The sequence below is a fragment of the Pseudomonas sp. 1928-m genome, assembly GCF_029269135.1.
Taxonomy (GTDB): Bacteria; Pseudomonadota; Gammaproteobacteria; order Pseudomonadales; family Pseudomonadaceae; genus Aquipseudomonas.
On sequence record NZ_JARIXO010000001.1, the window covers coordinates 853,646 to 968,988 of the forward strand.

Here is a 115,343-nt window from a genome sequence, read left to right on the forward strand (position 1 = left end):
TGAACGGATTCAGCGAGCAGCCGAACTGAGTCAGCGCGGTTTTGCAGTGCAGCTCGTTGAGGCCCTGGGTGATGGCCTTGGCCTGCTTCAGGTAGGCAATCGCATCCGGCTCGCTGAACTGGAACACCAGTGAATCTGAGGGCAAGCGTGCGGCTTTCAGGGCCACGCTGAGCCACGGCAGCAGAGTCTGATCCTGCACGCTGGCAGTCGACAGGTGCACGAACAGGCGGGTGTTGTGGCCTTTGCTGCGGTGGTCGGCGAGCAGCTTGATCGAGTTGAGGATTACCCAACGGTCGATCTTTTCAGCAAGGCCGGCATCTTTTGCCGCGTTGAACAGTTCGGTCGGCGGAATTTCCTCGCCCTGTGGGCCGATCAGGCGCAGCAGCGCTTCATAGTGCTCAAAGCTGTCGCCGCGCAGGCTGATGATCGGCTGGAACAGCAGGCGGAAGCTGTTCTTCTCCAGCGCCTGTTGGATCATCGCGACAATGTTGCCACGGCTCGCGGCGGCGGCCAGTTCATCGGCTGGGTTAAACACTTTGATCGCGTTGCCATCGCTCAGCTCGTCGGCACAGCGATGGGCGCGGTCGACCACTTCCTGGGCTTTGGCGGTCTTCTCGTTGAGTCCGGCTACACCAATCGACAGGGTGCTTTGCACGGTGCGGCCGCTGACGTCGAACAGATGGCTTTCGACTTTTTTCAGCAAGCTGCTCAGTTGCTCGCGGGTGCTTTCCGGGCTGACGCCGGGTTGCAGTACGGCAAATACGTCATCGCCGAAGCGCGCCAGTTGCGCGTCAGCGCTGAAGTGCGCGCGCAGCAGGTTGGCCAGGTCGGTGAGCAGGATATCGATGCCTGCCAGGCCGATATCGGCGAGCAGGCTGGCGTAGCGGTCGACGCGGATGTAAGCGAGGCTGGACGGTTGCCCGGCATTCACTGCGCGCTCGGCGGCGTTGTCCATCAGTTCGAGGAAGTGGGTACGGTTGAACAGGCCGGTGACCAGATCCTGGCTGCTGATTTCGCGCAGCTTTTCTTCCAGCTCGGCGTTGCCAGTTTCGGCGCGAATCACCACCTGGATGCAGGGCTCGCCATCGTAGGTGGCCGGGGAGAAGCTCATCTGCGCCGGGAAGCTCTGGCCGTTGGCCTTGATGCCGGCACAGTTGAGTTCGGCGCTGCCTTCGGCACTTTGATAATTCTTCAGGAAGTCCTTGAAGCTGGACTGGTCGCTGCTGCCGATCAGATCGATCATCGGCATGCCTTCCAGTTCGTCGGCATCTTCGTAGGCAAACAGCTCCAGATAGGCGCGGTTAGCGTAGATGTGCATGCCGTCGTGTACGTAGGTGATGGCGTCAACGGAGCTGTCGAGCAGCAGCTGGCAACGTTTCTCCGCTTCGCGCAGGGCCACTTCAGAGGCGCGGCGCGCGCGGCGTTCTTCCAGGTTGGCCAGCTCGCGCTTGGCGACCAATACCAGGCGCTCATCTTCACCTTGCGGTAATGCGTCCTGAGCGCCGAGCATCAGGGCTTCGGTGATGCTGTCGGAGTCATTGTCGGCGAGCAGCTGGATGACCGGAATATCCTTGGCCTGGCGACGGATTGCGCCAATCGCCTCACTCGGTGCCAGCTGTTCACTGCTCGGCGCGCAGATCAGCAGATCCCAGCTTTGCTGCAGGGCCTCGTTGAGATCATCGCTGGAGGTCAGGCGGTGCACACGGGTTGCCCGCCCCGCATTACGGAACAGGCTGACCAGGCGCTCGGCCTCGTTCTGCGAGTCTTCGAGTATCAGTAGCCGAATGGTTTTTTTTTCAATGGCCATGGTGTGGTATCAAATCTGCGCCGAACGGGCGCGAAAAGGCGACAAAAGGGAGTGCGTCGGCAATCTACAGCGACTTCCAGAGTGAGTCAAAGTCTTCCTCCCCGCCTGGCGTGCGGCCTTTCGGCGCTGTGACAGGCTTCCCGTGCTCACTGCTGATCTGCTCGACGCCACGGTATTCGAACTGGTTGAAACTGCCGGTGCTGGTTTGCCGGCGGCTGAGCACCGCACGGTGCTCGTTGCCATTCAGATTGATGCTGACCTTGTTGCCTTCCTGGAACGGCAGGCGTGCAGTAATCAAGCTGGCCGGTCGCGAGATGGCGCTGATTTCCGGCAGCAGCAGGGCGCGCAGGTACTGGCTGTTCTGTTCGGCCTTGCGCACCAGCTGCAGGCCGCAGGCTTGCGCGTGCGGAGCGATCAGCTCGATACCCATCTGCGTGCCGCCGCCGCGTACCTGGCGAATCCAGCGCACCACGGCAATGCTCCAGCCCTGTTGCGGCAGGCCTTGTACGCCGAGCAGTTCACCAGCCTGGAGTTGGCTGGGTACGTCCTTCGGCCATGACAGGCAGTAGCCACCGGGGCTGATATTGACGATGGTCACTTCGTAGGTCGGATAGCTTTCTTGGCTGCTAGTCTCGGCCGACTCGTTGGGCTGGTGCGGCTTGTTGTACTGAATTTCCTCGAAAGGCAGGCCGTTTTCCCACTGGTTGCTCTTCTGCGCATCAAAGGCGTTTGACCAGACATCCGGTGCGCCGGTGTCGGCTTTGAATACCGCCGCATTAGTTGTCACCGGGACTTGCAGCACTTCGTTGAACGGGCGTTTGCCGGCCAGGTAGAAATGCAGCGCGCTCATGCCGATGCACAGGGTCAGTGCGCCGTGGCCCTGGCTGCGCTGAAAGGTGCGCTCGGCGATATCGCCCCAGGCGGCTGCCAGGTGTTGCAGCATGTCGTGGCTGAAGCCTTCAGGCACCGTCAGGCGCGACTGGGCAAGGCTCTCGGCTGGCAGCAGCAGGTGTTCCTTGATCGCATCCACCAACTGGCTGGGATCGATCCCTAGTGCTTTGTGCAGCTCGTTTTGCTGGAACAGCGAGATATAACGGGGCGGGCCATCCAGCTGCGGCGCAACGGCGAACAGGCTGGAAGGCTCGTCGCCGGCCTGCAGAGTGGCCAGTGCGCTCCAGGGCTCGAGCACTTCGGCCAGGCGGGCAATGGCGCTCTGGCGCATCTGGTTGCAGCGTGCGCAACCAAGCAGCAGGGCAACCAGATAGCTTTGCTCGGTGCTCAGGCCTTGGGTGTGTAGTGCCTGGGTGTCACGAATCATGGTCTTGTGCAGGCCGCGCGCCAGGGCCATCTGGTACAGCTGGTGCAGCTCCAGCCAGAGGCCTTCGGGTACCGGGCAGTACAGTTGGCTGGCACGAATCAATGGGCCGCACAGGCTGTGGGTGGCGCGTTGCAGGGCGACGGCAAGCAGTTGGTGGCGTTCGCGGCCGGGCTGGGCGGCCAGGCGGGCAACGATCAGCTTGTAGCCGATGGCCAGGTGGTTCTGCAGGGCCTGGCAGAGGTTGGCAACCTTACGCGGCCGTTCATCGAGGACGATGGCCTGGTTAAGGAAGTGTTTTTCCAGTTGCTTGCAGACGAAATAGATTTCCGGCCGGAGGATTTCCAGCAGTTGCAGGCGGTTTTCCGAGGGCGTCAGCAGCTGATTGAGTTCGACCAGCGCCTGGTAAAGCTGGCGCGCGGTTTCACCGATATTGGCCTTGGGCAGGCCATCGACCCATTTTTTCAGATCACGAGGACTGGCTTCGCAGAATGACAGGCTTTGCTTATCCGGCGTGGTGACGCGCAGTAGCAAGTGAGAATTCTGTTTATCCATCTAAATCGGATACTCCAGCACACGGGCAAGGCAGGTGAGTCTAGGAATTATGTTTCGACTCTAGCAGCATCTCGCGCGCCCCGCAGCCATGTCCTTGGCTGGGTTGCCAAGTTGGCGCGACACGCAAATCATCTGGAAGTCATTGTTGTGACTGGTTTTCGTACCCAGAGGTTCACGCTGGGTAGTCGCTGCGGCACTGTCTGCATGGGCTGACAGTGCCGGCTGTGGCGGGTTAGCCGAGTGGTGCGGCGAGGCGCTGGCCCATCTGTACCGGGCTGTTGGCGGCCAGTTCTGCGGCCCATTGCACCTGTTCCGGGCCAAACAGCACGATGGCTGTAGAGCCGAGCTTGAAACGTCCGAGCTCTGCGCCTTTCTCCAGAACGATTGGCGCACGCGATGCCTCGTCGTAACTGAATGTTTTCAACGTGCGTTTTGGCGGCGTGACCAGGCCCGCCCAGACGGTTTCGATCGAGGCCACGATCATCGCGCCGACCAGTACCACGGCCATCGGGCCGCGCTCGGTATCGAACAGGCAGACCACGCGCTCGTTGCGGGCAAACAGCTCAGGGACGTTTTCCGCGGTGGTCTGGTTGACCGAGAACAGCCGGCCCGGCACGTAGACCATTTCTTTCAAGGTGCCGGCCAGCGGCATGTGCACGCGGTGGTAGTCCTTGGGCGAGAGGTAGATGGTGGCAAAGTCGCCGCCCATAAAGGCCGCGGCGCGCTCAGTGTCGCCGCCCAGCAGTTCGATCACACTGAAGCTGTGGCCCTTGGCCTGGAATACCCGGCCTTGCTCGATTTTACCCAGCTGGCTGACCGCGCCATCGGCCGGGCAGAGTACTGCGCCAGGGCTGCTGTCGAGTGGCCGGGCGCCGTCTTTCAAGGCACGGGTAAAGAAGTCATTGAAGTGGGCAAAAGCCGTCAGGTCTTCGACCTGGGCCTCGCTCATGTTGACCTGGTACTGCTTGGCGAACCAGCCGATCAGGCGATTCTTGAACCACCCCGCGCGGCATTCGGCGGCGCAGCCGATCAGGCGCGACAGCAGGTGGTGCGGCAGCAGGTACTGGCTGAGGATAAACAGACGATCTTTCATTGGCGTTCCTTAAAAGTGACTGGCGGTCTGCGGGTGCTTAGCGCTCGACCGGGGTGTCCGGGTGGTTGCCCCACTCGCCCCAGGAGCCGGCGTAGGCTTTTACCCGTGGGTAGCCGAGCAGCTTGGCGACCAGGTAGGTAAAGCCGGAGCGGTGATGGGTCTGACAGTGGGTGATGATTTCCTTGTCGGCCGTGATGCCGAGGCTATTGAGCTGCGCCTGGATATCCTCGCGGATGCGCAGCGCCCGGGCTGGGTCCATGCCCGCAGTCCACTCGAAGTTGATGGCGCCGGGGATGTGCCCGGCCTTCTGCGCCAGGGCTTTTTCGCCGCTGTATTCACTGGGGGCGCGGGCATCCCAGATGGCCAAGTCGGCGGCGCCGAGGCGGCTTTGCAGGTATTCGCGGGTGGCGGTCGGCGCAGCGTGCAGCTGCAGGGCAACAGTCTGCGCGCTGGCTTGCGGCACTGCGGTGCTGAGCTCGCGCTCCTCCGCTAGCCAGGCTTGTAGGCCGCCGTCCAGGTAGTGATAGCGCTGGTGGCCGATCACATCCAGCAGCCAGATAAAGCGTCCGGCCCAGCCGCCGCCTTCATCGTCATACACCACGTAGACGGCGTCGGGGTTATGCCCCAGTTCGCCAAACAGTTGCTCAAGCTGCGCCTGCTCAGGCAGTAAGCCGGGGGCTGGCGGCTGGCCCAGCTGGGTGCGCTTGGGGTCGACAAAGCGCGCGCCAGGGATGTGGCCGGCGGCGTAACGGGCGTTGCTGGTCAGGTCGACCAGAATCAGCTCGGGCGCATTCAGGCGGCTGGCCAGTTGCGCGGGTTCGATCAGCAAGGGCAACTCAGCGAAGGCGGTCATGCCGGGCCTCTTTTGACAGGAAAGGGACGGATTGTAGCGGAAAGCCTAGCGCCCGCGGTTGGCAAAGCTGGCCAGGGCGCGCTCGATGCATTGCACGGTTTTGCCGAAGCCCTGCACGCTGGCATCGCTCAGCGCCCGGCCACCCTGGTCGGCGAAGATCAGCATGACCACGCGGTTGTTGCTGGCAATTGAGCGAATCAGCAGGTGTTCGCTGGGAAACAGGCTTTTCAGCGAGCCGGGCAGCATGGCGGAGAACTGCGCGATGTTGGCCGGGCTCAGTTTGAGTTGTGCCGGCGCGCTGAGCAGGCGGCGCAGCACCTGGCTTTGCTGTGGGTCAAGGCTGAGGCTGGCGGCGGCCTTGTCCAGGCCGCTCTGCTGCTGGGCGATCAAGCGGGTGTGGTTGCGGTCGGCGAGCAGGATCAATACACGTTGCATGCCGCAGGCCTGGAGCGCCTGATTGGCGCAGGCGGTGAGCTGCAGCACATTGGTAAACGCACTGGGTTGAGCGAGCAATTGTGCGCATTGCTGGCGCCACGCGCTGACGACTGCGGGCTTGGGCTGTTCGACTGTGGCTTTGAGGTGCCTTGCCTGCCATGGCCAGAGCAGCGCTTCGGCCGGGTGCCAGAGGTCGCTGCCGGGCATCTGTCGGGCGCTGCTGACGGCATTTTGGTGCAGCAACTGCTGCACGTTATCGAGCGGCAGTTGCAGAAATAAACCGGTCAGGCGCTGCCAGCGCAGGCTGTGCGGACTGTTCCAGGCGTAGTGCGCGGACAGCGCCAGGCCGTTGGCCAGCAGGATGCTGTTGGCCGGCTGAGTCAGCCAGCGGCGCAGGTTGCTGTCGGCGTCGAGGATTTGTTGCTGGTGTAGTGGATGTTCATTGTCGCGGGCGATATGCAGCGCCTTGACCAGCAGGCGGCGGTCGCTGACCAGTAGCCGGTAGCCCTGGATGACCCATTCCGGCAAATGCCACTGCTCGCTCAGGCCCAGGCACAGCTTCAGCAGCGGCACGCCCAGCAGCTCTTGTTCAACCTTGCTTGCGGCTTCGCCCTTGACCAAAACGCGCTGCTCCCACACTTCAAACAGCTCAGGGTGAGCGGCAAGCAGGGTCCAGATCGGTGCGAGAAACAGCAGGCTGCCCCAGTGCACTTCCTGCCACAGTCGCGCCAGGCGGCCGGCGAACAGGCCGTTGGCCTGGTGGCTGGCGTGCTGGCTGATCAGCTGAATCTGCCGCAGCGCTTTGGGTAATTCCTGCTCGGGGAGGGCGGGCAGGGCGTTGAGCAGGTCTTCGGTGCGTTTAATGCCGAGGCGGCTGATGGCGGCTTCGAGGCTTTCGGTTTGCTCGCTCAGTCCGCTGCTTTTACGGTTGGCTTCGCGCAAGACGCTGAGCGCCAGCGCTGGACAGCCCTGCATCAAGTCCGCTAACTCACGCATCGAGCGATTACTGTCTGCCAGGGCGCGGCGCAGCGTCTGCTGGCTGTCGATGGAGGCAGGCAATAGCTGGCTGTCCAGCTGCTTGAGCCAGTCTGTCAGGGTGCGCGGATAGTGGACGGGCTTTGGCATGCGGGTTGAGACAAGCTGGCTTTTGACCTTAACTGGCTATAGTCTCGCGCAAAACTTCCGATAAATAGAAGGGTTGTTTTGCAAAGCCCCTTTCTACCCTCTCTGGCAAGTCTCTTTCTATGGCAAAAATCATCGGCATCATTGTTGTACTCGCCAGTGTGCTGGGCGGGTTTATCCTCTCCGGTGGCCAGTTTATGGCGTTGGTTCACCCCTTTGAGATCTTGATCATCGGTGGTGCGGCGTTGGGGGCTTTTCTGCAGGCCAACCCTGGCAGCGCCTTTATGCATGTGTTCAAGAAGTCGCTGAGCATGTTCAGCTCGCGCTTTACCCATGCCTATTACCTTGATGTGCTCAAGCTGCTTTACGAGATTCTCAACAAGAGCCGCCGCGAAGGCATGATGGCCATCGAGGCCGATGTCGAAGACCCGGCCGCCAGCCCGATTTTCAGCAAGTACCCCGGCATTCTCAAAGATCAGCAGATGACCGCCTTTATCTGCGATTACCTGCGCATCATGTCCTCCGGCAACATGGCCCCGCATGAGCTGGAAGGGCTGTTCGATATGGAGATATCCAGCCTCAAGGAAGAAGTTGAGCACCCCGCGCATGCCGTAGCCAAGGTGGCCGACGGTATGCCGGCCATGGGTATCGTGGCGGCGGTATTGGGCATTGTGATCACCATGTCGATTCTGGCCGAGGCGGATAACGCAGAGATCGGCCAGAAGGTCGGTACTGCGCTGGTCGGTACCTTCTTCGGGATTCTCGCGTCCTACGGCTTTTTCGGTCCCCTGGCCGCAGCTCTCGAGCATGATGCCAAAGAAGAGCTGAACGTCTATGAGGCGATCAAGGCCGGTCTGGTGGCTTCGGCCTCCGGGATGCCGCCATCGCTGGCTGTGGAGTTTTCCCGCAAGGTGCTGTTGCCTGCGCATCGCCCGAGCTTTACCGAGCTTGAGCAGGCCATGCGTGGGGGCTAAGGCGCAGCATGGAAAATAATCAGCCGATTATCGTCAAGCGGGTCAAAAAGGTTGCCGGTGGCCATCATGGTGGCGCCTGGAAAATTGCCTTTGCCGACTTTGCCACGGCGATGATGGCGTTCTTTCTGGTGATGTGGCTGATGACGGTGGCCACACCCGAGCAGAAGAAGCTGATTTCCGGCTACTTCCAGGACCCTGTGGGGTTCTCGGAAAGTGCCAGCCCCTATGTGATTGACTTGGGCGGCACGCCGACGCCGGCCCCTGATCGCACCCTGAACCCGGAGCCGCAGGACGAAAAGAGCCCGGCCGAGGATGCGCAGGCGGATGTGGACAAGCTGCAGGCCGAGTCGATAGCCGAAGAAGTCGAGCGTGAGCGCCTGGAATTGCTGCTGCAGGAATTGCAGAACAAGGTTGAGGAAAACCCTCAGCTGCAGAACTTCAAGGATCAGATTCTTTTCGAGATCACCCAGGACGGCCTGCGTATCCAGATCATGGATGCCGAGAACCGGCCGATGTTCGCTTCCGGCAGCGCGCGTCTGCAGCCCTATTTCGAAGACATTCTGCTGGCCATGACCGACACCATCGCTGCGGTGCCGAACAAGATCAGCGTCAGCGGCCACACCGATGCCGCGCCCTTTGTCGGCCGTGGTGGCTATGGCAACTGGGAGCTGTCCTCTGACCGTGCCAATGCGGCGCGGCGTGTGCTGATTGCTGGCGGCTATGACGACGAGCAGGTGGCGCGGGTAGTGGGTTATGCGTCGTCGGCCTTGTTTGATCGGGAGAAGCCGCTCAATCCAGTCAACCGTCGTATCGACATTGTGGTGCTGACCAAGAAGGCTCAGCGCGCCATCGAGGGTGGGCAAAGTGATGCGGCTGAGCCGCCTGCCGATGCGGGTAGTCCGCCGGCTGCACCGGCCATCGCGCCTCCCGCCACGCCAGCGGAACCGTTGCCCGGCGGGCAGTTACGCGAACGGCTGAATATCTTCGAGGAAGGCGTGTTGCAGTTCGATCAGCCCGCTGAGTGAGCTGCAGCTAAATGCCAAAAGGCCGCGATATGTCGCGGCCTTTTTATCTTGAATGGCTTGCCATCCCTGGCGGCCACCCTGCGGGCCGTCGCGGCGCGACGTTAAAAATCGCTCCCGGCGATTTTTTCAGTACTCGGCTTCTGGCAGGCTGGCCAGAATATGCCGGTAACTGGCCATGCGCTGCGGGTGCAGGCGGCCATCTTCCAACGCCTTGAGCAAGGCACAGCCGGGTTCGCGGTCGTGCTTGCAGTCGCGGAAGCGGCATTGGCCGATCAGGTCGTGAAACTCGATAAAGCCGGCTTCGACATCGTCACGGCTGACATGCACCAGGCCGAATTCGCGAATCCCTGGGGAGTCGATCAGCTCGCCGCCGCCGGGGAAGTGAAACAGCCGCGCTGTGGTGGTGGTGTGGGTGCCTTTGCCGGTCAGCTCGGAGAGCGGGCCAACGCGGGTATCGACTTCCGGCAACAGGCTGTTGACCAGCGACGACTTGCCCACTCCGGACTGGCCGACGAACACGCTGACATGGCCATCGAGTTGCTGCTGCAGCTGCTGCATGCCGTCGCCGCCATGAGCGGACACTTCCAGCAGCGGATAACCCAGCTCGCGGTACACGCCGAGCATGCGGTTGAGAGCCACGGCGTTCTGCTCATCCAGCAGGTCGGTCTTGTTCAGCAACAGCAACGGACGGATGCCGGCGTGCTCGGCGGCGACCAGGTAGCGGTCGATCAGGTTGGCGTGGGGCTCAGGCAGCGGCGCGAAGACGATCACGATCAGGTCGACGTTGGCCGCGACTGGCTTGAGCTGGCCGCGGGTATCCGGGCGACAGAGTTCGGTGCTGCGTGGCAGCTGCGCGACGATTACGCCAATGCCCTGGTTGCCGGCGCGCCATACCACCTGGTCACCGGTGACCATGGTCGGCAGGTTGGCGCGCAGGTGGCAGCGGAATACCTGGCCGGCCAGTTCACCATCCAGGGCTTCAACTTCGATCTGCACGCCGAAGTGGGCGATCACCAGGCCGGTCTGTTCCGGGCCGAGGTCACCGCCTTCAAGAATCTGTACAGCCTGCGACTCGCGCTTGGCGGCGCGGGCGGCACGCTCGCCCTGGATTTTTTCGATACGCCAGTTTTGCCGGCGGTTGAGTTGGCGTTTGGCCATGGGGCTTCCGAGAGTTGAATTGCGCAATAAACGGTCGCGAGTCTAGCACGGGCTGCCTATTGAGCTGCTGGCACGGCTAAACTGCGGCGCATCATCGGTCGGACGGTTGAGGAGTCTGCATGCTGCGCGTTGTCCGCCACTACCCGGCGCTACTGGCCTTGTCTGCCCAGGTGGGCGCGACCGTGCTGATCGGCCTTGCGCTGTATCTGGCGGCTCAACTGTCGCCCTGGCGGCCGACCTGGCTGGCAGCCGGCCTGTTGCAAGGCTTGCTGGCTACCACGCTGGCGCGTTATCTGGGGTTGTCGCGTTGGTGGTGCGGATTGAATTTGCTGTTCGTTCCTGCGCTGTTGCTGGCCAGTGGTGCGCCGCTGCCGTCCTGGGTGTTTCTCGGTGGTTTTGTCCTGCTGTTGCTGTTGAACTGGAACAGCTTTGGCGAGCGGGTGCCGCTGTACCTGACGGCTGCCGGTACGCGTCAGCATTTGCGTGCGGTGCTTGACCAGCAGCCCGCGCAGTTTCGCTTTATTGATCTGGGCTGCGGCCCGGCCGGCACGTTGCTGAGTTTGGCGCGGCACTATCCGCAGGCACAGTTTGTCGGCGTGGAGACCGCTCCGCTGTCCTTTGTCATTGCCTGGTTGCGCGCCTTGTTCCAGAGCAATTGCCAGATTCGCTATGAAAACCTCTGGCGTACGGACCTGGCTACGTTTGATGTGGTGTATTGCTTTCTTTCGCCTGCGCCGATGCCGGAACTGTGGGCCAGGGCCTGTGCACAGATGCCGGCCGGTAGCCTGCTGATCAGCAACACCTTCGAGGTGCCGGGGCATCCGGCGGATCAGCAGATCGAACTGCACGACTGGCGCAAGTCGCGCCTGCTGTTGTGGCGCATGCGAGGCGCGGCTTGAGCGCAATGCTGTCGGCCGAACGCAGTAGTTTTTCGGCGGCCTGTTAAACTGTCGGCCTTAGCCGAGGAGCCCCGCATGCAGAACCCGCAGAATCTGATCTGGATCGACCTGGAAATGACCGGTCTGGAGCCCGAAACGGACGTCATCATCGAGATGGCCACCATCGTCACCGACAGCGATCTGAATATCCTCGCGGAAGGCCCGGTGATTGCCGTGCACCAGAGTGATGAGCTGCTTGCCGGCATGGATGAGTGGAATACCCGTACCCATGGCCAAAGCGGCCTGACCCAGCGCGTACGGGAAAGCACTATCGGCCCGGCGGAAGCGGAGGCCATGACCATCGCCTTCCTCGAGCAGTGGGTGCCGAAGGGCAAGTCGCCGATCTGCGGCAACAGCATCGGTCAGGATCGGCGCTTTCTTTATAAGTACATGCAGAACCTGGAAGCCTACTTCCACTACCGCTATCTGGATGTCTCCACCCTGAAAATTCTCGCCGGCCTGTGGGCGCCGCAGGTCAAGGAGTCGTTCCAGAAGCAGGGCACGCACCAGGCGCTGGATGATATCCGTGAGTCCATCGCCGAGCTGAAGCATTACCGCCAGCACTTTCTTAAAGTCTGACGCAGGCAAAAGCCCGCTACAGCGGGCTTTTTTCTGTGCGTTCAGTAAAAGAAAGATGCGTAGGATGGGTGATAACCCATCAGCCAATTGATGGGTTATCACCCATCCTACGACATACGAACCCCCTGTATTCGTTACAGGCCATGACGCGCCAGGGCCCATTCGACATGCTCGCGTACTAATTCTGATGGGTGCTCGCGGCGCGCCTTGAGCGCTTCCAGCACCGGGATGCTGGAGGGCGCATTGCCCAGGCCCACCGCCAGGTTGCGCAGCCAGCGCTCGTAGCCGGCGCGGCGCAGCGGCGAGCCCTCGGTGCGGCTAAGAAATTCGTCTTCGCTCCAATAGAACAGCTCTGCCAGCTCGGCGTTGTCCAGGCTGTGGCGCGGCTGGAAGTCGCTCTGCTCGGTGGGTTTGGCAAAGCGGTTCCACGGGCAAACCATCTGGCAGTCGTCGCAGCCGAACACCCGGTTGCCGATCGGTGCGCGCAGCTCCTCAGGGATGGAACCCTTGAGTTCGATGGTCAGGTAGGAAATGCAGCGCCGCGCATCCAGCACATAGGGGCCGACAAAGGCGGCGGTGGGGCAGACATCCATGCAGGCCGTGCAACGCCCGCAATGTTCGCTGGCGTGAGGCGGATCCACCGGTAGCGCCAGGTCGACAAACAGTTCGCCGAGAAAGAAGTAGCTACCGGCCTTGCGGTTGAGCACCAGGGTGTTTTTGCCGATCCAGCCAAGCCCGGCCTGTTCGGCGATGGCCTTCTCCAGCACGGGTGCGCTATCGACAAAGGCGCGGTAGCCGAATGGACCGATCTGCTGCTGGATGCGTTCGGCCAGCTGCTGCAGGCGTTTGCGGATCAGCTTGTGATAATCGCGACCCAGGGCGTAACGCGACACGTAGGCCTTTTCTGGCTGGGCGAGGCGTTGGACCATCTGTGTGTCGCCGGGCAGGTAGTCCATACGCAGCGACACCACGCGCAGAGTGCCGGGCACCAGTTCGTCCGGATGGGAACGTTTGCTGCCGTGGGCGGCCATATAGTCCATCTCGCCCTGGTAACCAGCGTCCAGCCAGCGCTGCAGGTGCGCCTCGTGTTCGCCCAGTTGCACATCGGCTATCCCGACCTGTTGAAAGCCCAGCTCGCGGCCCCAGTCTTTGATCGACTGGGCGAGGGCGATAAGGTCGAGGGTGTCAGTGTTCATATGAGGGCGGGTAACCGGGGCACAGGTGGGTATAATTCTGCCAGACATCGGAGCCGACGCATGCTGCATTCGCCTGACAATCTTCCTCTGCCGCTGTACAGCGCCGCACAAGTGCGCGAGCTGGACGCGCGATTGATCGCTGCCGGCACGCCGGGTTTCGAGCTGATGAGTCGCGCCGCGCATGCTATCTGGCGTGCCCTGCGCCGTCGTTGGCCGGATGCAGGCGTGCTGACGGTGCTTGCTGGGCGCGGCAACAATGCGGGTGATGGTTATCTGGTGGCTGCTTTGGCGCTGCGTGCGGGCTGGCAGGTGCAGGTGTTGGCGGTCGGTGATGCGGCGCAGCTGCAGGGCGATGCAGCATTGGCCCGTGATCAGGCGCTGGCCGCCGGGGTGGCGGTGCAGCCCTGTAGCGAGTGCGCCGAGCTGCAAGGCGTGGTGCTTGATGCTTTGCTCGGCACTGGTTTGCAGGGTGCGGTGCGCGAGCCGTATGCCCAGGCCATCCGCCTGTTGAATGTCAGCGGCCTGCCGGTGCTGGCGGTGGATATTCCGTCCGGGCTCTGCGCCGATACCGGCCAAGTGCTGGGCGTCGCCGTACGTGCGCAGCTGACGGTCACCTTGGTCGGCCTAAAGCTGGGCCTGTTTAGTGGGCAGTCGGCGGATTATCGGGGCGAGTTGCAGTTTGATGATCTGCAGGCCGATGCGGCCCTGGTTGCCGCCCAGTCCTTTAGCGCACAGCGACTGGCGCAGGCCAGCTTGCCGCAGTTGCCGGCACGCTCGCCCGGCGTGCACAAGGGCCAGTTGGGCCATGTGCTGGTGGTCGGCGGGGACCATGGTTTTGCCGGCGCCGGCCTGCTGGCGGCGCAAAGCGCGCTGCGCGCCGGTGCCGGGTTGGTCAGTCTGGCGACCCGCAGTGAACATCTGCCGGCAGCGCAGGCGCGCTTGCCCGAGGTTATGGCCGCCGGCGTGGCCTCGGCCAATCAGTTGCTGGCACTGGGCGCGAATGCCAGCGTCTGGGTGGTTGGCCCGGGATTGGGGCAGGGCGCCTGGGGGCGCAGTCTGTTATCGGCGGCTGCGGTCAGTGGCGCTGTGCAGGTGTGGGATGCCGATGCGCTGAACCTGTTGGCGCAAGCGCAGGTCCAGTTACCAGCGGATGCTGTGCTTACGCCGCACCCCGGCGAGGCGGCGCGCTTGCTGGGGATCAGCACGGCCGAGGTGCAGGCCGATCGCCCGGTGGCGGCCCGCGCCTTGGCGCAGCGCTACCAGGCGGTGTGCGTGCTGAAAGGCGCGGGCAGCCTGATTGCCGCGCCGGATGGTTGCTTGTGGTTGTGTGATCGCGGCCACCCGGTTATGGCCGGCGCCGGCTTGGGCGATGTGTTGGCCGGGTTGATCGGTGCGCTGCTGGCCCAGGGGTTGTCTGGGTTGGCGGCGGCTCAGCTGGCGGTTTATCTGCATGCCTGTGCTGGCGAGCAGTTGGCGCAGCAGGGCCGTGGCCTGGCGGCCAGTGATTTGTGTGCGGTTATTCGTCAATTGTTGCAGGAGCAGTCTGCGTGTCTGAATTAGAACTGTTTGCCGCCGACGAAGAGGCGATGCTGGCGCTGGGCGCGCGGATCGCCGAGGTGACCGGCGGTGTTGGCGTGATCTATCTGCATGGCGATCTTGGCGCCGGCAAAACCACCTTGTCGCGCGGCATTATTCGCGGCCTGGGGCATGTTGGCGCGGTAAAAAGCCCGACCTTTACCCTGGTGGAACCCTACGAGATTGGCGCGTTGCGCGCCTTTCACTTCGACCTCTACCGCCTGGTGGATGCCGAGGAGCTGGAGTACCTGGGCATTCGTGATTACTTCCAGGGCGATGCCTTGTGCCTGGTCGAGTGGCCACAGCGCGGCGCAGGCGTTTTGCCAAAGGCTGACCTGGACATTACCATTAGCCCGCATGGGGCCGGCCGGGCGCTGCGTTTGCAGGCGCAATGCGAACGCGGCACCACCTGGTGCGCTGCTTTGGCCGTCGGGGCATGAATTTATTATGGGGTTGGCTATGCGCATAGGCGCGCGTTTCATCGCAATTGGAGTGGCATTGGTAGCCCTGGCCGCCGATGTAATGGCCGCTTCGGATGTGCGCAGTGTGCGGTTGTGGCGTGCGCCGGATAACACCCGCCTGGTGTTTGACCTGTCCGGCCCGGTGCAGCACAGCGTATTTCTGCTGTCGTCGCCCAATCGCATCGTCATTGATGTCAGCGGCGCCAAGCTGGCCACCAACTTCGATCAACTGACCCTGAGCAACACGCCAATCACTGGCGTGCGTTCAGCGCAGCGCACCCCGAATGACCTGCGCGTGGTGATTGACCTGTCTGCGGCGGTCACGCCTAAGAGCTTTACCCTGGCCCCCAATCAGCAGTACGGCCATCGCCTGGTTGTCGATCTGTTTGACCAGGAAAGCGGCGCCGCACCCAGCCTGCCTACCACTACGGTGGCCACCGCGCCGCAAGTGCCGGTAACAACAACCCAGGCGCCGCCGAAGCTGACACCGATACCCAACGGCAAGCGCGATATCGTGATTGCCATCGACGCCGGGCACGGCGGTGAAGACCCAGGCGCGCTGTCGCCGGTCAAAGGCCAGTATGAAAAGCATGTGACCCTGGCGATTTCCAAGGAATTGCAGCGGCAGATCAATGCCGAGAAGGGTTTCCGCGCCGAGCTGGTGCGCACCGGTGACTACTTTATTCCGCTGCGTAAACGCACCGAGATCGCTCGCAAGAAGGGCGCCGACCTGTTTGTCTCCATTCATGCCGATGCCGCGCCGCGGGCGGCCGCCTTCGGCGCCTCGGTGTATGCCCTGTCGGATCGTGGCGCCACGTCGGAAACCGCGCGCTGGTTGGCGGATGCGGAAAACCAGTCGGACCTGATCGGCGGCGCCGGCAATGTCAGCCTGGACGACAAGGACAAGATGCTCGCCGGGGTGCTGCTCGATCTGTCGATGACCGCCTCGCTGTCATCCAGCCTGAACGTCGGTAACAAGGTGCTGGGCAATATGGGCCGGGTGACGCCGCTGCATAAGCGGCGGGTAGAGCAGGCCGGTTTTATGGTGCTGAAATCGCCGGATATTCCGTCGATCCTGGTGGAAACCGGGTTTATCTCCAACCCCAATGAGGCCAAGAAACTCGCTTCGGCCAGCCACCAGCAGGCGTTGGCCCGCTCGATTGTTACGGGCGTACGGCAGTTCTTCCATGAAAATCCACCGCCCGGCACCCATGTGGCCTGGTTGCGGGATAACGGCAAGATTACCCTCGGCCCGCGCGAGCATGTGGTCAGTTCCGGCGAGAGCCTGGCGCTGATCGCCCAGCGTTATCAGGTCAGCCTGGCGGCGTTGCGCAGCGCCAATTCGTTGGTTAGTGATGTGATCAAGGTCGGTCAACGTTTGCAGATCCCGGCGACTGCTCTGGCTGCGCAGCCATGAGCAGCCATGAGCCGTCAGTAAGAGAGACCGCACGCATTCAGCTGCTTAGCCCGCGGCTGGCGAACCAGATTGCTGCCGGTGAGGTGGTTGAGCGTCCAGCCTCGGTAATCAAGGAGCTGTTGGAAAACAGCCTGGACTCCGGCGCCAAGCGTATCGAAGTGGATGTCGAGCAGGGCGGCGTCAAGCTGCTCAAAGTACGCGATAACGGCAGCGGCATCTCCCCGGATGATCTGCCCCTGGCGTTGGCCCGCCACGCCACCAGCAAGATCCGCGAGCTGGAAGACCTTGAACAGGTTATGAGCCTGGGCTTTCGCGGCGAGGCGCTGGCGTCGATCAGCTCTGTAGCGCGCCTGACCCTGACCTCGCGTACTGAAGGCGCCGAGCAGGCCTGGCAGGTGGAAACCGAAGGTCGCGATATGCAGCCGCGAGTACAACCTGCGGCGCATCCGGTTGGCACCTCGGTGGAAGTGCGCGACCTGTTTTTCAACACTCCGGCGCGGCGCAAGTTTCTCAAGACCGAAAAGACCGAATTCGATCACCTGCAGGAAGTGATCAAGCGCCTGGCCCTGGCGCGTTTCGACGTGGCCTTCCATCTGCGCCACAACGGCAAGACCGTGCTCGGCCTGCACGAGGCGCCGGATGAACAGAGCCGCGCGCGCCGGGTCGCCTCGGTTTGCGGCCCGGCGTTTCTCGAGCAGGCGCTGCCCATTGATATCGAGCGCAACGGCCTGCACCTGTGGGGCTGGGTGGGCTTGCCGACCTTCTCCCGTAGCCAGGCGGATCTGCAGTATTTCTATGTAAACGGGCGCATGGTACGCGACAAGCTGGTTGCCCACGCGGTGCGGCAGGCCTACCGCGATGTGCTGTTCAATGGCCGCCATCCGACCTTTGTGCTGTTTCTGGAAATCGATCCCTCGGTGGTCGATGTCAACGTGCACCCGACCAAGCACGAAGTGCGCTTCCGTGATGGGCGCATGGTGCATGACTTCCTCTACGGTACGCTGCACCGTGCGCTTGGCGAGGTGCGCCCGGAGGATCAGCTGGCGGCTCCGGCAACGGTCAACGAGATGCTACGGCCGACCGGTCAGGCTGCTGGTGAGTTTGGCCCGCAGGGTGAAATCGGCTTGGCCGCCAGTCTGTTGCAGCCAGCGCCCAGCGCCTCAGTATGGCGCTCGCCGGGTGCCGGCTATCAAGGCTCCCGTCCGGAAGCAGCCTTGCCGGCCGCCGAAGCTCAGGGCGCCTATCGCGAATTCTTCTCGCCGATGGCCACTGCGCCGGCTCCAGCAGGCCTGCCAGATGCGCAAGGCGATATTCCGCCCCTGGGTTATGCCATAGCCCAGCTCAAGGGCATCTATATCCTTGCCGAGAACGTCCAGGGGCTGGTGGTGGTGGATATGCACGCCGCCCATGAGCGCATTACCTATGAGCGGCTTAAAGTGGCCATGGCCAGTGAAGGCCTGCGCGGCCAGCCACTGCTGGTGCCGGAGTCGATTGCCGTCAGTCAGCGTGAAGCGGACTGCGCCGAAGAGCATGCCGAGTGGTTCCAGCGGCTGGGTTTCGAACTGCAGCGTTTGGGCCCGGAAACCTTGGCAATCCGCCAGATTCCTGCGTTGCTCAAGCAGGCCGAGGCCACTCGCCTGGTGCAAGATGTGCTCGGTGATCTGCTCGAATACGGCACCACCGACCGCATTCAGGCGCACCTCAATGAGCTGCTTGGCACCATGGCCTGCCACGGTGCGGTGCGCGCCAATCGGCGTCTGACCCTGCCGGAAATGAACGCCTTGCTGCGCGATATGGAACACACCGAGCGCAGCGGCCAGTGCAACCATGGCCGTCCGACCTGGACGCAGATGGGTATGGATGACCTGGACAAGCTGTTCCTGCGCGGCCGCTAGCCGGCCGTTGAAAACTACCTGCGTTGCCGATACGGCGTTAAAAACAGGCTCAAAATGCTCATTTACAGCAGTAAACTCCGCTTTTTCGCTTGTTTTTGCCTTGCCTCGGCCGCCTCGCCTACATTTTCAACGGCCTGCTAAGCCGCCGCGCCATTTAGAGAGTTATAAGCATGTCCGAGCGCCTGCCTCCGGCGATTTTTCTCATGGGGCCGACTGCGGCCGGCAAGACCGATCTGGCCATCGAGCTGGCGCGAGTGCTGCCGTGCGAGTTGATCAGCGTCGATTCCGCGCTGATCTACCGTGACATGGACATCGGCACGGCCAAGCCGGATAAGGCCACGCTGGCCGAGTTCCCGCATCGGCTAGTCGATATTCGCGACCCGGCCGAGAGCTATTCGGCGGCCGAGTTCCGTGCCGATGCCCTTGCGGCTATGGCTGAGATCACCGCGCGCGGACGTATTCCGCTGCTGGTGGGCGGCACCATGTTGTATTTCAAAGCATTGCTCGAAGGCTTGGCGGAAATGCCTAGCGCCGATGCAGCGTTGCGCGCCGAGCTGGAGGCGCGCGCCCAGGCCGAAGGTTGGGAGGTGCTGCATGCCGAGCTGCGTGCGGTCGATCCGGAGTCGGCGGCGCGTATCCACCCCAATGACCCGCAGCGCTTGATTCGCGCCCTTGAGGTCTATCACTTGAGCGGGCACAGCATGACCGTTCATCGCCAGCGCCAGGCGACAGAAAATACTGCCGTTGGCGCATCGGCAGCGCGGCAATTCCCCTATACTGTGGCGCAATTGGCCATTGCCCCGGCACAAAGGCAGCTGTTGCATGAGCGAATTGCCCTGCGATTTCGCTTGATGTTGGAACAGGGGCTGGTTACCGAGGTCGAACGCCTGCGTCAGCGAAGTGACTTGCACGTTGGGCTACCGTCTATACGGGCGGTGGGTTATCGCCAAGTCTGGGATTATCTGGACGGCAACCTCGACGCTGAACAGATGCAGGAGCGCGGCATTATCGCCACGCGCCAGCTGGCCAAGCGACAGTTCACCTGGTTACGTGGTTGGCAGCAGGATGTGCACTGGCTCGATAGCGCCGACTGCGACAATCTGCCGCGTGCCTTGAAATACCTGGCAGCGGTCTCCATATTGACCTGAGACCTTGCCGTTGGCCGTCTATCCTTGGGGGTATGACGGCTTTAAGCCGTTCGTTGGTTTACTAAAATTATTGAAAATTGATCCTTAAAGGAGTGCGGCACATGTCAAAAGGGCATTCGCTACAAGACCCTTACCTGAATACCTTGCGTAAGGAACGCGTCCCGGTTTCTATTTATTTGGTTAACGGCATCAAGCTGCAAGGCCAGATCGAATCTTTCGACCAGTTCGTGATTTTGCTGAAAAACACTGTCAGCCAGATGGTCTATAAACACGCCATTTCCACTGTAGTGCCTAGCCGTCCGGTGCGTCTGCCGAGCGCCAGCGAAACCGAGCAAGCTGAAGCTGAGCCTGGTAACGCCTGATTTAGGAGGCTGCATTGTTCTTCGAGCGCCATGAAGGTGGAGAGCGGGCCATTCTGGTACATCTGGACGGCCAAAATTCCGAGGCGCGCGAGGACCCGCAAGAGTTTCAGGAATTGGCCATCTCGGCTGGTGCTGAAACTGTCGCGTTCCTCAGTGTTCCGAGCAATCGGCTGACGGCCAAGTACCTGATCGGCAGTGGCAAAGTTGAAGAGCTGCGTGATCAGGTCAAGGCCGCCGAGGCTGACCTGGTTATCTTCAATCACGTCCTCACACCCAGTCAGGAACGTAACCTTGAGCGTGCTTTCGAGTGTCGGGTATTGGACCGTACCGGTCTGATCCTCGACATTTTTGCCCAGCGCGCGCGTACCCATGAAGGCAAGCTGCAGGTTGAGCTGGCCCAGCTCGACCACATGAGTACGCGGCTGGTGCGCGGTTGGACCCACCTTGAGCGGCAGAAGGGTGGTATCGGTCTGCGCGGCCCGGGTGAAACCCAGTTGGAAACCGACCGCCGCCTGTTGCGCGTGCGGATTCGTCAGATCAAGCAGAAGCTGGAAAAGGTGCGCAGCCAGCGTGAGCAGGCTAGGCGCGGCCGTCAGCGTGCGGACATTCCTTCGGTATCGCTGGTGGGCTACACCAACGCCGGCAAGTCGACCCTGTTCAATACCCTGACCACCTCGGACGTATACGCAGCCGATCAGCTGTTTGCGACCCTCGATCCCACTCTGCGTCGTCTGGAACTGGATGATCTGGGGCCGATTGTGCTGGCTGATACCGTGGGCTTTATTCGGCATTTGCCGCACAAGCTGGTTGAGGCGTTCCGCGCCACGCTTGAGGAATCAAGCAACTCCGATCTGCTGTTGCACGTGATCGACTCCCACGAGCCCGAGCGCGATCAGCAGATTGAGCAGGTGTTGGCGGTGCTGGGTGAGATCGGTGCCCATGAGCTGCCGATGCTTGAGGTGTATAACAAGCTCGACCTGCTTGAGGGCGTAGAGCCGCAGATTCAGCGCGATGCCGATGGCAAGCCGCAGCGGGTCTGGCTCTCTGCGCGGGACGGGCGTGGCTTGCCGTTGCTGCGTCAGGCCATAGCCGAGTTATTGGGCGATGATCTGTTTGTCGCGACATTGCAGTTGCCGCAGCGCCTAGGGCGTTTGCGTGCGCAGTTCTTCGCCTTGGGCGCAGTACAGAGCGAATCACATGCCGAGGACGGTAGCAGTCTGCTGGCCGTGCGTTTGCCGCGCATCGAGCTGAATCGGCTGGTCAGTCGTGAAGGGCTGAAGCCGCAGGAGTTTATCGAGCAACACACTTTGCAATAAAGCCTGCATCAGCGACTTTGCCGCTGGTTGCATGCATTCTGTAGCATTGGCGGGCGCGCCGTGGGCGCGTCTTTGCTTTATCAGATGGAGAGCGCTATGGCTTGGAATGAGCCGGGTGGCAACTCGAATAATCAGGACCCATGGGGTGGCCGTAAGAACGGTGATCGCAAGGGGCCGCCGGATATCGATGAGGCCTTCCGCAAGCTGCAGGAGAGCCTGAATGGGCTGTTCGGTGGCGGCAAGAAACGAGGCAGCGAGACGGGCTCGGGCAATGGCGGCGGCTTCGGCCTGCTGTTCGTGGGCCTGGGGTTGTTGGCTGCAGTCTGGCTGTACAGCGCGATCTATGTCGTTGATGAGCAGGAGCAGGCCGTGGTGCTGCGCTTCGGCAAATACTACGAGACGGTCGGCCCGGGTCTGAATATCTATTTCCCGCCGATTGATCGCAAGTTCCAGGAAAACGTCACCCGCGAGCGTGCTTATAGCAAGCAGGGGCAGATGTTGACCGAGGATGAGAACATCATCGAAGTGCCGCTGACCGTGCAGTACAAAATCAGCAACTTGCAGGATTTCGTGCTCAACGTCGATCAGCCGGAAGTCAGCTTGCAGCATGCAACTGACAGCGCCGTGCGTCACGTGGTGGGTTCCACCGAGATGGATCAGGTGCTGACCGAAGGTCGTGAGCTGATGGCCAGTGAGGTCAAGGACCGCTTGCAGCGCTTCCTCGATAACTACCGCACCGGTATCGCCGTGACCCAGGTCAACCTGCAGAGCGCAGCTGCACCGCGCGAAGTGCAGGAAGCCTTCGATGACGTGATCCGTGCCCGTGAAGACGAGCAGCGTGAGAAGAATCAGGCGGAAACCTACGCCAATGGCGTGGTGCCGGAAGCCCGTGGTCAGGCGCAGCGCCTGATTGAGGATGCCAACGGTTACCGTGATGAAGTGGTTTCCCGCGCACAGGGTGAGGCGGATCGCTTTACTGCATTGGTGACCGAATACCGCAAGGCGCCTGAGGTGACTCGCGAACGTCTGTATCTGGACACCATGCAAGAGCTGATGACCAATACCAGCAAGGTGCTGGTGACAGGCGACAAGGGGCAGAACAACCTGCTTTACCTGCCTCTGGACAAGATGATCGATGGTCGCAGTTCGTCTGCGCCTAGCTCGATATCCGGTGCTGCGAGTAGCGCGGATACTGGTTCGCGGCTAACTATTGATCCGCGTCAGGTTGAGCTGCGTACAAGGGAGAGCCGTTGATGAGCAATAAATCGCTGATCGCCCTTATTGTTGGCGTGGTGCTGGCGCTGGTCGCCTGGAACAGCTTCTACATCGTGGCGCAGACTGAGCGTGCGGTGCTGTTGCAGTTCGGTCGTATCGTCCAGCCGGACGTGCAGCCGGGCCTGCATGTGAAGATTCCGTACGTCAACCAGGTGCGCAAGTTTGATGCTCGCCTGCTGACGCTGGACTCAACCAGCTCGCGTTTCCTCACTCTGGAAAAGAAAGCGTTGATGGTTGACGCCTTCGCCAAATGGCGGGTGCTGGATGCCGAGCGTTACTACACCGCAACTTCAGGTATGAAGCAGATTGCCGACGAGCGTCTGGCGCGTCGTCTCGAAGCGTCGCTGCGTGACCAGTTCGGTAAGCGCACCCTGCATGAGTCGGTGTCCGGTGAGCGTGATGCGCTGATGGCTGATGTAACCGCATCGCTTAACCGCGCCGCACAGCGTGAGCTGGGTATCGAAGTGGTAGACGTGCGCGTCAAGGCCATCGACCTGCCGAAGGAAGTTAACCGCAGCGTGTTTGATCGCATGAGCTCCGAGCGTGAGCGTGAGGCTCGTGAGCACCGCGCCAAGGGTAAGGAGCTGGCCGAAGGTATTCGTGCCGACGCCGACCGTCAGCGTCGTGTGTTGCTGGCCGATGCCTACCGTCAGGCCGAAGAGCTGCGCGGTGAGGGTGATGCCCAGGCTGCGGCGATCTATTCCAAGGCCTATGGCATGGACCAGGAGTTCTATTCGTTCTATCGCAGCCTGAGGGCTTATCGCGAGAGCTTCGCCGATAAGCGTGACGTGCTGGTGCTGGATCCGAAGAGCGACTTCTTCCGCTATCTGGAGAAGTCCAAGCCTTAAGTCATCACCCCGGCGGGCAGCCGCCGGGGTGATCCTTGTGGAAAACGTGGTATCATGCGGCAGCCGGGAAAATCCCGGCTTTTTTGCGTCTGTGGGAAGCATGTGGCAGGAATTAGGCATCGCGTTGTGTCTTGTGCTGGTGCTGGAAGGCATCCTGCCCTTCCTATGTCCGCGCCATTGGCGTGACACGCTTTTACAACTGACGCAGTTGTCTGACAGGCAGCTGCGTCTGCTGGGGTTGGCCAGCATGTTGCTGGGAACAACCGTCCTTTATTGGCTTCACTGAAGGCTTGTGCCGCCCGGTTCAAGAGGGGAATGGCGAAATGGCAACGGTAGACCGCTGGCTGCTGCCAGATGGCATCGAAGAAGTACTGCCACCGTACGCAGGGCGTATTGAAGTGGCGCGCCGCCAGGTGCTGGATCTGTTCCAGCGCTGGGGCTATGAATTTGTGGTCACTCCGCATATCGAGTACCTGGAATCGCTGCTGACTGGCGCGGGCCAGGACCTGGATCTGCGCACCTTCAAAGTGACCGACCCGCTGTCCGGCCGGCAGATGGGCTTTCGTGCCGACATCACGCCGCAGGTGGCGCGCATCGATGCGCATACCCTGCGCCGCGAGGGGCCGAGCCGTCTGTGCTACGCCGGCAGCGTGGTGCATGCCCAGCCGCGTGCGCTGACCACCTCGCGCAGCCCGATTCAGTTGGGCGCCGAGCTGTATGGCGACGCCAGCCCGGCCAGCGATGTGGAAGTGATCAGTCTGCTGGTCAACACCCTTGAGCTGGCGGCGGTGCCAGATGTGCACATGGACCTTGGTCATGTCGGTATCTATCGCGGCCTGGCGCGCGCCGCCGAGCTGTCTGGCGAGGTCGAGCAGCAGCTGTTTGATGCGCTGCAGCGCAAGGCGCTGGATGAGGTCGTTGAGCTGACCGAAAGCCTGCCGGATGACCTGCGCAAGATGCTACGCGCGCTCAGCGAGCTGTGCGGCGGTCGTGAAGTGCTGGACCTGGCTCAGGCTTGTCTGGTCGATGCGCCGGACGATGTGCATGCCGCGCTGGATGACTTGATGGCGATTGCCGATGCGCTGAGCTTGCGCTACCCGGAATTACCGCTGTACTTCGATCTGGGCGAGCTGCGCGGCTATCACTACCACACGGGTGTGGTGTTCGCGGCCTTTGTCCCGGGCGTGGGTTATGCCATCGCCCAGGGCGGCCGTTATGACGACATCGGCGCTGACTTCGGTCGCGCGCGTCCGGCCACAGGTTTCTCCACCGACCTGAAAACCCTGGTCAGTCTGGGGCAGATGCAGTTGGGTGAAGAGCCTGCCGGTATCTGGGCTCCGGATAACCATGATGTGTTTTTGTGGCAGGCGATTGTGCGCTTGCGCCAGGACGGTCAGCGCGTGGTTCAGGCATTGCCTGGGCAGGTCGCGGCTGACGCCGAGGCTGCAGGCTGTGATCGTCAGCTGCTGTTGCGTGATGGCCGCTGGCAGTTGGCTGCACTGACAGCCTAAGCGGTCGTGCGAAAAGTTTCCGTCGGCTATGGCCGGCATCAAGTTTGCGAAGAGGGTTAGTGTTATGGGTAAGAATGTCGTAGTCCTGGGCACCCAGTGGGGCGATGAAGGCAAGGGCAAGATCGTCGACCTGCTGACCGAACAGGCTGCAGCTGTTGTGCGTTACCAGGGTGGTCACAATGCTGGCCACACCCTGGTAATCGACGGCGAAAAAACCGTTCTGCACCTGATCCCCTCCGGCATCCTGCGCGAAAACGTGCAGTGCCTGATCGGCAACGGCGTGGTGGTTGCGCCTGATGCGCTGATGCGTGAAATCATCAAGCTGGAAGAGAAGGGTGTGCCGGTGCGCGAGCGTCTGCGTATCAGCCCGTCCTGCCCGCTGATCCTGCCGTATCACGTAGCCCTCGATCAGGCCCGTGAGAAAGCCCGTGGTGATGCCAAGATCGGCACCACTGGCCGTGGTATTGGCCCTGCTTACGAAGACAAGGTGGCGCGTCGCGGTCTGCGCATTGGTGACCTGTTCCACCGTGAGCGTTTCGCCGCCAAGCTCGGCGAGCTGCTGGATTACCACAACTTCGTGCTGGTCAATTACTACAAAGAGCCGGCCATCGACTTCCAGAAGACGCTCGACGAGTGCATGGAATACGCCGAGCTGCTTAAGCCGATGATGACCGACGTGACCGCCGTGCTGCACGACATGCGTCGTGAGGGCAAGGACATCATGTTCGAAGGTGCCCAGGGTTCGCTGCTGGATATCGACCACGGCACCTACCCCTACGTCACCAGTTCCAACACCACGGCTGGCGGTATCGCTACGGGTTCCGGTTTTGGTCCGATGTACCTGGATTACATCCTCGGTATCACCAAGGCCTACACCACTCGCGTTGGCTCGGGTCCGTTCCCGACTGAGCTGTTCGACGAAACCGGTGCGTTCCTCGCCAAGCGTGGCCACGAATTCGGTTCCACCACCGGCCGCGCGCGTCGTTGCGGTTGGTTTGATGCGGTGATCCTGCGTCGCGCCATCGAGATCAACAGCATCTCTGGTCTGTGCCTGACCAAGCTCGACGTGCTCGACGGTCTAGAAACCATCCGTATCTGCGTCGGCTACAAAGACCAGAATGGCGAGGTGCTGGTTGATGCGCCGACTGATGCTGACAGCTATCTGGGTCTGCAGCCGGTGTACGAGGAGCTGCCAGGCTGGAGCGAGTCGACCCTGGGCGCGAAAACCCTGGAAGAACTGCCAGCGGCTGCGCGTGCTTACATCAAGCGTGTGGAAGAGTTGGTTGGTGCGCCGATTGATATCGTTTCCACCGGCCCGGACCGCAACGAGACTATTGTGTTGCGCCATCCGTTTGCCTGATAGTCACAGGCAGTGCACGGGGGGTCGCCAATTTGGCGGCCCTTTGTCGTTTCTGGTCCGCGTAAAAATATCCGAGCTAGCCTTTATAAATCAGCTTCCCCGCCGTTATAGGCATTACCGCTGTTAGGAGTGTCTGCCGTGTTTGCCATTATTTCTGTGCTGCGCAGTCGTTTGTTGTTGCCGGTGTTTCTGGCGCTGGGTGTGGCCTTGCTGGTGCAGGTTGTCGTGGCGGTGGCGTTGACCCGTACCACGGTGGCAACGCTTGAGGCGGATTTGGCCAAGGGCATGCAGGCCGATACGGCGCGCCTGGTGGGTGAGCTGACCAAGGCTGGTGATGAAGTGCGTGGCGGTCTGGACAGCCTTTCCGCCAGCACTCAGGCGCAGTTGGCCAAAGGCCTTTCCGCCCGGCTGGCCGAGGAGCAGGCGCAGATACGCGGTGTGTTGGACAGCAACCTCAAGCGTTCGGCGGACGAGTTGGCGCAGCTGTTATCGGCTGTTGCGCCTAAGGCGATCTGGGATGCTGATGTGCCGGCGCTGACCGAGTTGGTGCGCGGCGCCCATCGCAATCCGGCTGTGCTGTTTGCGGTGTACCTCGATGCGCAGGGCGAGCGCCTGACGCGTCACCTCAATCGGCAGGACTCTCGCGTGCGCGCGTTGATGGCCAAGGGGGAAGGCGATGGCGCGCTGGATAAGGTGTTGCAGGCTGCTGCCAATGATCCGGGTGTGTATATCGCCGAGGCGACGATCAGTCCGATGGGTTCTGATATCGGCAAGGTCCTGCTGGGGGTTTCCACGGCGTCGGTGGATGAGGAGCTGGCGAAGCTGGATCAGCGTTTCGTCAGCCTGATCGACAGCAGTGGGCAGTTGGTTTCCGACAGTTTGAGTGGCGCGGCCACCAGCAGTGCGGACGCTCTGGCGGCGCGGTTGAGCGTGGCGCGTGAGGCGGCCGGCGGTATGGAACAGAGCAGTCGCAAGGTGGTGCAGCAGGCTGCTGCCGGTTTGCGTTGGAATATCAGTATGGGCCTGGCGGTGGTGGCGCTGGTGATTCTGTTGGTGTTGGCGCTGGTGCTGGGGCGCCGAGTGGTCAGCAAGCTGCATACCTTGATTGCGGTGCTGAATGACTGGGCGGCGGGTGAGGGTGATTTGACTCGCCGGGTAGAGCTCAATAGTCGCGATGAAATTGGCGATATGGCGGCGGCGGTCAATCGCTTCGTCGCCAAGCTGCAGCCGATTGTGCGTGAGGCGGGTGAGGTGGCTTCTCTGACCGGGCAAGAAATCGGCAATCTGGCCTCGCGCAGTGCCGCTGCCGAGTCGGCTGCTGAGCGTCAGCGCGATGAGGTGGCGGGCAGCCTACAGGCGCTGGCGGAAATGGCCGGTGAGGCGCAGGCGGAAAGCCATGCCATGCGCGAGGCGTTGCAGCGCGTAGGTGCGATTCGCCAGGCGGCGGATGACAATGCCGCGATTGCACTGCGCGTGGGCGGCTCAATCGAGGAGTTGGTGCGGCGCGTGGAAACCGGTGCGGCAGTCATCGAGCGGCTGGCCAAGCAAAGCGAGCAGATTGAAGTGGTGCTGACGGTGATTCGCTCAATCGCCGAACAGACCAACCTCTTGGCCCTGAATGCGGCGATTGAAGCGGCGCGTGCGGGTGAAAGCGGTCGTGGTTTTGCCGTGGTGGCGGATGAGGTGCGTGCGCTGGCCAGCAAGACGCAGCAGTCCACCGGTGATATCCAAACTCATATCGGCGCGTTGCAGCAGGGCGCGCGCGAGGCGGTTGAGGCGATTGGTCAGGCGGGCAAGCAGGCGGACCAAGGCTTGGCGGCGTTGCGCGAAAGTGCGCGGGTGCAGCAGTCGGTGCGTGAGGCGGTGGAGGAGGTGCATGGTGCAATCAACACTGCGACCGAGGCAGCTGCGCACCAGGCGGAGGGGGCGGATGCGGTGCGTGGCCGTGTCGAGGTGATTCATCGCGAGGCCCAGCGGGCGGCGGAGGCTGTTGCGGCGACGGCGAATAGCGGTCGTGTGCTGGATGGCTTGGCGAAGAAACTCAAGGCCAGCCTGGGGCAGTTTCGCGTTTAAGCTGGATCAGGGCGGGCATGCATGAGTGCCCGCCGAATTGATTACGCTGTGATGGGTTAAATCGCAGGCAATAAAAAACCGAGCCAGTGGCTCGGTTTTTTTGAATTGGTGCCCAGGAGAAGACTCGAACTTCCACGACCGTAAGGTCACCAGCACCTGAAGCTGGCGTGTCTACCAATTTCACCACCTGGGCATTGATTGCAAAAAATGCCTATTTGCTATCAACTACAACTCGGTTAACTTCGTTTCCCGTCGTTGTGGCGCGCATAATACGGACCGAGTTTTTACTTGTAAACCCCTGTTGTTAAAAAATTTTATTCTGTGTGCCGGGCTGACCTGGACAGTGGTTTCGCGCTTCAATAGGCACATGGCAAACCGAATTTGTGTAGATAAGGTGAATTACCTCTAATGGCCGATTGGCAATCCCTCGATCCCGAGGCCGCTCGTGAAGCGGAAAAATACGAAAACCCCATTCCAAGTCGCGAGCTGATCCTGCAGCACTTGTCTGACCGTGGCTCCCCGGCGAGCCGTGAAGAGCTGGCCGATGAATTTGGCATGGCCACTGAAGAGCAGCTCGAAGCTCTGCGTCGCCGTCTGCGCGCCATGGAGCGCGATGGTCAACTGATCTATACCCGTCGTGGCACCTATGCCCCGGTAGACAAGCTCGACCTCATTCTTGGTCGCGTCAGCGGGCACCGCGATGGCTTTGGTTTTCTGGTGCCGGATGACGGCAGCGATGACCTGTTTTTGAGCCCTGCGCAAATGCGCCTGGTGTTCGATGGTGACCGTGCACTGGCGCGGGTTTCCGGCCTCGACCGTCGTGGTCGTCGTGAAGGTGCCGTGGTTGAAGTGATCTCCCGCGCCCACGAAAGCATCGTTGGTCGTTATTACGAAGAAAGCGGCGTCGGCTTTGTAGTCGCCGATAACCCGAAGATTCAGCAGGAAGTGCTGGTAACGCCAGGGCGTAACGCCGGCGCCAAGCAGGGCCAGTTCGTTGAGGTGAAAATCACCCACTGGCCGACGACGCGCTTCCAGCCCCAGGGCGATGTGGTTGAAGTGGTTGGCAACTATATGGCGCCGGGCATGGAAATCGACGTTGCCCTGCGCAGCTACGACATTCCCCACGTCTGGCCCGAAGCTGTAGTGAAAGAAGCGCGCAAGCTCAAGCCGGAAGTCGAAGAGAAGGACAAAGAAAAGCGCATCGATCTGCGCCATCTGCCGTTCGTCACCATCGACGGTGAGGACGCCCGCGACTTCGATGACGCCGTGTATTGCGAGAAAAACGGCAGTAACTGGCGGCTGTTTTCCGGCGGCTGGAAGCTCTATGTCGCCATCGCCGACGTTTCCCATTATGTGAAGATCGATTCGGCGCTAGATGCCGAGGCCCAGGTGCGCGGTAACTCGGTGTACTTCCCGGAGCGGGTTATCCCGATGCTGCCGGAAGAGCTGTCCAACGGCCTGTGCTCGCTAAATCCGCATGTCGATCGTCTGGCCATGGTGTGCGAGATCAGTATCTCGAAGACCGGCAAGATGACTGATTACCAGTTCTACGAAGCGGTGATCCATTCCCACGCGCGCCTGACCTACAACAAGGTCAGCGCCATGCTTGAGCAGCCCAAGGGTAGCGAAGGCAAGGCCCTGCGTGGCGAATACAAAGAAGTACTGCCGCACCTCAAGCAGCTGTATTCGCTGTATCAGGTGCTGTTGGCTGCGCGCCATGAGCGCGGCGCCATCGATTTTGAAACCCAGGAAACTCGGATCATCTTCGGTGCCGGTCGCAAGATTGCCGAGATTCGCCCAACCCAGCGCAACGATGCGCACAAGTTGATCGAAGAGTGCATGCTGGCCGCCAACGTGGCCACGGCAGCGTTTATGCAGAAGCATGAAATCCCGGCGTTGTATCGCGTGCACGACTGTCCGCCGCCGGAGCGCGTAGAGAAACTCAAAGCGTTCCTCACCGAGCTGGGGCTGTCGCTGCACCGTGGCAAGTCGAAGGATGGTCCGTCGCCTAAGGATTACCAGCTGCTGCTGGAAAGCATCCGCGAGCGCCCGGATTACCACTTGATCCAGACGGTGATGCTGCGCTCGCTCAGTCAGGCAGTTTATAGCGCCGACAATCAGGGCCACTTCGGCCTGAATTACGAAGCGTATGCGCACTTCACCTCGCCGATCCGTCGCTATCCGGATCTGTTGATCCATCGGGCGATTCGCAGCGTGGTCCGCTCCAAGCTCGACACCCCGCACGTTAAGCGTGCCGGCGCGACGATCATGCCGCGTGCGCGGATCTACCCATACGACGATGCGATTCTCGAGCAGCTCGGCGAGCAGTGCTCGATGTCCGAGCGCCGCGCCGATGAGGCGACCCGCGATGTAGTGAACTGGCTCAAGTGCGAGTTTATGAAGGATCGCGTCGGTGAAACCTTCCCGGGTGTGATCACGGCTGTGACGGGCTTTGGCCTGTTCGTCGAGCTGAAGGATATCTACGTCGAAGGTCTGGTGCACGTCACCGCCTTGCCGGGCGATTACTACCACTTCGACCCCGTGCATCACCGTCTGGCGGGCGAGCGCAGTGGTCGCAGTTTCCGCCTGGGCGATAGCGTTGAGGTCAAGGTCATGCGCGTTGATCTGGACGAGCGCAAGATCGACTTCGAGCTGGCTGAGGGTAAAGCGGCCGTGCCGGCCGGTCAGCGTCGTGGTGGTTTTGAGTCGGCGGCGGGTAAAACCGGGCGTCGCGGTGAGCGTGCTGCGCCGGGTAATACCGATGTGGAAAAGAGTCGTGCGCTGAAAAAATCGCTGCTCAGTGATTCGAAGAGCAAAGCCGGTAAAGGCGCGGCCAAGGGTGAGTCGGCCAAGCCAGCTAGCAAGTCAGGTAAGCCAGGCGCGCACCGCAAGGGCGCTCCGGCTGGTGGGGCGCCGGCGTCCGGCGGTGCACGCAAGCGTAAGGCGAAGTCATGAGCCAGCTGGAGAAAATCTATGGCGTGCACGCCGTAGAGGCGCTTTTGCGTCACCATCCGAAGCGGGTTAAGCAAATCTGGCTGGCCGAAGGGCGTAATGATCCGCGGGTGCAGGTGTTGCTGGCGTTGGCTGCGGATGCGCGGGTTGCTGTCGGTCAGTGCGAGCGCCGCGAGATGGATGCCTGGGTCGAGGGTGGTGTGCATCAGGGCGTAGTCGCCGATGTCAGCCCTAGCCAGGTCTGGGGCGAGGCGATGCTCGACGAGCTGCTTGATCGCACCGAGGGCGCCCCCTTGTTGCTGGTACTCGACGGTGTGACTGATCCACACAACCTCGGCGCTTGTCTGCGTACTGCCGATGCGGCCGGTGCGCTGGCCGTAATTGTGCCGAAGGACAAATCCGCCACGCTCAACGCTACCGTGCGTAAAGTCGCCTGCGGTGCGGCTGAAGTGATTCCGCTGGTGGCGGTGACCAACCTGGCGCGCAGCTTGGAGAAACTCCAGCAGCGCGGCCTGTGGGTTGTTGGTACTGCTGGCGAGGCTGAGATGGAGTTGTACGAGCATGATCTGACCGGGCCAACCGTGCTGATCATGGGCGCCGAAGGCAAAGGTATGCGCCGCCTGACCCGTGAGCACTGTGATTACCTGGTCAAGCTGCCGATGGCGGGTAGCGTCAGCAGCCTCAACGTATCGGTGGCCACTGGGGTGTGCCTGTTTGAGGCGTTGCGTCAGCGCAAGGCTGGCAGCAAGAAGTAACCCGTTGCGGGCGCCCACAGGGTGCCCGCTGCGATTGAGTCGTAAGTAGCGTCTTCCTGCTCGTGCAATCGCATCGAGTTGTTCAAATAATCACCAGTTCACCTTGCGTGTGGCGGGGGGCTTCACTAGAATGTCGCCCCTTGCCGCGACGGCAGGCTCTTTGGCGCCTTTCTGTTTCAGCAAGACAAACAAGTGAAATTCACTCCTTGCCTGACCGCATTTGGCGGCAGGCTACAACCCGTAAGGAGCATTTATGCGTCATTACGAAATCATCTTTCTGGTTCACCCGGACCAGAGCGAGCAAGTCGGCGGCATGGTTGAGCGTTACACCAAGCTGATCGAAGAAGACGGCGGCAAGATTCACCGCCTGGAAGATTGGGGCCGTCGTCAGCTGGCTTACGCCATCAACAACGTCCACAAAGCTCACTACGTGATGCTTAACGTTGAGTGCACCGGTAAAGCCCTGGCTGAGCTGGAAGACAACTTCCGTTACAACGATGCCGTGATCCGTAACCTGGTCATCCGTCGCGACGAGGCCGTTACTGACCAGTCCGAGATGCTCAAGGCCGAAGAAAACCGCAGTGAGCGCCGTGAGCGTCGTGACCGTCCTGACAACGCCGATTCTGTTGATGGCGATGACAGCGACAACAACGACAGCGACAACGCTGACGAGTAATCCACGGATCTATTGAGGAGCCACTCTCATGGCACGTTTCTTCCGTCGTCGTAAATTCTGCCGTTTTACTGCAGAAGAAGTGAAAGAGATCGATTTCAAAGATCTCAACACGCTGAAAGCTTACATCTCGGAAACCGGCAAGATCGTTCCTAGCCGTATCACCGGTACTAAGGCTCGTTATCAGCGTCAGCTGGCTACCGCTATCAAGCGCGCCCGCTTCCTGGCCCTGCTGCCTTACACCGACAGCCACGGCCGCTGAGACCGGATGTTCGACAAGAAGTAAGGGATAGATCGCATGCGCGCCATAGCTGAATTCATTATGCGCGGCCGTATGCAGGCCACTCTCGTAGTGGTGGTTTCTGCGGCGTTGCCGCTGTTGTTCTGGTTAAGTGCTGCCGCTGGAAGCCTGGTGCTTCTGCGGCGCGGTTGGAGTGATGCCTTTGGCATCCTCGCCTGGGCCCTGCTACCGGCTATTGGCTGGTGGTATTTCGGTGAGCCGCGCACCCTGTTGGTGTTGCTCGGTGCGCTGGGATTGGCGTTGTTGTTACGCGCCAACCTGTCCTGGAATCGTGTGCTGCTGTGCAGCGTGGCGTTGGGCCTGGTGTATGGGCTGGTTTTGGGCGCGGTGTTCCGCGAACCCATCGAGGCAATGGCGCTTGAGCTGCAAAAGCTTATGCCGCAAATGCTCGATGGGGTTCACCAACAGATGTCGGTGGATGAGCGAGCGCGTCTGGATAGCCTGATTGCACCGGTACTGACCGGATTGATCGCGGCGTTGTTGCAGATAGTCGGCTTGTTGAGCCTGATGCTTGGGCGCTTCTGGCAGGCGCAGTTGTATAACCCGGGTGGTTTTGGTCGCGAGTTTCGCGCGCTACGCCTCCCGACCCCGCTGGCGATGTTGCTGCTGGTTGGCATGCTGTTGGGGCCCAATCTGGGTCCGCAAATGGCCATGTTGACGCCGTTGTGCAGTGTGCCGTTGGCGTTTGCGGGCATCGCCCTGTTGCATGGGATGGTGGCGCAAGGTCGGCTAGGTAAGTTCTGGCTGGTCGGGTTGTACATCACGCTGTTGCTGTTTATGCAGCTGACTTATCCGTTACTGGTGGTTTTGGCCATTGTCGACAGTCTGCTTGATTTTCGTGGTCGCTTTGAGCGCAAACAAGGCTCGGGCCCCGCGAACGGTGAAGGTTAAAAGTTAAGAGGTTATTACCAAATGGAACTGATCCTGCTGGAAAAAATCGCCAACCTGGGCAACCTGGGCGATAAAGTGAATGTTAAGGCCGGTTACGGTCGTAACTTCCTGCTGCCGCAAGGCAAAGCTACCGCTGCTACCGCCGCAAACGTTGCTGCGTTCGAAGCGCGTCGCGCCGAGCTGGAAAAACTGGCTGCCGAGAAGAAAGCTTACGCTGAATCCCGTGCTGCTCAGTTGGCTGAACTGGAAGTCACCATCACCGCTACCGCGGGCGATGAAGGCAAACTGTTCGGCTCCATCGGTACTCACGACATCGCTGAAGCCCTGACCGCCTCCGGCGTTGAAGTGGCTAAAGCTGAAGTGCGTCTGCCGAACGGCACCATTCGTCAACTCGGCGAATACGACGTAGCCGTGCACCTGCACAGCGACGTTGAAGCAACCGTTAAGGTTGTCGTAGTAGCAGCCTAATAGGCTCGCGACTAAGTGGACTTGCACTCAGGTGCCTGGCCGCTAACAATCAGGCACGACATTGCGCAAGCGGTGTCGTGCCTTTTGTTTTGTGAACACCGAATTTTGCCCAGAGCCTTATGAACGACATCAGCCTGCCCGAACAGTACGACCTGCAAACCTCCGCCCTGAAGGTGCCGCCGCACTCGATCGAGGCCGAGCAAGCCGTACTCGGCGGCCTGATGCTCGACAACAATGCCTGGGAGCGGGTGCTTGATGCGGTGTCCGATGGCGACTTCTATCGGCACGACCACCGCCTGATCTTCCGCGCGATCTTCAAGCTGGCCGAGCGTAACCACCCCTTCGACGTGGTGACCGTGTCCGAGCAGCTGGACCAAGAAGGGCAGCTGTCGCAAGTCGGCGGCCTGGCCTACCTCGGCGAACTGGCGAAGAACACGCCGTCGGTGGCCAACATCAAGGCCTATGCGCAGATCATTCGTGAGCGCGCCACGCTGCGCCAGTTGATCGGCATCAGCGGCGAGATCGCCGACAGCGCCTATATGCCGCAAGGCCGTACCGGCGCCGAGATTCTTGATGAGGCCGAGCGCCTGATCTTCCAAATTGCCGAGGCGCGGCCTAAGACCGGCGGCCCGGTGGGGATCAACGATATCCTGGTCAAGGCCATCGACCGCATCGATACCCTGTTCAATGCCGGCGACGCGATCACCGGTCTGTCCACCGGCTTTACCGATCTGGACAACCTGACCAGCGGCCTGCAGCCGGCCGACCTGATCATCGTCGCCGGCCGACCATCCATGGGTAAGACCACCTTCGCCATGAACCTGGTGGAAAACGCGCTGATGCGCAGTGACAAGGTGGTGATGGTGTATTCGCTGGAGATGCCTTCCGACTCCATCGTGATGCGTATGCTCGCCTCGCTTGGGCGCATCGACCAGACCAAGGTGCGTGCCGGTCGCCTCGACGACGACGATTGGCCGCGTCTGACCTCGGCGGTCAACCTGCTGAATGACCGCAAGCTGTTTATCGACGATACCGCCGGTATCTCTCCCTCGGAAATGCGTGCGCGTACCCGCCGCCTGGCCCGTGAGCACGGCGAGATCGGCCTGATCATGGTCGACTACCTGCAGTTGATGCAGATTCCTGGTTCCAGCGGTGACAGCCGAGTCAACGAGATTTCCGAAATCTCCCGCTCGCTCAAAGCTCTGGCCAAGGAGTTCAACTGCCCGGTGATTGCCCTCTCGCAGCTTAACCGTGGCCTGGAGCAGCGCCCGAACAAACGCCCGATCAACTCCGACTTGCGTGAGTCCGGTGCGATCGAGCAGGACGCCGACATCATCATGTTCGTTTACCGCGACGAGGTGTATCACCCCGAGACCGAGTACAAGGGCGTGGCCGAAATCATCATCGGCAAGCAGCGTAATGGCCCGTTGGGTACGGCGCGGCTGGCGTTTCTCGGCAAGTTCTCGCGTTTCGAAAACCTCGCGCCGGGTAGCTATCAGTTCGACGACGAGTAATCCGGCTTGCTCTAAGCCGCGCTCATCAGGCGTTAGCTTTTGTACAGCGGTGCGGTGGCGTGCTCGCCTAGATAGGGCTTGAGGTAGTCCTCCAGGCGTTGGCCCTCCACCGCTGCAAAGGTCTCCGCACGGTCCTGCAGCTGCTCGACGCGGTCGATGCGGAAGTTGCGAAAGTCGTTGCGCAGCTCACACCAGCTGCACAGGGTCCAGGTTTGCCCCCAGAAGAACAGCCCCAGCGGCCAGACGCAGCGTTGGCTGGTCTCTCCGCGTTCATCGCGGTAGCTGATCAGCAGTTTGTGGCGCTGGCGAATGGCTTGGCGCAGCTGGCCGAGCCAGTGCACGGGGTACGGATTGGTTTCAGGGGCAAACAGCTGGTTGCGATTGAGCTCATCGCGCAGCTCGTTGGGCAGCACGCTGTGGATCTTCGCCAGTGCCGATTCCGCCGCCCGTTGCAGTTGTGGGTCCGCCCAGGCTTTGACCATGCGCGCGCCCACCAGCAAGGCTTCTATCTCCTCGCGCTCGAACATCAAGGGCGGCAAATCCATCGGTTGGCGCAGCACGTAGCCGACGCCGGCTTCACCTTCCAGCGGCACTCCGGAAAGTGAGAGGTCCTGGATGTCGCGATAAATAGTGCGCACCGATACTTGCAGGCGCTCGGCCAGCCACTGGGCGGTGGTCAGGCGACGGCTGCGCAGGAACTGCACGATTTGAAACAGACGGTCGGCGCGTCTCATGTTGTCTCAGCTGTTCTCGCTCTGGATTACCGGGCGCGCTGACGCACGCCCGGAATGCTGGGTTTAGGACATGCTGTGCAGGCCCACTTCATTACCTTCGCTGTCTTTTATCACAGCGATAAAGCCATGCGGCGCGATGGACATCTTGCTGTGGATAATCACACCGCCTGCCGAGGGCACCCGGTTTACCACGGCATCCAGTTGGCCCTCGACATTGAGGTAGACGCGGGTGCCGCCAATGCCACTCTGTTGCTCGGCAGACTCGCTCAGGCAGCCACCGACACCGCTTTCCAGCGCGTGGGGGAACAGTGCCATGCGTCCGCCCATGCCCTCCATGACCTCCAGCGGTGTGGCCAGGGCGCGTTCATAGAAGCCACGGGCACGCTCGAAGTTGCTGACAAATAGTTCGAACCAGTTAATCGCATTCATGTTCTCTCTCCTTGAAGGTTGGGGTGCGACAGGCAACGGCAGTATCTGACGGCGCGTTTTAGCCTGTGGAACCCACTCTAGGGGAGGGCTACTGACAGCTTATTGTCAGTAGCTTTTGCCTCGCTGCAATTAAATCTGAGTTGCTAGCCGCGGCATTGCAGGCGTGTGGCGTGTGCTGGGCTACCTGGCGTTTGCAGCCCAAGAGCTGAGGGTTAAGATGCTCGGCTTTAGCCTGCCGTGGAGCCCTGTCATGCGCCCTCTTGTTGCCACCATCGATCTGTCTGCCATTGCCCACAACTATGCGGTGGCCAAGCGCTGTGCACCGGGGCGGCAGGCGTTTGCGGTGGTCAAGGCGAATGCCTATGGGCATGGCGTGCGTGAGGTGGTGACGGCGCTGCACGATGTGGCCGACGGCTTTGCCGTGGCCAGCCTAGAGGAGGCCGCCGAGGTGCGCGCGCTGCATGGTGAGGCGCGGATTCTATTGCTCGAGGGCTGCTTCGAGGCGGACGAGTACCAGTTCGCCGCGCAGCTGGGTCTGGATGTGGTGCTGCACAGCGAGCAACAGGCACAGCAGTTGCTCGCCGCCAGTCTGGCGCGGCCGGTGAATGTCTGGCTGAAGCTGGACAGCGGCATGCATCGCCTAGGGTTTAGCGCCGCTGCCGTGCGTGAATGGTATGACCGTTTGCAGGGCGCTGCGCAGGTGGCCGAGCTAAATCTGCTGAGCCATTTTGCCTGTGCCGATGAGCGCGGCAGTGAAACCACCGAACTGCAGCTGGAACAGTTTCTCGATCTGCTGGATCTGGATTTTGCCCAGCGCTCGTTGGCTAACTCGGCGGCGATTCTGACCATTCCGGCGGCGCATATGGATTGGCTGCGTCCTGGCATCATGCTCTACGGCGCCACGCCTATTGCTGATCTGGGCGTCGCTGAGCTGGGCCTGCGCCCAGCCATGAGCCTGACCGCGCAGCTGATTGCCTGTCGCGAGGTGGCGGTGGGGGAAACGGTTGGCTATGGCGGCACCTGGCGCGCCGAGCGGCCGTCGCGTATCGGCACGGTGAGTTGTGGTTATGCCGATGGTTACCCGCGCCATGCGCCGGCAGGCACGCCGGTTATCGTCCGTGGTCAGCGAGTGGTGCTGGTTGAGCGGGTGTCCATGGATATGTTGACTGTCGACCTGACGGATCTGCCCGATGCCGCCGTGGGTGAGGCAGTCGAACTGTGGGGCGCACAATTACCGGTGGATGAAGTGGCTCAGGCCGCCGGCACCATTGGTTACGAGCTGCTCAGCAAGGTCACTGCGCGGGTGCCGCGGCGCTACCGCAACAGCTGAGTCAGAGCAGGCCGCTGGGCACGCTGAGCACATCCAGGTGCAGGCGCGCGCTGTTGCTCAGCTCGCCGTCTTCGCCGCATACCGCCGAGCCTGAGCGGCCGCGAGTCTTGACCCGATAGAGCATCTCGTCGGCTGCCTTGTACAGCGCGGTAAAGGTGCCGGCGTGTTGCGGGTACAGCGCCACGCCAATGCTGATGGTCACGGTCAGCCGTTCGGCGCCGTACATCACCGGTTTGGCCAGCTCGGCGAGCAGGCGATTAGCGATTTCCCGGGCGTGCTCTTCGGCATCGGCGCCACACACCAGTACGGCAAACTCATCGCCGCCCAGGCGCGCCACGGTATCTCCGGCGCGTACATGTTCACGCAGGCGTAGAGCGATCTGCTGCAGCATAAGGTCGCCGGCATCGTGGCCGTGTTTGTCGTTGATTGGTTTGAAGTGGTCGAGGTCGATCAGCAGCAGGGCAATCGCTTCGCTATGCCGACGGGCGTTGGCTAGCGCGGTTTCGCAGCGCTCGACCAGGTAGCGGCGGTTTGGCAGCTCGGTCAGCGGGTCGTGAAACGCCGCGTGCTGCAGCGCCTGCTCACGCTGGCGCAGGCGTTCATTGGTGGCGGCCAGTTCTGCGGTGCGCAGCTCAACCGAGTGCTGCAGGTCGGCGGCATTGGCCTGGGCCTGGGCCAGGCGTGCGGTTTTTTCTCGGTCGGCCTGGAGGATCGCGTCGGCTTTCTCCTGCTTGAGAATCTGGATGCGATAGGCCAAGGCGAAGGAGAACAGGATGGCTTCGGCCGCTACCGCCAGCGGGAACAGGTAAGCGGTGGACTCGCCCGGCTGCACCACGCCGGCGGCGCGCAGCACCAGAATCACGAAACTCAGCAGCACGCTGCCGTAGCCCAGCAGGTAGAACAACGCCGGGGTAAAGCCCTGCCGCCAGCGGATGACGGCACTGAGCAGCAGGGTGGGCACGGTGACAATCGGGATCAGCCCGATCAGCAGGCCGGTTTCACTGCGATAACCGGCCAGATTGACCGCCAGGGCCAGTAGGTAAACCGCGATACAGCTATTGAGGATGGTGTGGGCAATGCGCAGGGTGGTGCGGGTGGACAGCAGCGCCTGGGCAAAGCGCAGGATGCCCAGGCTGACCAGAATCGGCAGGGTAATGCGGTCCAGCCAGGCTGGCACCGGATCATCGGGCCAGAGGTATTGGAAGCCATGGCCGCTCATGCTGGCGATAAACACCAGGGACGCGGCCATGGTCAGCACATACCAGAGGTACGCCGGGTCGCGCAGGGCCAGCAGAATAAACAGGTTGTACAGCAGCAGGGCGAGGATCACCCCGTAGATCAGACCGAGCACCAGGTGCTCGCGCTTGGCCAGTTGCTCCAGGTCGTGCAGCTGCCAGATACGCAGCGGGAAGGAGTTGCCGGCCGGATCAAAGGTGCGCAGGTAAAGGGTTTGCGTCTGCTCGCCGAGTGGCGGCAGGCGGAATACCGCGCGGCGGTAATCATGGTCGCGCCCTGCGGCAAAGCCGACGCGCTCACCGGCTTGGCGCAGTTGCCATTGGCCCTGGGCGCTGGGCAGAAAGACTTGCAGGTCGAGCAGGGTGACTGCGCCGACTTCCAGCCACCACTGGCTGGGCGCGTCACTGGCGCGTTGCAGGCTGAGTTTGATCCACCAGGGGTTGCTGCTTTGGCCGACGCTGGTACGCCCGGCAGCCGGCTGAAAGCGGCTTTGCACGGCAGGGTCGGCCATGTCGGCGATGCTCAGCTGGCCGCCGACATCTTCCAATAGTTCGATTTGTCCGTTGAGCACGCTGCCGCTGCTTGGCGCGCTCAGCACTACCGGGCTGGCAACACTCAGGCCGCTAAACAGGCTCAGCAAGAGGAGGGTGGCTAAGGTTAGGCGCTGCACTGCAGACTTCCCGATGTCGAGTGGCGTTTGCGCGAGTATAGGCACAGCTGCCTGATCGTTCACAGAAGTTGCCAGCACGACGTTGGTTTGGTGATAACTGGGCGGTGAGCTGTGCTCGCGGCTTGCGCCTAATCAGCTCAAACCACTGGGTACATTCAGCACATCCAGCTGCAGGCGGGCGCTGCTGCTCAACTCACCATCTTCCCCGCAAACGGCCGAGCCCGAGCGGCCGCGGCTCTTGACCTTGTAGAGCATTTCATCGGCAGCCTTGTATAGCGTGGTGAAGTTACTGGCGTGACGCGGGTACAGTGCCACGCCGATGCTGATGGTTACGGTAAGGCGGTCAGCGCCGTAGGCCACCGGCTTGGCCAGCTCGTCCAGCAGGCGGCGAGCGATGTCGCGGGCATGCTGCTCGGCATCTTCGCCGCAGATCAGCACGGCAAACTCATCACCGCCCAGGCGCGCCACCGCATCCCCCGAGCGCACATGCTCGCGCAGGCGCTGGGCGATGCTTTGCAGCATCAGGTCGCCAGCGTCGTGGCCGTATTTGTCGTTGATTGGTTTGAAATGATCGAGGTCGATCAGCAACAGGGCGGTGGCTTCACTGTGCCGGCGGGCATTGGCCAGCGCCGCTTCACAGCGTTCGACCAGAAAACGCCGGTTAGGCAGCTCGGTCAGTGGGTCGTGGAAGGCGGCGTGTTGTAGCTCGCGCTCGCGTTCGCTGAGCTGCTGGTTGGCCAGGGCCAGCTCTGCAGTGCGCAGTTTGACGGCACTTTGCAGTTCATCGGCGCTGCCCTGCATCTGCGCCAAGCGTGCGGTTTTTTCGCGGTCGGCCTGTTCCAGGGCTTTGGCTTTTTCCTGTTTGAGCGTCTGGATGCGATACGCCAGAGCGAAAGAAAACAGAATCGACTCGGCCGCCACCGCCAGTGGAAATACATAGGCATTCCAGGTGGCTGGTTGTACCAGGCCGGTGGCGCGCATTAGCGCCAGGCTGATGCTGCCGAGGATCAGGCCGTAGCCACAGAGATAGAGAAAGGCCGGGAAGTAGCCCTGGCGCCAGCGGATCAGCGCCGAGCCCAATGCCGCCGGGATGCTGGTCAGCGATAGCAGGGCGATGATCCAGGCAGCGCTATGACGTTGTCCCAGGCCTTCCAGAGCAACCGCAATCACATAGCAGGCGCAGGCCAGGCTCAGCAGATGGTGGGCCCAGCGCACATGACTACGGGTTTGCAGCAGCACTTGGGTGAAGCGGCAGGCGCAGAAGCCCCACAGCGACGGCAGGGTGATGCGGTCCAGCCAGAAGGGCACGGGGTTGTTTGGCCACAGGTACTGGAAGCCATGACCGCTCATGCTGAGGATCATCAGCAGGGCGCCAGCGGTGGTCAGCACGTACCAGAAGTAGGCCGAGTCGCGCAGGCTGAAGAAGATAAACAGGTTGTACAGCAGCAGGGCGGCGATGATGCCGTAGACCACGCCGAGGGCGAGATTCTCTTCTGCGGCCCCTTGGATCAGGTCGTCCAGCTGCCAGGCACGCATTGGGAATGAGTTGCCGGCAGGGTCGTAAGTGCGCATATAGAGGGTCAGGGGGCGCTGATCGAGTTCCGGCAGTTTGAACAGCATATGGCGGAATTCGTGGTCACGGCCCTCGCGGTGGCTGACCAACTCGCCGGATTGGCGTGCCTGCCAGTTGCCGTTCTGCTCTGGTAGATACAGGCGTAGGTCGAGCTGGGTGACGGAACGGACTTCCAGCCACCACTGGCTGGGGGCGTCTGCGCTGCGCTGTAGGGTGAGCTTGATCCACCAGGGATTACGGCTCTGGCCAACGCTGGCGCGGCCATTGGCTGGCTTGAAGCTGCCCTGAATAGCCGGATCGGCCATATCGGCAATGCTCAGTTGCCCGCCGATATCTTCGAGAAGTTCGATCTGCTCATTCAGCGAGGTGCCGCTGCTGGCTGCTGTCAGCTCGATAGTTGCGTGCGCCAGGCCGCTAGCAAGTGCCAGGCTCAGCGTGAAGAAGATCGAGAAGGCTAAGCGTTGCACCACGGTTACCCCTTGCCCCGGCTGTCAGCGACCGATGTTGTGGGCTGGAGTATAGCCGTAAGCCACTACCGCAACGCTACAACTGCAAAGGGCTATTTCGGCGGTTAAACCTAGCGTCTAAGTCGGGTTTGGTTAAAATTTGTGCTATATTCCGCGCCCGCGATTTTCCATCCCTGTTCGCCTACGCCGGTCACTTTCCATGTCCATGCAAGCCGCCAAGCCGTTATTCGATTATCCAAAATACTGGGCCGAGTGTTTCGGGCCGGCGCCTTTTCTGCCGATGAGCCGGGAAGAGATGGATCAGCTTGGCTGGGACAGCTGCGACATCATCATCGTCACCGGTGACGCGTATGTGGATCACCCCTCGTTTGGCATGGCGATTATCGGCCGGCTGCTGGAGTCGCAGGGCTTTCGCGTCGGCATCATTGCCCAGCCGAACTGGCAGTCGAAAGACGACTTTATGAAACTCGGCGAGCCGAACCTGTTCTTCGGCGTCGCGGCCGGCAACATGGATTCGATGATCAACCGCTACACCGCCGACAAGAAAATCCGCTCCGACGACGCCTACACCCCAGGCGGCATGGCCGGCAAACGCCCGGACCGCGCCAGCCTGGTGTACAGCCAGCGCTGCAAAGAAGCCTATAAAAACGTGCCGATCGTCCTCGGCGGTATCGAAGCCTCGCTGCGCCGCATCGCCCACTACGACTACTGGCAGGACCGCGTGCGCAACTCGATCCTGATCGACGCCAGCGCCGACATTCTGTTGTACGGCAACGCCGAGCGCGCCATCGTTGAAGTGGCGCAGCGTCTGTCCTACGGCCACAAGATCGAAGACATCACCGACGTGCGCGGCACCGCGTTTATTCGCCGCGACACGCCGCAGGGCTGGTACGAGGTGGATTCCACGCGTATCGACCGGCCGGGCAAGATCGACAAGATCATCAACCCGTATGTGAACACCCAGGACACCGCCGCCTGCGCCATCGAGCAAGAAAAAGGCCCGCAGGAAGACCCGAACGAGCCGAAGGTTGTGCAGATTCTCGCCAGCCCGCGCATGACCCGCGACAAGACGGTGATCCGCTTGCCGTCCATGGAAAAAGTGCGCAACGACCCGGTGCTGTACGCCCACGCCAACCGCGTGCTGCACCTGGAAACCAACCCGGGCAACGCCCGCGCGCTGGTGCAGAAGCACGGTGAGGTGGACGTGTGGTTCAATCCGCCACCCATCCCGATGACTACCGAGGAAATGGATTACGTGTTCGGCATGCCCTACGCGCGTGTCCCTCACCCGGCGTACGGCAAAGAGAAAATCCCTGCCTACGACATGATCCGTTTCTCGGTGAACATCATGCGTGGCTGCTTTGGTGGTTGCACCTTCTGCTCGATCACCGAGCATGAAGGACGGATCATCCAGAACCGTTCGGAAGAGTCGATCATCCGTGAGATCGAAGAAATCCGCGACAAGGTGCCGGGCTTTACCGGGGTGATTTCCGACCTCGGCGGGCCGACCGCCAACATGTACCGCATCGCCTGCAAGAGCCCGGAAATCGAATCCGCGTGCCGCAAGCCGTCCTGCGTGTTCCCCGGTATCTGCCCGAACCTGAATACCGATCACTCGGCCTTGATTCAGCTGTACCGCAGCGCCCGCGCTTTGCCCGGTGTGAAGAAGATTCTGATTGCCTCGGGCCTGCGTTACGACCTGGCGGTCGAGTCGCCGGAGTACGTCAAGGAGCTGGTCACCCACCACGTCGGTGGCTACCTGAAGATCGCCCCGGAGCACACTGAGGAAGGCCCGCTGAATCAGATGATGAAGCCGGGCATTGGCAGCTACGACAAGTTCAAGCGCATGTTCGAGAAGTACTCGAAAGAGGCGGGTAAAGAGCAGTACCTGATCCCGTACTTTATCGCCGCGCACCCAGGCACCACCGACGAAGACATGATGAACCTCGCGCTGTGGCTCAAGGGCAATGGCTTCCGCGCCGACCAGGTGCAGGCCTTCTACCCGTCGCCGATGGCCACCGCCACGGCCATGTACCACTCGGGCAAGAACCCGCTGCGCAAGGTCAGCTACAAGAGCGACGGCGTGACCATCGTCAAGAGCGAGGAACAGCGCCGCCTGCACAAAGCCTTCCTGCGTTATCACGACCCGAAAGGCTGGCCGATGCTGCGCGAAGCGCTGACCCGCATGGGCCGCGCCGATCTGATCGGGCCAGGCAAGAACCAGCTGATCCCGCTGCATCAGCCGGCTACCGACAGCTACCAGAGTGCACGCCGCAAGAACTCGACGCCGGCCGGCAGCCACAAGGTCGCCAAGGACACCAGCAAGAGCAAGCCGATGTTGACTCAGCACACCGGCTTGCCGCCGCGTGATACCGGTGCTGCTGGTGGCAACCCCTGGGACAAACGTGAGCAGGCCAAGGCCGCCGCGCAGGCGCGTAACCAGCAGGCCGCCAAGGAGCGTGCCGATGCCGCCAAAGGCAAAGGCAAGAAGCCGGTGAAGAAGCCGGCCGTGCCGCGCTGATTCTGCAGCAATAAAAACGCCAGCTTCGAGCTGGCGTTTTTTATTCTGGCGTTTGCGGTTTTGTCGCGGCTGAAGCCCCTCCCACAATCACTGCAAACTAGGTGGGAGGGGCTTTAGCCGCGAGCTGTTGCAGTGTTTAGCCGTAGCGTTTGTAAGCCTCGATGGCCAGGCCGCTGCCGATGCTGCCGAAGGTATTGCCTTCCACATGCTGGGCGTTGGGCAGCATCGCCGCGACGCTCTGGCGCAACGCCGGAATGCCGCTGGAACCGCCGGTAAAGAACACTGTATCGACCTGCTCAACAGTAACGCTGGCATCGCTGAGCAGCTGGGTGACGCTGGCGCGCACGCGCTCCAGCAGCGGCTCGATGGCATCCTCGAACAGTGTGCGGGTCAGCTCGGCGACCAGGCCGTCTTCCAGGCGGCTGAGGTCGATGGGCCGTGCATCCTGTTCGGTCAGGGCGATTTTGCTTTCCTCCACCTGCATGGCCAGCCAGTGGCCGTCACGGCGCTCGATCAGCTGGAACAGGCGGTCAATGCCGGTCGGGTCGACGATGTCGTAGCGCATGCTCTGCAGCTGGCGCTGCGACTGTGCCGAGTACACCGCGTTGATGGTGTGCCAGGTGGCCAGGTTCAGGTGCGTGCTGGTGGGCATCGGCGCATCGCTCTTCATCCGGCTGCCGTAGCCAAACAGTGGCATGACGCCGGCCAGGGAGAGTTGCTTGTCGAAGTCGGTACCGCCGATGTGCACGCCGCCAGTGGCGAGGATGTCGCTATGCCGGTCGGCCACTGCGCGGCGTTCGGGCGCCAGGCGCACCAGGGAAAAGTCCGAGGTACCGCCGCCGATGTCGACGATCAACACCAGCTCTTCGCGGCTGATGCCCGACTCGTAGTCAAAGGCCGCGGCGATGGGCTCGTACTGGAACGACACGTCCTTGAAGCCGAGCTTGTGCGCCACGGCCACCAGGGTGTTCTGTGCTTCCAGGTCGGCCACCGGGTCATCGTCGACGAAGAACACTGGGCGGCCCAGCACCACTTCTTCAAAGGGACGGCCGGCAGTGGCCTCGGCGCGGTTTTTCAGCTCACCGATAAAAAAACCGAGCAGGTCTTTAAACGGCAGGGCGCTACCCAGCACGGTGGTTTCGCTTTTCAGCAGCTTGCTGCCCAAGAGGCTCTTCAGCGAGCGCATCAGGCGGCCTTCGTAGCCTTCCAGGTATTCCTGCAGGGCCAGGCGACCATAGACCGGGCGACGCTCTTCGAGGTTGAAGAACACCACCGAGGGCAGGGTGATCTTGCCGTCTTCCAGGGGAATCAGGGTCTCGGCGTCGGGGCGCAGCCAGCCGACGGTGGAGTTGGAGGTGCCGAAGTCGATGCCGCAGGCGCGGGCGGGTGTAGAGAAAGTCATGCGGCGCGCTGTTCCTGAATAAGTACCGGGAGGTTTCTGGGCATCCTGTCACGACAGCCGGCGAGTGGCTGTCTGACGGTGGGCCGCAAAAACGGCCGCGCATTCTATGCGAGTGTGCGGCGCAATGCTGCCCCCGGTTATCCGGTGTTGGTTCGGCTCAGGGGAGTGGTGGATTGTCTGGGGTGGTGCGGCGGCTCTGCCACTGTGTCCATTCGAACCCCAGTACCACCAGCAGCGACAGGGCAAACGGCAACAGCAGGTAGAAGCAGCGGAACACGATCAGCGCGGCGAGAACGTCCGCCGCTGGCAGCTCGGGCATCGCCGCGAGGAAGGTCACTTCCAGCACACCCAGGCCGCCAGGGGCGTGAGACAGCAATGCCAGGGAGAACGAGGCGAGGAACACGCCGAACACCACCAGATAGCCTGGGTTGTGCTCCGCCGGCAGGGCGAAGTAGATGATCGCTGCCGCGCAAGCCAGCTCCAGCGGGCCGGCCAGCAGCTGGCGGCCGACAATCCCCAGGCGCGGGTATTCGATATGCAGCTTGCCCCAGTGCCAGGGCTTGAAGTGTCGCCAGGAGCCGAGCACATAGAGCGCAACCAATAGCAGCAGGAGTCCGCCGATAATCTCGGAGACCAGCGGCGTGACCTTGGCCACGCGGTGGATCAGGTCCGGCTCCAGCAGCAGTACACAGCCGCTGGCCAGGAGGGTGCCGAGGATGAAGGTGAAGGAGCAGAAGACGATCAGGATGCCGATTTCCTGCGGCGTCATACCTTTGCTGCGGTAAGCGCGATAACGCACCAGGGCGCCTGAGAACACTGAGGCGCCGATGTTGTGGGCCAGCGCATAGGTGGTGAAGGAACACAGGCTGATAAAGCGCCAGGAAATCTTTTTGCCCAGGTGCGCCAGGGCGATGCGGTCGTACCAGGCCAGGGCGCTATAGGCGCCAAGGGTGGCCGCTGCGGCCAGCAGCCAATCCAGGCGCGGAATGGCGCGCAGGCTGTCGGCGATTTCATTCAGGGAAATAGTGCGAACTTGGTGATAGAGCAAGTAACACGACAACAGCACGGCGCCGAGCCCCACGAGGGTCCAGACCAGATCGCTCCTTTTCATCACGGATGCAGCTCCATTGAGATCACTCCTTCGTACTGCGACTGTCCCCGCGCACGCCTGTGCGAAGGCTGCGCAGTATCACGGAGGCATGGCCGCTACTCAACCTCGGACTTGTTGTTGGCGTTACGGCGTTTGTCGCGTGCGACTCAACCCCAGCCAAGGGTCAGGGCTGCCAATACAGCATAGCGGGCGGTTTTCGCCAGGCTGACGATCAGCAGGAACACCCATAGGCGTTCGCGCATTACTCCGGCCACCAGGGTCAGCGGGTCGCCGATGATGGGCACCCAACTCAGTAGCAGCGACCAGCGGCCGTAACGGGCATAACCGCGTTGCGCCTGCTGCAGGCGCGCGTCGCTGACCGGGAACCAGGATTTGTGGCGAAAGTGTTCGAGGTAGCGGCCGAGCAGCCAGTTGATCAGCGCGCCGAGGATATTGCCGACACTGGCCACCGCCAGCAGGGCCCAGGGCGAGTAGGCGCCACTGAGCAGCAGCGCCACCAGTACGCTTTCCGATTGCAGCGGCAGCAGGGTGGCGGCGCCCAGGGCCGAAATAAACAGGCCCAGGTAGGCGGAGAGCGTCAGCATTCGTGGCGCGCCGGGCCGAGTGGCTTAGGGCTGCTTGTCCTGCTCGGCATTGGCCATCACGTCTTCCAGCTTGAGGCCGGTAAGACCGTGGATGGTGCGCCACAGGTAATAGAAGATGGCCATCAGCATGATCATCGAGGGAATCGCGATCATTGGGTAGCTGAGCAGGTTCATCCGCCCCAGCTCGGCGTTGAAGGCTTCGCTGCCGGCCGGGCTGATCACGATCCACTTGGCCAGCACGTAGTTCATCGCCGAGGAGAAGAAGAAGGTGCCGCTCAGCCAGTAAGTAGCGCGGAGCAGGCGCGTTTCGAACAGCTCGGTGTTGCCGGCCTGCTCCAGGCGCTCATGGATCTTGTCGACGTTGAGCACGGTCTTGTTGAACAGCATGGTGCGGATCAACGGGAAGCGGGTGCGGGTCGATACCAGCACGGCGATGCCGATGATGCCGGGGATCGCCGCTTCCTTGATCGCCAGCCACTGGTTATCCAGTTTGAGCAGGCCGATGCCGCCGGTAAGCAGCACGCTGACCAGACCGAGCAGGGCGATAAAGTTGAATTTGCGGTACTTGAGCAGCTCGAAGCTGCCCCAGCCCAGCGGGAAGGCCAGCGCCAGCATCAGCGCACCGTCGGCACCCAGGCGGCTCTCGCCACTGAGTTTCATCAGAATCAGGGAGGGAATCAGGATACTGACCAGCAAATCGATCAGTGGGCGGGGTTTGTGCGTGGCCTGAGTGCTTTGCGTGGTATCGGTCATGTCATTCAAGGTGCAGGAAAGAGACGCGATCATCGCCTGCCTTAGCGGCGGCTACCAGCCCAGCCGTCGCTTGGAGTGTGAAAAAGTGTGAGGCGTAAGTGTATGGCACGGTTTTCTGGCGGATGATCGGTAACCCAGCGCCCGGCGAGGCTAATCGCCTGATGCTAAAGTGATAGCAGTAACTCTACGGTGACACCTGAGCGCTGTTAGGTGTTGTGCATGCTGCTGTGCATGGCGTCGCCAGGTTTTGGGAGTGATGCAGATGTACAGCCGATGCCAGTCGAGATATGTGCTGCTATTCGTTGTGTTGACCAGTTGGGCCACTCAGGCGTTGGCAAAGGACTGTATCGGTGTGGTGGCGGCGGGGGCTACGCCCTTCTGGGGGCAAGTAGAGGCCGGCGCGCGGCAGGCGGCCAGAGAGTACGGCCTGGATATGCATTTTCGCGGACCCAGCCACGAAGGGCGCGTGGAAACCCAGCTGCAGATGATCAACTGGGTGCTGGAGCATGGTTGCAAGGCGCTGGTTATCGCCCCCAGCGGCCCGGAGATCGCCTCGCGTGTGCAGCAATTGGCGGGCAGCGGCATCAATACTGTGTATTTCGACCGTGACCTGCCCGGTAGTGCAGTGCGCGGTGTGGTCGTCACCGATAACTTCCGCGCTGGCGTGCAGGCCGGCCAGGCCTTGGCTGCGGCGCTTGGTGGCCAGGGCCAGGTGGCGCTGTTGCGCTTGAAGGCCGGTGTGCCCTCGACCAGCGAGCGCGAGCGTGGTTTTCGTCAGGGCGCAGAGCAGGGCGGCCTGAGTATCCTGCTGGATACCTATATCGGCGATGACAGCCAGGCGGCGGTGAATGCCTTGCGTGAGCGCTTGCCGCAGCTGGCGGGCGTGTTTACCCCCAACAGCACCAGCTCACGCGCCGCACTGGCAGCGCTGCGGCGGCTCGGCAAGGTCGGAGAGTTACTGCATGTCGGCTTCGATGCCGACCCTCTGCTGATTGATGCACTGAGCAAGGGCGAGGTACACAGCCTGATGATCCAGCAAGCCCATGCCATTGGTTATCAGGCCGTGCAATTGGCCGCGCGAAGTATGCGTGGCGAACTATCGCCTCAACCAGTGAATATCGCGTTGCAGGTGCAGCAGGTAAGTCGCGAGAACCTGGCGCAGTGGCAGCGGGCGCGGGAGATGGAGTTGACGGCCAATCCATAGCCCCTCGCGCTGATTTGCCGCAGAACTCTGCTGGTTGCTGAGCCAATGGCTGTTTATCATTCCGCGTTTCGGCCCATTGTTCGTATGTTTTTGCAGGTATTGCCCAATGCGGTTGAAGTCCTGGCTGGTTGTGTTGTTGCTTGGCTGCTGTGCATCGGCGCTGGCGGCCGAGCTGCGCCTGTATACCGAGGAATACCGGCCGCTGAGCTATATCGAAGATGGCAAGCTGACCGGCATGGCCGTGGAAGTGGTCGAGCTGCTGATTCAGCGTACCGGGCAGGACACCCGCATCGAGCTGGTGCCTTGGACCCGCGGTTACCATCAGGTGCAGCACGAGGCCAACAGCGGCTTGTTCTCCACGGTGCGTACCGCCCGGCGCGAGGCGCTGTTCCAGTGGGTCGGGCCGATTGCCCTGGGGCATACCAGCTTCTATGCGCGGCGCGGTGCCGGGCTGAATGTGCGTACGCTGCAGGATGTTGAACGCTTCAACACCCTGGCCGTGCCCAAACAGTGGTACTCCTATGAATACCTCAGCGACCGTGGCCTGAAAAATCTCTACGGCGTGCCAACGCCCCAGCACATGATGAAGATGTTCAAGCACGGCCGTATCGAGTTGCTGGTGGCCAACAACCTGGCGCTGGATGACATGCTCGCGCAGCAAGGCATGCGCCGTGATGAGGTGGAGTTACAGTTCACCTTTATGGGTAACAACTCTTATATCGCCTTTTCGAACAACACTGATCCTGCGCTGGTCCGGCAATGGCAGCTGGCCCTTGATGAGTTACTGCGCGACGGCAGTCTGGAGCGGATTCATAAGCGCTGGTTTACCCAACCGTTCAGCATGCCCGCCGCACCTTCCTTGCCATAACGCGACTTGCCCGGCTCTGAGCTAGTCTGAAGCCAGTGCCGGGAGAACCCACTTTGCTCAAACCACGCTGCGCGCTGATGATCTGGCTGCTGCTTTGTCTGGCCGGGCCTGCGTGTGCTGAATTGCAGTTGCTCACTGAGGAAGCGCCACCGACCAGCTTTAGCCGTGACGGTGAGCTGCACGGTCTGGCCGTAGAGGTGGTGCGTGCGCTGATTGAGCGCACCGGCGACCCCGGCAAGATCGAGCTGCTGCCCTGGACGCGCGGCTATCACCTGGCTCAGCACGAGCCGAATACGGCGATCTTCTCCACCGTGCGCACGCCGGAGCGTGAGGCCAAGTTTCAGTGGGTTGGGCCGCTGCTGATCGGCACCACCAGCTTCTACTCGCTGAAATCACGCAACCTGCGTTTCGACAATCTGCAGCAGGCCGCCGAGAGTGGGCCACTGGCTGTGCCGAAGCAGTGGTACACCTTTGAAACCCTGACTGCGCGCGGCTTCAAGAACCTCTACGGGGTCCCCAGCGCGAAGAATATGGTGACCATGCTCAAACATGGGCGGGTGCAGTTGATTGCCACTGAAGACCTGACCCTCAAGGACGAACTGGCCAGCGGCGGTTTGCGCCCGGAGCAGGTGCAAGCGCACCTGCCCTTTATGCGTTCGGCCTACTACATTGCCTTCTCCCCGCAAACCGATACGGCGTTGGTCGAACGCTGGCGGCGCGCCCTCGATGCCATGCATGAGGATGGCAGCTTCGCGCAGATATTCCGCCGCTGGCTGCCGCATGCCGAGTTGCCGACGGCCACCGAATAGCCCGCAGCTGGGCGCAGCGCGGCCTGCTAACCTGGCGCCTATTGTGTCATTCCCACCTCGCTGAGCCTGCCTATGCCCACGCCACGTTCTGTCCTGCTTGATCTTGCTGCGCGCGCCCAGTTGTTCGGCCATCTGGCGGCCATGGAGAAAGCCGGCGTGCCGGTCGAGCGGGCGCTGCTCAGCCTGCAAGTGCCTGCACGCGCCAGGGCCGCGCTGGCCAGTCTGCAAACGCAGATCGCCGGCGGAAGCGATATGGCCAGTGCCGGGCTGCGCAGTGGCCTGTTTACCCAGCTGGACAGTACCCTGCTGCGCGCCGCTCAGGCCAGTGGCTGTCTGGCGGCGGTTTACCAGCGGCTGGCCGAGCGTTACAACCACCGGGCGCAACAGGCCGCTGCAGTCAAATCACGCTTGCTGATGCCGGCGGCAGTGTTGGTGCTGGCGCTGTTTATTCAGCCGCTGCCGGCGTTGGTCGGCGGCCAGCTGAGCATCGTCGGTTATCTATGGGGCGTACTCTGGCCGTTGTTGCTGCTGGGCGCTCTGTATGGCCTGGGCCGTGGGCTTTATCTGCGTCGTGAGCACGCGCCTGCTGGTGCGGCTTCGCCGCTCGATGGCCTGTTGGCGAGTGTGCCGATTCTCGGTCCCGCGTTGCTGCGGCGTAATCTGCGCGACTTTTTCGATAGCCTGGGGCTGATGCTGGAGGCTGGCATGCCCATGCTGGATGCTTTACCCAAGTCCTGCGCGGTGATCCGCCATGCGCCGCTGCGCAAACGTTTCAGCGCTGTGCAACTGGCTGTGCAGCGTGGCCAAAGCCTGGCGCAGGCGCTGGCGTCTGTCGACTTTCCCGGCCAGGGGCTGGCCCTTGGCCTGATTCGTACAGGGGAGGCCAGCGGCACCTTGCCGGCCAGCCTGCTCAACTACGCCGGGGTGGAAACCCAGAAGCTGGATAGCCTGACCGAACAGCTGGCCACCTGGCTGCCACGCTTGCTGTATGCCGGGGTGATGCTGTGGATGGCCTATGGGCTGCTCACCGGCGCCGGCTTTGGCCCACGTTTACCGGCGGACTTGGGTTAGTGCGCTGGATGGCTGGGTAGACTGAAAGGCGGGTGCAAGGTTGTTGGTCGACTATGTAGTTTTACTACATGACGGGTTTTGTAGTTTTGCTACATAATCCCTCGCTCATAATCGACTATGAACGATGGTGCACCCTATGCAAAGAGCCTCGCATCACGACCTTCGCGCACAATTTCGTGCGCTTCTTGCTTCGAATAGCTGCTATCACACGGCTTCCGTGTTCGATCCCATGGCCGCGCGGATTGCTGCCGACCTGGGTTTTGAAGTCGGCATTCTGGGTGGTTCTGTAGCTTCACTACAAGTTCTGGCCGCGCCGGATTTCGCCCTGATCACCCTTAGCGAGTTTGTTGAGCAGGCCACCCGTATTGGCCGGGTCAGCCGTCTGCCGGTAATCGCCGATGCCGACCACGGCTATGGCAATGCGCTCAACGTAATGCGTACCGTAGTGGAGCTGGAGCGCGCCGGGATTGCTGCGCTGACCATCGAAGACACCCTGCTGCCGGCGCAGTTCGGCCGCAAGTCCACCGACCTGATCAGCATCGACGAAGGCGTCGGCAAGATTCGCGCGGCTCTGGAGGCGCGGGTTGATCCGGACCTGGCGATCATCGCCCGCACCCATGCCGGCGTGCTGGATGTCAGCGAAGTGATTCGTCGTACCCAGGCTTATCAGGCGGCCGGTGCCGATGCCATCTGCCTGGTCGGCGTCGAAGATTTTGCTCACCTGGAGCAGATCGCTGCCGCCCTGAACATCCCGCTGATGCTGGTCACCTACGGCAACCCCAAGCTGCGCGACAACGCGCGCCTGGCCAGTCTCGGTGTGCGCATCGTGGTCAACGGTCATGCCGCCTATTTCGCGGCGATCAAGGCCACCTACGACTGCCTGCGCGAACAGCGCGGCGTCGATGCCTGCGACCTTAGCGCCACCGAACTGACCCACACCTACACCCAGCCCGAGGACTATATCGTTTGGGCGCGTGAGTTTATGGAGGTCAAGGAGTAGGGCGACCGCGTGCTCTTGAGATTCGCCCGCAGACGGCGCATATCTAGAGGCATACACAGCGGAGGGCAATTGCGATGGCCGGTGGCTGGGCAAATGACGGCGCGGTACAGGAGCAGATCGACAGCAGCATCGAGGATGCCATCCAGCGCGCCCGCAGCCAGCTGCCGCGCGGCGAAAGCCTGAGCCACTGCGAGGAATGCGCCGTCGCCATTCCCGAGGCGCGGCGCAAAGCCATTCCCGGCGTGCACCTGTGCGTGGCCTGCCAGACCGAGCACGACAAGGAGCAGGCCAAATTCAGCGGCTATAACCGCCGGGGCAGCAAGGACAGTCAGCTGCGCTGAGGCGCATGCCGCAACTCGCCATCACCAGCGTCAGGCGCGAATATCCACACCGCCGGTCTGGCTGTGCATGATCGACATGGCCGACTGCAGCATCTTCAAGGTTGCCGCGTCATTACGCGCTGCGGCGCCTTCCATGCCGGCGCGGGCCTTCTGGGTAAAGTCGTAGCGCGTGCTGTCGTTTGCAGCGGGAAGCTCGCCCGACAGGCCGCCCGCGACCGGTATTTTCATGCTCATGGCCATAAACGCCCGGCTGTCATCGAGTGACATTTGCCCGCTGCGAATTTGCCCGTTGCTCCAGTCGCGCAGGTCCTGGCGGGTCATGCTGCTGAAGTCTGCTGGCGCAGCGGCTTTCGGCGCACTGGATGGGGTGCTGGCCAGCACCGCCGAGAAGGACGCGTCAGTGCTTCGGTTCTGGTTGGCCGTCGACGCGCGTTGGTTGGCGGCTGGGTAGGTTGCTCCTGCATCAATTCTCATGGCGGCTCCTTTCGACAGGCTAAATGAGCCTTGTGCCGAGCAAAACCTGCGCCAAATCGTTGCAGCACCCGGGCTAGGCGGTTTCTGCGGCGTACGAAGCTCGCCCGCTCAGCACGTTAGGCGGGCTGTTCGGCAAAAGCTTGCCGGTAATCGGGCAACCTGTTGCCGGCAGCGCGCGTCTGTCTGTGTCAGAACAGGAAATAACGCTGCGCCATCGGCAGTACATCCGCCGGCTCGCACCAGAGCAACTGGCCATCGGCCTTGACCTGATAGTTCTGCGCGTCCACCTCGATATTTGGCAGGTAATCGTTGTGGATCAGGTCGGTCTTTTGCACCTCGCGGCAGCCTTTGACCACGCCGATCTTTTTCTTCAACCCCAGCTGCTCGGGTACACCGGCATCAAACGCCGCCTGGCTGATAAAGGTGATGCTGGTGGCGTGGCGGCTGCCGCCGTAGCTGGCGAACATCGGTCGGTAGTGCACTGGCTGTGGCGTCGGGATCGAGGCGTTGGCGTCGCCCATCAGGCTGGCGGCAATCGCCCCGCCTTTGAGGATCAACGTTGGTTTGACGCCGAAGAAGGCCGGGCGCCAGAGCACCAGGTCGGCCCACTTGCCCACTTCGATCGAGCCCACTTCATGGCTGATGCCGTGGGTGATCGCCGGGTTGATGGTGTATTTGGCGATATAACGTTTGACCCGGAAGTTGCTGTTGCCGGGGCCGTCGCCCTCCAGCGGGCCGCGCTGTTTGTGCATCTTGTCGGCGGTCTGCCAGGTGCGGGTGATCACTTCGCCAACGCGGCCCATGGCCTGGCTGTCGGAGCTGATCATGCTGAATGCGCCGAGGTCATGCAGGATATCTTCGGCGGCAATCGTCTCTCTGCGAATGCGGCTTTCGGCAAACGCCACGTCCTCGGCGATGCTTGGGTCGAGGTGGTGACAGACCATGAGCATGTCCAGGTGTTCGTCGATGGTGTTGCGGGTAAACGGCCGGGTTGGGTTGGTCGAGCTGGGCAGCACATTGGCGAAGCCGCAGGCCTTGATAATGTCCGGCGCATGGCCGCCGCCAGCACCTTCGGTGTGGTAGGTGTGGATGGTGCGGCCCTTGAAGGCGGCCAGGGTGGTTTCGACAAAGCCAGACTCGTTGAGCGTGTCGGTATGGATCGCCACCTGTACGTCGTATTCATCGGCCACGGAGAGGCAGTTGTCGATGGCCGCCGGGGTGGTGCCCCAGTCTTCATGCAGCTTAAGGCCGATGGCCCCAGCTTTGACCTGCTCAATCAGCGGCTCCGGCAAGGATGCATTGCCCTTGCCGGTAAAACCCAGGTTCATCGGGAAGGCATCGGCGGCCTGGAGCATGCGCGCCATATGCCACGGCCCAGAGGTGCAGGTGGTGGCGTTGGTGCCGGTGGCCGGCCCGGTGCCGCCGCCGATCATGGTAGTGACGCCGCTCATCAGCGCCTCTTCGATCTGCTGCGGGCAGATAAAGTGGATATGCGTGTCGATGCCGCCGGCAGTGAGGATCATGCCCTCGCCGGCGATCACCTCGGTGCCAGCGCCGATGGCTATGGTCACGTCCGGCTGGATATCTGGGTTGCCGGCCTTGCCGATGGCGGCGATACGCCCGTCCTTGAGACCGACGTCCGCCTTGACGATGCCCCAGTGGTCGATGATTAGCGCGTTGGTAATCAGGGTGTCGACCACGTCCGCCGCACACAGCTGACCCTGGCCCATGCCGTCGCGGATCACCTTGCCGCCGCCGAATTTCACTTCTTCGCCGTAGGTGGTGAAGTCCTTCTCGACCTCGATCCACAGCTCGGTATCGGCCAGGCGCACCTTGTCGCCGACGGTGGGGCCGAACATATCGGCATAGGCTTGTCGGGAGATTTTCATGGGTTCGCCTTCAGATTCAATTGGGTTTGCAACCGTTCGCTGCGCTCACTATCGCGGGCAAGCCCGCTCCTACAGGGGAATGCGATCACATGTAGGAGCGGGCTTGCCCGCGATAAGGCCATAGCAGACGCCTAGACATTTACAGCTCGCCCATCACCCGTCCGGCAAAGCCGAACACGCGGCGATGGCCGGCCAGGTCGACCAGCTCGACTTCGCGGCTCTGCCCCGGCTCGAAGCGCACGGCGGTGCCGGCCGGGATATTCAGACGCATACCGCGTGCGGCTGCTCGGTCGAAGCTCAAGGCATCGTTGGTTTCAAAAAAATGGTAGTGCGAGCCAACCTGAATCGGCCGGTCGCCGCTATTGGCCACGGTTACGCGCAGGGTACGGCGGCCGGCGTTGAGTTCGATCTCGCCGTCCTGAATCTGGTATTCGCCGGGAATCATGGCTGTGGCCTCGACAAGGTTTTGTAGTAGATGGCGTTTGCTCGGTACTGCCCGTCAGGGCCGCAGGCGTAGTCAGGCAGGCCACCGATGCAGGTGTAGCCCTGGGCCTGGTAAAAGGCTTCGGCGTCGCTGCCGGCTTCGGTGTCCAGGTACAGCAAGCCGCGTTGCAGCTCGGCCGCTGCGCCTTCCAGGCGCTGCATCAGGCTGTTGGCGATGCCACGGCGGCGGGCGTTGCTGTGTACCAGGAGCTTCTGCACTTCGGCGCGGTTGAGGCCGTTAGGTTTCTGGCACAGCACTAGTTGCACGCTGCCCAGCACCTGGCTCTGCTCACAGGCCAGCCAGAGCAGGTGAGTGCCCTCGCGTATGCCTGCCAGGACTTGGTCGAAATAGAGGTTGGCCGCGTCAGCATCGAGATCGGCGAGAAAGCCCACCGAGGCGCCATGCGCCACGGAGTCGAGCAGCAGGACCTGCAGGCCTTGGCGATAAGACTCAAAGTCAGCCGCGTCGAGGCGTTCGACGCTCAGCATCAGGGCGCACTCCTTTCGGGGCTCAGCATCAGCTGCATAAAGGTGAGGTCCAGCCAGCGGCCGAACTTGCGGCCGACCTGGGGCATCTGGCCGGTGGTGACGAAACCAAGGCGCTCGTGCAGGCGGATCGAGGCGCTGTTGCCGCTCTCGATGGCGGCGACCATTACGTGCAGTTCGGCCGCTCGCGCGCGCTCGATCAGTGCCTGCATCAGTTGTGGGCCGAGGCCCTGGCCGCGTTGGTCGCTGCGCACATACACCGAATGCTCAACGGTGTGGCGAAAGCCTTCGATGGCGCGCCAAGTGCCGTAGCTGCTGTAGCCGACGACCTCTCCAGCAGCATCGTGGGCTACCAGTACGGGGAAACCGGCGGTGTTGCGTTCGCTCAGCCAGGCCTGGCGGTTAGCCAGGTCGACCTGGGTTTCATTCCAGATCGCCGTGGTGTTGAGCACGGCGTCGTTGTAGATGGCCAGGATGGCAGGCAGGTCGGCGGCGGTGGCGTCTTGAATAATCATATTCAGGCGATCGGCTGATGGACGGTGACCAACTTGGTGCCGTCGGGGAAGGTGGCCTCGACCTGGATTTCGGGGATCATTTCCGCGATGCCTTCCATCACCTGATCACGGCTCAGCAGGGTGGTGCCAAAGTGCATCAGCTCGGCCACGGTCTGGCCGTCACGCGCGCCTTCGAGCAGTGCTGCGGAGATATAGGCCATGGCTTCCGGGTAGTTGAGTTTTACCCCTCGGGCCAGGCGTCGCTCGGCGACCAGGCCGGCGGTGAAGATCAGCAGTTTGTCTTTTTCTCTCGGGGTCAGGTCCATCAGGTACTCCAGATACGTGGGGGTACGGCGGTGCGGCCGAGCAGGGCCGGGCGCAACAGCTGCCAGAGGGCAATCAGCCAGGCGCGCGCGTGCAAGGCTTCGTCGGCCAGGCAGCGGGCCACCAGCAGGCCGGGTAATTGGGTCAGATCGCCGCGCACCGGTGTGCTCAGGTTGCGGCAGTGCTCCAGCAGGTCGCTGTCGATTTCACCGCTGATCAGCAGGGTGGCGAACACCGGTTTGCCCGCCAGACCGATGGGTGAGTCGAGCAGGCCATCGCCACCTACGACGCGCTGACGTTCGTGCCAGAGCAGTTGGCCGTCGCGGCGGATATTCAGCTGGGCCTGGAAGTGGCCGGCATCGAAGCGTTCACCACTGGCCGGGCGGCCGAGGGCGACGATGTCCCAGTAGAGCAGCTTGGCATCGCCCAGCAGCTCGATGTCGGTGGTCAGTTCGGCCTGGGCGGCGGCGTAGACGATGGTTTCCTGCGGCAGCCATTCCAGGGTGGCGCCGGCTTCCACGCGCAGTTTCAGGCTCTGGTAGGCCGGGCCGGCGGCGCGGTACCACTTGGCCGCGCCGGGACTGGTCAATTGCGCCCAGGCACCGCTGCCGACCGTGGCCGAAATGTCCAGACGATCACCGCCAGCGATGCCGCCGGGCGGGTGGACGATGATGTGTTGGCAGACCTCGGCTCCTTCGGCATACAGGTGCTTCTGCACCCGCAGCGGGCCTTTATGGCGGCGCAGTGTCGGCCGCGTGCAATCGCCGTCGCGGCCATAGCCCAGCTCCAGCTCGGCGTGCCAGCTGGGGGTAAAGACGGCGGTGGGGGCGTTCATGCAGCCACTCGGTTGCGACGGTGTCGCCAGGCCTGAACGGAGGAATAACCTGCCAGCAACACCAGCCCCAGGCTGACCGCCAGCCACCATTGCAGGTGCATGCCGTAGTAGGGCGGGGCATGCAGTGCACCTTGCAGCCAGAACAGCGCCAGGCCGATGGCCAGCAGGCTGGCGCACAGTGCGCGGCCCCAGGAACGGCAATAGGAACGCGGACGCAGTATCGCCAGCAGCAGGCCGCATTCGGCCAGGGCGATGGCGCAGAAAATCAGCACCGGCTTGAGCGGATAGACTGCTTCGCTGCCAACCGGCATGGCGCGCAGCATCCAGTAATCCGGCAGGCTGCCGGCCCAGATCAGCAGTGCCATACCGACCAGTGCGGTAAGCGGGAGAAGAAGCGTGCGCAGGGGTGGCATCGGGGCCTCGAGTCCATGAGCGAAAGCCTGATTATGCGCAAAGTGCAGTGCCAGCGTCGCCATTCAGATTGCGACCAGTCCGCGCACGCCATCCGCTTCCATGGTCTCGCCACGGCCCTGCTGGACGATTTCGCCACGGCTCATTACCAGGTACTGATCGGCCAGTTCGGCGGCAAAGTCATAAAACTGCTCGACCAGCAGGATGGCCATATCGCCACGTTCGGCGAGCTTCTTGATCACCACGCCGATCTCCTTGATCACCGAGGGTTGAATGCCTTCGGTGGGCTCGTCGAGGATCAGCAGGCGCGGCTTGCTGGCCAGTGCGCGGCCGATGGCCAGCTGTTGTTGCTGGCCGCCGGAGAGGTCGCCGCCGCGGCGTTGCTTCATCTCGCGCAGCACCGGGAACAGCTCGTAGATAAATTCCGGCACCACCTTGGCTTCGCTACCGGGGAAGCGTGACAGGCCCATCAGTAGGTTCTCTTCCACGGTCAGGCGGCCGAAGATTTCCCGGCCCTGGGGCACGTAGGCGATGCCGGCGTGCACGCGCTGGTGCGGTTTGAAGGCGGTGATCGGCTGGCCTTCCCACTGCACTGCGCCTTGTTTGGCCGGGATCAGGCCCATCAAGCATTTCAGCAGGGTGGTCTTGCCCACGCCGTTACGCCCGAGCAGGCAGGTGACTTCGCCGACCTTCACGTCGAACGACAGGCCACGGAGGATATGGCTGCCGCCGTAGTACTGGTGGAGTTGTTGGACTTGCAGCATTGGTTCTGCCTCTCAATTCTGTGGCGTCTGACAAACCGTTATCGCGAGCAAGCTCGCTCCTACAGGTTCAGCGCTGCCCGTGTAGGAGCGAGCTTGCTCGCGATCCTTGGTAATTACCGGCCCAGATAAACCTCGATCACTCGCTCATCGTTCTGCACCTGCTCCAGCGAGCCTTCGGCCAGCACGCTGCCCTGGTGCAGCACGGTGACGTGGTCGGCGATGCTGCCGACAAAGCCCATGTCGTGCTCCACCACCATCAGCGAGTGCTTGCGCGCCAGGGACTTGAACAGCTCGGCGGTGAACTCGGTTTCGGCGTCGGTCATGCCCGCCACCGGTTCATCGAGCAGCAACAGTTGCGGGTCTTGCACCAGCAGCATGCCGATCTCGAGGAACTGCTTCTGCCCGTGCGACAACAGCCCGGCTGGGCGCTGGCGCGAGGCGTCGAGCTTGATCGTCTGCAGCACTTCATCGATGCGGTCTTTCTGCTCGCCGCTGAGTTTGGCGCGCAGGCTGGCCCATACCGACTTATTGGTTTTCTGCGCCAACTCAAGGTTTTCGAACACGCTGAGCGCCTCGAACACCGTGGGCTTCTGGAACTTGCGACCGATGCCGGACTGGGCGATTTCCACTTCGCTCATCTGGGTCAGGTCGAGGGTTTCGCCGAAGTAGGCGACGCCGTTGTCCGGGCGGGTCTTGCCGGTGATCACGTCCATCATGGTGGTCTTGCCGGCGCCGTTGGGGCCGATGATGCAGCGCAGTTCACCGACGCCGATATACAGAGTCAGGTTGGTCAGCGCCTTGAAGCCATCGAAGCTGACGTTGATATCTTCCAGGGTCAGGATGGTGCCGTGACGAACGTTCAGGCCCTTGCTGGCCAGGGTGCTTGCACCTATCGCATCGCGGCCGCTGCCGGCCGGGTCAAAGGCGGGTTCGAGCATCAGTTCGGGTACCGGAGTGGCGCGCATCATTGCTCTCCCTTTTTACGAAGAAGGCCGATCACGCCCTTGGGTAAGAACAGGGTTACGACAATGAAAAGGAAGCCCAGGGCGAACAGCCAGTATTCGGGGAAGGCCACGGTAAACCAGCTCTTCATACCGTTGACCAGACCGGCGCCGAGCAGTGGGCCGATCAGCGTGCCACGCCCACCGAGTGCGACCCACACGGCCGCTTCGATGGAGTTGGTCGGCGACATTTCGCTGGGGTTGATGATGCCCACCTGCGGCACATACAGCGCGCCGGCCAGGCCGCAGAGCACGGCGCTGAGTACCCAGATAAACAGCTTGTAGCCGCGTGGGTCGTAGCCGCAGAACATCAGGCGGTTTTCCGCATCGCGCAGCGCCGTCAGCACGCGGCCGAACTTGCTGCGCGCCAGCGTCCAGCCCAGGTACAGGCTGGCAACCAGCAGCGCCACGGTAGCGAGGAACAGCACCGCGCGGGTGTGCGCCGAGGTGATGTCGAAGCCCAGAATCGTTTTGAAGTTGGTAAAGCCGTTGTTGCCGCCAAAGCCGGTCTCGTTGCGGAAGAACAGCAGCATGCCGGCGAAGGTCAGCGCCTGGGTCATGATCGAGAAGTACACGCCTTTGATCCGCGAGCGGAAGGCGAAGAAACCGAACACCAGGGCCAGCAAGCCGGGCGCCAGCACTACCAGGCACAGCGCCCAGAGGAAGTTGCTGGTGCCGTACCAGTACCAGGGCAGCTCGGTCCAGGCGAGGAAGCTCATAAAGGCCGGCAAGCCGTCGCCGGCCGCTTCGCGCATCAGGTACATGCCCATGGCATAACCACCGAGGGCGAAGAACAGGCCGTGGCCGAGTGACAGCAGGCCGGCGTAACCCCAGACCAGATCGAGCGCCAGGGCGACGATGCAGTAGCAGAGGATCTTGCCGACCAGGGTCAGGCTGTACGCCGACACATGCAGGGCGTTGTCTGCCGGCAGCAGGTGCAGCAGCGGCATGGCCAGCAGCACGGCGAGTACCAGCAGGCCAATCCCGATCGACACTTGCGGGCCGAGTTTGGCGCTGGCGCGCGCCAGCAGCGTTTGATTCAGGGGCATAGTCATCAGTCGATCACCCGTCCTTTCAAAGCAAACAGACCTTGCGGGCGTTTCTGAATAAACAGAATGATCAGCGCGAGGATAAGGATCTTGCCGAGCACCGCACCGATCTGCGGTTCGAGAATCTTGTTGGCGATGCCCAGGCCGAAGGCTGCCATCACGCTACCGGCGAGCTGGCCGACGCCGCCGAGTACCACCACCAGGAACGAGTCGATGATGTAGCTCTGCCCCAGGTCCGGGCCGACGTTGCCGATCTGGCTCAGGGCCACGCCGCCGAGTCCGGCGATACCGGAGCCCAAACCGAACGCCAGCATGTCCACCCGACCGGTCGGCACGCCGCAGCAGGCGGCCATATTGCGGTTTTGCGTCACGGCACGGACGTTGAGACCGAGGCGAGTCTTGTTCAGCAGCAGCCAGGTCAGCACCACCACGAACAGGGCGAAGCCGATGATCACGATGCGGTTGTACGGCAGCACCAGATTCGGCAGTACCTGAATGCCACCGGACAGCCAGTAGGGGTTGGCCACTTCAACGTTCTGCGCGCCGAAGATCACCCGCACCAGCTGGATCAGGATCAGGCTGATGCCCCAGGTAGCGAGCAGGGTTTCCAGCGGGCGACCGTAGAGGTGACGAATCACTGTGCGTTCCAGCGCCATGCCGATAGCAGCGGTGACGAAGAACGCCACCGGCAACGCCACCAGCGGGTAGAGCGCCAGGGCTTCCGGGGCGAAACGCTGGAACAGCACCTGCACCATATAGGTGGAGTAGGCGCCGAGCATCAGCATCTCGCCGTGGGCCATATTGATCACGCCGAGCAAGCCGAAGGTGATGGCCAGACCGAGCGCCGCCAACAGCAGAATCGAGCCGAGCGACAGGCCGCTAAAGGCCTGGCCGAGCAGTTCGCCGATCAGCAGTTTGCGTTTGACCTGGGCCAGGCTGGTTTCGGCGGCGGTGCGTACCGTCGGGTCACTTTCCACGGCCGGGTCGAGGAGGGTTTCCAGGCGGGTGCGGGCCAGCGGGTCGCCGGTTTCACCGAGCAGGCGCACGGCAGCCAGGCGCACGGCCAGGTCGCTGTCGACCAGTTGCAGGTTGGCCAGCGCCAGGGTCAGGGCATCACGCACGCCGTCATCGGTTTCGCTGGCGACCTGGGCGTTAAGCAGTTGCAGCTGCGCCGGCTTGGCGCTTTTTTGCAGTTGCTTGGCGGCGGCCAGACGCAGCGCCGGATCGTCGGCCAGCAGTTGGTGGCTGGCCAGCGCAGTGGCGGTCAGGCCGCGCAGGCGGTTATTCAGGCGCAGCTTCTTCGGTGTTTCGAGCGGTTGTGTGGCGCCTTCGGCGGGCTGATACGCGCCGCTTACTTCGATAAAGGCGTTCTTCGCGCTGTCGGCCGCGACGCGGCCTTGTTGCAGGGCTTCGATCAGCGGCAGGCGCGCGGCATCCGGCGCGGCGGACCAGCTTTCCAGCAGGCTGGCCTGCTTGGCTGGGTTGGCGGCGACAAAGTCCTGGGCATCACCGGCGTGCGCGGCCAGGGGCAGCAGCAACAGCAGGCTCAGCAGCATTTGGCTAAAGGCAGTGGGCATGGGGTTTCCTTGGCGTAGCCCGGATGCAATCCGGGAGCGGTCTTCCCGGATTGCATCCGGGCTACAGCACCCCTCTCCCTGCGCGGGCCGCCCCAGCCCCTTTCCCGTAAGCGGGAGAGGGGCGGAAAACACGCGCAGTCAGGGGGAGGGGCTTTTGCCTTAGTTCGACTTCACCGCGTAATCCGGCTTCTTGTCGTTGCCTTCGATATACGGGCTCCACGGCTGGGCGCGGACCGGGCTGCTGGTTTCCCAGACCACGGAGAACTGACCGTCTTCCTGGATTTCACCGATCATCACCGGCTTGTGCAGGTGGTGGTTGGTCTTGTCCATGGTCAGGGTGTAGCCGCTTGGCGCGGCGAAGGTCTGGCCATAGAGCGCGGTGCGCACTTTATCGACGTCGGTGGTGCCGGCTTTTTCCACGGCCTGAGCCCACATATGGATGCCGACGTAGGTGGCTTCCATCGGGTCGTTGGTCACGGCCTTGTCGGCGCCTGGCAGGTTCTTGGCTTTGGCGTAGGCCTTCCACTTGGCGACGAACTCGCTGTTAACCGGGTTCTCTACCGACTGGAAGTAGTTCCACGCGGCCAGGTGACCGACCAGCGGCTTGGTGTCGATGCCGCGCAGTTCTTCCTCACCCACGGAGAAGGCCACGACGGGAACGTCGGTAGCTTCCAGGCCCTGGTTGGCCAGCTCCTTGTAGAACGGCACGTTGGAGTCGCCGTTTACAGTGGAGATCACCGCAGTCTTGCCGCCTGCGGAGAACTTCTTGATGTTGGCGACGATGGTTTGATAGTCGCTGTGACCGAAGGGGGTGTAGACCTCTTCGATGTCTTTCTCGGCCACGCCCTTGCTGATCAGGAAGGCGCGCAGGATCTTGTTGGTGGTGCGCGGGTAGACGTAGTCGGTGCCGAGCAGGAAGTAGCGCTTGGCGGCGCCGCCGTCTTCGCTCATCAGGTACTCGACCGCCGGGATGGCCTGCTGGTTTGGCGCGGCGCCGGTGTAGAAGACGTTCGGCGACATCTCTTCGCCTTCGTACTGCACGGGGTAGAACAGCAGGCCGTTGAGTTCTTCATAGACCGGCAGCACGGATTTGCGCGACACCGAGGTCCAGCAGCCGAAGGTGACGTCGACCTTGTCCTGGGTCAGCAGTTGACGACCGCGCTCGGCGAACAGCGGCCAGTTCGAGGCCGGGTCGACTACTACCGGCTCCAGCTGCTTGCCGAGTACGCCGCCCTTGGCGTTGATTTCGTCGATGGTCATCAACGCCATGTCTTTCAGCGAGGTTTCCGAGATGGCCATGGTGCCGGACAGCGAGTGGAGGATGCCGACCTTGATGGTCTCGGCGGCCTGCACGGTCCAGGTCATGCCCATGGCGGCGATGGAAGCGGATAGGGTAAAGGCCTTGATCAGATTGCGACGTTGCATGGTGCGATCTCCATTCACGAACTTAAGTGTTTGAGCTGCTGATTTTTAGTTGTTTGTCTGGCAGTTGAAACAGGGCGGGGCCCTGGGTCTTCACTTCAGGTCTTCACCTCTGGTGCCGGCATGGTGCGCTGACGCGCGCTATGCAGCATGTGCAGGGTGATCTTGCGCACTTCCGCCTTGCTGACCTCTATATGGGTCTTGAGCAATAGCTGTGCCTCTTCGCACCGGCGCGACAGAATCGCCCCGAGTATTTGTCCGTGTTCCTCATAAGTGGCCGCCACGCGCGGGCTCTGGGTGAAGTCCAAGCGCCTGATAATGCGGATTTTCTCGCTCACCTCGGCATGCAGGCGGGCCATCTCACGGTTGCCTGCGGCCTCCACCAACTGGCAGTGAAAACGCTCATCCAGGCGCGACACTTCGCGGCCGTCCTGCAAACGCTGCTCGGGTTGCACCAACCAGGTGCGCTTGAGTTGCTCCAGGGCAGTGCAGTGCTCGTCTTGGGCGCGTGCGCACAAGCGCCGCACGGCTTCCAGTTCGAGGACGATGCGCACTTCGTACAGCTCCTCGAAATGCGCGAAGTCGAACGGCTTGACCTGCCAGCCGCTGCGGAAATACACCTGCAGATAGTCCTCGCGTTGCAGGCGATACAGCGCCTGGCGCACCGGCGTACGGCTGACCGCCATGCGCTCGGCGATCTCACCTTCGGAGAAGCGATCACCGGGCAGCAGGCGAAACTCAAAGATGTCGTCTTTGAGCTGCAGGTAGATGCGCTCGGCAAGATTCTCCGGGCGCTCCTTACCCGGTGCGGACGCGCTGATCAGTTGCATCTCAGGCCGCCTCGGTGGGGGCAAGCAACAGCAGTGCATCACCCGGTGTCACCGCCTTGCCGGGGGCGCAGCGTACTGACTTGACCCGGCCGGCGAACGGCGCGGTAACCGCCAGTTCCATCTTCATCGCCTCAACCACCAACAGCGGCGTACCGGCTTCCACTTGCTGGCCGGGCTCGACCAGCACCTTCCACACGCTGCCACTCATCTCGGCGTTGACCATGTGGCCGTCGTTGTCGCCCTCCTCATCCGCGCTGCTGATCCGTGCGGCGGCCTCGCTGGGGTCGTCGTCACGCCACAGTTGCACTTCAGCCTCGAAGGCGGTCTTCTGCTGGTTCTGGAAGGCTTGAATGCTGCCCGCGTTGGCGTCGAGAAAGCGCTGGTACTCGGCAAAGTCGAACTGGCTGTGCTCGATGCGCACCTGCGCGCGGCCTTCGCGGAACGCCTCGCGGAATTCATCCAGCTCGGCCTCGCTAACCGGGTAGAACTTCACCTGATCGAAGAACTGCAGCAGCCAGGGCTGGCCATTTTCGAACTGCGGGTTTTTTACGTATTTGTTCCAGATCGGCAGGGTGCGGCCGACCAGTTGATAGCCGCCGGGCGAGTCCATGCCGTAGATGCACATGTACATGCCGCCGATGCCCACAGTGCCTTCGGCGGTGTAGGTGCGGGCCGGGTTGTACTTGGAACTGAGCAGGCGGTGGCGCGGGTCCAGCGGTACGGCGCAGGGCGCGTCGAGGTAGACATCACCGAGGCCGAGGATCAGGTAGCTGGCATCAAACAGGATGTCTCTGACCTCATCGCGGCTGGCCAGGCCATTGGCGCGCTGGATAAAGTCGACGTTGTTCGGCAGCCAGGGCGCTTCGCTGCGCACGGTTTCCCGGTAGCGCTGCACGGCGGCGAGGGTGGCGCTGTCTTCGAAGGCCATGGGCAGGTGGACGATGCGCGTCGGCACCTTGAGTGTGGCCACGTCGCCAAGGTTTTCTTCCAGGCGCAGCAGGTGTTCAAGCAGCGCGCGCTGGTGCAGCACGCGGCTGTCATAACGCAGTTGCAGCGAGCGTACGCCGGGGGCGAGCTCTTCCAGGCCGGCCAGCGGCTCGGCCTTGAGCGCTTCCATCAGCAGGTGCACGCGCAGGCGCAGGGCCAGATCGAGCACATTGTCGCCGTACTCCAGCAGGATGTAGGCATCCCCCGCCTGTCGGTAGACCACATGCGGACGCTTGGCCGTGGCTGGCAGCTCGGCCAATACCGTGGCGGAAACAGTGGTCGAGGGCAGCAAGGAGGGCGCAGGCAGGCTGACCGCGCTGACCGCCGCCAGTGCGGCGATGCTGCCCAGTTGCGCTTGCTCCAGGCTCTGCGCCTGCTGAAAGCTGATGGGGTGGAAACGCAGTGTATCGCCGGGTTTGACCTGGCCGATCTTCCACAGCTCGGCCTTGGCAATGGTCACCGGGCAGACGAAACCGCCGAGGCTGGGGCCGTCCTTGGTCAGGATTACCGGGAAGTCGCCGGTGAAGTTGATCGCGCCAATGGCGTATTCGCAGTCGTGCACGTTGGACGGGTGCAGGCCGGCTTCGCCCCCGTCGGCCCGCGCCCAGCTTGGCTTCGGGCCACTGAGGCGCACGCCGAGGCGGTTGGAGTTGTAGTGCACCTGCCATTCGGCGGCGAAGAACGCTTCGATGGACTCCGCGGTGAAGAAATCCGGCGCGCCGTGCGGGCCATAGAGCACGCCGATGTTCCAGGTGCTGCCGTAGTTGGGAATCAGGCTGGCATCCAGCGCCTGCGGCGCGCTGATCGGCGCCGGGGTGGTGCAGGCGGCCAGCGCGGGTTGCGAAATGGCCAGCATATCCGCCGGGCGCAGGGTGCGTCCGGCATGTCCGCCGAACTGACCAAGGGCAAAGGTGGAACGGCTGCCCAGGTACAGCGGCACGTCCAGGCCATTGCGTACGGCCAGGTAAGTGCGGCAACCGTTGCTGGCGCGGCCGAGCTTGAGCGTTTGTCCGGCGCTGACGTGGATCGGTGCCCAATAGGTAACCGCTTCGCCGTCCAGTTCGGCCGGGCAATCCGCGCCAGTCAGGGCGATCAACGCGTCACTGTGGAAACGCAGGGTCGGGCCTTGCAGGGTGAATTCCAGGGCGGCGGCATCGTTATGGTTGCCGACGATGCGGTTGGCCAGGCGGAAGGCGAAATCATCCATCGGCCCCGATGGCGGCACGCCGATATCCCAGTAACCGAGGCGGCCGGGGTAGTCCTGTACGCTGGAGTAGGTGCCGGGCTCCAGCACCTCAATCACGTTGGCTTTGAATTGGAAGCTGTCGAGCAGGCGCGTCCACACCGCGCCGGCATGAAAACGCGGCTCGGCCACCACTTGGCGCAGGTAGTCGAGGTTGCTGGCGATGCCATGCAGGCGGGTTTCGCCCAAGGCCTTCTGCAGCTTGGCGATGGCCTCAACGCGGGTGTCGGCATGGACGATCAGCTTGGCGATCATGGGGTCGTAAAAGGCCGAGACCTCGCTGCCGGTGCTGACCCAGCCATCCAGACGCACATCGGCGGGGAAGTGCACATCGGTGAGCACGCCAGGGCTGGGCTGGAAGTTCTTCAGCGGGTCTTCGGCGTAGATCCGTACCTCGATGGCAGCGCCTTGTGGGGCGCGATTCAGCGCGGCCCAGTCCAGGCGATCAGCGGCAGCCACGCGCAGCATGCATTCGATCAGATCAAGACCTGTGACCAGCTCGGTAACCGGGTGCTCGACTTGCAGGCGGGTGTTGACCTCAAGAAAGTAGAACGCATCGCGGGCGCTGTCGTAGATAAATTCCACGGTACCGGCGCTGCGGTAGTTGACCGATTCGCCCAACTGCACGGCGGCCGCATGCAGTTTCTCGCGGGTGGCCTGCGGCAGGTTGGGTGCCGGGGTTTCCTCGACCACCTTCTGGTTGCGCCGCTGCAGCGAGCAATCGCGCTCACCGAGGGCGGCGACGCGGCCTGCGCCGTCGCCGAAAATCTGCACTTCAATATCCCGGGCCTGATCGACAAAGCATTCGAGGAAGACGCCGGCATCGCTGAAGAACTGCTCGCCCATGCGCTTGACACTCTCATAGGCGGCGCTTAGGGCGGCAGCATCGTCGCAGCGGGTCAGGCCGATGCCGCCACCGCCGGCGGTGGTCTTGAGCATGACCGGGTAGCCGATGCGCTCGGCCGATGCCAGCGCTTGTTCCAGGCTGTCGAGCAGGCCGGTGCCGGGGGCCATGGGCACGCCGGCAAGCCCGGCCAGTTCGCGGGCGCGGTGCTTGAGGCCGAACTCGCGAATCTGCTCGCCGGTCGGGCCGACAAAGGCGATGCCGGCAGCCTCGCAGGCATCGGCGAACTCGGCGCTTTCCGAGAGAAAGCCGTAACCGGGGTAGATCGCCTGGGCGCCGGTTTTCTTGGCGGCGGTGAGAATCTTGTCGATCCGCAGGTAGCTGTCGGCCGGCTTGTCGCCGCCCAGGGCGATGGCGATATCGGCGTCGCGCACATGCTGGGCATTGCGGTCGGCGTCGGAGTAGACGGCGACGCTCTTCACCCCAAGGCGCTTGAGGGTGCGCATGGCGCGGACGGCGATCTCGCCTCTGTTTGCAATCAATACGGTAGTAAACATGCTCTCTCCTTAAGCCTTAGCTGCGTTGGCGTTCTGTGCGGCGATAAACGCGCGCCAGCCGCCAAAGCCGGTGATGTCGCGGGCGCCATCCAGGGCGTAGGGCTCGCAGATAAAGCCTTTGACCCAGCGACCATCGGCCAGCTGCAGATTGCCGATGCCCAGTGGCGTGGGGATTTCCGCGACAAACTCACCAAAGCGCGCCTGGGGGATATCCCACAGCTCGACGATGATTGCCGCGCCGTCCTCGCTCACCCGCGCCAGCCCCGGTTTTGGCGGCACGGTGCCGGGCAGGGCATACAGGCGATAGGTGGCGGCGCTGGTGGTTTGCTCCACCAGCACGGCGTCGCGGCTGGTGAGCTGGAAGTTCAGCGGCATGCCCGTCAGGTGTGCGCCGACTACGGCGACGCGCACGCTGCCGGGGGCTGGACTGCTGCAGGCAACTTGCGCGGGCAGTGCGCGGCCGGTGGCGCCCAGCGGCAGGTTGAGGGCCTGCTGCCAGCGTTGGCCGAAGGCGGCGAGTGCCTGGTCGTGCCAGGCTGGGGCGATCAGGGTGATCCCGGCCGGCAGGCCGTCGGCACGCATACCGGCGGGTACAGCCAGGGCCGACAGGTCGGCTAGGTTGGTGAAGTTGGTGTAGGTGCCGAACTGGCTGTTAAACAGCACGGGCTCGGCTTCCATCTCAGCGAGGCTGCGAATGGTCGGCGAGGTTGGTACCACCAAGGCATCGAAGCCGGCCAGGATGTCGTTGATCTTCCGGCTCAGTTCGGCGCGGATATATTCGGCCTTGTAGGCATCGCAGGCGCTGTATTTATGGCCGCCCGCGACGATGCCGCGCACCACTGGGTTGATATGGTCGGGATTAACGCCTGCCACCGCCACCGTGCGCTCGGCGACCCAGCTGCCGTAATAGAGCTGCTCAGCCAGTTGCTGGAAGGGCGCAAAGTCGATTTCCACCAACTGCACATTCAGCTCGCGCAACTTGCCCAGGGCCTGCTCAAACACCGCCTGGTTCTGCGTGTCGCCAAAGAACTCGGGGTTGCTCGGCACTGCCAAACGCGGTTTGGCTGGCATGCCGACCATGGCGCTGTTGGGGTTCTTGCGGCTGTAGGGATCGGCTGCGTCATAGCCGCCGGCAATCTGCGCCACGGCCAGGGCATCGCTGACGGTCAGGGCAAATACCGAGATGCAATCCAGCGTTTTGCAGGCCGGCACCAGGCCGCTGTTGGACAGCCAGCCTTTGCTCGGCTTGAGCCCGACAATATTGTTGAAGCCAGCCGGCACGCGGCCGGAGCCGGCGGTGTCGGTGCCCAGCGCGAAGGGCACCAGGCCGCGCGCGACCACACTGGCCGAGCCGGAGCTGGAACCGCCGCTGACGTAATCCGGGTTAAAGCTGTTGCACACCGCACCGTGGGGTGAGCGGGTGCCGACCAGGCCGGTGGCGAACTGGTCGAGGTTGGTCTTGCCGATCAGGATGGCGCCCGCCGCCCGCAGCTTGGCCACCACCGTGGCGTCTGCTGCCGCGCTGTAGGCGAACTCGGGGCAGGCGGCGGTGGTGAGCCAGCCGGCGGCGTCGATATTGTCCTTGATGGCAAAGGGCACGCCGTACAGCGGCAGCTTGCTTAGCTCGCCGTTGGCCGCGTCGAGCAGCGCTGACAAAGCATCGAGTTGGCTGTTGAGCTGGGCTTCGCTGGCCAGAGCAATCCAGGCGTTATCTGCGCTGCTCAGTGCCAGGCGCAGGCTATGCAGCAGCTCGGCGGGCGATTGGCCGTCGCGGTAGGTCTGTTGCCAGTCGGCGAGGGTGAAGGCGATAGGGGCGTTGGACATACTCTGAAATTCCATCTTGTATCCAAGTGATGGAGTGCCTACAGCAATGTCGGTGCCAGTTCTATTAAGTGCTTTATTTTCAAATGGTTAGATGAGTTTTGTGGGCGCTTTGAGGATTTTTGCACGCCATCGTGCACCGCAGCAGGGCTGCGCTGCATGCGGATGGTGCAAGGTTGTGGGTATTACACGGGAGGGGCGTAGCCCGGATGGAATCCGGGAGCAGTCGTGCAAGCCGGAGCGGCCCCCGGATTTCATCCGGGCTACGCAGTTGCATCTAGCGAACTACGGGTCAGAGCGCGAGGTAGTTCTTCACCCCGGTAAAGATGATCTGCGCGGCCAAGGCGCAGACAAACAGGCCCATCAGACGGCTGACGATCTGCAGACCCTGATCGCCGAGCAGGCGCTCGAACTGGTTGGACATATACAGCACCACGCCCACCGTCAGGCTGGCCAGGGCGATGCCCAGCACGGCCACGGCCTTGTCGCCCCAGTCCGGCTGGCTGGCGCCCATCAGCAGCAGCGCACCGATGGTGCCGGGGCCGACGGTGAGCGGAATGGTCAGCGGCACGATGGTCACGTCCTGCTGCACGTTGTCGCTCTGCACCGCCGACTTACCCTGGGCCATGCCGAGGGCCGAGATAAACAGCACGCTGCCGGCGCCGATGCGGAAGGCGTCGATGGTGATGCCGAACAGGGTGAAGATGTGTTTGCCGAACAGGTACAGCAGCACGCTGGCGATCAGCACGCCGAGGGCGACTTTCCAGGCCAGGCGCTTGCGCTCCTTGACGGTGTAGCCACGGCTCAGGCCGATAAAGCACGACAGCACGAAGAACGGGCTATAGAGCACCAGCAGTTTCAAATACAGGCTGAACAGCGCGGACGCCATGGAAAGGACTCGTCTCGATAAAGAAGGGTGGCAGGGTAAGCGTGTAGCGGGTGCCGGGCAATCAACCCTGCTCAGGAAGGCAGGGCGTCGCGTTGGCGGCGGATTTCCCGTTCGGCAACCCAGTGTTCGATCAGCTCGCGCAGTTGCGACATCTCCACCGGTTTGGACATATGCCCGTCCATGCCGACCTGGCGTGCGCGCTCCTTGTGCTCATTGAGGATATGCGCGGTAAGCGCCACCACCGGGGTGCGTGCGCGCTGTTCGGCGGCTTCCCAGGCGCGCAGCTGCTCGGTAGCGGAGAAACCGTCGAGCACCGGCATTTCGCAGTCCATTAGCACCAGATCGTACTGCTGCGCCTTCATCGCGCTAAGGGCCTCTTCGCCGTTGCTGGCGGTGTCGGGCTGCAGGTTGAGCTTGCCGAGCATGCCGCGGATCACCTTGGTGGAGATGGTGTTGTCCTCGGCCACCAGGATGCGGAAGTCATTGGGCACGTTCAGCGGTGCGCTGACCGGCGTCGGGCTGAACATCGGCGAATCGCCCTTGCCGCGCTGCGCCAGCTCATCGGCCAGGGTGGTTTTCAGGGTGTAGCCGGCCACCGGCTTGGCCAGGATGCGTTTGATCCCGGCGTTGCGCGCGATGATCTTGCTCGGCGCATTGCTGATGCCGGTGAGCATGATCACCAGAATGTCGTGGTTGAGGTTGGCGTCTTCCTTGATCCGCGCGGCCAGCTGCATGCCGGTCATGCCGGGCATATCCTGATCGAGCAGCACGGCATCGAAGTATTCACGCAGATGCGCCTTGGTGCGCAGCAGGGCCATGGCCTCTTTACCCGACGGCACCGCGCTAACCTGCATGCCCCAGGCGCTGCACTGCTGCACCAGGACCTTGCGACAGGTGTCGTTATCGTCCACCACCAGCAGGCGCGCGCCCTGCAGCGAGGCGTCGAGGTCGGCGGTGGGCTGCTCCAGGCGGGTGGCGTCCAGCGGCAGGGTCAGCCACAGGGTCGAGCCCTGGCTGCCGCCGCTCTGGATGCCGAACTCGCCTTCCATCAGACGCACCAGCTGGCGGGCGATGATCAGGCCGAGGCGGCCGCCGAGTTTGGTCGCGGCGAGGAAGTCCTTGCTGTGCAGTTCGGCATTCAGCAGCGCGTCGCGCTCGCTGGCGTCCAGCGGTTTGCCGCTGTCCTGTACGGCAATGCGCAGGCGCGGTTGTTCGGTATTGGTGTCGAGGGCCACGACCAGAAGGATTTCGCCTTCGTCGGTCTGTTTGAAGGCGTTGTCCAGCAGGCTCAGCAGGGTTTGGCGCAGGCGTGTAGGGTCGCCGCTGATTACCCGTGGCACTTGCGGCTGCATAAAGCTGATCAGCTCGACCTTCTGCTGCTCGGCCTTGGCGCGGAAGATGTCCAGGCAGTCTTCGATCAGCGCATTGAGGTCAAACTGCACGTCATCCAGCTCGATCTGCCCGGACTCCAGCTTGGAGATATCGAGGATTTCGTTAATCAGGGTAAGCAGCTCGTTGCCCGAGCTGTGGATGGTTTGCACGTAGTCGCGCTGCTTGGCCGACAGCGGGGTGCCGAGCAGCAGTTCGGTCATGCCCAGCACGCCGTTCATCGGGGTGCGGATTTCGTGGCTGATCTTGGCGAGAAATTCCGCCTTAGCTTTTAGTTCGGCGGAGCTGGCGGCGAGGGCGCGGCTGGTGCTGAAGTGGTCCTGCATGATGCGTCGCTGTCGCTCGCTCAGCGCCATGCTGAGGATAAAACCGCTGACCGCAGTGACGGCGAGCAGGCCGTAGGCCATCCATTCACTCTGCACCGCCCAGTAGCCGAAGAGGATCGGCAGGGCACAGATAAAGGCTGCGCAGAACAGCAGCACGGCCAGGCTGAACAGCCGCGCCGGCTGATAGCCATGCCGCCAATGGCTCAGCGCCACCAGCAGAATGCTCAGGCCGGCGACGGCGTTAAGCAGATAGACCAGTTGATTGAACTGCAGATTGGTCGCCACCAGCAGGGCCACGCAGACCAGGCTGATCACCACCACTTCACCGGTGAGCAGATGGTTCAGTGGTGTGCTCGGGCAGACCTTGTGGAAGAAGCTGGCGGTAAAGCACAGGGCGCAGAGCGCGGCCAGCAGCATCGCCAGGTTGGCGATCTGCGGCTGCAGGCTTTGCCATTCGCTAAGCCAGGGCGTGCTGATCCCCAGCAGGCTGACCACCGCGATCAGCTGGCAGACCTGGGTGGCCGCCAGCCACAGGCCGCTGACGGCGCGGGTGTAGGCAAAGCGCACGAGGTTATAGGCCACCAGCATGCCCAGGCAGCCGAGCAGCAGGCCGAACAGCAGCGGGCGGTCGTCATCGGCGACCATGGCCTGCGCGCTTTGCAGGCTGATGCTGGGGCGCAGCGAGTGTTCCGAGGCTAGACGCAGGTAGATATCCAGCGGCTGTTCGGCTTTTGGCAGTGGCAGGAGGAAATCGCGGCTGGCCAGGGGCCGGCTGGAAAACGGCAGGTTGCTGCCGGTGTGAGCCTGCTCGATCAGCGTATCGCCTTGCAGCACGTACAGGTCGAGGTAGGCCAGGTAGGGCGCGAATACCCGCAGCATCTGCGCATCGGTGTTGGCCGGCATGCGGTGATGCAGCCACAGCGCGCTGTTGCCGCCGGGGGTGTAGAGCTGGGTGAGATCGGTGGGGCGGAACTGTGCCTGGCGCTCGGGGCTGCTTACATCATTGAATTGCAGCTCGGCGGTCGGGTCGGTGAGGCTTGACCAGGATGCCTGACCCCCTGCCTGAGCTGACGCTACGGTGAGCGCCATCAGCAGCGTGCTGAGTAGCAGGTAGGTGGCAATCCTCAGCCGGCGCACAGTGAAGTCCCTTCAGAAATAAGTGGTCGGATTATAGCCAAGCTGTTCGCGAGGGAAATATGACAAAGGTGGCCAATTGGCCACCTTTGTCGTTAATTACCTTCACTTTTCCCCGCGTTCGCGGGCAATGGCGCGGTAACCGATATCGTTGCGGTAGAAACTGCCGTTCCAGCGGATCTTCTCGGCCAGGCGATAAGCCTGCTGCTGGGCTTCCTCAACGGTGCGACCGATAGCGGTGGCGCAGAGTACGCGGCCGCCGGCGGTGACGATCTGACCGTCCTTCAGCGCAGTGCCGGCATGGAATACTTTACCTTCCAGCTGTGCGGCAGCATCCAGACCCTCGATCACATCGCCCTTGGCGTAGTCGGCCGGGTAGCCGCCGGCAGCGATTACCACGCCGACGGTCGGGCGCGGGTCCCAGGTGGCTTCGACCTTGTCCAGCGCCTTGGCCAGTGCAGCTTCGACCAGCAGCACCAGGGAAGATTCCAGGCGGCACATGATCGGCTGGGTTTCCGGGTCGCCGAAGCGGCAGTTGAATTCGATAACCTTCGGCTTGCCGGCCTTGTCGATCATCAGCCCAGCGTAGAGGAAACCGGTGTAGACGTTGCCTTCGCTGGCCATGCCGCGCACGGTCGGATAGATCACTTCGTCCATCACCCGCTGGTGCACCTCGGCAGTGACCACCGGAGCCGGCGAGTAAGCGCCCATGCCGCCGGTGTTGGGGCCGGTATCGGCGTCGCCGACGCGCTTGTGATCCTGGCTGGTGGCCATCGGCAGCACGTTCTCACCGTCGACCATGACGATGAACGAAGCCTCTTCGCCATCCAGAAACTCTTCAATGACCACACGCGAACCGGCGTCACCGAACGCGTTGCCAGCGAGCATATCGCGCACGGCGTCTTCGGCTTCCTGCAGGGTCATGGCGACGATCACACCTTTACCGGCGGCCAGGCCATCGGCTTTGATCACGATCGGTGCACCGACTTTTTGCAGGTAGGCCAGGGCCGGCTCGACTTCGGTGAAGTTCTGGTAATCGGCGGTAGGAATCGCGTGGCGGGCGAGGAAATCCTTGGTAAAAGCCTTGGAGCCTTCCAGCTGCGCAGCGGCGGCGGTGGGGCCGAAGATGTCCAGCTTGCGCGAACGGAACAGATCAACCACGCCTTTAACCAGCGGCGCTTCCGGGCCGACGATGGTCAGCTGCACGTTCTGCTCGGCAAAATCAGCCAGCTGCTCGATGGCCAGCACGTCGATGGCGACGTTCTCGCACTTGGGCTCGACGGCGGTGCCGGCGTTACCGGGGGCGACGAAGACTTTGTTGACGCGCTTATCTTGCGCCACTTTCCAGGCCAGGGCGTGTTCACGACCGCCGCTGCCGATGATCAATACGTTCATGGGGTTCTCCTGAGCGTAGCCCGGATGCAATCCGGGGCTTTTAAATGGGGCGCTCCCGGATTTCATCCGGGCTACGTTGCTGAAATCGTGTTGCGATGGGTATCGCCTACGGCTCCACCCATCCTACGAATCTGCGCTGCCCGTAGGATGGGTGGAGCGCTGCGATACCCATCAAATCAATGACGGAAATGACGCATACCGGTAAATACCATGGCGATGCTCGCTTCGTCGGCGGCGGCAATCACTTCCGCATCGCGCATCGAGCCACCCGGCTGAATCACGGCGGTAATGCCATTGGCGGCAGCGTTGTCCAGGCCGTCGCGGAACGGGAAGAAGGCGTCGGAGGCCATCACCGAGCCGGCAACCTGCAGGCCGGCGTGCTCAGCCTTGATCGCGGCGATGCGCGCGGAGTTGACGCGGCTCATCTGGCCGGCGCCGACACCGATGGTCTGGCGGCCCTTGGCATAGACGATGGCGTTGGATTTAACGAACTTGGCCACTTTCCAGGCGAAGATCAGGTCGTGGATTTCCTGCTCGCTCGGGGCGCGCTGGGTGACGATTTTCAGGTCTTCTGCCTTGATCATGCCGATGTCGCGGCTTTGCACCAGCAGGCCGCCATTGACGCGCTTGAAGTCCCAGCCGGCGCTGCGCTCGGCTGGCCACTCGCCGCATTCCAGCAGGCGCACGTTGGCTTTGGCGGCGACGATGGCGCGGGCTTCGGCGCTGATTTTCGGCGCAATGATCACTTCGACGAACTGGCGCTCGACGATGGCCTGGGCGGTGGCGCCGTCCAGTTCACGGTTGAAGGCGATGATGCCGCCGAAGGCCGATTCGGTGTCGGTGGCGTAGGCCAGCTCATAGGCCTGGCGGATGCCGCCTTCGCTGTCCAGGGCCACGGCCACGCCGCACGGGTTGGCGTGCTTGACGATCACGCAGGCCGGCTTGACGAAGCTCTTCACGCACTCCAGCGCCGCGTCGGTATCGGCCACGTTGTTGAACGACAGCTCTTTGCCCTGCAGCTGGATGGCAGTGGCGACGCTGGCTTCACCCTTTTGCGCTTCTACGTAGAACGCCGCGCTCTGGTGCGGGTTCTCGCCGTAGCGCATTTCCTGGGCCTTGATGAACTGGCTGTTGAAGGTGCGCGGGAAGGCGCCGCGCTCTTCGGTGCTGAGGGTGTCGCGGCTCTGCTCGATGGTGCCCAGGTAGTTGGCGATCATGCCGTCGTAGGCAGCGGTGTGCTCGAACGCTTTCAGCGCCAGGTCGAAGCGCTGGGCGTAGCTCAGGCCACCGGCTTTCAGCGACTCAAGGATGCCGGCGTAGTCGCCAGCGTTGACCACGATGGCCACGTCTTTGTGGTTCTTCGCCGCAGAACGGACCATGGTCGGGCCGCCGATGTCGATGTTTTCGATGGCGTCGGCCAGGTCACAACCTGGCTTGGCCACGGTGGCGGCGAAGGGGTAGAGATTGACCGCGACCAGGTCGATTGGCTTGATGCCGTGCTCGTCCATTACCGCGCCGTCGATGGCGCGACGGCCGAGGATGCCGCCGTGGATCTTCGGGTGCAAGGTCTTGACGCGACCGTCCATCATTTCCGGGAAGCCGGTGTAGTCGGCCACTTCCACAGCAGCGATGCCGTTGTCCTTGAGCAGCTTGTAAGTGCCGCCGGTGGAGAGGATTTCCACATTCAGGGCGACGAGCTCGCGGGCAAACTCGAGGATGCCGGTCTTGTCGGAAACACTGATCAAGGCACGGCGAACGGGGAGGCGGGTGGTCTGGTCGGTCATTTCAGAATCCATCAGAGCAGAAGTATTGGCAAAGGCGTTATCAGCAAAAAAGGCGGCTCATGTGGGCCGCCCTTTTCGGGAGTTCGGGGTTACAGCAGGTCGTATTGCTTGAGCTTCTTGCGCAGGGTGCCGCGATTCAGGCCGAGCAGCTCGGAGGCCTTGGTCTGGTTGCCCTTGACGTAGTTCATCACGGTTTCCAGCAGTGGCGCTTCCACTTCGGTGAGCACCAGGTTGTACACGTCACTGACGTCGGCGCCCTCAAGATGGGCGAAATAATTGTGCAGGGCTTTCTCAACGCTGCCGCGCAGGGTTTGCCCCTCTTCGCTTGGCGTATTGAGATGCTGCTTCAAACTGCTGTTGTCACTCACGGGAGCCATTCCACTCTCTAAGGTCTCAGTCAACATCGTCATGCGGCCACCCCTTCTCCATTGTTATGACGTTCGCTGAAAAACTCGCGAACGTTGGTGCACTGCGCGTCCGTACTGTCCAGACGATTGAATTGGGCGCGGAACTCCCTGGCGCCCGGCAAGGTTGCGAGATACCAACTGACATGCTTGCGGGCAATCCGTACGCCCATTACATCGCCGTAGAAGGCGTGCAGTGCAGCCAGATGTTCAAGCAGAATGCGTTCCACTTCGAGCAGGCTGGGTGCCGGGAGTTGTTCACCGGTACGCAGGTAATGCTCGATCTCACGGAATATCCACGGCCGGCCCTGAGCCGCGCGGCCGATCAGCAGGCCATCGGCGCCGGTGGCGGCCAATACGGCCTTGGCCTTCTGCGGCGAATCGATATCGCCATTGGCCAGCACCGGAATCGACACCGCCTGCTTGATCGCGGCAATGGTGTCGTACTCGGCTTCGCCCATATACAGGTCGGCGCGGGTGCGGCCGTGCACGGCCAGCGCGACAATGCCGCTGTCTTCAGCGATCTTCGCCACGGCAATGCCGTTCTTGTTGGCGCGATCCCAGCCGGTGCGGATCTTCAGGGTCACCGGCACATCCACGGCGGCGACCACGGCCTGAAGAATCTCGCGAACTAATATTTCGTCTTTCAACAGGGCAGAGCCGGCGGCCTTGTTGCAGACCTTCTTGGCCGGGCAGCCCATGTTGATGTCGATGATCTGCGCGCCCATTTCCACGTTGCGCCGCGCCGCTTCGGCGAGCATCTCGGGATCACCACCGGCGATCTGTACCGAGCGTGGCTCGGGATCACCGCTGTGGATCATGCGCAGGCTCGACTTGCGGGTGTTCCACAGGCGCACATCGCTGGTGACCATTTCCGACACCACCAGACCCGCACCCATACGCTTGCACAGCTGGCGAAACGGCTGGTCAGTGACGCCCGCCATCGGGGCGAGGATCAGCGAATTTGGCAATGTATAGGGGCCGATGCGTAGCGCCGACATAGGGCTTCCCTGCTCAAGAGACCTGCTGTTGAACAAATAGGAGAGTGCGAAAAAGGGTGGGCATGATACCCGCTCTGGATGACCGGAGAAAGGCTGTTTTGAACAAATTCTGAACAGCTCTGGGCTTATCGCGAAGGGTTTGGTTGCGGCGGATTCTCAAGCAATCCGCTGCGTGCAGCCTATTCCGGCGAGTGGAAGCTCAGGCTGTAGTTCACCGCCTGGGTGCCTGGGTCGAGGATGTCCAGGGAGATGTGAATAGGCGTCTGCGGCGGCATTTCCGCGTTGCCGGCCAGCTCGCCAGCGAGGTATTCGCTGGGCTTGAAACGGCGGCTGGCGAGCAGTTGGCCGTTGATGTCGGCAAAGCGCATTTCCAGCAGCGGGAAGGGTTGCGAGAACGCCGCGCGGTTGTAGAGGATGGCGTCAACCACCAGCGCGCCGCTGAATTCCGGGTGGCTGCGCACCACCAGGTTGCTGCTCTTGACCTGGGTAATATCGACCTTGGATGGCAGCTGGCAGCCGACCGCCGGGCACAGTTGCTCGAACCAGGGGCGGTACTGATCCTGGCGGGCCAATTCATTGAAGTGATACATCACGTACTGCCCGGCAAGCGCGGCAGCACCGAGAAAATTCAGCAGGCCCCAGCCAATCCAGCGGCCCCAGGGTTTCTTCGGCTGTTGCCAGTCCAGTTGCAACGGCTCGTCATCCAACTCGAACAGGTGCTCGTCACGCAGTTCGGGCTCGCTGCGCGCGGCCTTCTTCGGCGCCGCTACGGCGGGTTCGTCATCAACCGGACTGTCTGCCAGTGCGCCAAAGGGCTCGCGCTCGGCATGCAGCTCAATGTGCTCGATTTCCGGCTCAGGGTGGCGGCGGTCAAGGGCGTTGAGGCCGAGCGGCGGCTCGTCATCGGGCTCGCTGATCGGTGCTGGCACTGCGGGTGCCGGCGGCGGAGTCGGCCGAGCAGGTGGTGGCAGCGGCTGAGGTTTGGCGCTCAGGCTGGCGGCTGGCTTGTTCAGCTCATCCTGCAGCAGGGCTTCGGCCCAGCGCTCGTCGTGCGGGTCGTGCTCTATCGGTTCAGGGGTCAGAAAGCTTTCGCTGTATTTCGGTGCGCTATCAATCGCCAGAAACTGCTTGGACAGCTGCTGCTCCTGGGCTTCGAGCTTGGCCAGCTCTTCATCCAGATCAAGGCTGTCGAGGTCCAGGTCGTCATGAATCCACAGCGTGTCGCTAGCTTTGCTGCTGGCGGGCGCCGCCGGTGTTGCGGGGGCGGCGCTGGGCATAACCGGGCGTGGCGCGGGCGGCACGGGTGGTTTGCTCGGCTGTGGAGTCGCTGTTGGCGTTGGCGCAGCTACTGGCGTCGCTGGGCCGGGCAGTTGCTGGCCCTGTTCACGCAGCTGTTGCGCGGCATTGAACACATGCAGGCAGGCTCCGCAGCGCACGGCACCATGGGCGGCACCCAGCTGCGTAAGGTTCACGCGAAAGCTGGTGCGGCAATGGGGGCACTGGGTGACGAAGCTCTGGGTCATGCGGCGATCCGGCTAAACGAGGCGGCTAGTCTAACGCAAGTGCTTGGCAATGCAGCAGCTGCGCGCGCTGGGGCAGTTAGCGGCGTACGCCGCTAATACGCACCCAGCCGTCTTTATCGGCGGTCGGGTCGAGGATAAAGGCGTCGTTATAAGCGGCGCGCACCTCTTCGGCCTGCTCGGCAAGGATGCCCGACAGCGCCAGGCGCCCGCCGGGCTTGACCAGGCTGGTGATCTGCGGCGCCAGCGCCACCAGGGGGCCGGCGAGGATATTGGCGACCACCACGTCGGCTGGCTGTTGCGGCATGTCGTCTGGCAGGTAGAGCGGGAAGCGCGCCGGGTCGATGTTGTTGCGTCCGGCGTTATCGCGCGAGGCCTCGATGGCCTGGATGTCGATGTCGGTGCCGACTGCTTGCGGTGCGCCGAGCAGCAGGGCGGCAATTGCCAGGATGCCCGAGCCGCAACCGAAGTCGATCACGCTGCAATCCTGCAGGTGCTGACCGTCTAGCCATTCCAGGCACAGTGCGGTGGTCGGGTGGGTGCCGGTGCCGAAGGCCAGGCCCGGGTCTAGCAGCAGATTGACCGCATCTGGCTCCGGTGCGGCGTGCCAGCTCGGCACGATCCACAGGCGCTGGCCGAAACGCATCGGCTGGAAACCGTCCATCCAGCTGCGCTCCCAGTCCTGATCGGCGATCACTTCGGCCTGATGCTCGGGCAGCTCAGTGCCAGTCAGCAGCTGCAGGTGCGCGAACACTGCATTGGCGTCGGTATCGGCTTCGAACAGGGCGAGCAGGTGGGTGTGCGACCACAGCGGTGTGGTGCCCAGGTCCGGCTCGAAAATTGGCTGGTCTTCGGCATCCATAAAGGTCACCGATACGGCGCCGACTTCCAGTAACGCATCTTCGTAGGTTTCCGCCTGCTCTGGGGTGATGGCGAGACGGACTTGTAACCAGGGCATGGCAAACCTCGTGAGCGTTGTGGCGGGATGGCGCAAATTGGCGCGCAGCTTACTTGATGCCTGGGGTTGCCTGCCACCGCCGGCAGGCCGGAAACGACAAGGGCCGCCGAATGGCAGCCCTTGTCGAAAATTTGAAGAATGACCTCGCGAGCTAGAGCGAGACAAGGAAAAAACAGCCGAGGAAGCGGAGTTTACGTCTGTAAATGAGCATTCCGAGGCTGTTTTTGACGCAGTATCGCCGACGCGCAGCAGGTCATTGCGGTTTAGTGCTTATCCATACCCAGTTTCTTTTCCAGATAATGGATATTCACGCCGCCTTTGCAGAAGCCTTTGTCACGGACCAGATCGCGGTGCAGGGGCACGTTGGTCTTGATGCCGTCGACCACGATCTCGTCCAGGGCGTTGCGCATGCGGGCCATGGCCTCGTCGCGGGTGGCGCCGTAGGTGATGATCTTGCCGATCAGCGAGTCGTAGTGCGGTGGTACGGTGTAGCCGCTGTACAGGTGCGAGTCCATCCGTACGCCGTTACCGCCTGGCGCGTGGAAGTGCTTGACCTTGCCGGGGCAGGGCATGAAGTTGTCCGGGTCTTCGGCGTTGATCCGGCATTCCAGCGAGTGGCCGCGAATCACCACGTCACTCTGCTTGAACGACAGCTTGTTGCCGGCGGCGATGCTGAGCATCTCCTTGACGATGTCGATGCCGGTGACCATTTCCGAAACCGGATGCTCAACCTGTACGCGGGTGTTCATCTCGATAAAGTAGAAATGCCCATCTTCGTAGAGGAACTCGAAGGTGCCGGCGCCGCGATAACCGATCTCGATGCAGGCATCGACGCAGCGTTGCAGCACTTCGGCGCGGGCTTTTTCATCGATGCCCGGAGCCGGCGCTTCTTCCAGTACCTTCTGGTGGCGGCGCTGCAGCGAGCAGTCACGGTCACCCAGGTGGATGGCGTTGCCCTGGCCGTCGGAGAGTACCTGGACTTCCACATGGCGTGGGTTGCCGAGGAATTTCTCCAAATAGACCATCGGGTTGCCGAACACCGAGCCGGCTTCGCTGCGGGTCAGCTTGGCCGATTTGATCAGGTCTTCTTCCTTGTACACCACGCGCATGCCGCGACCACCACCGCCGCCAGCGGCCTTGATGATCACCGGGTAACCGACTTCGCGAGCAATCTGCAGGGCAGTTTCCTCGTCTTCCGGCAGTGGGCCGTCAGAGCCAGGAACCACCGGTACGCCGGCGCGCTTCATGGCGTCCTTGGCCGACACCTTGTCGCCCATCAGGCGAATGGTCTCGGCTTTCGGGCCGATAAAGGCGAAGCCGGAGTTTTCCACCTGTTCGGCGAAATCAGCGTTTTCCGCCAGGAAGCCGTAGCCAGGGTGGATAGCCGTGGCGCCGGTGACTTCAGCTGCGCTGATGATCGCCGGAATATTCAAATAGGACAGCGCGCCAGAGGCTGGGCCGATGCACACCGACTCGTCGGCCAGGCCCAGGTGCATCAGTTCGCGGTCAGCGGTGGAGTGCACCGCGACGGTTTTGATGCCGAGCTCTTTACAGGCGCGCAAGACGCGCAGGGCGATCTCGCCGCGGTTGGCGATCAGAACTTTTTCCAACATCGCTGGCTCTCCGTGGATCAAACGATGGTGAACAGAGGCTGGTCGTATTCCACCGGCTGACCGTTCTCGCCCAGGATGGATTCGATCACGCCGCTGGTTTCGGCCTCGATGTGGTTCATCATCTTCATCGCTTCAACGATGCAGAGAATGTCGCCTTTCTTCACGCTCTGGCCGACTTCTACGAAGTTGGCTGACGTTGGGCCGGATGCGCGGTAGAAGGTGCCGACCATCGGCGAGCGCACCACGGTGCCATTCAGCTTGGCGGCAGCCGGGGCTGCTGCTTCAGTGGCGACCGGTGCTGCAGCAACCGGAGCAGCTGCAGGCGCAGGCGCCTGAGCGTACATCGGCTGTTGCATAAAGGCCGGCTGCTTGCTGTGACGGCTGATCCGCACGGACTCTTCGCCTTCGCGAATCTCCAGCTCGTCGATACCGGATTCTTCCAGCAGCTCGATCAGTTTTTTGACTTTACGAATATCCATAGTGGTTCAACTCCCGGTGAGGTCAGGGGCGCTTAAGTTCAAGTTGTTCGAGTGCAGCCTCCAGGGCCAGTCGATAACCGCTGGCGCCAAGGCCGCAGATCACTCCCACCGCGACATCTGAAAAGTAGGAGTGATGGCGGAAAGCTTCGCGTTTGTGCACGTTGGACAAATGCACTTCGATGAATGGGATGCTCACCGCCAGCAATGCGTCACGTAATGCGACGCTGGTGTGAGTAAAAGCGGCAGGATTGATCAGGATAAAGTCGACACCTTCGCCTTTTGCGGCGTGAATACGGTCAATCATCTCGTACTCGGCATTGCTCTGCAGGTACAGCAGATGGTGGCCTGCCTCACGCGCGCGGCGCTCCAGGTCGAGGTTGATCTGCTCCAGGGTGACGGCGCCGTAAACCCCTGGCTCGCGGGTGCCGAGCAAGTTGAGGTTGGGGCCGTGCAGTACCAATAAGGTCGCCATGATCCTTAATCCTTGTTTTTCTACTGGGCAGGACTATGCCGCGACAGCGCAGGGCTGTCCAGTTCTCAGCAATAGTCGACACGATGACCGCAGATTGCGGCAAATATATGACTCGGGGTGTTAAAAACGTTCCCGCGCCGTGCTCAGGCGCGCAGCAAAGGTCGCCGCATCCACCTCACCTACGACACGCAGATCCAGCCATTCGTCACCCTTGGCGTCGAATAGCAGAATGGCCGGCGGGCCGAACAGCTGGTAGCGGTCGAGCAGGGCGCGCTGGGCGGGGTTGCTTTCGGTGATGTCGAAGCGCACCAGTTGGTAGTCGCCGAGCTGGCGGCCGACTTCTGGGGCGTTGAGCACTTCACGCTCGATCACCTTGCAGCTGATGCACCAGTCGGCGTACCAGTCGAGCAGCAGCGGCTTGCCGTTGTTCTGTGCGGCAAGCAAGGCGGCATCCAGTTCGGCGGGGGTGCTGATAGTTTGCCATTGGCCAGCTTGTACCTGAGTGGCTTCGGCGCTGCTGACCATGCGGCCAAGCGGTCGTAGCGGGTCATCCTGGCCTTGCAGTGCGCCGACCCAGGCCACCAAGGCGTAGACAAGCAGGGGCAGGCCGAGCAGTTGCGCGAGTTTCTGGTGATGGGTTTTCGGCGTGAGTTCCAGCGCCCCGAGCCACAATGCGATGCCGGCGGCCAGCAGGCCCCAGAGCGCCAGGCTGACTGGGCCGGGTACGACGCGCTCAAGCAGCCAGATCGCCACGGCCATCAGCAATGCGCCGAACAGATTGCGCACCGTGAGCATCCAGGGGCCGGATTTCGGCAGCAGAGCACCGCCACCGACGGCAAACAGCACCAGCGGCGCGCCCATGCCGAGGCCCAGGGCCAGCAACTTAAGGCCGCCGCCGAGGGCGTCGCCGCTGGCGCTGATATACAGCAGCGCGCCGGCCAATGGTGCGGATACACAGGGTGAAACCAGTACGCTGGACAGTACGCCAAGCGCCGCTGCACTAAAAATCGTGCCGCCGTGCAGACGTTGGCTCAGGCGCTGTAATCGGCCGTCGATTGCTGCCGGCAGGCGCAGCTCGAGAAAGCCCAGGCTGGCTGCGCCGAACAGGGCGAAGAAGATCGCGAACGGCACCAGCACCCAGGGCGATTGCAGGCGTGCCTGCAGGTTGAGTTCTGCACCGAAAAGGCCCATCAGCGCGCCGAGGATGGCAAAGCTGAGGGCCATCGGCAGCACGTAGGCCAGCGACAGCACTAGGCTGCGCATGCCGCCGGGTTGGCCGCGCAACACCACGCCGGTGAGGATCGGCAGCATCGGCAGCACGCACGGGGTGAAGGTCAGTGCCAGGCCGCCAAGGAAGAACAGCGCCAGGTCGGTCCAGTTCCACCTCGTCGGTTTATCGCCAATTGCCAGAATTTCGGTTTCCGGCGGATAGCACAGACCTTTGTCTGCACAGCCCTGATAGCTGACGTGCAGGCTAAAAGGGTGGTTAAACGGGTTGTTGACCGGCACCTCGACATCCAGCACCTCGTAATACACCTCGACATCGCCGAAGTACTCGTCGTGCTTGGCCTTTCCTGGAGGAAGTAGCGGCTGTCCTAGGCTGACACCCTCGCTGCTGCTGGTGAAACCAAAGCGGTGCTTATAGAGGTAATAACCCTCAGCAACGACAAAACGCAGCTTCACAGACTCGCTGGAGCTGCTGATCAGGCTCAGCTTGAACGCCTCGCGTACCGGCAGGAAGTCCGCGCTGTTGTTCAGCGGCGCGCCGAATTGCGCAGGGGCGGGCGGCTTATCGAGCAGGCCGGCGCTGGCCGGCAGTACGACCAGAAGCAGAAGCAGGCTGAGTAGACGGTGCATGGCAGGCTCATGATGCGGGAATCGCCGCATCATAGCGGAGGCCGGCGGCTCAGGGCACGGCTCAGGCTGTAAGCGGTCTTGTCTACGGGCTGGATGGTGCGCGACAGATTGCCGCGCCCACCGCCGGTTAAACCCTGAACGCCTGCACGGCGGTATGCAGTTGACCGCCGAGTTGCAGCAGCTGTTCGCCCTGGTTGCGGCCCTCGCCGATGCGCTGCAGGTTGTCGCCGCCAAGTTGATGGATGCGCTCGCTATGCCCGCGAATCTCGCTGACCGCGCCGCTCTGCTGCGCGGTGGCATCGGCGATGCGCTCGGCCATGCTGGCGATGGTGCGGATTGCCGCGACGATTTCATCCAGCGCGCCATCGGCGGCCTCGGCCTGGCTGGCGGTGGTTTCGGCGTGCTCGACCTGAGTGCGCATGGCCTGTACCGATTGCAGTGCGGCCTGTTGCAGGCGGCCGATCAGTTCCTGAATCTGTGCGGTGGCGCCGCTGGTGCGTTGCGACAGCGAGCGCACTTCATCGGCGACCACGGCAAAGCCACGGCCCATCTCGCCGGCCCGCGCTGCTTCGATGGCGGCATTCAGGGCGAGCAGGTTGGTTTGCTCGGCGATGCCGCGAATCACCGTCAGCACATTGCCAATGGTCGCGGTTTCTTCAGCCAGGCGCTCGATGGCCTGGGCGTTGCCCTGCACTTCATCAACCAGCGAGTGCAGGCCGGTCAGGCTGTGGCCGATCACTTGCTGGCCCTGTTCCAGGGCGCGGTTGGCATCGCGGCTGGCGTCTGCGGCCTGGCTGGCGTCGCCGGCCACTTGCTGAATAGTCGATTGCAACTCGCCGAGGGCATCGCGAATCTGCGCAGTGTCGCCGGCCTGGCGTTCGGCGCCGCTGTGCAGGCCGCCGCTAAGGTCGGCCAGGGTGCGGCTGGAGCCAACCACCTGTTCGGCATGCCGGCGAATGGTGCCGACCAGATCGACCAGATAGGCGCGCAGGCGGTTTAGCGACTCTTCGATATCGCGCAGTTCGCGGGTGCGTGAGTTGAGGTGGATGTCACTGGCGAAGTCGCCGGCGGCCCATGCCGACAGGGCTGGTACCAGGCGCTCAAGCACACGGGTGAGGCGGCGCTGGATAGTGTCGATGATCAACGCGATCAACAGAATCAGGCCGATCATCAGACCGAGGATCAGCTGCACTTCGCCCTGGATACGCCCGTGTTCGGCGCGCACCAAGGGTTCCAGCGCGGCCAGCGCCTGCTGCACCTGATTGATCTGCGTGCGCGTGCTGTTGGCCAGGGTGCTGCGTTGTTCGATCAGGCTGCGGGTGCGTTGCAGCTCGGCCGGGTAGCGGCTGATCAGGTTGGCCAGGTCGCGTTTGAGGGCAATGCCACGGTCTTCGGCCTGGCTGCTCTCGCTGCTGGCATCCAGCCCCAGCAGGTCGGCAAACGAGTCGCTGGACGACTGGCTGGCGTCGGCTACGCCGAGCAGCGGCAAATCGCCAAGCGCCTGCGCCTGTTTGCTCAGGGCTGCCAGTTCGCGCTCAACCTCGCTGGCCAGCTCACTACGGCCGCTGCGCACCAGCTTGTCGCGGGCATGGGCCAGGCGGGTGAGGTGGCGCGCCGCGATAAGCAGTGGGCGGCGATAGTTGTCGGCGGCGCCGCTGTCGGCGTACTGCGCGAGTTGCTCAAGGGTGCCATCTATTTCCCGTTCGGCCTGCAAAAGCAGACCCTGCGGGTCACCCGATAGTTTGCCAGCGGCCAGTAGCTCGTTGGCGCTAAAGGCTTTGAGTTCGGCGAGGCTGGGGCGCAGGTTGGCCGCCAATTGCGTGGGCAGTTCAGCCATGGCCTGTTCGAGGCTGTCCAGCGATTGCAGGGCGGCGCTGTGGCGCAGGGCGTCGCCGCTTTCCAAATAGGCGCTGATGTTCTGCGCGGCTTCGCCCTGGAATTGCTGGGACAGGCTCAGATAGCGCGCCATCAGCAGATAAGGGCGTTCCAGGGCGCGTTGCGACCACCAGAGGGTAACGGCCAGGGCCACGCAAACGGTGACCAGCAGCAGGGTATTGAGGTTGGTAAGGGATTTAAGGCGCATAAGGCTCGACCGACTACGAACGGTTCCGGCCGCCGACGGATGCGTCAGGGCGGCAGCTAAGCCTCAGAATTTATTGCTTTTTCGTGACCGTAATATGACTGCGCCGACTGCGTCACAGTTTTCTGCCGAATGGTTGGCAGTGGCGATGGCTCAAGTGCACCAGGGCGAGCCTCACTCGCCCTGGTAGATCGCCACCTGGTTGCGCCCGCCGTGCTTGGCCACATACAGGGCCTGGTCGGCCTGTTGCGAGAGCAGTTTGCCGTCCAGTTGCGGCGCCAGTTGGGCGATGCCGCAGCTGAAGGTGCAGGACAGGTCATGGGGCTGCGCCGAATATTGGATTTCGGCGAAACGCTGGCGGATTTCGTCGAGCACTCGGCGCGCCGACTCGGCGTCGGTGTCGGGCATCACCACGGCAAACTCTTCACCGCCGTAACGGCCGATATGGTCGCTCTTGCGCAGGCGCTGCTTGAGAAACAGCGCCAGGCTCTTGATCACCCGGTCGCCCATGGGGTGGCCGTAGGTGTCGTTGACCTTCTTGAAGAAGTCGATGTCGATCATCGCAAAGCTCAGCGGCTGGCCGTCGCGCTCGGCGCGAAAGCGTGCGTCTTCGAGCAATTGCAGGGTGTGGGTGTGGTTGTACAGCCCGGTCAGGCTGTCACGCACCATGCGCGCCTTGAGGCTGCGCGCGCGGGCAGCGCGGTTGCGCACGGTGGCGATCAGATGACGTGGCTTGATCGGTTTGGTGAGGAAGTCGTCACCGCCTTCGCTCATGGCGTCGAGCTGCTTGTCCAGGTCGTCTTCGGCGGACAGGTAGATAATCGGCACGCTGACATAGCGGTCATTGTGGCGGATCACCTGGGCCAGTTCCGGGCCGTTGCACTCTGGCATGTACATGTCGAGGATGATCAGGTCCGGCTGAAAATCGGCCAGATGGCTCATGGCCTGGATCGGCTCGATCAGGGTGCGGGTGACGATGCCGGCGCTGTTGAGCACGCGCTCGGTGTGCGTGGCCTGGGCCCGCGAATCGTCAATGATCAGCACCTTGTAAGGCTCGTACTGCGAGACGTTGGTCAGCACTTCGATGCGCTCGAACAGGTTCGAGGCATCCAGGCTACCGGTGAAGAACTCCTGGCCACCGGCGCGCACGGCTGACAGGCGGGTCATGGTGTCGGTGTCTTCAGGGCTGAAGAACAGCAGCGGAATCTGGTGCTCCAGGCCTTCCTGCACACTTTTCGCCAGGAGCAGGCCGCAACCTGGGCCGGAGAAGTCGACTTCCATCAGAATCGCCGCCGGGTGGCGCTCGCGCATGGCGTTGCGAAACGCATTGGCGCTGTCCAGAGCAATGGCGTTCATGCCGAAGAATTCCAGGCGCTGCACCAGCTGTTCGGCGCGCTCCAGATGCTGCAGCGCCAGGTACACCGGTTTGCGCAGCGGCGGCAGCACGGTTTGCTCAAAACGGTCGCCGTGGCGCAGGCCGGTGCGTGACAGGCGCTGCAGCAGTTGGTTGAGCTGGCTGATCAGTTCGCTATTGAGGCGGCCACGGTTGTCGGCCACCAGTTGCAGGCAGCTGTCGATTTCCTGGGCCAGCTGGCTGTGCTCGGCCTGATCGAAGCGCTCGGCATAGCGCTGTAGCAATTCCGTTGCCTCGCGCAGTTCACCCATGCCGGCTTCGTTCCACTCACTGCGCTGCAGGCGCTGCCAGACTTCCAATACCTGGCGCGCCTGATTGATCACGCGCTGGGCGAAGTGCTGCTTGAGGCGGTCGCGGCTGGGGTCTTCTTGCTCGATCATGGCCCGGTTTCGATTGGCGCAGCGCAGGGCTGCGGATGATGGCTTAGTGCTAGCAATGCTAACACTCGTTTGAAATATTGCGAGTGCCGTCGATCTATTGGCGTCGGCCTTCTGTCTATGGCATCACAGATACGTAATCGGCTTAACCGGCGCTAAGTTTGCCGTTCGCCGCTGCGCAGTCGGTCGCGCTTCCCTTATAGTGCAAGGCAGTTGCGCAACCCTGCTTGAGGGTTGTGGTCGAACCAACAGTCACCGGGTTGTGCAGTCCGGTCGCGAGCTTGCTACTTGGGTAACAAAAGGACATTGCCATGCTGGATTGGAAGAATCGAACTGCCGAAACGCGTGATAGCGCGGCAGGTGCCGCCACCGCCTCACAGAGTAAATCGACGGGAAGCCTGGCCGTCCGTACGGCTGCTGGTCTGCTCGGGCTTTACTTGGTTGTGGCGCTGGTGGTCGGTTGGTACTGGAGTCAGGAACCGGCGCAATTCTCCGTGCAGCAGCGCGCCGAGGCGGCTTCCCAGGCGCGCGGACACAAGCTGGTGAATGGTTACACCACTGCGGAAACCCTCAAGCAAGTGGCCAACACCTTGCTCGACAAACCGGGCGGTTACCTGTCCAACGACCTCGCGCCGCCGGGCCTGTGGCTCGACAATATGCCGAGCTGGGAGTTTGGCGTGCTGGTGCAGGTGCGTGACATGTCCCGCGCGCTGCGCAAGGACTTCACCCGCTCGCAGTCGCAATCCACTGAAGACCCTGACTTGGCTAAAGCTGAGCCGCGCTTTCACTTCGACAACAAAAGCTGGGCGCTGCCGGCCTCCGAGGCCGAATACGCCGAAGGCATCAAGTCCTTGGATCGCTACCTGGCTCGTCTTGCCGATCCGAGTCAGTCCAATGCGCAGTTCTATACCCGCGCCGATAACCTGAACAACTGGCTGGGCGATGCCGCCACGCGCCTGGGTTCACTGTCGCAGCGCCTGTCGGCGAGTGTTGGCCAGGTGCGCTTGAATACTGCAGTGGTCGACCCCGCGCTGGCCGAGAGCGTGGCCCAGGTCGACTTTATCGAAGGCGTGAACTACGAGACGCCATGGCTGCAGATCGACAACGTGTTCTATGAAGCCCGTGGCCAGGCCTGGGCGCTGGCCCATTTGCTGCGCGCCATCGAGGTGGATTTCGCCGATGTGCTGGCGAAGAAGAACGCCACTGTCAGCGTGCGCCAGATCATTCGTGAGCTGGAGGCCGCGCAGGAGCCGCTGTGGAGCCCGATGATCCTCAACGGCAGCGGTTATGGCCTGCTGGCCAACCACTCGCTGGTGATGGCCAACTACATCTCGCGCGCCAATGCCGGGCTGATCGACCTGCGCCAACTGCTGTCGCAGGGTTAAGCGGTGGCCTGGTCCGAAGCCGAGGTGGCGCACCGCGCCGCCTCCGATGCTGAGCGCATCGCCTGGGTCGACGAGGAAGATCGTCTGCTCGGCGGTGTGTTGCGCAGCGAGCTGCGCGCGCGGCATCTGCTTGGGCGCGGCACCTATATTCTGCTGTTCAACAGCGCCGGTCTGCTCTGTGTGCACCGCCGCACCCTGAGCAAGGCGCTGTATCCCGGTTACTGGGATGTGGCGGCCGGCGGCATGGTGCTGGAAGGCGAGAGCTATGCCGAGTCCGCGGCGCGCGAGCTGGCTGAAGAATTGGGCATAGAGGATGCGCAGTTGGTTGAGCATGCGCATTTCCTCTACGACGCACCAGAAAGCCGCCTGTGGTGCATGGCCTATTCGGCGGTGTCCGATGCGCCGCTGCGCTTGCAGCCGGAGGAGGTGTTGGAAGCGCGCTTTATCTCCATCGACGAAGCACTGGCCGAGACTCAGCACCTGCCCTATTGCCCCGACTCGTTGGCCGCCTTGCAGCGCTATCTGGCAGCCACTCGCTAGGCCCTCAATAACGGCCAAACCCCGCGTCAGCCCTGGCTTTGTGCAGGATATGCAGGCGTTTTGTGCGGCATCCTGAACAACGTCGCTAATCCGCCGATTAATGGCGCATTTTTACACTTAGCAGCTGCGTTTTTTGCCGTTACACTGCGCCGCCTTCAAGCCCTGGCCGTGTATCGCCAGGGTGCGCTGCCCCTGCCAGAGTGGGGCTTTGCGGTCGACACGCCAAACAGGTGTCGACCAGTCGCTATCCTGACCCCTTCGAGGACAAACCGGTGGTCAAGAAAGCTTCCTCATTTGCCGCGCTCAGCGGCCTGGTGTATTCCACCGACAGCGGCCGGCATTGCCCGGACTGCAGCCAGCCGGTGGACGCCTGCATCTGCAAACAGACCCTGATCCCCGAAGGTGATGGCATCGCCCGCGTGCGCCGTGAGACCAAAGGTCGCGGCGGCAAGACGGTGACCACCATCAGCGGTGTGCCATTGGCCGAAGAGCCGCTCAAGGATCTGGTCAGCGCCTTGAAGAAACGCTGCGGCTGCGGTGGTTCGCTCAAGGATGGGGTGATCGAGATTCAGGGCGACCACGTCGAGCTGCTGATTGCCGAGCTGATCAAGCATGGTTTTAAAGCCAAGAAGTCCGGCGGCTGATCCCGTCTTTTCTAAACTTACTCAGCGGGCCACCGGTCACAGCTGAGTAATCGTCATTTCCAGACTTTAATCTGTACGGGTCTTGGCTGTGCCAAGGCCACTATCGCCAGCAAGGGAGACATCGATGTCTGCACGACGCACACGTAAAGATGACGGCAGCCAGTGGACCGTAGCGGACAGCCGCAGCGTCTATGGCATTCGCCATTGGGGCGCGGGTTATTTCGCGATCAATGACAAGGGCCGTGTCGAGGTGCGCCCGAATGGTCCGCAAAGCACGCCGATTGACCTCTACGAGCAGATTGATGAGCTGCGTTCCAGCGGCCTGTCGCTGCCGCTGCTGGTGCGCTTTCCGGACATCCTGCAAGACCGCGTACGCCAGCTGACCGGCGCCTTTGACGCGAATATCGCGCGCCTGGAATACCAGAGCCCGTACACCGCGCTGTATCCGATCAAGGTCAACCAGCAGGAAGCGGTGGTGGAAAACATCATCGCCACGCAGAACGTCTCCATCGGCCTGGAAGCTGGCTCCAAGCCGGAGCTGATGGCGGTGTTGGCGTTGGCGCCGAAGGGCGGCACCATCGTCTGCAACGGCTACAAAGACCGCGAATTTATCAAGCTGGCCCTGATGGGGCAGAAGCTCGGTCACAACGTGTTTATCGTGATCGAGAAAGAGTCCGAAGTGCAGCTGGTGATCGACGAAGCGGCCGAGCTCAAGGTCGCGCCGCAGATCGGCCTACGCGTGCGTCTGTCGTCTCTGGCATCAAGCAAGTGGGCTGACACCGGCGGTGAGAAGTCCAAGTTCGGCTTGTCGGCGGCGCAGCTGCTATCTGTGGTCGAGCGCTTCCGCGCGGCCAAGCTGGACCAGGGCATCCGCCTGCTGCACTTCCATATGGGCTCGCAGATCGCCAACCTGTCCGACTACCAGCACGGCTTCAAGGAAGCCATCCGCTATTACGGCGAGCTGCGTGGGTTGGGCCTGCCGGTCGACCATATCGACGTCGGCGGCGGCCTGGGTGTGGATTACGACGGCACCCACTCGCGCAATGCCAGCTCGATCAACTACGACATGGACGACTACGCCGGTGTCGTGGTCGGTATGCTCAAAGAGTTCTGCGATGCCCAGGAACTGCCGCATCCGCATATCTTCTCGGAAAGCGGCCGCTCGCTGACCGCGCACCATGCCATGCTGGTGGTGCAGGTTACCGATGTGGAAAAACACAACGACGAGATCCCCAAGATCGAAGACGTCACCAGCCTGCCGGAAACCGTGCGTTACCTGGTCGAGCTGCTCGGTCCGACCGATATCGAAATGGTCACCGAGACCTACTGGCGCGCCACCCACTATATGAGCGATGTGGCCACTCAGTATGCTGATGGCAAACTCAGCCTGACCGAAAAAGCCCTGGCCGAGCAGTGCTACTTCGCCGTGTGCCGCCGCCTGCACAATTCGCTGAAAGCCCGTCAGCGTTCGCACCGTCAGGTGCTGGATGAGCTCAACGACAAGCTGGCCGACAAGTACATCTGCAACTTCTCGGTGTTCCAGAGCCTGCCGGACACCTGGGCCATCGGCCAGGTGCTGCCGATTCTGCCGCTCAACCGTCTCGACGAAGAGCCGCTGCGCCGCGCCGTGCTGCAGGACCTGACCTGCGACTCCGACGGCAAGATCCGCCAATACGTCGACGAGCAGAGCATCGAGACCAGCCTGCCGGTGCACGAAGTGCGCGAGGGTGAGGACTACTTGCTGGGTATCTTCCTGGTCGGTGCCTATCAAGAAATCTTGGGCGATATGCACAACCTGTTCGGCGACACCGACTCGGTGAATATCTACCAGAACGCCGACGGCAGCGTGTACCACGCCGGTATCGAGACCCACGACACCATTGAGGACATGCTGCGCTACGTGCACCTGTCGCCGGAGGAGTTGATGAACCACTACCGCGACAAGGTCGCCAGCGCCAAGATCAGCCCGCGCGAACGCACCCAGTTCCTCGATGCGCTGCGTTTGGGGTTGACCCGTTCGTCTTATTTGTCGTCTTGATCGGTCAGGCGTTGTGCCCGTAGCCCGGATGTAATCCGGGAAAGGTTTTGACGGCAATACAGCGTCCCGGATTGCATCCGGGCTACCTTGGAATAGCAAAAGGCCCCGCACTGCGGGGCCTTTTGCTATCTGCTGACGCTGATTAAGCCCCGAGCAGGCTCTGCCCGCAGACGCGCAGCACCTGCGCGGTAGCCGCGCCTGAGCCGGGCTGAGCAAACCAGGCTACGGCTTCGGCGACGTCCTGCGGCAGGCCGCCCTGGCCCATGGAGTTCATGCGGCGGCCGGCTTCGCGGATGGTCAACGGGATCGCAGCGGTCATCTGGGTTTCGATAAAGCCGGGCGCCACCGCGTTGATGCTGATGCCGCGCTTGGCCAGCGTCGGCGCCCAGGCCTGGGCCAGGCCGATTACCCCGGCCTTGCTCACCGCGTAGTTGGTCTGGCCCATATTGCCGGCGATACCGCTGATCGAGGCGATCAGCACTACGCGGCCGTTGTCGTGCAGCTTGCCTGCGTCCAGCAGGGCCTGGGTCAGCACCTGCGGGGCATTCAGGTTGACGTTGATCACCGAGTTCCAGAACTCGTCACTCATCTTCGCCAGGGTCTTGTCGCGGGTGATGCCGGCGTTGTGCACGACGATATCAATGCCGTCCGGCAGCGCCTCAATAAGCTGTGCGGCGGCATCGCTGGCGCAGATATCCAGGGCCAGGCCGCGCCCGCCCAAGCGCGCAGCCAGGGCATCCAATGCTTCCTTGGCCGGTGGCACGTCCAGCAGCACCACCTCGGCGCCATCGCGGGCCAGGGTCTCGGCAATGGCCGCGCCGATGCCGCGCGAGGCCCCAGTAACCAGAGCCTTCTTGCCGGCCAGTGGGCGGGTCCAGTCCTTGACCTGTTCGCCACAGGAATTCAGGCGCAGCACCTGGCCTGACACGTAAGCGCTTTTCGGCGAGAGGAAGAAGCGCAGTACGCCTTCCAGCTGCGCCTCGCCGCCTTTGCCGACGTAGATCAGCTGTACGTTACCGCCACGGCGGATTTCCTTGCCCAGGGAACGGCTAAAGCCTTCCAGCGAGCGCTGCACGCTGGCGGCAATCGGGTCTTTCAATGATTCCGGGGCGCGGCCGAGGATTACCACGCGCGGGCATTTATCCAGGCCCTTGAAGGCCGGCTGGAAGAAGTCGCGCAGCTCGATCAGCTGCTCGAAGCGGGTCAGCCCGCTGGCGTCAAACACCAGCGCCTTGAGCTTGGGGCCGTGCTCGGCGGTCCAGCGCGGCAGCTCGAACTGGCCTTCGCGGGCGGCGAACAGGGCATCAGTCAGCTTGTTGGCAAAGGGCAGTACGGCGCTGGCCAGGCTGCCTTCGCCGCCAATCAGCAGGGCGCCGTCCACCGGCCGGCTGCGTCCGGCCATCCAGCGCTCCAGCAGCAACGGCGCCGGCAAACCAAGCGCGCTTACCAGACGGCGACCGGACGTGGAGTTGGCAAAGGCGAGATAACGGTCGGACATGGGGCAGCTCCTGCACACAGATCAAAAGTGCGCCCACTCTACGCAGGCAGCAGAAATGCGCAATTGACCGCATCGCCTGCTGCACTGGCAAGGCGGCCAATGCCACGCTGCTGCGACAGGTTAGCCTGTGCGCCATTCATTAAAAGTCTGCTGCGCGTCGGCCCTGCGGCGTTAAAAACAGGCTCGGAATGCTCATGTACAAAAGTACACTCCGCTTCCTCGCCTGTTTTTGCCTTGCAGGACTCTAGCTCGCGAGACTTTGAACAGATTCTCAGATCAATTCCTTGTTCAGGAGTCATCCATGACCCAGCCGCGCCGCGTCGCCATCGTTGGTGGTAACCGCATTCCGTTCGCCCGCTCCAATACCGTTTATGCCACTGCGAGCAACCAGGAGATGCTGATCAGTGCGCTGGATGGCCTGGTCGAGCGTTTCAACCTGCACGGCGAACGCCTTGGCGAAGTGGTGGCTGGCGCAGTGCTCAAGCATTCGCGTGACTTCAACCTGACCCGTGAGTGCGTGCTGGGCTCGCGTCTTGCTCCGGAAACCCCGGCCTATGATCTGCAGCAGGCCTGCGGCACCGGCCTGGAAGCAGCGCTGTTGGTGGCCAACAAGATCGCCCTCGGGCAGATCGAGTGCGGCATCGCCGGCGGCGTCGACACCACCTCGGACGCGCCAATCGGGGTCAACGAAGGGCTGCGCAAGATTCTTCTGCAAGCCAACCGTGGCAAGAGCACTGGCGAGAAGATCAAGAGCCTGCTGCAGATTCGCCCGCGCCATCTGGCCCCGGCCATTCCGCGCAACGGCGAGCCGCGTACCGGGCTGTCGATGGGCGAACACTGCGAGCTGATGGCGCAAACCTGGGCCATTCCGCGTGACGAGCAGGACCAACTGGCCGTGGCCAGCCACCAGAAACTCGCCGCCGCCTACGCCGAAGGCTGGCACGACGATCTGCTGACGCCGTTCCGTGGTCTGACCCGCGACCAGAACCTGCGCGCCGACATCAGCCTGGAAAAACTCGCCACCCTCAAACCCTGCTTCGAGCGCAGCCCGCGCGGCACCATGACCGCCGCCAACTCGACGCCGCTGACCGATGGCGCCTCCCTGGTGCTGCTGGCCAGCGAGGACTGGGCCAAGGCCCGTGGTCTGCCGATTTTGGCTTACTGGAAGGATGGCGAAGCGGCAGCGGTGGACTTTGTCGGCGGCAAGGAAGGCTTGCTGATGGCCCCGGCCTACGCGGTGCCGCGCCTGCTGGCGCGCAACAAGCTGAGCCTGCAGGACTTCGACTACTACGAAATTCACGAGGCCTTCGCCGCGCAGGTGCTCTGCACCCTCAAGGCTTGGGAAGACGCCGACTACTGCAAAACCCGCCTGGGCCTGGATGCGCCGCTGGGTTCCATCGACCGCAGCAAAATGAACGTCAAGGGCAGCTCCCTGGCTGCCGGCCACCCCTTTGCGGCCACTGGCGGGCGCATCGTCGCCAACCTGGCCAAGTTGCTATCGGTGGCGCAGGAAGGCCGCGGGCTGATCTCGATTTGCGCGGCCGGCGGTCAAGGTGTGACTGCAATCCTGGAAAAGTAATCAAACAGCCGTATCCGCACGCTGTGCGGGTACTGATGTATGCAACTCCGTGATTTGGAGCGGCCCACGCAGGTGGAGCCGCTCTTTTTTTATCTCAGCATTCGAGCAAGTAGGTTGGTGTTGAGCGCAGCGAAGCCCAACAGGCGTTGGTTGGTTTGTTGGGCTTCGTCGCGTTGCTCCTCAACCCAACCTACGCGGCTATTACGCCTGGGTATCGGCTTCGCCCTTCAGCAGCGCCGCCTTGCGCGCCAGGCCCCAGCGGTAACCGCTGAGGCTGCCGTTGCTGGCGATTACCCGGTGGCAGGGCACCAGCAGGCCCAGCGGGTTGCTGGCGCAGGCGCGGGCGATGGCGCGTGGATGGCTGCCCAGTTGCGCGGCCAGTTCGGCGTAGTTACGCGTCTGCCCAGGCGGGATCTGCTGCAGGGCGCGCCACACCTGTTGCTGAAACGCCGTGCCGCGAATATCCAGCGGCAGCTGGGCGGCGCGCTGCGGTTCGCTGATCTGCGCCAGCACCTGGCGCAAGCTATCGCCCAAGCCCGGGTTATCCACCTGCAGTTCGGCGGCAGCAAAGCGCTGCTGCAGTTCACTTAACAGCGCAGCCGGGTCGTCACCAAACAGCAGGGCGCAGATACCCTTGGCACTGCTGGCCAGCAACAAGTGGCCGAGCGTGCAGGGCGCGATGCTGTAGCGCAGCCGTTCGCCGGCGGCCTGTTTGCGCCGTTGCGCCGGGCTCAGGGACGCCGGCTGCTGATACAGCGCGCGGGTGCCGGAGTAGCCGGCGCTCAGTGCGGCATCCAGCACGCTGCCTGCCGCCGGTAACTGTTGTTCCAGCCGTGCGCGGCGGTGCGCCTCGCTCCAGGCTTTCGGCGTCAGCCCGGTGCGCGCCTTGAAGGCCCGTGCCAGGTGCGAGGCGGACAGGCCAATGCGCGCGGCCAGCTGAGCGAGGGTCAGCGGTTGTTCACTGTTATCGAGCAGCTCACAGGCCGCCACCACCAGCGTATCCAGTTGTTCGGCCGGGCTCTGCCCGTGCGGTGAGCAGCGTTTGCATGGGCGAAAGCCAGCGGCGGTAGCAGCGTCAGCATCGACATGGAAACTGACGTTCTCGCGCCGGGGGCGTCGCGCCGGGCAGCTGGGCCGGCAATAGATACCGGTGCTGCGCACGGCAAATACAAAGCGGCCATCCTGCGCGGCATCACGTTCGCATACGGCTTGCCAGCAGCGCTCGGCATCAAGCATGGCGCGATCCTCAATAGACATGGGCTGATTGTCGGCTGCGGTTGGCGGTCTGCCAATCCACATATGACTTTCAAAGCGGCCGCAAGCTGGCGCACGGCGACTTAGCCAAGCTGGCCTAGACTCCTTGCATCCGCCACGGCGCACACGCAAGGAGAGGGCAATGATCAGACTGCGCCATTGGGGGCTGCTGCTGGTGCTGGCCAGCGTCTGCGCCGCCGCGCAACCGTCGGTGCCGGTGCGCCTCGACACCAGTTTTGAAGAGCCCTACCAAGTGGTGGTCGATGGCCAGCTCGGCGGGCTGTCGGTCACGGTGCTCGAATGCATCTTTAACCGCATGCAGCAGCCCTATCAGATTCAGCTGACTTCACTGCAGCGCGCCCGGCTCAACGTCAGCCGACAGATCGCCGATGGCTTCTTCAGCTCGGCACCCAATAGCCTGGTAGACGGCTATGCGGTGCTCTCGGCGCCACTGCTGATCGAGAAATGGTACTGGTATGCGCTGGACCCCAGCCTGCTCAACCTGCCCATCTGGGACAGGCAATTGAAGATCGGCAATGTCCTGGGCAGCAACAGCATGATCTGGCTGGAGTCCCGCGGCATCCCGGTGGAACAGAAGGTGCCGCGCCTGGAGCAGCTGGTGGAAATGCTCCGCCATGGCCGCATCAATATGCTGCTGGCCGACAGCAACGCCATGCACAGCACCCTGCAGCAGATTCAGGACAAGCAGAAGCTGCATCAGCGCTTTGTCCGCTATTCACCGCTGGGGGTGTATTTTTCCAAGACCTTTGTTGATGAGCATCCGGATTTTCTCAAGGCCTTCAACCGCCAGGTGGAAAACTGCGCACCGGCCAGCACCGCGCTGAGCCAGGCCGAGCAGGCCTATCTACACCAACTGGCCGCACAGCATGTGGCGCGCTGGGGGCTGCATGCGGACCTGCTCGCCGCATTGCGTGAGGCGCATAAGCGCGAGATCAGCCATGAGCGTATCCAGGAGCTGGACCGGCAATGGCGGCGCGAGCGCATCCTTGAGGAAAAGCCGCTGATCCGCCGCACGCTCAACCTGCGGCCGTCGCAGTTGTTGGCCGGTATCGCCAAACAATACTCGCCGCTGTTCAACGAGATTTTTATCAGCGATGCCAGCGGCCAACTGGTCGCCATTAGCGAAGTCACCAGCGATTACTGGCAGGCCGATGAAGTGGACTTTCAGCGTGCCGCGCTGCTGCCCAGCGGTGAGGTCCATGTGGGCGCGATTGAATATGACGGCTCGACGCAGAGCTTTCAGAGCAAAGTCTCGGCGCCGCTGTACGACCCCGATACGGGCACGCTGCTGGGGGTAATCAGCCTGGGCATCAATATCGAAACGGCCTTCGGTGACAACCTGCCCTAAGCGCGGCTCGCGAGTCCCCGCGTAGGTTCTAAGCTGAAGAACACCTGATTGCCCGCAAGGATGCCGCCATGTCGCGCCTCTGCTGCCTGTTGCTGTTTTGCCTGCTGCCCACCTCGGTAGTGGCGGCGCTGTCGCTGAACCAACAGCAGCGCGCCTGGATCGCCGAGCACGGGGTGATCCGGGTGGGCCTCGAGCGCAGCGGCTGGCCACCCTTTGATGTGCTGGACAAACACGGTCAGCATCGTGGCATCAGTGGCGACTACCTGGCGCTGCTCGGCCAACGCCTGGGCCTGCGTTTTGAGCCGGTGCTGATGGACGACTGGGAGGGCGCGCTGCAAGCCCTGCGCAGTGGCCAGGTCGACCTGCTGCCCTCGGTGGCCAAGACCGCCGAGCGCGAAGCCTTTATGGCCTTCAGCGAACCTTATCTGACCAGCAGCAGCCTGATCTTTACCCGCAGCGAGCTGACGGTGCAGCGCCTGCGTGACCTGGCCGGCAAACGTGTGGCCATCGAGCGCGGTTATGCGTTGCAGCAGGCGCTGCGTGAGCAGGTCGAGGGCGTGCAATTGCTTGAAGTCGGCGACACCGAGGCGGCGCTGCGCGCGGTGTCGTCCGGGCGCGCCGATGCCTATGTCGGCGACATGATCGTGGCCAGCTACCTGATCCGCGAGTTGAACCTGACCAACCTGGAACTGCGCGGCGAAACCGGCTTGTCCGCCAGCGAGTTTCGTTTTGCCGTGCGCCAGGACTGGCCACAGCTGGTCGGCCTGCTCAACCTGGCCATGAGTGACCTGAGCGATACCGAGCAGGAAGCGATCAAGGAGCGCTGGCTGCCGCCGCTGACCGTGTTCAACTGGCGGCGCCTGCTGGCCGTGGGCTGGCCTTATCTGCTTGGCCTGCTGGTACTGGTGATTTTCGTGCTGGTATGGAACCGCCGCCTGGCTGTGCAGATCGCCGAGCGTCAACGCGCCGAGGCTGAAGCCAGCCGCCAGCGCAGCACCTTGCTGGCGTTGATCAACGCGATTCCCGATCCGATCTGGTTCAAGGATGTCGACGGCCGTTATGTCGGCATCAATCAGGCCTGCGCCACGCTGTTCGGCCGGCCCAGCGAGGCGGTGCAGGGCCGGCGTGACGAAGCGCTGCTCGATCCGGCCTGGGCTGCCTCGCGCGCCGAGCATGACCGCATCGCCAGAAGCCAGGCGCAGCCGTTTGAAAGCGAGGGCTACTCGCTCTACCCGGATGGCCGGCGAGTGATCTTCGATACGTTGCGCACCACCTTCTATGACGAGCAGGGCCAGTTGCTCGGCCTGGTGGGCATCAGCCGTGACATCACTGCGCGCAAGCAGGCGGAGCAGGCCATGGCCGAAGCCAAGGAACTGGCCGAAGAGGCGGCGCGGCTGAAATCGGACTTTCTCGCCAATATGAGCCACGAAATCCGCACACCGATGAATGCGATCATCGGCATGTCGCACTTGGCGCTGAAAACCGAGCTGAGCCCGCGCCAGCGTGATTACCTGGGCAAGATTCAGCAATCCGGCCAACACCTGCTGGGGATCATCAACGACATCCTCGACTTCTCGAAGATCGAGGCCGGTAAGTTGACCATCGAGCGCATCGATTTCGGCCTGCAGCAGGTGCTGGAAAACCTCGCCAACCTGATCGGCGACAAGGTTGCGGCCAAGGGCCTGGAGCTGGTGTTTAACCTCGACCCGCAGCTGCCGCAGCAACTGGTCGGCGACCCGCTGCGCCTCGGGCAGATCCTGATCAACTACGCCAACAATGCGGTGAAGTTCACCGAGCAGGGCGAGGTCGAGGTGATCCTGCGTGTCGAGCAGCGCGACGCCGAGCAGGTGCTGCTGTACCTCGGTGTGCGCGACACCGGCATCGGCCTGACGCCGGAGCAGATGGGCCGGTTGTTCGAGTCCTTCCAGCAGGCCGATACCTCGACCACACGCAAATACGGCGGTACGGGCCTTGGGCTGGCCATCTGCAAGAGTCTGGCCGAGGCCATGGGCGGCAGTGTCGGGGTCGAAAGTCAGCCGGGGCAGGGCAGTCTGTTCTGGTGCCGGGTGCCGCTGGGCATTGCCCGCGAGCAAACCCAACGGCTGCTGCCGCAGGCAGATCTGCGTGGGCGCAAGGTGCTGGTGGTGGATGACAACGACAGCGCGCGCCAGGTGCTGCACGACATACTGGAAAGCATGAGCTTTCGCGTCGACGCCGTGGCCTCGGGCCTGGCCGCTTTGCAGCAGGTGCAACAGGCCAGTCTGCAGCGTGAGCCGTTCGAGGTGCTGCTGGTCGACTGGCAGATGCCCGGCATGGATGGCATCGAAACCCTGCGTCGGGTGCGTGAACTCAACCTGCAACCACCGCCGCACCTGTTGATGGTCACCGCCCATTGCCGTGAGGAGGTGCTGTTGGGGGCGGAGAAGGTCGGTGTTGAGGACGTGTTGCTCAAGCCGCTCAACCCTTCGCTGCTGTTCGATGCGCTGATCCGCTGCCTGGCTGGCGCGGGGCCGGAGCAGGGGTTTGCGCGCTTGCCGGCGGGTGAGCAGATTCCCAATTTCAGCTCATTGCGCGTGCTGCTGGTGGAAGACAATGAGCTGAACCGCGAAGTGGCCTGCGGCCTGCTGCAGGAAAGCGGTTTGCAGATCGATCAGGCCGAGCACGGCGGTATCGCTCTGGAGCTGCTGCGCAGTCATGCCGACGGCTATTACGCCCTGGTGCTGATGGATATGCAGATGCCGGTGCTGGACGGCATCGCGACTACCGAAGCAATCCGCCGCGAGCCGCGCTTTGCTGAGCTGCCAATCGTCGCCATGACCGCCAATGCCATGCCCGCCGACCGCGAGCGCTGCCTGGCGGCGGGGATGAATGATCACCTGGGCAAACCGATTGAGCCGAACGAGCTGTGGCACACCCTGTCGCGCTGGATGCCGATCCAGGCCGAGTCGCTGGCTGAGTCGCCTCGCGTAGCCGAGGCGGCCGTGGACTGGCAGCTGCCGGGGGTGGATATCGACAGCGGCCTGCGCCGGGTGCTGGGTAAGCGCGAGCTGTACCAGCGCCTGCTCGGTAAGTTTGTCGCCAGTCAGGGGGATTTCCCCGCGCAGCTGCGCGCCGCGCTGGCGGCCAATCAGCAGGAAAGCGCCGAGCGTCTGGCCCATAGCCTCAAGGGCTTGGCCGGTAACCTCGGGGCGACAGATTTGGCGGCCCAGGCGGCGACTCTGGAGAGTGCGATCAAGGATGCTCGCCACGATGAGCTGGATGGCCTGCTGGCCGAGTTGCAGCAGAGCCTGGAAGCCCTGGTGACGGCGATCAACGCACAATTTCCTGCCGCGCCGCCGCACGAATTGCAGGCGGTGGATACCGAGCAGTTGCTGCAACTGTGCCGGCAGCTGCAGCGGCTGTTCGCCGAGGACGACCCGCGTGCCGGAAAACTCTTCGATGAGCAGGCCGAACTGCTGCGCAGCGCCTTTACTAGTGAATACGCGGCGCTGGCTGCAGCGGTGCGTGGGTTTGACTTCGAGCAGGCGCTGGCGCTGCTGCAGGCCGCAGCCGGGCAACGGCAACTGACACTATGAGTGGGGAGTGGTGATGGACAACATACTCGACCGGCCGGATCAGGCCTTGGTGCTGGTGGTGGACGATACCCCGGAAAACCTTGAACTGATGAGCGGGCTGCTGCTCGGCAGCTACCGGGTCAAGGTCGCCAGCAGTGGCGTCAAGGCGTTGCGCATCGCGGCCGGCAGCCAGCAGCCGGACCTGATCCTGCTCGACATCATGATGCCGGAGATGGACGGTTACGAAGTCTGCCGCCTGCTCAAGCTAAACCCGGCCACGGCGGATATTCCGGTGGTGTTTCTCACCGCCAAGACCGAGGTGGCTGACGAGCAGCACGGCTTTGACCTCGGCGCGGTGGACTACATCACCAAACCGATCAGCCCGCCCTTGGTGCTCGCCCGCGTACACGCGCATTTGCAGCTCAAGGCCAGCGCGGATTTTTTGCGCGACAAGAGTGAGTACCTGGAGCTGGAAGTACGCCGCCGCACCCGCGATATGCAGCGCCTGCAAGAGGTCACCATCGAGGCCATGGCCAGCCTTGCAGCCATGCGCGACAACCCTTGCGGCAAGCACCTGGCGCGTATCGAACCCTATATGACCACCCTGGCCACGGCGCTGGCCCATCAGCAGCCGGCGCTGGTCGATGAGTTGAACCGCGAACGCATCACTCAGCTGGGCAAGTCGGCACTGCTGCATGGCATCGGCAAACTGGTGCTGCCGGATCGCATACTGCTCAATCCGAACCAGCAGCTGCAGGGCGAGGACCTGCAACTGCTGCACCGCCACACCGAAGCCGGGCGTGATGCCTTGCTGGCCGCTGAAGCCAAGCTAGGCAACGTCACCGATTTTCTCCGCGACGCCCGCGATATCGTCTACAGCCAGCATGAGTGCTGGGACGGCAGTGGGTATCCGCAGGGTTTGCGGGGCGAGCAGATTCCGCTGACGGCCAGGCTGATGGCGCTGGTCGGCACCTATGAAGAGCTGACCAGTCACCACCTGTACCGGCCGTCCTGTAGCCACGCCGAAGCGTTCAAACAGATCAACGCAGCCAGCGGCACACGCTTCGACCCCTCGGTGGTGCTGGCCTTTATAGAAGCCGCCGATGACTTCGCCAACATCGCCCAGCGCCTGGCCGACGATTCAGCGGCGATTCACGCCGAGCTGCAGCGCCTGGATGAATCGCTGGGGGAAAGCATCGAGCTGACCCTGCCAGCGGATTGATCACTGCCAGTCGAGGCTTAGCTCGGCCTGCCAGGCAACGCGTTCGAAGTGGCTGGTGACTACCTTCTTCAGGCTTTCCAGGCCTTCATTGCTGGCGCTTTGCACGCTCAGGCGCAAACCCTCTGCCTCGGCCTGCAGCAGGGCCAGGCCGCTATCGAACTCGATACGCCCCTGCTGCTCATCGAAGCTCACTGGGATCTTGTGGGCGAAGTGTTTGCACAGCCGGCTGATATAGCGGGCCGGTGTGTCTGTAGCGACATAGGCGCTGGCGTTCAGTTGCATGGGGTTCTCCTCATTAATGTGCGGTTTAGTAGCCGACGGTAAAGCGCTGGCGCAGGTGTTGCGGGCGCTCCAGCTCATCGATGATGGCCACGGCCAGGTCAGCCACCGAGATTTGCGCCGGGGCATCGCTATTCATCAGCAGCTGCTCGCCGCCAATGCGGAACTGACCGCTGCGCGCGCCCGGCTGCAACAGCGCGGGTGGCGAGATAAAGCTCCAGGCCAACGCGCTTTCAGTCTTCAGCAGGTTGAGGGCCTGCCGCGCGCCTTCGGCGCCTTCCTTGTATTCGGCGGGGAAGTCTGGGGTGTCGATCAGCTGCAGGCCCGGGGCGACATACAGGCTGCCCGCGCCGCCGACCACCAGCAGGCGCGGCACGCCGGCCTGTTTAGTGGCGGCGATGATCGCCTGGCTGCCCTGGATAAAACGCTCGCGAATATCCGCAGTGCCCCAACCCGGGTTGAAGGCGTGGATCACTGCGTCATGGCCCTTGAGTTGCGCGGCCAATGCCTCGGTGTTGTAGGCATCGCCAGCCACGGCGTTAAGCGCCGGGTGCTGCGGCAGTTTCGCCGGATCACGGACAATGCCGCTGACCTGATGGCCACGGCCCAGGGCTTCTTGCAGAACAGCTGCGCCAACAAAGCCGCTGGCGCCGATCAGAGCGAGTTTCATGGGTGTCTCCAGGTGGGATTAAGTGCGAGAGATAATCGCAGCTGGGTAAAGCTCAGAAAAATAGGCTAAAAAGGCTTTAACTATTAAGCAGGGCTTACGAATGGAGCAGTTAAAGCGCATGGCGGTGTTCGCCACCGTGGTCGACCGTGGTTCCATGGTGGCGGCGGCCGAGGTGCTCGGCATGACCGCCTCGGCGGTCAGCCAGCAGATTCGCAAACTGGAAGACAGTACCCAGGTCAGCCTGCTGCATCGCACCACGCGCAAGCTGACCCTGACCGAGGCGGGCGCGACCTTCTACCAGAGCTGCGCCCAGGTGCTGGCGCTGGCGCAGCAGGCCGAGCAGCGCCTGGCCGAGTTGCGCGATGCGCCGGTGGGCGAGCTGCGCATTGCCGCGCCCGTGGGGTTTTCTGGGCGACGGCTCAGCGCGGCGCTGGCGCCGCTGTTACAGGCGCACAGTGGCCTGAGCCTCAAGCTGTTTTTCCATGATGAGCAGGTCGATCTGGTCGAGCAGCGCATCGATCTGGCCATTCGCGTCGGCCATCTGGAGGATTCCAGCCTGGTGGCTCGGCATATCGGTGATACGCGCATGCTGCTGTGCGCTGCGCCGGCCTACCTGCTGCGCAAGCCGCCAATCAATCAGCCGCAGGATTTGATCGGCCTGGACTGGCTGATTCTGCATGTCGAGAGCGCGTTCAATGTGCTGGAGCTGCACGGGCCGCATGCCCAGGTGGAGAAGCTGCGAGTGGAAAGCCGGGTGGGTTGCAACAACATCCTCGCCGTGCGCCATTTCACCTTGGCGGGCATGGGCGTGTCGCTGCAGCCGGAGCAGGAAGTGCGCGAGGAGTTGGCCAATGGCAGCCTGCGCGAGTTGTTGCCGCACTGGCGTATGCCGCCATTTGGTATCTACCTGGTGACGCCGCGCCGCGATGCGCAACCGGCCAAGGTGCGCTATGCCATCGAGGCGCTGCGCCAGCATCTGCTGGCACCCTGACTGCTATTGCCAGTCGAGGCTCAGCTCCGCCTGCCAGGCAAAACGCTCGAAATGTGCGGCGATCAGGTGCTTGAGCTTGTCCAGGTCTTGCGGGTTATGACTCAAGGCGGTGATATGCAGGCCGGTTCGGTCGGCATGCAGATGCGAAAGGCCGAAGGCGAATTCGATGCGGCCGTGGTGCTCATCGAAACTGACCGGCAGCTTGTGGGCGAACTGAGTACACAGGCGGCTGATATAACGCGCCGGCGTGGTGGTGGCGACATAGCTGGAAGCAATGCACGGCGCGCTGATGCCGTTGCAGCGCTCAGGGTGGGCATGGCGCTGGGCGGCTAGGCTGTCCAGTGCGTCGCGCGGGTAGAGGGCAGGGTTCTGGGTCATGCTGCTGGTGCCAGATTGGGCGCGTTTCATGGTTATCTCCCCCAATCACTGCTGGCTCAGGCAAAGCGCCTTCGCGGGGTAAAGTCAGGTCCAGTGCGTTAATGCATGTGCGACTGGCAATTATGTAGCCTATGGGACAGTGCTTAATCCCTTTTGGTTGCATCGGGCGCTTGCTTGTAACGCCTGGTTTGCTTGGTTTATCTGTCCATAAAGTACCGCCAGTCGGCGTGCTTGAGCGGTTTTTGCCACGCTAGGCAGGCGCGCGTAATACCCCACAATAGGGGCCGTGCTGACAGGAGGGTGGGCGCTGCGTAAAGATTGCCGTATAACGGGCGGCAGATACGACTTGGGCAACACAGGACCCCTGATTAAAGCTGATGAAGACGCCAAAACGTATTGAGCCCCTGGTCGAAGCCGGGCTGGTCGATGAAGTGATACGCCCGCTGATGAGCGGTAAAGAAGCCGCGGTCTATGTGGTGCGCTGCGGCGAAGAACTGCGCGTCGCCAAGGTTTATAAAGAAGCCAACAAACGCAGCTTCCGTCAGGCCGCCGAGTACCAGGAAGGCCGCAAGGTGCGCAACAGCCGCGATGCCCGGGCCATGGCCAAAGGCTCGAAGTACGGTCGCAAGGGCCAGGAAGATGCCTGGCAGAATGCCGAAGTTGCCGCCTTGTTCCGCCTGGCCAACGCCGGGGTGCGGGTGCCTAAGCCGTATGACTTCCTTGAAGGCGTGCTGCTGATGGAGCTGGTCGATGATGGCGAGGGCGATGCTGCGCCGCGTCTCAATGATGTCGACCTGCACCCGGATGATGCCCGTGAATTTCACGCCTTTATGATTCATGAAGTGGTGAAGATGCTCTGCGCCGGCCTGGTGCATGGCGACCTGTCGGAATTCAACGTACTGCTTGATCCAGATGGCCCGGTGATCATCGACCTGCCGCAGGCGGTGGACGCTGCCGGCAACAACCATGCGTTCAAGATGCTGGAACGTGATGTCGGCAATATGTCTGCGTACTTTGGCCAGTTCGCCCCGGAGTTGAAGTTCACCAAGTACGCCAAGGAAATGTGGGCGCTGTACGAGGCCGGTGAGCTGACCCCGGAAAGCCCGCTGACCGGTGAATTCGATGACCCGGAAGAAGAAGCCGATATCGACGCGGTGATGCGTGAAATCAAGGCCGCCCTGGCCGACGAGGCGCGCCGTCAGGCGCTGCTGAATGCCGAAGACGAGCCCAAGGGCGAAGAGCCGCCGCCACCTTGGGCGCAATAGGCCAGAGCGCTGCTAAGAAAAATGCCGCTTACCTGATCAGGTAAGCGGCATTTTTTATGTCCGTTATCCAGGTCTGCCAGCGTTCAGCTGTAGGGTGGATTGGGGCGCGTAGCCGACGCTTTTTTCATCCACCATCAGGAGGCGCCCTGGTGGATGGGTGAGGCGACATCCACCCTACGGGTCGTGCTTAGGGTTACAGCCGTGTGGCCTTAAAGGTATCGCAACGGCCGACATCGCCGCCGTCGAAACCGGTCTTGAACCAGCGCACGCGTTGCTCCGAGGTGCCGTGGGTGAAGGAGTCCGGCACTACCTGGCCGCGGGCCTGCTTCTGCAAACGGTCATCGCCAATGGCGTTGGCGGCGTTCAGCGCTTCCTCGATATCCCCTGGCTCCAGCCAGTCATGCCGGCGTTGGCCGTGGAAGGCCCATACGCCTGCCAGGCAGTCGGCTTGCAGCTCCTGGCGCACCAGTAGACCAGTGGCGCCTTCCACCCGCTCGCCGCGCTGGCGGGCGGCATTGACCTTGGCCGAGACGCCGAGCAGGGTCTGCACGTGGTGGCCGACTTCATGGGCAATCACATAGGCCTGGGCAAAGTCGCCGGCCGCGCCAAAGCGTTGCTCCAGCTCACGGAAGAACGCCAGGTCGATATACACCCGCTGATCGCCTGGGCAATAGAACGGCCCAACCGCCGAGTTGGCGAAGCCGCAGGCTGAGTTCACCCCGCCGCGAAACAGCACCAGGGTCGGGTCTTTGTACTGCCGGTTGGCGCCCTGGAATATTTCCCGCCAGGTGTCCTCGGTATCGCCGAGCACGGCGCGAACGAATTCTGATTGCTCGTCATTGCTTGCCGGCGTGGAGCTTTGCGGCGCGCTGACCGAGCCGCCCTGCATGGCTTGCCCAGCCAGCTGGCCGAGGATCTGCATCGGGTCCTGGCCGCTGAGCAGGCCGACGATCACCACGATGGCCACGCCACCGAGGGTCAGGCCCTTGCCGCCGCCCATGCGTGAGCCGCTGCCGCGCGCATCCACCACGTTGTCACTGCGTCTTCCGCGTTTCCAGCGCATCGCTATCGTCCTGTGTGTATGCCGAGCTTGAGTGTCGTCCGCTGGCGTGAGCTGCGCCAGTGCAGTCGTCACTTATTCAATAGTGGGGTATTCGCTGATCACCCGCTCTGCGCCTTGCTTATCCAGGCCGATGACTTGATAGGCGTCGCGCACATTGCCGTATTCCATGCCCGGTGAGCCAGCTGGCATACCGGGCACGGCCGCGCCGAGCAGGTCGGGTTGTTTGCGCATTTTGAGGATGTCGGCCGCCGGTACATGGCCTTCGACAAACTGGCCGTTGATCACTCCGGTATGGCATGACGACAGGCGCGGCGGTACGCCCAGGCGCTGTTTGACCGCGCTCATATCGGCCTCGACATGGTCGACCACGTTAAAGCCGTTGTCCTGCAGGTGGCTGATCCAGGCCTTGCAGCAGCCGCAGTTGGCATCGCGGTGTACGTCGATGGTCAAGGGTTCGGCGGCAAAACTCAGGCTGCTGACAAACAGCCCGGCGAGAACAAGCAGCTGGCGCATCGGGTAACTCCTGGCAGGTGAAAGGCTGAGCATAGCGCCCGGCGGCCGTGGCTAACCACCGTCGATTTCCGAAAGGCGCGGCGGGGGCTTATGCTGCGTGCTCGATTTCTGGGCTCTCGAATTCCAAGAAAAGGATGCTGTCCATGTTGTTTGCACGCGTAGTACTGGTGATTCAACTGTTGGCATTGGCGGGGCTGGGGCTGGCCTATTTTGTTCGCCCCCATGAGATGGCCAATCTCAGCGGCATGCTGCTGATGTCGCCGGCGGCGGCCACTGATATGCGGGCCTTCTACGGCGGTCTGCAACTGGGCCTGGCGGCGTTTATCGGCCTGTCGCTGAGTCGGCTGGATCTGACTCGCGCCGCGCTGACCCTGCTGGTGCTGCTCTACAGCGCTCTAGCGTTGGCGCGGATTGGTGGACTGTGGCTGGATGGCGGCGCGCAGCAGACCTTCAATCTCTACGCGCTGCTGCTGGAAGTGGTCTCGGTGGGGCTGTGCTTCTGGGCGCTGCGTGGGGTGCAGCGCCTCTAACCTCAGCGGCGTTCCAGCAGCACACCCGACTCCATATGGTGGGTGTAGGGGAACTGGTCGAACAGCGCGCAGCGCGTCACTTTATGGGTGTCGCTGAGCTGGGCGATGTTGGCGGCCAGGGTTTCCGGGTTGCAGGAGATATACAGGATGCGCTCGAAGCGCCGGGTCAACTCGCAGGTGTCCGGGTCCATGCCGGCGCGCGGCGGGTCGACGAATACGCAGCCGAAGTCGTAGCTTTTCAGGTCGATGCCAGCCAGGCGGCGGAACGGCCGCACTTCATTCAGCGCTTCGGTCAGCTCTTCGGCAGATAGGCGCACCAGGCTGACGTTGTCCACGCCGTTGTCGGTCAGGTTGGCCAGGGCGGCGTTGACCGAGGACTTGCTGATCTCGGTGGCCAGCACCTTGCGCACGCGGGTGGCCAGCGGCAGGGTGAAGTTGCCGTTGCCGCAGTACAACTCGAGCAGATCATCCTGGCGTTCGCCGAGCGCGTCATAGGCCCAGGCGAGCATCTTCTGGTTCACCTCGCCGTTGGGCTGAGTGAACGCACCCTCCGGCTGGCGATAGCTGAAGGTGCGTCCGGCGACCTGCAGCTTCTCCTCGACATAGTCCTTGCCGATGACGATGCGCTTGCCCTTGGAGCGGCCAATGATGCTCACCTGCAAATAGGCCGCAAGCTTCTCGGCTTCAGCCTGCCAGGCGGCATCCAGTGGGCGGTGATAGCACAGGGTGATCAGCCCGTCGCCGGCCAGGGTGGTAAGAAACTCGACCTGGAACAGCTTGAAGCTCAGGGCACTGCTGGCTTGCCAGGAGGCCTTCAGGCGTGGCATCAGCGCATTGATCTGCGCGCTGGCGATGGGGAAATCTTCGAAGAAGATCGGGTTGAGGTTATCGCCGGCCTCGAACATCGCGTAGTGGCGGTCCTCACCTTCACGCCACAGGCGGAATTCGGCGCGCAGGCGATAGTGCTCGCGCGGCGATTCGAATACTTCGGGGGCAGGGGCATTGAACGGCGCCAACAGCTCGATCAGGCGCTGCTGCTTCTCGGCAAGCTGGGCGGCGTAGTTGGCGGGATCGAACTGGGAACGGCTCATGCGGGACTCTTTTCAAATTGGAGACGGGTGAGCGATGGCTCACCCGCTAGTTCATCAGGCGAAGTACGCCAGTTTGATCGCAAACAGCACCGAGAGCACCACCAGCGCCGGGTTGAGCTCGCGCCAGCGGCCGGCCAGCAGCTTGATCAGGGTCCAGGCGATAAAGCCGAAGGCGATGCCATTGGCAATCGAGAAGGTCAGCGGCATGGCCAGGGCGGCAACTACCACTGGGGCGGCAACGGTGAGGTCGTCCCAGTCGATCTGCGCCAGGCTGCTCATCATCAGCACGGCAACAAACAGCAGCGCCGGTGCGGTGGCGTAGGCCGGTACGGCGCCGGCCAGTGGGGCGAAGAACAGCGCCAGGAGGAACAGCGCGGCCACCACGCAGGCGGTCAGGCCGGTGCGCCCGCCGGCGCTGATGCCAGCGGCGGATTCGATATAGCTGGTGGTGGTCGAGGTGCCCAGCGCCGCGCCGGCCATGGTCGCGGTGCTGTCTGCCAGCAGGGCGCGGCCGAGCTTGGGCATCTTGCCGTCCTTGTCCAGCAGGTTGGCTTTCTGCGCCACGCCGACCAGGGTGCCGGAGGTGTCGAACAGGTCAACGAAGAGGAAGGCGAAAATCACGCTGACCAGGCCGATATCCAGCGCGCCCATGATGTCCAGTTGCATCAGGGTTGGCATCACCGAAGGCGGCATGGACACCACGCCATCCAGCTTTGACAGGCCGAACAGAATGGACAGGGCGGTGATCAGCAGGATGCCGATCATCACCGCGCCGGTCACCCGGCGCTGCGCCAGTGCGGCGATCACGAAGAAGCCCAGGCAGGCCAGCAGGGCGCCGCCTTGGGTCATGTCGCCGAGGGTCACCAGGGTGGCTGGGTGGTCGACCACGATACCGGCGTTTTTCAGGGCGATAATCGCCAGGAACAGGCCGATACCGGCAGCGATGCCGGCGCGCAGGGCCAGCGGAATGCTGTTGATGATCCACTCGCGGATCTTGAAGATCGACAGCAGAAAGAAGATCACCCCGGAGAGGAACACCGCACCCAGCGCCACTTGCCAGGTGTGGCCCATGGTCATCACCACGGTGTAGGTGAAGAAGGCGTTGAGGCCCATGCCTGGCGCCAGGGCAATCGGGTAGTTGGCCCACAGGCCCATGATCAGCGAGCCGATGGCGGCGGCCAGGCAGGTGGCGACGAAGACCGCGCCATGGTCCATGCCGGTCTTGGCCAGCATCTCCGGGTTGACGAAGAGGATATAGGCCATGGTCAGAAAGGTGGTCAGCCCGGCGAGCATTTCGGTGCGCACCGTGGTGTTATGGGCTTTGAGTTGGAACAGTCTTTCCAGCATGCGGAACTCCCCGTAACGGCTTTTTTGCCGTGTTTATGCAAACCGAAAGCAAAGCACATCCACGCGTGGGTGCATGTTTTTACTGGCGATCTGGAAAAAGGCGCGCATCATATCAGCTCGTCCGGAACGGGTGAATTTATGACCGCTTGGACAGTTTATGCACGACCAGAACAAGGAGCGAAACGATGACTGCACGGGCCCTTATCAGCGTTGCCGATGGTGTTGAAGACCTCGAATGCGTGACCCTGATTGATGTACTGCGGCGTGCCGAGGTTGAGGTGGTGGTGGCCAGTATCGAAAGCCGGCGGATGATCACCTGCGCCCGTGGCACGCGCCTGACGGCCGACACCATGCTGGTAGACGTGCTGGCCCAGCCCTTCGACCTGATCGTGTTGCCCGGCGGCATGCCCGGTGCCCAGCACCTGGCCGAGCACGAGCCGCTGGCCGAGCGGGTGCGCGAGCAGGCCAAGGCCGGCAAGCTGTTTGCCGCCATTTGCGCGGCGCCCGCGCTGGCCCTGCAGCAATACGGCGTGCTCAAGCAGCGGCGCATGACCTGCTACCCGGCCTTCAGTGATCGTCTGAGCGGTTGCGTGTTTGTCGATCAGCCGGTGGTGGTCGATGGCAACTGCATCACCAGCCAGGGCCCTGGCACCGCCCTGGCGTTTGCCCTGACCCTGGTCGAGCAGCTGTGTGGCAAAGCCGTGCGCAAGCAGGTCGCCGAGGCCATGTTGGTCAGCTAGTTGTTGCTTCGCTCAGGGCCTTGCGGGTGCAGATGATCGCGCTTGGCCAGTTCGGGGAACAGGCGTATCCACAGCCCGGTGACCAGGATCGCGCCCACGCCGCCGATCAGCACCGCCGGCACCGTGCCGAACCAGGCTGCGCTGACCCCGGCGCGGAAGTCCCCCAGCTGATTGGATGCGCCGATAAACAGGCCGTTGACCGCGCCGACGCGGCCGCGCATCTCGTCCGGGGTTTGCAGCTGTACGAAGGCGCCACGTATCACCATGCTGATCATGTCAGCCGCGCCCAGCACCACCAGCGCCGCCAGGCTGAACCAGAGTGAGGTGGACAGGCCGAAGCCGATGGTCGCCACCCCGAAGATCGCCACCGAGCTGAACATTACCGGGCCGACCCGTCGCTCGATAGGAAAGCGCGCCAACCACAGCGACATCAGCATCGCGCCGACCGCTGGTGCCGAGCGCAGCAGGCCGAGGCCCCAGGGCCCGGTGAGCAGGATGTCCTTGGCAAACACCGGCAGCAGCGCGGTGGCGCCGCTGAGCAACACCGCCAGCATGTCCATCGACACTGCGCCGAATACGGCAGGGCGGCTGCGGATAAAGCGAAAGCCGGCGAGTAGCGAGTCCAGCGAGACCTTCTGTTTCAGCGGCAGCTGGCGCGCCGGCAGGCTCAGCATCAGGCTCAGGGCGCAGCCATACAGCAGCACTGCCGGGCCATAGACCCACTGTGTGCCGAACGCATAGAGCAAGCCGCCCAGCGCCGGTGCGATAATGGTGGCGGCCTGCATGGCCGAGGCCGACGCGGCCACGGCAGCGGGGAACAGCCCGGGCGGCACGATATTCGGTAGCAGCGCCTGGGTGGTGG

The 115,343-nt window shown here is 62.6% G+C and carries 99 protein-coding genes and 1 tRNA gene (2 of these 100 running past the window's edge); 44 read left to right on the forward strand and 56 right to left on the reverse strand.

Annotation, left to right across the window (positions count from 1 at the left end):
• From P3C18_RS03775 to P3C18_RS03795, 5 genes are all read right to left on the reverse strand, one after another.
• A protein-coding gene (locus P3C18_RS03775; protein ID WP_275960536.1) for an EAL domain-containing protein crosses the window boundary here: on the reverse strand, positions 1-1,807 show its 5' portion. The gene continues 263 nt to the left of window position 1, outside the view; the window shows 1,807 of its 2,070 coding nt (coding positions 1-1,807); the start codon lies at positions 1,805-1,807; the stop codon falls past the left edge of the window.
• Between the two features lie 64 nt (positions 1,808-1,871).
• Positions 1,872-3,677 (reverse strand): molecular chaperone, encoded by a 1,806-nt coding sequence (locus P3C18_RS03780; RefSeq protein ID WP_275960537.1) that lies wholly within the window; start codon positions 3,675-3,677, stop codon positions 1,872-1,874.
• 232 nt (positions 3,678-3,909) lie between these two features.
• On the reverse strand, positions 3,910-4,770 hold the full coding sequence (gene asd, locus P3C18_RS03785; RefSeq protein ID WP_275960538.1) for an archaetidylserine decarboxylase: 861 nt from the start codon (positions 4,768-4,770) through the stop codon (positions 3,910-3,912).
• A gap of 37 nt (positions 4,771-4,807) precedes the next feature.
• Positions 4,808-5,623: a rhodanese-like domain-containing protein gene (locus tag P3C18_RS03790; RefSeq protein ID WP_275960539.1), complete on the reverse strand. Its 816-nt coding sequence runs from the start codon at positions 5,621-5,623 to the stop codon at positions 4,808-4,810.
• A gap of 45 nt (positions 5,624-5,668) precedes the next feature.
• Positions 5,669-7,183: an HDOD domain-containing protein gene (locus P3C18_RS03795; RefSeq protein WP_275960540.1), complete on the reverse strand. Its 1,515-nt coding sequence runs from the start codon at positions 7,181-7,183 to the stop codon at positions 5,669-5,671.
• Between the two features lie 119 nt (positions 7,184-7,302).
• Here P3C18_RS03795 and motA point away from each other — a divergent pair, with 119 nt between their 5' ends.
• Complete coding sequence (gene motA, locus P3C18_RS03800) at positions 7,303-8,154, forward strand: flagellar motor stator protein MotA (protein WP_275960541.1); 852 nt, start codon at positions 7,303-7,305, stop codon at positions 8,152-8,154.
• A gap of 8 nt (positions 8,155-8,162) precedes the next feature.
• On the forward strand, positions 8,163-9,179 hold the full coding sequence (gene motB, locus P3C18_RS03805) for a flagellar motor protein MotB (RefSeq protein WP_275960542.1): 1,017 nt from the start codon (positions 8,163-8,165) through the stop codon (positions 9,177-9,179).
• Positions 9,180-9,305: 126 nt separating this feature from the next.
• Here motB and rsgA read toward each other — a convergent pair whose 3' ends face one another.
• Entirely contained in the window at positions 9,306-10,337 is a 1,032-nt protein-coding gene (rsgA, locus tag P3C18_RS03810) for a small ribosomal subunit biogenesis GTPase RsgA (RefSeq protein WP_275960543.1), read from the reverse strand.
• A gap of 119 nt (positions 10,338-10,456) precedes the next feature.
• Here rsgA and P3C18_RS03815 point away from each other — a divergent pair, with 119 nt between their 5' ends.
• Positions 10,457-11,236 carry a class I SAM-dependent methyltransferase gene (locus P3C18_RS03815; protein ID WP_275960544.1) on the forward strand — a complete coding sequence of 260 codons (780 nt, stop codon included), beginning with the start codon at positions 10,457-10,459 and terminating at the stop codon, positions 11,234-11,236.
• Between the two features lie 75 nt (positions 11,237-11,311).
• Positions 11,312-11,854, forward strand: coding sequence for an oligoribonuclease (orn, locus tag P3C18_RS03820; protein ID WP_275960545.1), 543 nt, complete (start codon positions 11,312-11,314; stop codon positions 11,852-11,854).
• Positions 11,855-11,988: 134 nt separating this feature from the next.
• On the opposite strand, the gene queG is transcribed toward orn, so the two are convergent.
• Positions 11,989-13,050, reverse strand: coding sequence for a tRNA epoxyqueuosine(34) reductase QueG (gene queG, locus P3C18_RS03825; protein WP_275960546.1), 1,062 nt, complete (start codon positions 13,048-13,050; stop codon positions 11,989-11,991).
• A gap of 60 nt (positions 13,051-13,110) precedes the next feature.
• On the opposite strand from queG, the gene P3C18_RS03830 reads away from it, so the two are divergent.
• The 13 genes from P3C18_RS03830 to P3C18_RS03890 all read left to right on the forward strand — a co-directional run bounded on the left by P3C18_RS03830 (position 13,111) and on the right by P3C18_RS03890 (position 28,291).
• Positions 13,111-14,610: an NAD(P)H-hydrate dehydratase gene (locus tag P3C18_RS03830; protein ID WP_275960548.1), complete on the forward strand. Its 1,500-nt coding sequence runs from the start codon at positions 13,111-13,113 to the stop codon at positions 14,608-14,610.
• Entirely contained in the window at positions 14,598-15,065 is a 468-nt protein-coding gene (gene tsaE / locus P3C18_RS03835) for a tRNA (adenosine(37)-N6)-threonylcarbamoyltransferase complex ATPase subunit type 1 TsaE (protein ID WP_275960549.1), read from the forward strand. The genes P3C18_RS03830 and tsaE overlap by 13 nt, the downstream gene beginning before the upstream one ends.
• Before the next feature lie 19 nt (positions 15,066-15,084).
• Positions 15,085-16,503: an N-acetylmuramoyl-L-alanine amidase gene (locus tag P3C18_RS03840; RefSeq protein WP_275960550.1), complete on the forward strand. Its 1,419-nt coding sequence runs from the start codon at positions 15,085-15,087 to the stop codon at positions 16,501-16,503.
• Complete coding sequence (gene mutL / locus P3C18_RS03845) at positions 16,500-18,398, forward strand: DNA mismatch repair endonuclease MutL (RefSeq protein ID WP_275960551.1); 1,899 nt, start codon at positions 16,500-16,502, stop codon at positions 18,396-18,398. Before P3C18_RS03840 ends, mutL begins: the two co-directional genes overlap by 4 nt.
• Positions 18,399-18,568: 170 nt before the next feature.
• Entirely contained in the window at positions 18,569-19,546 is a 978-nt protein-coding gene (gene miaA, locus P3C18_RS03850) for a tRNA (adenosine(37)-N6)-dimethylallyltransferase MiaA (RefSeq protein ID WP_275960552.1), read from the forward strand.
• Between the two features lie 101 nt (positions 19,547-19,647).
• Positions 19,648-19,908, forward strand: a complete 261-nt coding sequence (hfq, locus tag P3C18_RS03855) for an RNA chaperone Hfq (RefSeq protein WP_090249679.1) — start codon at positions 19,648-19,650, stop codon at positions 19,906-19,908.
• 14 nt (positions 19,909-19,922) lie between these two features.
• Entirely contained in the window at positions 19,923-21,224 is a 1,302-nt protein-coding gene (gene hflX, locus P3C18_RS03860; protein ID WP_275960553.1) for a ribosome rescue GTPase HflX, read from the forward strand.
• 96 nt (positions 21,225-21,320) lie between these two features.
• The gene (gene hflK, locus P3C18_RS03865) at positions 21,321-22,478 is read left to right on the forward strand and encodes an FtsH protease activity modulator HflK (protein WP_275960554.1); all 1,158 of its coding nucleotides are present in this window, start codon (positions 21,321-21,323) and stop codon (positions 22,476-22,478) included.
• The gene (hflC, locus tag P3C18_RS03870) at positions 22,478-23,347 is read left to right on the forward strand and encodes a protease modulator HflC (RefSeq protein WP_275960555.1); all 870 of its coding nucleotides are present in this window, start codon (positions 22,478-22,480) and stop codon (positions 23,345-23,347) included. The genes hflK and hflC overlap by 1 nt, the downstream gene beginning before the upstream one ends.
• A gap of 100 nt (positions 23,348-23,447) precedes the next feature.
• Positions 23,448-23,633 carry a DUF2065 domain-containing protein gene (locus P3C18_RS03875; protein WP_160016276.1) on the forward strand — a complete coding sequence of 62 codons (186 nt, stop codon included), beginning with the start codon at positions 23,448-23,450 and terminating at the stop codon, positions 23,631-23,633.
• 37 nt (positions 23,634-23,670) lie between these two features.
• Positions 23,671-24,858, forward strand: coding sequence for an ATP phosphoribosyltransferase regulatory subunit (locus P3C18_RS03880; protein ID WP_275960556.1), 1,188 nt, complete (start codon positions 23,671-23,673; stop codon positions 24,856-24,858).
• Between the two features lie 64 nt (positions 24,859-24,922).
• Positions 24,923-26,218: an adenylosuccinate synthase gene (locus tag P3C18_RS03885; RefSeq protein ID WP_275960557.1), complete on the forward strand. Its 1,296-nt coding sequence runs from the start codon at positions 24,923-24,925 to the stop codon at positions 26,216-26,218.
• A gap of 138 nt (positions 26,219-26,356) precedes the next feature.
• Positions 26,357-28,291: a methyl-accepting chemotaxis protein gene (locus P3C18_RS03890; protein WP_275960559.1), complete on the forward strand. Its 1,935-nt coding sequence runs from the start codon at positions 26,357-26,359 to the stop codon at positions 28,289-28,291.
• Between the two features lie 106 nt (positions 28,292-28,397).
• On the opposite strand, the gene P3C18_RS03895 is transcribed toward P3C18_RS03890, so the two are convergent.
• Positions 28,398-28,484: transfer RNA gene (locus P3C18_RS03895), tRNA-Leu, on the reverse strand.
• A gap of 215 nt (positions 28,485-28,699) precedes the next feature.
• On the opposite strand from P3C18_RS03895, the gene rnr reads away from it, so the two are divergent.
• From rnr to dnaB, 7 genes are all read left to right on the forward strand, one after another.
• A complete protein-coding gene (gene rnr / locus P3C18_RS03900; RefSeq protein ID WP_275960560.1) occupies positions 28,700-31,246 on the forward strand; it encodes a ribonuclease R in 2,547 nt (848 codons plus the stop codon).
• Positions 31,243-31,998 carry a 23S rRNA (guanosine(2251)-2'-O)-methyltransferase RlmB gene (gene rlmB / locus P3C18_RS03905; protein ID WP_275960561.1) on the forward strand — a complete coding sequence of 252 codons (756 nt, stop codon included), beginning with the start codon at positions 31,243-31,245 and terminating at the stop codon, positions 31,996-31,998. Before rnr ends, rlmB begins: the two co-directional genes overlap by 4 nt.
• Positions 31,999-32,251: 253 nt before the next feature.
• Positions 32,252-32,674 (forward strand): 30S ribosomal protein S6, encoded by a 423-nt coding sequence (gene rpsF / locus P3C18_RS03910; protein ID WP_090249650.1) that lies wholly within the window; start codon positions 32,252-32,254, stop codon positions 32,672-32,674.
• A gap of 28 nt (positions 32,675-32,702) precedes the next feature.
• Positions 32,703-32,933, forward strand: a complete 231-nt coding sequence (gene rpsR / locus P3C18_RS03915; protein ID WP_069519637.1) for a 30S ribosomal protein S18 — start codon at positions 32,703-32,705, stop codon at positions 32,931-32,933.
• 36 nt (positions 32,934-32,969) lie between these two features.
• Complete coding sequence (locus P3C18_RS03920) at positions 32,970-33,863, forward strand: hypothetical protein (RefSeq protein ID WP_275960563.1); 894 nt, start codon at positions 32,970-32,972, stop codon at positions 33,861-33,863.
• 21 nt (positions 33,864-33,884) lie between these two features.
• On the forward strand, positions 33,885-34,331 hold the full coding sequence (rplI, locus tag P3C18_RS03925; protein WP_275960565.1) for a 50S ribosomal protein L9: 447 nt from the start codon (positions 33,885-33,887) through the stop codon (positions 34,329-34,331).
• A gap of 119 nt (positions 34,332-34,450) precedes the next feature.
• Positions 34,451-35,845, forward strand: a complete 1,395-nt coding sequence (dnaB, locus tag P3C18_RS03930; RefSeq protein ID WP_090249643.1) for a replicative DNA helicase — start codon at positions 34,451-34,453, stop codon at positions 35,843-35,845.
• Between the two features lie 32 nt (positions 35,846-35,877).
• Here the strand turns inward: dnaB and P3C18_RS03935 are convergent, their stop codons facing one another.
• Positions 35,878-36,579 carry a YafY family protein gene (locus tag P3C18_RS03935; RefSeq protein ID WP_275960566.1) on the reverse strand — a complete coding sequence of 234 codons (702 nt, stop codon included), beginning with the start codon at positions 36,577-36,579 and terminating at the stop codon, positions 35,878-35,880.
• Between the two features lie 63 nt (positions 36,580-36,642).
• On the reverse strand, positions 36,643-37,008 hold the full coding sequence (locus tag P3C18_RS03940) for a VOC family protein (RefSeq protein WP_275960567.1): 366 nt from the start codon (positions 37,006-37,008) through the stop codon (positions 36,643-36,645).
• A gap of 250 nt (positions 37,009-37,258) precedes the next feature.
• Between P3C18_RS03940 and alr the strand changes: the two genes are divergently transcribed.
• On the forward strand, positions 37,259-38,338 hold the full coding sequence (gene alr, locus P3C18_RS03945; protein WP_275960568.1) for an alanine racemase: 1,080 nt from the start codon (positions 37,259-37,261) through the stop codon (positions 38,336-38,338).
• A 1-nt stretch (position 38,339) separates the two neighbouring features.
• Here the strand turns inward: alr and P3C18_RS03950 are convergent, their stop codons facing one another.
• The gene (locus P3C18_RS03950; RefSeq protein ID WP_275960569.1) at positions 38,340-40,244 is read right to left on the reverse strand and encodes a diguanylate cyclase; all 1,905 of its coding nucleotides are present in this window, start codon (positions 40,242-40,244) and stop codon (positions 38,340-38,342) included.
• Positions 40,245-40,376: 132 nt separating this feature from the next.
• Entirely contained in the window at positions 40,377-42,287 is a 1,911-nt protein-coding gene (locus P3C18_RS03955) for a diguanylate cyclase (RefSeq protein WP_275960570.1), read from the reverse strand.
• A 202-nt stretch (positions 42,288-42,489) separates the two neighbouring features.
• Between P3C18_RS03955 and P3C18_RS03960 the strand changes: the two genes are divergently transcribed.
• Complete coding sequence (locus tag P3C18_RS03960; RefSeq protein ID WP_275961572.1) at positions 42,490-44,805, forward strand: YgiQ family radical SAM protein; 2,316 nt, start codon at positions 42,490-42,492, stop codon at positions 44,803-44,805.
• A 136-nt stretch (positions 44,806-44,941) separates the two neighbouring features.
• Here P3C18_RS03960 and P3C18_RS03965 read toward each other — a convergent pair whose 3' ends face one another.
• The 4 genes from P3C18_RS03965 to P3C18_RS03980 form a co-directional block, all read right to left on the reverse strand.
• Complete coding sequence (locus P3C18_RS03965; protein ID WP_275960571.1) at positions 44,942-46,207, reverse strand: Hsp70 family protein; 1,266 nt, start codon at positions 46,205-46,207, stop codon at positions 44,942-44,944.
• Between the two features lie 157 nt (positions 46,208-46,364).
• A complete protein-coding gene (locus P3C18_RS03970) occupies positions 46,365-47,321 on the reverse strand; it encodes a YbhN family protein (RefSeq protein WP_275960572.1) in 957 nt (318 codons plus the stop codon).
• Between the two features lie 143 nt (positions 47,322-47,464).
• Complete coding sequence (locus tag P3C18_RS03975) at positions 47,465-47,902, reverse strand: YqaA family protein (RefSeq protein WP_275960573.1); 438 nt, start codon at positions 47,900-47,902, stop codon at positions 47,465-47,467.
• Positions 47,903-47,926: 24 nt separating this feature from the next.
• Positions 47,927-48,655: a VC0807 family protein gene (locus P3C18_RS03980; RefSeq protein ID WP_275961573.1), complete on the reverse strand. Its 729-nt coding sequence runs from the start codon at positions 48,653-48,655 to the stop codon at positions 47,927-47,929.
• A gap of 289 nt (positions 48,656-48,944) precedes the next feature.
• Here P3C18_RS03980 and P3C18_RS03985 point away from each other — a divergent pair, with 289 nt between their 5' ends.
• The 6 genes from P3C18_RS03985 (at position 48,945) to P3C18_RS04010 (ending at position 53,948) form a co-directional block, all read left to right on the forward strand.
• Entirely contained in the window at positions 48,945-49,859 is a 915-nt protein-coding gene (locus P3C18_RS03985) for a substrate-binding domain-containing protein (RefSeq protein WP_275960574.1), read from the forward strand.
• Between the two features lie 106 nt (positions 49,860-49,965).
• Positions 49,966-50,727, forward strand: a complete 762-nt coding sequence (locus P3C18_RS03990) for a transporter substrate-binding domain-containing protein (protein ID WP_275960575.1) — start codon at positions 49,966-49,968, stop codon at positions 50,725-50,727.
• A 53-nt stretch (positions 50,728-50,780) separates the two neighbouring features.
• Positions 50,781-51,536, forward strand: coding sequence for an ABC transporter substrate-binding protein (locus P3C18_RS03995; RefSeq protein ID WP_346015619.1), 756 nt, complete (start codon positions 50,781-50,783; stop codon positions 51,534-51,536).
• Between the two features lie 72 nt (positions 51,537-51,608).
• On the forward strand, positions 51,609-52,607 hold the full coding sequence (locus tag P3C18_RS04000) for a type II secretion system F family protein (protein WP_275960576.1): 999 nt from the start codon (positions 51,609-51,611) through the stop codon (positions 52,605-52,607).
• Positions 52,608-52,743: 136 nt separating this feature from the next.
• Complete coding sequence (locus P3C18_RS04005) at positions 52,744-53,607, forward strand: oxaloacetate decarboxylase (protein ID WP_275960577.1); 864 nt, start codon at positions 52,744-52,746, stop codon at positions 53,605-53,607.
• Positions 53,608-53,681: 74 nt separating this feature from the next.
• Positions 53,682-53,948, forward strand: a complete 267-nt coding sequence (locus tag P3C18_RS04010) for a DksA/TraR family C4-type zinc finger protein (RefSeq protein ID WP_275960578.1) — start codon at positions 53,682-53,684, stop codon at positions 53,946-53,948.
• A 30-nt stretch (positions 53,949-53,978) separates the two neighbouring features.
• Here the strand turns inward: P3C18_RS04010 and P3C18_RS04015 are convergent, their stop codons facing one another.
• From P3C18_RS04015 to P3C18_RS04160, 30 genes are all read right to left on the reverse strand, one after another.
• The gene (locus P3C18_RS04015) at positions 53,979-54,422 is read right to left on the reverse strand and encodes a hypothetical protein (protein WP_275960579.1); all 444 of its coding nucleotides are present in this window, start codon (positions 54,420-54,422) and stop codon (positions 53,979-53,981) included.
• Positions 54,423-54,610: 188 nt separating this feature from the next.
• On the reverse strand, positions 54,611-56,311 hold the full coding sequence (gene ureC, locus P3C18_RS04020) for an urease subunit alpha (RefSeq protein ID WP_275960580.1): 1,701 nt from the start codon (positions 56,309-56,311) through the stop codon (positions 54,611-54,613).
• Positions 56,312-56,450: 139 nt separating this feature from the next.
• Positions 56,451-56,756, reverse strand: coding sequence for an urease subunit beta (locus P3C18_RS04025; RefSeq protein ID WP_275960581.1), 306 nt, complete (start codon positions 56,754-56,756; stop codon positions 56,451-56,453).
• Positions 56,753-57,283 carry a GNAT family N-acetyltransferase gene (locus tag P3C18_RS04030; protein ID WP_275960582.1) on the reverse strand — a complete coding sequence of 177 codons (531 nt, stop codon included), beginning with the start codon at positions 57,281-57,283 and terminating at the stop codon, positions 56,753-56,755. Before P3C18_RS04030 ends, P3C18_RS04025 begins: the two co-directional genes overlap by 4 nt.
• Entirely contained in the window at positions 57,283-57,801 is a 519-nt protein-coding gene (locus P3C18_RS04035) for a GNAT family N-acetyltransferase (RefSeq protein WP_275961575.1), read from the reverse strand. Before P3C18_RS04035 ends, P3C18_RS04030 begins: the two co-directional genes overlap by 1 nt.
• Entirely contained in the window at positions 57,798-58,100 is a 303-nt protein-coding gene (ureA, locus tag P3C18_RS04040) for an urease subunit gamma (protein WP_275960583.1), read from the reverse strand. The genes P3C18_RS04035 and ureA overlap by 4 nt, the downstream gene beginning before the upstream one ends.
• Entirely contained in the window at positions 58,100-58,933 is an 834-nt protein-coding gene (locus P3C18_RS04045; protein ID WP_275960584.1) for an urease accessory protein UreD, read from the reverse strand. Before P3C18_RS04045 ends, ureA begins: the two co-directional genes overlap by 1 nt.
• Positions 58,930-59,346: a hypothetical protein gene (locus P3C18_RS04050; RefSeq protein WP_275960586.1), complete on the reverse strand. Its 417-nt coding sequence runs from the start codon at positions 59,344-59,346 to the stop codon at positions 58,930-58,932. Before P3C18_RS04050 ends, P3C18_RS04045 begins: the two co-directional genes overlap by 4 nt.
• Positions 59,347-59,409: 63 nt before the next feature.
• The gene (gene urtE / locus P3C18_RS04055; protein WP_275960587.1) at positions 59,410-60,108 is read right to left on the reverse strand and encodes an urea ABC transporter ATP-binding subunit UrtE; all 699 of its coding nucleotides are present in this window, start codon (positions 60,106-60,108) and stop codon (positions 59,410-59,412) included.
• 113 nt (positions 60,109-60,221) lie between these two features.
• On the reverse strand, positions 60,222-61,073 hold the full coding sequence (urtD, locus tag P3C18_RS04060) for an urea ABC transporter ATP-binding protein UrtD (protein ID WP_275960588.1): 852 nt from the start codon (positions 61,071-61,073) through the stop codon (positions 60,222-60,224).
• Positions 61,073-62,152, reverse strand: a complete 1,080-nt coding sequence (gene urtC, locus P3C18_RS04065; protein WP_275961576.1) for an urea ABC transporter permease subunit UrtC — start codon at positions 62,150-62,152, stop codon at positions 61,073-61,075. The genes urtD and urtC overlap by 1 nt, the downstream gene beginning before the upstream one ends.
• A gap of 11 nt (positions 62,153-62,163) precedes the next feature.
• Positions 62,164-63,735, reverse strand: a complete 1,572-nt coding sequence (urtB, locus tag P3C18_RS04070) for an urea ABC transporter permease subunit UrtB (protein ID WP_275960589.1) — start codon at positions 63,733-63,735, stop codon at positions 62,164-62,166.
• Positions 63,736-63,894: 159 nt separating this feature from the next.
• On the reverse strand, positions 63,895-65,160 hold the full coding sequence (gene urtA, locus P3C18_RS04075; RefSeq protein WP_275960590.1) for an urea ABC transporter substrate-binding protein: 1,266 nt from the start codon (positions 65,158-65,160) through the stop codon (positions 63,895-63,897).
• Positions 65,161-65,255: 95 nt separating this feature from the next.
• Positions 65,256-65,987: a GntR family transcriptional regulator gene (locus P3C18_RS04080; RefSeq protein WP_275960591.1), complete on the reverse strand. Its 732-nt coding sequence runs from the start codon at positions 65,985-65,987 to the stop codon at positions 65,256-65,258.
• A gap of 1 nt (position 65,988) precedes the next feature.
• The gene (uca, locus tag P3C18_RS04085; protein WP_275960592.1) at positions 65,989-69,618 is read right to left on the reverse strand and encodes an urea carboxylase; all 3,630 of its coding nucleotides are present in this window, start codon (positions 69,616-69,618) and stop codon (positions 65,989-65,991) included.
• 9 nt (positions 69,619-69,627) lie between these two features.
• Positions 69,628-71,442 carry an allophanate hydrolase gene (gene atzF / locus P3C18_RS04090; protein WP_275960593.1) on the reverse strand — a complete coding sequence of 605 codons (1,815 nt, stop codon included), beginning with the start codon at positions 71,440-71,442 and terminating at the stop codon, positions 69,628-69,630.
• Between the two features lie 289 nt (positions 71,443-71,731).
• On the reverse strand, positions 71,732-72,328 hold the full coding sequence (locus P3C18_RS04095) for a MarC family protein (RefSeq protein ID WP_090249576.1): 597 nt from the start codon (positions 72,326-72,328) through the stop codon (positions 71,732-71,734).
• Between the two features lie 71 nt (positions 72,329-72,399).
• On the reverse strand, positions 72,400-75,132 hold the full coding sequence (locus P3C18_RS04100) for a hybrid sensor histidine kinase/response regulator (protein WP_275961577.1): 2,733 nt from the start codon (positions 75,130-75,132) through the stop codon (positions 72,400-72,402).
• 150 nt (positions 75,133-75,282) lie between these two features.
• Positions 75,283-76,572 (reverse strand): phosphoribosylamine--glycine ligase, encoded by a 1,290-nt coding sequence (gene purD, locus P3C18_RS04105; protein WP_275960594.1) that lies wholly within the window; start codon positions 76,570-76,572, stop codon positions 75,283-75,285.
• A gap of 176 nt (positions 76,573-76,748) precedes the next feature.
• The gene (gene purH, locus P3C18_RS04110; RefSeq protein ID WP_275960595.1) at positions 76,749-78,356 is read right to left on the reverse strand and encodes a bifunctional phosphoribosylaminoimidazolecarboxamide formyltransferase/IMP cyclohydrolase; all 1,608 of its coding nucleotides are present in this window, start codon (positions 78,354-78,356) and stop codon (positions 76,749-76,751) included.
• Positions 78,357-78,445: 89 nt separating this feature from the next.
• Positions 78,446-78,766 carry a DNA-binding transcriptional regulator Fis gene (gene fis, locus P3C18_RS04115; protein ID WP_160013071.1) on the reverse strand — a complete coding sequence of 107 codons (321 nt, stop codon included), beginning with the start codon at positions 78,764-78,766 and terminating at the stop codon, positions 78,446-78,448.
• Complete coding sequence (gene dusB / locus P3C18_RS04120; protein WP_275960596.1) at positions 78,763-79,761, reverse strand: tRNA dihydrouridine synthase DusB; 999 nt, start codon at positions 79,759-79,761, stop codon at positions 78,763-78,765. The genes fis and dusB overlap by 4 nt, the downstream gene beginning before the upstream one ends.
• A gap of 179 nt (positions 79,762-79,940) precedes the next feature.
• On the reverse strand, positions 79,941-81,284 hold the full coding sequence (locus P3C18_RS04125; RefSeq protein WP_275960597.1) for a DUF3426 domain-containing protein: 1,344 nt from the start codon (positions 81,282-81,284) through the stop codon (positions 79,941-79,943).
• Between the two features lie 76 nt (positions 81,285-81,360).
• Positions 81,361-82,239 (reverse strand): 50S ribosomal protein L11 methyltransferase, encoded by an 879-nt coding sequence (prmA, locus tag P3C18_RS04130; protein WP_275960598.1) that lies wholly within the window; start codon positions 82,237-82,239, stop codon positions 81,361-81,363.
• A 263-nt stretch (positions 82,240-82,502) separates the two neighbouring features.
• On the reverse strand, positions 82,503-83,852 hold the full coding sequence (accC, locus tag P3C18_RS04135) for an acetyl-CoA carboxylase biotin carboxylase subunit (protein ID WP_275960599.1): 1,350 nt from the start codon (positions 83,850-83,852) through the stop codon (positions 82,503-82,505).
• Positions 83,853-83,869: 17 nt separating this feature from the next.
• On the reverse strand, positions 83,870-84,331 hold the full coding sequence (accB, locus tag P3C18_RS04140) for an acetyl-CoA carboxylase biotin carboxyl carrier protein (RefSeq protein WP_275960600.1): 462 nt from the start codon (positions 84,329-84,331) through the stop codon (positions 83,870-83,872).
• A 22-nt stretch (positions 84,332-84,353) separates the two neighbouring features.
• Complete coding sequence (gene aroQ, locus P3C18_RS04145; RefSeq protein WP_275960601.1) at positions 84,354-84,803, reverse strand: type II 3-dehydroquinate dehydratase; 450 nt, start codon at positions 84,801-84,803, stop codon at positions 84,354-84,356.
• 120 nt (positions 84,804-84,923) lie between these two features.
• On the reverse strand, positions 84,924-86,660 hold the full coding sequence (gene dsbD, locus P3C18_RS04150) for a protein-disulfide reductase DsbD (RefSeq protein ID WP_275960602.1): 1,737 nt from the start codon (positions 86,658-86,660) through the stop codon (positions 84,924-84,926).
• 127 nt (positions 86,661-86,787) lie between these two features.
• A complete protein-coding gene (locus tag P3C18_RS04155; protein ID WP_275960603.1) occupies positions 86,788-88,743 on the reverse strand; it encodes a methyl-accepting chemotaxis protein in 1,956 nt (651 codons plus the stop codon).
• A 171-nt stretch (positions 88,744-88,914) separates the two neighbouring features.
• A complete protein-coding gene (locus P3C18_RS04160) occupies positions 88,915-90,534 on the reverse strand; it encodes a PleD family two-component system response regulator (protein WP_275960604.1) in 1,620 nt (539 codons plus the stop codon).
• A 308-nt stretch (positions 90,535-90,842) separates the two neighbouring features.
• Between P3C18_RS04160 and P3C18_RS04165 the strand changes: the two genes are divergently transcribed.
• The 4 genes from P3C18_RS04165 to speA all read left to right on the forward strand — a co-directional run bounded on the left by P3C18_RS04165 (position 90,843) and on the right by speA (position 95,138).
• The gene (locus P3C18_RS04165) at positions 90,843-91,916 is read left to right on the forward strand and encodes a DUF2333 family protein (protein ID WP_275960605.1); all 1,074 of its coding nucleotides are present in this window, start codon (positions 90,843-90,845) and stop codon (positions 91,914-91,916) included.
• 3 nt (positions 91,917-91,919) lie between these two features.
• Complete coding sequence (locus tag P3C18_RS04170; protein WP_275960606.1) at positions 91,920-92,456, forward strand: NUDIX hydrolase; 537 nt, start codon at positions 91,920-91,922, stop codon at positions 92,454-92,456.
• Between the two features lie 272 nt (positions 92,457-92,728).
• Positions 92,729-93,100 carry a translation initiation factor Sui1 gene (locus P3C18_RS04175; RefSeq protein ID WP_275961578.1) on the forward strand — a complete coding sequence of 124 codons (372 nt, stop codon included), beginning with the start codon at positions 92,729-92,731 and terminating at the stop codon, positions 93,098-93,100.
• Positions 93,101-93,224: 124 nt separating this feature from the next.
• Positions 93,225-95,138 (forward strand): arginine decarboxylase, encoded by a 1,914-nt coding sequence (gene speA, locus P3C18_RS04180; RefSeq protein ID WP_170049405.1) that lies wholly within the window; start codon positions 93,225-93,227, stop codon positions 95,136-95,138.
• 142 nt (positions 95,139-95,280) lie between these two features.
• Here speA and P3C18_RS04185 read toward each other — a convergent pair whose 3' ends face one another.
• Entirely contained in the window at positions 95,281-96,636 is a 1,356-nt protein-coding gene (locus tag P3C18_RS04185; protein WP_275960608.1) for a 3-oxoacyl-ACP reductase, read from the reverse strand.
• A gap of 301 nt (positions 96,637-96,937) precedes the next feature.
• Here P3C18_RS04185 and P3C18_RS04190 point away from each other — a divergent pair, with 301 nt between their 5' ends.
• The gene (locus P3C18_RS04190; protein ID WP_275960609.1) at positions 96,938-98,215 is read left to right on the forward strand and encodes an acetyl-CoA C-acetyltransferase; all 1,278 of its coding nucleotides are present in this window, start codon (positions 96,938-96,940) and stop codon (positions 98,213-98,215) included.
• A gap of 201 nt (positions 98,216-98,416) precedes the next feature.
• Here the strand turns inward: P3C18_RS04190 and ada are convergent, their stop codons facing one another.
• A complete protein-coding gene (gene ada / locus P3C18_RS04195) occupies positions 98,417-99,451 on the reverse strand; it encodes a bifunctional DNA-binding transcriptional regulator/O6-methylguanine-DNA methyltransferase Ada (RefSeq protein WP_275961579.1) in 1,035 nt (344 codons plus the stop codon).
• Positions 99,452-99,611: 160 nt separating this feature from the next.
• Between ada and P3C18_RS04200 the strand changes: the two genes are divergently transcribed.
• The 3 genes from P3C18_RS04200 to P3C18_RS04210 all read left to right on the forward strand — a co-directional run bounded on the left by P3C18_RS04200 (position 99,612) and on the right by P3C18_RS04210 (position 105,614).
• Positions 99,612-100,838 carry a PDC sensor domain-containing protein gene (locus P3C18_RS04200; protein WP_275960610.1) on the forward strand — a complete coding sequence of 409 codons (1,227 nt, stop codon included), beginning with the start codon at positions 99,612-99,614 and terminating at the stop codon, positions 100,836-100,838.
• A gap of 68 nt (positions 100,839-100,906) precedes the next feature.
• On the forward strand, positions 100,907-104,413 hold the full coding sequence (locus tag P3C18_RS04205) for a response regulator (RefSeq protein ID WP_275960611.1): 3,507 nt from the start codon (positions 100,907-100,909) through the stop codon (positions 104,411-104,413).
• Between the two features lie 13 nt (positions 104,414-104,426).
• Entirely contained in the window at positions 104,427-105,614 is a 1,188-nt protein-coding gene (locus P3C18_RS04210; RefSeq protein ID WP_275960612.1) for an HD domain-containing phosphohydrolase, read from the forward strand.
• Here the strand turns inward: P3C18_RS04210 and P3C18_RS04215 are convergent, their stop codons facing one another.
• Both P3C18_RS04215 and P3C18_RS04220 read right to left on the reverse strand, forming a co-directional pair.
• Positions 105,615-105,896 (reverse strand): DUF2218 domain-containing protein, encoded by a 282-nt coding sequence (locus tag P3C18_RS04215; protein WP_275960613.1) that lies wholly within the window; start codon positions 105,894-105,896, stop codon positions 105,615-105,617.
• 25 nt (positions 105,897-105,921) lie between these two features.
• Positions 105,922-106,563: an NAD(P)-dependent oxidoreductase gene (locus P3C18_RS04220; RefSeq protein ID WP_275960614.1), complete on the reverse strand. Its 642-nt coding sequence runs from the start codon at positions 106,561-106,563 to the stop codon at positions 105,922-105,924.
• Between the two features lie 100 nt (positions 106,564-106,663).
• On the opposite strand from P3C18_RS04220, the gene P3C18_RS04225 reads away from it, so the two are divergent.
• Positions 106,664-107,554 carry a LysR family transcriptional regulator gene (locus tag P3C18_RS04225; protein WP_275960616.1) on the forward strand — a complete coding sequence of 297 codons (891 nt, stop codon included), beginning with the start codon at positions 106,664-106,666 and terminating at the stop codon, positions 107,552-107,554.
• A gap of 3 nt (positions 107,555-107,557) precedes the next feature.
• Here P3C18_RS04225 and P3C18_RS04230 read toward each other — a convergent pair whose 3' ends face one another.
• Positions 107,558-107,962, reverse strand: coding sequence for a DUF2218 domain-containing protein (locus P3C18_RS04230; RefSeq protein ID WP_346015620.1), 405 nt, complete (start codon positions 107,960-107,962; stop codon positions 107,558-107,560).
• Positions 107,963-108,309: 347 nt separating this feature from the next.
• Between P3C18_RS04230 and P3C18_RS04235 the strand changes: the two genes are divergently transcribed.
• Positions 108,310-109,197: a PA4780 family RIO1-like protein kinase gene (locus P3C18_RS04235; RefSeq protein WP_275960617.1), complete on the forward strand. Its 888-nt coding sequence runs from the start codon at positions 108,310-108,312 to the stop codon at positions 109,195-109,197.
• Positions 109,198-109,390: 193 nt separating this feature from the next.
• Here the strand turns inward: P3C18_RS04235 and P3C18_RS04240 are convergent, their stop codons facing one another.
• Positions 109,391-110,260, reverse strand: coding sequence for a neutral zinc metallopeptidase (locus P3C18_RS04240; protein ID WP_275960618.1), 870 nt, complete (start codon positions 110,258-110,260; stop codon positions 109,391-109,393).
• 72 nt (positions 110,261-110,332) lie between these two features.
• The gene (locus P3C18_RS04245; RefSeq protein ID WP_275960619.1) at positions 110,333-110,773 is read right to left on the reverse strand and encodes a DUF411 domain-containing protein; all 441 of its coding nucleotides are present in this window, start codon (positions 110,771-110,773) and stop codon (positions 110,333-110,335) included.
• Positions 110,774-110,916: 143 nt separating this feature from the next.
• Between P3C18_RS04245 and P3C18_RS04250 the strand changes: the two genes are divergently transcribed.
• A complete protein-coding gene (locus tag P3C18_RS04250; RefSeq protein ID WP_275960620.1) occupies positions 110,917-111,303 on the forward strand; it encodes a DUF4345 domain-containing protein in 387 nt (128 codons plus the stop codon).
• Positions 111,304-111,305: 2 nt separating this feature from the next.
• Here P3C18_RS04250 and trmA read toward each other — a convergent pair whose 3' ends face one another.
• Together trmA and P3C18_RS04260 are read right to left on the reverse strand one after the other, a co-directional pair.
• Complete coding sequence (gene trmA / locus P3C18_RS04255) at positions 111,306-112,394, reverse strand: tRNA (uridine(54)-C5)-methyltransferase TrmA (RefSeq protein ID WP_275960621.1); 1,089 nt, start codon at positions 112,392-112,394, stop codon at positions 111,306-111,308.
• Between the two features lie 54 nt (positions 112,395-112,448).
• Positions 112,449-113,741 (reverse strand): NCS2 family permease, encoded by a 1,293-nt coding sequence (locus tag P3C18_RS04260; RefSeq protein WP_275960622.1) that lies wholly within the window; start codon positions 113,739-113,741, stop codon positions 112,449-112,451.
• A gap of 185 nt (positions 113,742-113,926) precedes the next feature.
• On the opposite strand from P3C18_RS04260, the gene P3C18_RS04265 reads away from it, so the two are divergent.
• Positions 113,927-114,481, forward strand: coding sequence for a DJ-1 family glyoxalase III (locus tag P3C18_RS04265; protein WP_257776980.1), 555 nt, complete (start codon positions 113,927-113,929; stop codon positions 114,479-114,481).
• On the opposite strand, the gene P3C18_RS04270 is transcribed toward P3C18_RS04265, so the two are convergent.
• On the reverse strand, positions 114,478-115,343 hold the 3' portion of the coding sequence (locus tag P3C18_RS04270; protein WP_275960624.1) for an MFS transporter. The gene runs 361 nt beyond the window's last position; 866 of the gene's 1,227 nt are visible here — the last part of the coding sequence; its start codon lies off the right edge, out of view — the gene reads right to left on this strand; its stop codon occupies positions 114,478-114,480. The genes P3C18_RS04265 and P3C18_RS04270 overlap by 4 nt on opposite strands.

Bases quoted from the DNA above. Each gene is read 5' to 3' on its own strand.
- alr (WP_275960568.1), top strand. From the start codon at position 37,259: ATGCGCCCTCTTGTTGCCACCATCGATCTGTCTGCCATTGCCCACAAC.
- P3C18_RS03885 (WP_275960557.1), top strand. From the start codon at position 24,923: ATGGGTAAGAATGTCGTAGTCCTGGGCACCCAGTGGGGCGATGAAGGC.
- P3C18_RS04235 (WP_275960617.1), top strand. From the start codon at position 108,310: ATGAAGACGCCAAAACGTATTGAGCCCCTGGTCGAAGCCGGGCTGGTC.
- urtA (WP_275960590.1), bottom strand. From the start codon at position 65,160: ATGCAACGTCGCAATCTGATCAAGGCCTTTACCCTATCCGCTTCCATC.
- dusB (WP_275960596.1), bottom strand. From the start codon at position 79,761: ATGTCGGCGCTACGCATCGGCCCCTATACATTGCCAAATTCGCTGATC.
- P3C18_RS04185 (WP_275960608.1), bottom strand. From the start codon at position 96,636: ATGTCCGACCGTTATCTCGCCTTTGCCAACTCCACGTCCGGTCGCCGT.
- motA (WP_275960541.1), top strand. From the start codon at position 7,303: ATGGCAAAAATCATCGGCATCATTGTTGTACTCGCCAGTGTGCTGGGC.
- P3C18_RS03830 (WP_275960548.1), top strand. From the start codon at position 13,111: ATGCTGCATTCGCCTGACAATCTTCCTCTGCCGCTGTACAGCGCCGCA.
- ureA (WP_275960583.1), bottom strand. From the start codon at position 58,100: ATGGACCTGACCCCGAGAGAAAAAGACAAACTGCTGATCTTCACCGCC.
- rsgA (WP_275960543.1), bottom strand. From the start codon at position 10,337: ATGGCCAAACGCCAACTCAACCGCCGGCAAAACTGGCGTATCGAAAAA.
- uca (WP_275960592.1), bottom strand. From the start codon at position 69,618: ATGTTTACTACCGTATTGATTGCAAACAGAGGCGAGATCGCCGTCCGC.
- P3C18_RS04100 (WP_275961577.1), bottom strand. From the start codon at position 75,132: ATGGCGCTCACCGTAGCGTCAGCTCAGGCAGGGGGTCAGGCATCCTGG.
- urtE (WP_275960587.1), bottom strand. From the start codon at position 60,108: ATGCTGCAAGTCCAACAACTCCACCAGTACTACGGCGGCAGCCATATC.
- miaA (WP_275960552.1), top strand. From the start codon at position 18,569: ATGTCCGAGCGCCTGCCTCCGGCGATTTTTCTCATGGGGCCGACTGCG.
- P3C18_RS04050 (WP_275960586.1), bottom strand. From the start codon at position 59,346: ATGCCACCCCTGCGCACGCTTCTTCTCCCGCTTACCGCACTGGTCGGT.
- atzF (WP_275960593.1), bottom strand. From the start codon at position 71,442: ATGTCCAACGCCCCTATCGCCTTCACCCTCGCCGACTGGCAACAGACC.
- purH (WP_275960595.1), bottom strand. From the start codon at position 78,356: ATGACCGACCAGACCACCCGCCTCCCCGTTCGCCGTGCCTTGATCAGT.
- P3C18_RS04245 (WP_275960619.1), bottom strand. From the start codon at position 110,773: ATGCGCCAGCTGCTTGTTCTCGCCGGGCTGTTTGTCAGCAGCCTGAGT.
- P3C18_RS04215 (WP_275960613.1), bottom strand. From the start codon at position 105,896: ATGCAACTGAACGCCAGCGCCTATGTCGCTACAGACACACCGGCCCGC.
- hflC (WP_275960555.1), top strand. From the start codon at position 22,478: ATGAGCAATAAATCGCTGATCGCCCTTATTGTTGGCGTGGTGCTGGCG.
- P3C18_RS04265 (WP_257776980.1), top strand. From the start codon at position 113,927: ATGACTGCACGGGCCCTTATCAGCGTTGCCGATGGTGTTGAAGACCTC.
- speA (WP_170049405.1), top strand. From the start codon at position 93,225: ATGTCTGCACGACGCACACGTAAAGATGACGGCAGCCAGTGGACCGTA.
- aroQ (WP_275960601.1), bottom strand. From the start codon at position 84,803: ATGGCGACCTTATTGGTACTGCACGGCCCCAACCTCAACTTGCTCGGC.
- orn (WP_275960545.1), top strand. From the start codon at position 11,312: ATGCAGAACCCGCAGAATCTGATCTGGATCGACCTGGAAATGACCGGT.
- dsbD (WP_275960602.1), bottom strand. From the start codon at position 86,660: ATGCACCGTCTACTCAGCCTGCTTCTGCTTCTGGTCGTACTGCCGGCC.
- P3C18_RS03815 (WP_275960544.1), top strand. From the start codon at position 10,457: ATGCTGCGCGTTGTCCGCCACTACCCGGCGCTACTGGCCTTGTCTGCC.
- P3C18_RS03935 (WP_275960566.1), bottom strand. From the start codon at position 36,579: ATGAGACGCGCCGACCGTCTGTTTCAAATCGTGCAGTTCCTGCGCAGC.
- P3C18_RS04200 (WP_275960610.1), top strand. From the start codon at position 99,612: ATGATCAGACTGCGCCATTGGGGGCTGCTGCTGGTGCTGGCCAGCGTC.
- P3C18_RS04030 (WP_275960582.1), bottom strand. From the start codon at position 57,283: ATGCTGAGCGTCGAACGCCTCGACGCGGCTGACTTTGAGTCTTATCGC.
- P3C18_RS04015 (WP_275960579.1), bottom strand. From the start codon at position 54,422: ATGAGAATTGATGCAGGAGCAACCTACCCAGCCGCCAACCAACGCGCG.
- P3C18_RS04250 (WP_275960620.1), top strand. From the start codon at position 110,917: ATGTTGTTTGCACGCGTAGTACTGGTGATTCAACTGTTGGCATTGGCG.
- P3C18_RS03920 (WP_275960563.1), top strand. From the start codon at position 32,970: ATGCGCGCCATAGCTGAATTCATTATGCGCGGCCGTATGCAGGCCACT.
- rpsF (WP_090249650.1), top strand. From the start codon at position 32,252: ATGCGTCATTACGAAATCATCTTTCTGGTTCACCCGGACCAGAGCGAG.
- P3C18_RS03975 (WP_275960573.1), bottom strand. From the start codon at position 47,902: ATGCTGACGCTCTCCGCCTACCTGGGCCTGTTTATTTCGGCCCTGGGC.
- P3C18_RS04045 (WP_275960584.1), bottom strand. From the start codon at position 58,933: ATGAACGCCCCCACCGCCGTCTTTACCCCCAGCTGGCACGCCGAGCTG.
- P3C18_RS03940 (WP_275960567.1), bottom strand. From the start codon at position 37,008: ATGAATGCGATTAACTGGTTCGAACTATTTGTCAGCAACTTCGAGCGT.
- P3C18_RS03960 (WP_275961572.1), top strand. From the start codon at position 42,490: ATGCAAGCCGCCAAGCCGTTATTCGATTATCCAAAATACTGGGCCGAG.
- P3C18_RS04095 (WP_090249576.1), bottom strand. From the start codon at position 72,328: ATGGCGTCCGCGCTGTTCAGCCTGTATTTGAAACTGCTGGTGCTCTAT.
- P3C18_RS04005 (WP_275960577.1), top strand. From the start codon at position 52,744: ATGCAAAGAGCCTCGCATCACGACCTTCGCGCACAATTTCGTGCGCTT.
- P3C18_RS03980 (WP_275961573.1), bottom strand. From the start codon at position 48,655: ATGACCGATACCACGCAAAGCACTCAGGCCACGCACAAACCCCGCCCA.
- P3C18_RS04225 (WP_275960616.1), top strand. From the start codon at position 106,664: ATGGAGCAGTTAAAGCGCATGGCGGTGTTCGCCACCGTGGTCGACCGT.
- P3C18_RS04210 (WP_275960612.1), top strand. From the start codon at position 104,427: ATGGACAACATACTCGACCGGCCGGATCAGGCCTTGGTGCTGGTGGTG.
- rlmB (WP_275960561.1), top strand. From the start codon at position 31,243: ATGAGCCAGCTGGAGAAAATCTATGGCGTGCACGCCGTAGAGGCGCTT.
- P3C18_RS03965 (WP_275960571.1), bottom strand. From the start codon at position 46,207: ATGACTTTCTCTACACCCGCCCGCGCCTGCGGCATCGACTTCGGCACC.
- P3C18_RS04155 (WP_275960603.1), bottom strand. From the start codon at position 88,743: ATGCGCCTTAAATCCCTTACCAACCTCAATACCCTGCTGCTGGTCACC.
- mutL (WP_275960551.1), top strand. From the start codon at position 16,500: ATGAGCAGCCATGAGCCGTCAGTAAGAGAGACCGCACGCATTCAGCTG.
- P3C18_RS04220 (WP_275960614.1), bottom strand. From the start codon at position 106,563: ATGAAACTCGCTCTGATCGGCGCCAGCGGCTTTGTTGGCGCAGCTGTT.
- P3C18_RS04260 (WP_275960622.1), bottom strand. From the start codon at position 113,741: ATGCTGGAAAGACTGTTCCAACTCAAAGCCCATAACACCACGGTGCGC.
- purD (WP_275960594.1), bottom strand. From the start codon at position 76,572: ATGAACGTATTGATCATCGGCAGCGGCGGTCGTGAACACGCCCTGGCC.
- P3C18_RS04165 (WP_275960605.1), top strand. From the start codon at position 90,843: ATGCTGGATTGGAAGAATCGAACTGCCGAAACGCGTGATAGCGCGGCA.
- P3C18_RS04230 (WP_346015620.1), bottom strand. From the start codon at position 107,962: ATGAAACGCGCCCAATCTGGCACCAGCAGCATGACCCAGAACCCTGCC.
- P3C18_RS04205 (WP_275960611.1), top strand. From the start codon at position 100,907: ATGTCGCGCCTCTGCTGCCTGTTGCTGTTTTGCCTGCTGCCCACCTCG.
- ureC (WP_275960580.1), bottom strand. From the start codon at position 56,311: ATGAAAATCTCCCGACAAGCCTATGCCGATATGTTCGGCCCCACCGTC.
- P3C18_RS03795 (WP_275960540.1), bottom strand. From the start codon at position 7,183: ATGCCAAAGCCCGTCCACTATCCGCGCACCCTGACAGACTGGCTCAAG.
- hfq (WP_090249679.1), top strand. From the start codon at position 19,648: ATGTCAAAAGGGCATTCGCTACAAGACCCTTACCTGAATACCTTGCGT.
- urtD (WP_275960588.1), bottom strand. From the start codon at position 61,073: ATGCGCGCCACTCCGGTACCCGAACTGATGCTCGAACCCGCCTTTGAC.
- rplI (WP_275960565.1), top strand. From the start codon at position 33,885: ATGGAACTGATCCTGCTGGAAAAAATCGCCAACCTGGGCAACCTGGGC.
- P3C18_RS03780 (WP_275960537.1), bottom strand. From the start codon at position 3,677: ATGGATAAACAGAATTCTCACTTGCTACTGCGCGTCACCACGCCGGAT.
- queG (WP_275960546.1), bottom strand. From the start codon at position 13,050: ATGAACACTGACACCCTCGACCTTATCGCCCTCGCCCAGTCGATCAAA.
- dnaB (WP_090249643.1), top strand. From the start codon at position 34,451: ATGAACGACATCAGCCTGCCCGAACAGTACGACCTGCAAACCTCCGCC.
- P3C18_RS04010 (WP_275960578.1), top strand. From the start codon at position 53,682: ATGGCCGGTGGCTGGGCAAATGACGGCGCGGTACAGGAGCAGATCGAC.
- rnr (WP_275960560.1), top strand. From the start codon at position 28,700: ATGGCCGATTGGCAATCCCTCGATCCCGAGGCCGCTCGTGAAGCGGAA.
- asd (WP_275960538.1), bottom strand. From the start codon at position 4,770: ATGAAAGATCGTCTGTTTATCCTCAGCCAGTACCTGCTGCCGCACCAC.
- trmA (WP_275960621.1), bottom strand. From the start codon at position 112,394: ATGAGCCGTTCCCAGTTCGATCCCGCCAACTACGCCGCCCAGCTTGCC.
- P3C18_RS04125 (WP_275960597.1), bottom strand. From the start codon at position 81,284: ATGACCCAGAGCTTCGTCACCCAGTGCCCCCATTGCCGCACCAGCTTT.
- P3C18_RS04160 (WP_275960604.1), bottom strand. From the start codon at position 90,534: ATGATCGAGCAAGAAGACCCCAGCCGCGACCGCCTCAAGCAGCACTTC.
- P3C18_RS03790 (WP_275960539.1), bottom strand. From the start codon at position 5,623: ATGACCGCCTTCGCTGAGTTGCCCTTGCTGATCGAACCCGCGCAACTG.
- urtB (WP_275960589.1), bottom strand. From the start codon at position 63,735: ATGCCCACTGCCTTTAGCCAAATGCTGCTGAGCCTGCTGTTGCTGCTG.
- accC (WP_275960599.1), bottom strand. From the start codon at position 83,852: ATGTTGGAAAAAGTTCTGATCGCCAACCGCGGCGAGATCGCCCTGCGC.
- P3C18_RS03875 (WP_160016276.1), top strand. From the start codon at position 23,448: ATGTGGCAGGAATTAGGCATCGCGTTGTGTCTTGTGCTGGTGCTGGAA.
- P3C18_RS03880 (WP_275960556.1), top strand. From the start codon at position 23,671: ATGGCAACGGTAGACCGCTGGCTGCTGCCAGATGGCATCGAAGAAGTA.
- rpsR (WP_069519637.1), top strand. From the start codon at position 32,703: ATGGCACGTTTCTTCCGTCGTCGTAAATTCTGCCGTTTTACTGCAGAA.
- ada (WP_275961579.1), bottom strand. From the start codon at position 99,451: ATGCTTGATGCCGAGCGCTGCTGGCAAGCCGTATGCGAACGTGATGCC.
- prmA (WP_275960598.1), bottom strand. From the start codon at position 82,239: ATGCCCTGGTTACAAGTCCGTCTCGCCATCACCCCAGAGCAGGCGGAA.
- P3C18_RS04190 (WP_275960609.1), top strand. From the start codon at position 96,938: ATGACCCAGCCGCGCCGCGTCGCCATCGTTGGTGGTAACCGCATTCCG.
- hflK (WP_275960554.1), top strand. From the start codon at position 21,321: ATGGCTTGGAATGAGCCGGGTGGCAACTCGAATAATCAGGACCCATGG.
- P3C18_RS03990 (WP_275960575.1), top strand. From the start codon at position 49,966: ATGCGGTTGAAGTCCTGGCTGGTTGTGTTGTTGCTTGGCTGCTGTGCA.
- P3C18_RS04080 (WP_275960591.1), bottom strand. From the start codon at position 65,987: ATGCAACTGATCAGCGCGTCCGCACCGGGTAAGGAGCGCCCGGAGAAT.
- accB (WP_275960600.1), bottom strand. From the start codon at position 84,331: ATGGATATTCGTAAAGTCAAAAAACTGATCGAGCTGCTGGAAGAATCC.
- P3C18_RS04240 (WP_275960618.1), bottom strand. From the start codon at position 110,260: ATGCGCTGGAAACGCGGAAGACGCAGTGACAACGTGGTGGATGCGCGC.
- motB (WP_275960542.1), top strand. From the start codon at position 8,163: ATGGAAAATAATCAGCCGATTATCGTCAAGCGGGTCAAAAAGGTTGCC.
- fis (WP_160013071.1), bottom strand. From the start codon at position 78,766: ATGACGATGTTGACTGAGACCTTAGAGAGTGGAATGGCTCCCGTGAGT.
- P3C18_RS04000 (WP_275960576.1), top strand. From the start codon at position 51,609: ATGCCCACGCCACGTTCTGTCCTGCTTGATCTTGCTGCGCGCGCCCAG.
- P3C18_RS04025 (WP_275960581.1), bottom strand. From the start codon at position 56,756: ATGATTCCCGGCGAATACCAGATTCAGGACGGCGAGATCGAACTCAAC.
- P3C18_RS03840 (WP_275960550.1), top strand. From the start codon at position 15,085: ATGCGCATAGGCGCGCGTTTCATCGCAATTGGAGTGGCATTGGTAGCC.